Genomic DNA, 114,285 nt, shown 5'->3' with positions numbered 1-114,285 from the left:
TCAATAAATGATAACTCGCCACTCATCATGAGCGCTTTACCAAGTGTTTCGACACGGGATCCTGCCAGCTTGGATGGTACGGTCGGTGCGTCTATTATTTTGATACAAGTGCCAGTTAGCCAGAATCGGATTAAAAACTGTCGTTCGAGAAACTCTTTTATTGAGCCGAAGATGGCTTGTTCAGGATGCCAGCCAAATGCGCACCCACATGTGTCGCGTAACGGATATATAAAGTTCTCTGTTTCAGTTCTCGTCGTGCTGAGTGCAATGCAGGCGGTGGGAATGTGGCAAAGAGACAGATCTGATGCTCTTATAACTTTACTCAAATTGTATTGATGTAAGATCAGCGACCGTTGGGTGATTTGTGGTGTTTTGGTCTGGGTAAAGGCTTGGATGAATTTAGATGTTTCGAATTCTCCCAAGGAGTGGTCTAGGCTGCCGATAAAATCTGGGACCACATCCATATAAAAGTGCTGCCGCTCATAAAATTCTCCCATTGCGGTTCTGAGTGCATTGGAACCACTTCCTATACCTGCCCCACCATTTCCCCACGGATCTGTTACCTCCACAGATGATGGGAGATTCAGTAGGTTGGCCGGTTGGTATGTAAGCAGGGCCGAAGCTAACTGCATTTCTCGGTTATGAATGTTCATTGTGGGTGGCCTATATAATGCACGCACATCGGAACGAAAAGCGCCGGATTTAATTTAAGAGATCTACATAGCATCGTATCGGTATATGCTGACCACGGGCGGCAACATAGGCCCAAGGACTTGGCGCTGAGCTCTATAAGCATATAAATAGAGCCTACCTCCATTGCTGCTAGGCGATAACCGCGATACCGGTACTTGAATAAGGTTTTTGGCAAATAGGCAGCGTATATTAGCGCTATGCTTGGAGATCCAATATTGCTTCCTTCAGGCAGAATGGCAGTTCGTAGGTCTTCGATATTCTCGGTGCCCAGGACGATCTCAAATTTCTTCGACTTCGGTAAAAGGTGCAAAACTTTCTCAGAACAGGGCCAGTCCCCTGCGTCTTGCGCCAGCGAGCAGACAAATACCTCGATTGGATATAAGGCGCCAGCACTTGGGTAACCTCGTTTTTGTTGATTGGATTTCAATGCGGTAATCGGCATGACGAGCTTTTCAACGGTTTCAAAGGTGATATCGGGTCCAGAGAAAAATGTTTCTGATTCATTCCTTGTAAGGGCAGGGTCGATATCGTTTTTCGAGTTCATAGGAAGTTGGATGTGCATATCGGGATAGAGTATTAACTCATTTCCGGTGAGGGTTTTAAGCTGTTCCTCTTCCAAGGAGTGAAGATGGATTGAATTATGAAAGTCAGGATGAATCACGTAGTTCCCTTTGGAGTGGAAATCTAACACTTCATCATGGACAAGAGGATCCAGGAATCGAAGATAATAGTCGTGAGGGATGTTTTTCATTTTGTTATACTCAGGCAGTCGCATAAGTGCCAATGTGTTGCAGAGCTTTGACTAACTGTTCCATTGGCAAGATTTATTGTTGTTGCCTGAAGTATGTTGTCCTGATATTTGCGGGTCATAGTTGTCCCTGAAATCAGTCGGGCCGTCCTAGCAATTGCCCCCAAGAGCAGAGATTTCTGAAGTAAGGTTAATTGTGCGCTGGGTAAGTTGAGACTCTTGTTCTTGCAAAAGGTGAGTAGCTTTGACCATGCGTTGGTCGAACTTGAATGTTTTTCGTTGCTGATCAGCTTATCGATTGTGCAGAAGTGACAGGGGGTCCCCATTTTAGGGATGTATGGCTGGCTTATATGAAATAGGTCGGCAGTGCCATAACATACGCTGATAGCTGATGTTGGCCATCGGTTTGCTAGAGTGAAATACAGGCTTTTTATATTTGTGTAATTGTAGTGTGAGCATAATATTACAATGTAGCGTTCTTTATCATGATTTGGGCAAGTTGCGATGCTGTCTAGGTCGCACACGCTCAGGTTTTCAATTTCGCATGACAGGATATTTTCTAGATTTGATTTTTCTCCCCAGTCGTGTGCGATTAATGTGCTGTTGAGATGATGTCTATCCTGTTCCTCATCGATACGTAAGGTCGTTGTTAAGAAGTTATATGCATTTTGGGGGTCAAGATTGTGCTCTGAGAACATCAGGTTTAAGTTATCTTTGGTGACGCTTTCATGTGATTTCAGTTCGTTGAGTATTTTTAGCATCGCGGGGGAGTCTACTCGCGCAACTCCCTTTTCTGAGACTATCGCGTTCGTGCCGTTGAAGTTAAGTAGCTCGTAGTTATAGATGCTTAATTTCATGATGGGCCCTCGACCGGGACTCTTGGTGTCAGTGCCAAGAGCCCCGGCTTGGTAGCTATTTCAATGATTAATATTTATTAGCGTCAGTTGCAGAATTGCCGCCGCAGCCACCACTGCCGCCACTGCCACCCTTGCATCCGCCGCCGCCCCCGCAACCACCACTTCCCCCACAACCACCGGCACTGCCTGAACCACCTACATTTTGAAGAGGGGGATGAGTTCCAAAGTCATCCGTGAAAGAAAATAATAGTTCGCCCAGTTTCTCGGTTTTTTTGTTAGTTGGCTTCATATTGAAGAACCTCTTTCCTTGAGTAAGTTGGCCGTCAAATAAGATCGGCTGGTCAATATTTAAATGGTCTTGATAGTTTTTGCAATCGTGATTGTTCCTACAATGTGGGAAGTGTCTTTCACGCTCCGGAGAAAGTTCTTACGTAAACTTTTATTCGAAGTGAGTATGGCGAGTGAAACGGAGTGGAGGGCTGAGGGGCTAGAAAAGAAATATCTTATGGAAGGACAAGCGATTGCATTTGACGCGAGTCTTCAAACGCAACGTCTATAAGTTTTTTTCGTGTGGGAAATTTCTGATGTGTTCGGCGAGACTTGTTTGTCTTTTATTTTTGGCGATCCGACGAGCGGTCATCTTCGATCGAGGCGAGGTATGTCGTTTTACCTCGCCAGGTGAGTGACTAGTCTTATGACGCCACCCGCTCCGGCGGCGCCTCGCTTGGCGGATCGCCCTGGGGCGGCTGCGGGTCCAGCGGCGGGTCTTTTTCCGGAATCGGCTCGGGATCGGGACCCGGTGGCGGCAGGTTGGGGTCGTCGATGTTCGGATCGGGTGTTTCGGCCGGGATGGGAATGGTCATCGGGTGGTGCCTCCAGGACGCAAGTGGCTTGAGTCGTGCTTGTCTGGTTGACCACCGTTGGACGGGTTTGATTCCCCGCTGCCGGCCAGCAAATCCCGCTGAACTTTTGGCTGCTGGTCCGGTTCGGAGCTTAAGTGAGTTAATCAGGACCCGTTGGGCCTTTACCGCCACAAACGCGTCCATGGGGCGTAAAAGGAGCGATGCTCGATGACTGCCGAACAGCCGACCGACCTGGAATACAACCCGCATCTGCCGTTGTCCCAGGCCTTGTTGTTGCCGCGTATTGCGATTGAAGACACCATGCCAGTGATCGACGGCGGGCAATTTGCCGCCAAGGCCCTCGCCGGACAGGACGTGACGGTGACCAGCAAGGTGTTCGCCGATGGCCACGATAAATTGGCCGTGCGAATCCGTTGGCGTGCCTTGGAAGATGACATCTGGAACAGCGAGGTCATGGCCGAGCTGGGTAATAATGGCTGGCGCGGCCAGTTCACGGTACCGGCCGTCGGACGCTACGTGTTCTGTATCGAAGCCTGGTTCGACCAGTTCGCCAGCTTCCGCTATGAATTGGAAAAAAAATACGCCGCCGGTGTGCCCATCAGCCTGGAGCTGCAAGAGGGGCGCAACCACGTGCAACAAGCCGCCGAGCGTAGCGACGGCGAATTGAGCGAACAGCTGGCCGCGTTGCATCACGAGCTTTCGGGCCTGCTGCCGGAAGAGCAAGTGGCGTTGTTTCTCGCGCCACGCAGTGCCGACATGATGTCCCTGGCCGATCACCGGCCTTACCTGAGCATCAGTCCCGAATATCCACTGGACGTGGAGCGCCAACTGGCCGAATTCGCCAGTTGGTACGAACTCTTCCCCCGTTCGATCACCGATGATCCCAAGCGTCACGGCACGTTCAACGATGTGCATTCGCGCCTGGCGGTGATCCAGGACATGGGCTTCGACGTGCTGTACTTTCCGCCGATCCATCCGATCGGCCGCAGTTTCCGCAAAGGGCCGAACAATTCCCTGACCGCCGGTCCGGACGATCCAGGCAGCCCATATGCCATCGGCAGCGAGGAGGGCGGCCATGAGGCGATCCATCCTCAGCTGGGCACCCGCGAAGATTTCCGACGCCTGGTGGCCGCGGCCGCCGACCATGGCCTGGAGATCGCCCTCGATTTCGCCATCCAGTGTTCCCAGGACCACCCCTGGCTGCAGCAGCATCCGGGCTGGTTCAGCTGGCGGCCGGACGGCACGATCAAATACGCGGAGAACCCGCCGAAGAAATACCAGGACATCGTCAACGTCGATTTCTACGCCGCCGATGCAATCCCCAGCCTGTGGCTGGAACTGCGGGATATCGTCGTCGGCTGGGTCAACGAAGGCGTGAAGATATTCCGTGTCGACAATCCTCACACCAAGCCATTGCCGTTCTGGCAATGGCTGATCGCCGACGTTCGTGCGCAGCACCCAGAGGTGATTTTCCTCGCGGAAGCGTTCACCACCCCAGCGATGATGGCGCGACTGGGCAAGGTCGGTTATTCCCAGAGCTACACCTACTTCACCTGGCGTAACACCAAGGCCGAGCTGGCGGCGTATTTCACCGAGCTCAATGAGTCGCCTTGGCGCGAATGCTACCGGCCGAATTTCTTCGTCAACACACCGGACATCAACCCAGCGTTCCTCCATCACTCGGGACGCGCGGGTTTCCTGATTCGTGCGGCGCTGGCGACCATGGGGTCGGGCCTGTGGGGCATGTATTCGGGCTTTGAACTGTGCGAATCGGCGCCGGTGCCAGGCAAGGAGGAGTACCTCGATTCGGAGAAATACGAAATCCGCCCGAGGGATTTCACCGCGCCGGGCAACATCATCGCCGAAATCGCCCAGCTCAACCGCATCCGTCGCCAGAACCCGGCGTTGCACACGCACCTTGGCCTGAAAATCTACAACGCCTGGAATGACAACATCCTGTACTTCGGCAAGCGCACACCGGACGGCAGCAATTTCATCCTGGTGGCGGTGAGCCTCGATCCGCATAACGTCCAGGAAGCGAATTTCGAATTGCCGTTATGGGAGATGGGCCTGCCGGACGACGCCCAGACCCAGGGCGAGGACTTGATGAACGGCCACCGTTGGACTTGGTATGGCAAGTACCAGTTCATGCGCATCGACCCGGCTTACCAGCCGTTCGGGATCTGGCGGATCAGCGTGGCATAAAACAAAAGTGAGCGGATGAAGTGCTTTTGTGGCGAGGGAGCTTGCTCCCGCTGGGTCGCGCAGCGCCCTCTAAAAGCGATGAGCGCTTCGCACTCAAGCGCGAGCAAGCTCCCTCGCCACGTACGTCTCGCCAGCCAGCTCAACGGCTTTATAGAATCAGCAGGAGTTGCAAATGGCCAAGAAACCCCGGTCTGCCACCTTCATCAACGACCCGCTCTGGTACAAGGACGCGGTCATTTATCAGGTTCACGTCAAATCCTATTTCGACTCCAACAATGACGGAATCGGTGATTTTCCCGGTCTGATCGAGAAGCTCGATTACATCGCCGACCTGGGCGTCAACACCATCTGGCTGCTGCCGTTCTATCCTTCGCCCCGGCGTGACGACGGCTACGACATCGCCGAGTACCGGGGGGTCAGCCCCGACTATGGCACCATGGCCGACGCGCGGCGCTTCATTGCCGAAGCCCACAAGCGCAACTTGCGGGTGATCACCGAGCTGGTCATCAACCACACCTCCGATCAGCACCCCTGGTTCCAGCGCGCACGCAAGGCCAAGAAAGGCTCCAAGGCGCGGGATTTCTACGTCTGGTCCGATGACGATCACAAATATGACGGCACCCGGATCATCTTTCTCGACACCGAGAAGTCCAACTGGACCTGGGACCCGGTCGCCGGCCAGTACTTCTGGCACCGTTTCTACTCGCACCAGCCGGACCTCAACTTCGACAACCCGCAAGTCATCAAGGCCGTGCTCTCGGTGATGCGCTACTGGCTCGACATGGGCATCGATGGCCTGCGTCTGGACGCGATCCCCTACCTGATCGAGCGCGACGGCACCAACAACGAGAACCTGCCCGAGACCCACGACGTCCTCAAGCTGATTCGTGCCGAGATCGACGCCAACTACCCCGACCGCATGTTGCTCGCCGAGGCCAACCAATGGCCGGAAGACACCCAGCTCTATTTTGGCGACGTCGATGCCCAAGGCCTCAATGGCGACGAGTGCCACATGGCGTTCCACTTCCCTTTGATGCCGCGCATGTACATGGCGTTGGCCCAGGAAGATCGCTTTCCCATCACCGACATCCTGCGCCAGACGCCGGAGATTCCGGCCAACTGCCAGTGGGCGATTTTCCTGCGCAACCATGATGAGCTGACCCTGGAGATGGTCACCGACAAGGAGCGCGACTACCTATGGAACTACTACGCCGCCGACCGTCGCGCGCGGATCAACCTCGGCATTCGTCGACGTCTGGCTCCCCTGATGGAGCGCGACCGCCGCCGCGTGGAGTTGCTCAACAGCCTGTTGCTGTCGATGCCTGGCACGCCGACCTTGTATTACGGCGATGAGATCGGCATGGGCGACAACATCTACCTGGGCGACCGCGATGGCGTGCGCACGCCGATGCAGTGGTCCATCGACCGCAATGGCGGCTTTTCCCGTGCCGACCCGGCGAGCCTGGTGTTGCCGCCGATCATGGACCCGCAATACGGCTATCTGTCGGTGAACGTCGAGACCCAGTCCGGCGACCCTCATTCGCTGCTCAACTGGACCCGTCGCATGCTCGCAGTGCGCAAGCAATCCAAGGCCTTTGGCCGGGGCACGTTGAAAATGCTGTCGCCGAGCAACCGGCGGATCCTGGCATATACCCGTGAGTACACCGGCCCGGACGGCAAGCACGAAATCATCCTTTGCGTGGCCAACGTATCGCGCAGTGCCCAGGCTGCCGAGCTGGATCTGTCGGCCTATGCGGGCATGGTCCCGGTGGAAATGCTTGGTGGCAACGCATTCCCGCCCATTGGCCAGTTGAATTTCCTGCTGACCCTGGCGCCGTACGGTTTTTATTGGTTCGCCCTGGCGGCGGAAAACCAGATGCCGAGCTGGCATGTGGAGCCGGTCCAGAGCCTGCCGGATTTCACCACGCTGGTGCTGAAAAAACGCCTGGAAGAATTGCTCGAGGCGCCATCGCGCGCCACGTTGGAGCAGAGCATCCTGCCAAGCTGGCTGCAAAAGCGCCGCTGGTTCGCCGGCAAGGACAGCGCCATCGAGAACGTCGACATCGTTTATGGCGTGCGCTTCGGCGATCCGCAACACCCTGTGCTGTTGAGCGAAATCGACGTCACCAGCGCCGGCCAGACCTTGCGTTATCAACTTCCATTTGGCCTCCTCGCCGAAGAGCACGTCGGCCCGGCGCTGCCCCAGCAACTGGCCTTGTCGCGGGTTCGTCGGGGTCGCCAGGTCGGCTTGATCACCGATGCGTTCACCTTGGAAAACTTCATTCGCGCGGTGCTCCAGGGCATTCAGGCCGGTTCGGTGCTGCCGTGCGCTGACGGTGAATTGCGCTTCGAACCCACCGAAGGTCTGGCGGCGCTGAACCTGGGCGCCGAGCCGGAGGTGCGCTACCTGTCCGCCGAGCAGTCCAACAGTTCGGTGGTGGTGGGTGGCAGCCTGGTGCTCAAGCTGATCCGCAAAGTCGCCTCCGGCGTTCACCCGGAACTGGAGATGAGCGCTTACTTGACCGCGGCAGGCTTCAGCAATATTTCGCCGCTGCTGGGTTCGGTGATTCGCCGCGATGCCCAGGGTGAAGATGCCTTGCTGATGATCGCCCAGGGGTACCTGAGCAACCAGGGCGATGCATGGGAATGGACCCAGAACAATCTCGAACGCGCGTTGCGCGACGAATTGGCCGACGCCGTGTCGGAGCAGGAACAGCATTACAACGCCTTGGGCGAACTGAAGGATTTCGCCGGCATGCTCGGCCAGCGCCTCGGGGAGATGCACCAGGTGCTCGCCCAGCCCACCGACAATCCAGACTTCGCGCCCCAGCCTACCAGCGCCAAGGAGGCCCAGGCCATCGGCAAGGACGTGGCCGCCCAGGTGGAAAATGCCTTGCGTCTGCTCAAACAGAATCAGGACCAATTGAACCCAGCGGACCAGGCGATGGTCGCACGCTTGCTGGAACACAGGAAAACCGTGCTGGCCCACGTCCAGGAGCTGGCCGGCAAGGCCGCTGGCGGCTTGCGCATCCGCGTGCATGGCGACCTGCACTTGGGGCAGGTGCTGGTGATCAAGGGCGATGCCTACCTGATCGACTTCGAAGGGGAGCCGGCGCGGCCGTTGCATGAACGACGTGGCAAGCACAGCCCGTACAAGGACGTCAGCGGTGTGTTGCGCTCGTTCGATTACGCGGCGGCGATGGCGGTCCAGTTGCACACCGTCGACAGCACGGCCGATGCCGATGCGGCGCGCAAGCGAGTCGCCGACCGTTATCTGACCGAGGCTCGCCAGGCATTTGTCCAGGCATATCGGCTGGCGGCAGCTAGTCTTGCCCATGGGTGGAAGGATGCTGAAGGCGAGGACGCCGCATTGGCGTTGTTCGGCCTGGAGAAGGCGGCCTATGAAGTGGCTTATGAAGCCGAGAATCGCCCTGCCTGGCTGCCCGTGCCGCTGCACGGCCTGTACGGGTTATTGAGTGGGCTTGAACCCTTTTCCGATTTAGCCGGACCGATTTAGTGGAGAGAATCATGAGCGTCTCGAACAAGGAATCACAGGGGCAGGCCAAAGAGTCTTTGCTGCCGGCCCCCCACGACATCGACGCGCTGGTGCGCGCCGAACACCACGACCCGTTTTCGATCCTGGGCCCTCATGGCGATGGCGCCGGAGGGCAATTCATCCGGGCCTATCTGCCCGGCGCGTTGAGTGTGCATGTGCTCGCCCGTGACGGCGGCGAGGAGCTGGGCGAGTTGCAGATCACCGAAACCCCGGGCCTGTTCGTCGGCCATTTCGACCGCGCCCAACCGTACCTGCTGCGCACCCGTTGGGCCGGTGGAGAGCAGGTTGCCGAGGACCCGTACAGCTTCGGACCGCTGCTGGGGGAAATGGATCTCTACCTGTTTGCCGAGGGCAATCACCGCGACCTCAGTGCCTGCCTCGGTGCTCAACTGAAAACGGTGGATGGCGTCGATGGCGTGCGCTTCGCCGTCTGGGCGCCGAATGCGCGCCGGGTCTCGGTGGTGGGGGATTTCAACGTCTGGGACGGGCGCCGGCACCCGATGCGCATTCGTTACCCGTCTGGCGTGTGGGAAATCTTCATCCCGAGGCTGGGTCCCGGCGAAGGCTACAAATATGAAATCCTCGGTGCCCACGGCATCCTGCCGCTCAAGGCCGACCCGGTGGCCCTGGCCACGCAGATGCCGCCTGATACGGCGTCCAAGGTCGCCCCGCCCCTGAAGATCGAATGGCACGACGACGAGTGGATGCAGAGCCGTCGTGAACGCCAGCTACCGGGCGCGCCGCTTTCGATCTATGAGTTGCACGCCGGTTCCTGGCAGTGCGAGATCGACGAGGCGGGGGAGGTGTCCCGGCAGTACAACTGGCATGAGCTGGCTGAGCGGTTGATCCCTTACGTCAAGGACCTGGGCTTCACCCATATCGAGCTGATGCCCATCATGGAGCACCCGTTCGGTGGTTCGTGGGGCTATCAACCCCTTTCGCAGTTTGCCCCCACGGCGCGTTTTGGTTCGCCCGATGATTTCGCCGCGTTCGTCAACGCCTGCCACAAGGCTGACATTGGCGTAATCCTGGACTGGGTCCCGGCGCACTTTCCCACCGATACCCATGGCCTGGCCCAGTTCGACGGCACGGCGCTGTACGAGTACGGCAACCCGCTGGAAGGCTTCCATCAGGATTGGGACACGCTCATCTACAACCTGGGCCGCACCGAAGTCCACGGCTTCATGCTGGCGTCGGCGTTGCATTGGCTCAAGCATTTCCACGTCGACGGCCTGCGGGTGGACGCCGTGGCCTCGATGTTGTATCGCGACTATTCGCGCAAGGCCGGCGAATGGGTGCCTAACCGCCATGGCGGACGGGAGAACCTGGAAGCCATCGATTTTTTGCGGCATCTCAACGACGTGATCGCCCTGGAAACCCCTGGTGCGCTGGTCATCGCCGAAGAGTCCACCGCCTGGCCTGGCGTCAGCCAGAGCACGCAGCAGGGCGGTTTGGGTTTCGCCTACAAGTGGAACATGGGTTGGATGCACGATTCGCTGCATTACATCCAGCAGGATCCGGTGTACCGCGCCCATCATCACAACGAGTTGAGTTTTGGCCTGGTGTACGCCTGGTCCGAGCGTTTCGTTCTGCCGATTTCCCACGACGAAGTGGTCCATGGCAAGCGTTCGCTGATCGACAAGATGCCCGGTGACCGCTGGCAGAAATTCGCCAACCTGCGGGCTTATCTGAGTTTCATGTGGGGCCATCCCGGCAAGAAGCTGCTGTTCATGGGTTGCGAGTTCGGCCAATGGCGCGAATGGAATCATGACCAGCAACTGGATTGGTACCTGTTGCAGTACCCGGAGCACTGCGGCGTGCAAAGGCTGGTCAGCGATCTGAATCGACTCTATCGCGAAGAGCCGGCGCTGCACGATCAGGACGACGCACCCCAGGGCTTCCAGTGGCTGATCGGCGACGATGCGCTCAACAGCGTCTATGCGTGGTTGCGCTGGAGCAAGGACGGTCGGCCGGTGCTGGTGGTCGCCAACTTCACACCGGTGCCGCGCGAGGCGTATCGGGTGGGCGTGCCGTTTGGTGGTCGTTGGGTGGAGTTGCTCAATAGCGATGCCGACACCTACGCCGGTTCCAACTATGGCAACGGCGGCGGTGCCTCGACCGAGGCAATCCCCAGCCATGGCCAGGCGCTTTCGCTGGAACTGAACCTGCCGCCGCTGGCGGTGCTGATCCTGCGGCCGGAGGGTTAGCCCCGGATTCAGATCCAATGTGGGAGCAAGCAAGCTCGCTCCCACATTACGGTGCCGAGCTAAAAGTTCTTAGCGTCTCAGCGAACCAGGCACGGCTGCTTGTTGTTGAACGTCCAGCCCGGGATCAGGTACTGCATCGCCACCGAATCGTCCCGCGCCCCAAGCCCCATGCCTTTGTACAGCTCGTGAGCCTTGGCCAGCTGGTCCATGTCCAGTTCGATCCCCAGCCCAGGTTTTTTCGGCACCTGCACGCAACCCCCCTTGATCTGCAAAGGCGCCTTGGTCAGGCGTTGCCCGTCCTGCCAGATCCAGTGGGTGTCGATGGCAGTGATGTCGCCCGGTGCGGCGGCTGCCACGTGGGTGAACATCGCCAGGGAAATATCGAAGTGGTTATTGGAATGGGAGCCCCAGGTCAGGCCCCACTCATTGCACATCTGCGCGACCCGTACGGAACCCTGCATGGTCCAGAAATGCGGGTCGGCGAGGGGGATGTCCACCGATTGCAAGGTAATGGCGTGGCCCATCTCGCGCCAGTCGGTGGCAATCATATTGGTGGCGGTCTTGAGGCCGGTGGCCCGACGGAACTCGGCCATCACCTCGCGGCCCGAATAGCCATTCTCCGCTCCGCAAGGGTCCTCGGCGTACGCCAGCACCTTATGCTGATCACGGCACAAGCGGATCGCTTCCTTGAGTGACCAAGCGCCGTTCGGGTCCAAGGTGATGCGCGCCTGGGGAAAACGCTCGGCCAATGCGGTCACGGCTTCGATTTCCTCGTCGCCCTTGAGCACGCCGCCCTTGAGTTTGAAGTCCTGGAAACCATAGTGCGCATGGGCCGCTTCGGCCAGGCGCACCACCGCTTCGGCATCGAGGGCTTTCTCGTGACGCACGCGGAACCAGTCGTTATCGGCGTCCGGTTCGCTGCGGTAGGGCAGGTCGGTCTGTTGCCGATCACCGACATAGAACAGATAGCCAAGCATCTTCACTTCGTCGCGCTGCTGGCCTTCGCCGAGGAGGGCCGCGACCGGGACATCCAGATGCTGGCCGAGCAGATCCAGCAATGCGGCTTCCAGGCCGGTGACGGCGTGGATAGTGATGCGCAAGTCGAACGTTTGCAGGCCACGGCCACCGGCGTCGCGGTCGGCAAAGGCCTGGCGCACGCTGTTGAGAATTTTCTGGTAGGTGCCGATGGGGCTGCCGACTACCAGCGAGCGCGCATCTTCCAGCGTCTGGCGAATGCGTTCGCCGCCGGGCACCTCGCCCACGCCGGTGTGCCCGGCGTTGTCCTTGAGGATGACGATGTTGCGAGTGAAGAACGGGCCATGGGCGCCGCTGAGGTTCAGCAGCATGCCGTCGTGGCCGGCCACGGGCACGACCTGCATGCTGGTGATGATCGGGGCTTTGCTGGTGTCTGGCGTAGTCATCGTGTACGTATCCTTGAATTATTGTTGTGGTCAGGCGTGGCTGGTAACCGGGTCGGTAGGGGTCGTGGCGGATTTCTGCTTGGGTGTGTTGCGTGCGGCGAATACGATGATCGCGGCAATGATCGAGGTGGCGGCGAGGCCATACAGACCGCCCTGGATCGAGCCGGTGTGCTGTTCCAGCAGGCCGAAGGTGGTCGGCGCGACGAAGCCGCCGAGGTTGCCCACCGAGTTGATCAACGCGATCACGCCGGCGGCAATGCGTGCGTCCAGGTAGGCCTGGGGAATCGGCCAGAACAGCGAAGACGCCGATTTGAAACCCAGGGCCGCGAAGCAGATCGCGACGAAGGCGAAGATGGGCCCGCCGGTGGTGGACATGAACATCCCCGCCGCGGCGATCAGCAGGGCCGCAGCGACCCAGGCCTGTTGGAACTTCCATTTGGCCGACAGCGAGGCGAAGGCGTACATGCCGACAATCGACAGCAACCAGGGAATCGAATTGAACAGCCCGACCTGAACGTCGCTGAGCTCGCCCATCTTCTTGATGATGCTCGGCAGCCAGAAGGTGGCGGCATAGATCGTCAATTGAATGAAGAAATAAATCACGCAGAACAGAATGATCTGGCGATCCTTGAGCAGTTGCCCGATGGACAGCTTGATCGGCGTCGCGGCTTCACGGGCTGCCTGTTCATCATCGATGGCCTTGACCAGCGCGTCCTGTTCAGCACGGTCCAGCCACTTGGCGTCGTGGGGCTTGGAGTCGAGCCAGAACCAGACGAAGAAGCACAGGCCGACGGAAAACATCCCTTCGATAAAGTACATCCACTGCCAACCGTGCATGCCCAGGCCGTTGATCTGCAGGAGCAATCCTGACAATGGGCCGGAAATCAGCGAAGCGATCGCAGAGCCGCTGAGGAAGATGGCGATGGCTTTGCCGCGTTCGACCCCGGGCAACCAACGGGTGAAGTAATAAATCACGCCAGGGAAGAAGCCAGCCTCGGCCACGCCCAGCAGGAAACGCAGGATGTAGAAGTGGGTTTCGTTCTGAATGAAGGCCATGCCTGCCGCCACCAGGCCCCAGGTAAGCATGATGCGCGTCAGCCAGATTCGGGCGCCGATGCGTTGCAACAAGATGTTGGAAGGGACTTCGAACAGCGCGTAGCCGATGAAAAACAGGCCGGCGCCAAAACCGTAGGCGGCTGCACCGATGCCCAGGTCGTGCTCCATATGGGAGCGGACGAAGCCGATGTTCACCCGGTCGATGTAGTTGACGATGAACATGATGACGAACAGCGGCAAGATGTGGCGCTTGACCTTGGATATAGCCGATTGCAGCACCGGATCCGCGCCGGCATTCGCCCTGAGGCTGGAGGTATTCACTGATTTTTCTCCCACTCTTTATTTTTATGCGGGGCATCGTGCGGGTGCCGATGTTGATAGACATCATACAAGTGGATTTTTTTGTCTGACAAGCAGTTTTTGAGCACGATTGGATTGGGTGGGAAGGGTTTTTATGCTGTGTTTGTGGGGTTGTAAGCCACTAAAGGCGCTTATGCCCTATCTGAACGGTTTTTAAACGGGTGTCGAATACATCCCCCTTTATGCGGTTTTTAAAGGGCTATCCTGCCTGTTGTCATACAAGTAAAAGCCTCGCCGATGCACAAATCCAACCCTGCCAGTGATAGGATCGACACGCTTGTCTTCAAGGAACCCTGGCACATGCAGCAAGACATTGAAGCGCCCCTGCGCAAGCGCGCCCACAACCTGGCCCATGACTTGGTGGCGAAGTTGAGCCAGAGCATTTTGCTTGGGCAGTTGAAGCCGGGGCAGAAGTTGCCGTCCGAGGGCGCCATCGTGCAAGAGCATGGCGTCAGCCGCACGGTGGTGCGCGAGGCGATTTCCAAGTTGCAGGCCTCGGGGCTGGTGGAGACACGCCACGGCATAGGCACTTTCGTGCTGGAACAAACGGGAGAGCAAGGGCTGAGGCTCAACGTCGATACCGCGGCGGGCGTTCGGGGAATCCTGGAATTGCGCTTGGGGCTTGAGACCCAGGCCGCCGCTTTGGCTGCCCAGCGTCGCAGCGAACGGCAATTGCAGCAGATGCGCGAGGCCTTGGATGACTATCAGCGGTTGCTCAGCAGCAATGACAGCTGCGTCGAGGCTGACCGGCGTTTCCACCTGTTGATCGCCGAAGCCACGGACAACACCTGTTTTGTCGAAATCATGCAGCACTTGGGCAGTGCGATGATTCCCCGTACGCGGGTGAACATGGCCGAACGTGGCCAGGCGGACCTGGGCAGGCTTGCGCAATTTGCCAACCTGGAGCACGAAGCGATTTACAACGCCATCAAGCGCCAGGACCCCGACGCCGCCCGCGCGGCCATGTGGCTGCACCTGACCAACAGTCGTGACCGGTTGGGTGCGGGGGGCTGACGGATCATCGTCACGTGACCCACCGCCATCGCGAGCAAGCTCGCTCCCACAGGGGATTTGGGGTGAACAGTGCGTCTGCGGATACCAAAGCACCCTTGTGGGAACGAGCTTGCTCGCGATGGGGCCAGATTGGACAACCCAAACTCAAGGCATAAAAAAACCGGCGCAACCAAGGTCGCGCCGGTGGTGGTGCCGGTGACTGCGCGAATGTCGTGGGTCCGCGCGGCCACCGTTGTGCCTGTTGTCGGTTACGCCCGTTCCAGCGCGAGGGCAACGCCTTGGCCGCCGCCGATGCAGAGTGTCGCGAGGCCTTTCTTGGCGTCGCGCTTGATCATTTCATGCAGCAGCGTCACCAGCACTCGGCAGCCCGAAGCCCCGATTGGATGGCCCAATGCGATGGCGCCGCCGTTGACGTTGACCTTGTCCATGTCCCATTCCAGTTCCTTGGCGACGGCCAAGGACTGTGCGGCGAAGGCTTCGTTGGCCTCGATCAGGTCCAGTTGGTCAAGCGACCAACCGGCCTTGTCCAGGCAACGACGAGTGGCCGAGACCGGGCCGATGCCCATGATCGCCGGGTCGACGCCGGCGTTGGCGTAGGCACTGATCTTTGCCAGCACCGGCAAACCCAGCGCCTTGGCTTTTTCTGCGCTCATCAGGATCACGGCGGCGGCGCCATCGTTCAGCGAGGACGCATTGCCCGCCGTGACGCTGCCGTCTTTCTTGAACGCCGGCTTGAGCTTGCCCAGGGATTCGGCGGTGGTGCCGGCGCGCGGTTGTTCGTCGACGGCAAAGGCCACCGGATCGCCCTTGCGCTGGGGAATCAGAATCGGCGTGATCTCATCGGCGAAGCGGCCGCCTTCGATGGCGGCGACGGCTTTCTGCTGGGACGCGGCGGCGAAGGCATCTTGCGCCTCGCGGCTGATGCTGTACTTGTCCACCAGGTTCTCGGCGGTGATGCCCATGTGGTAATCGTTGAACGCGTCCCACAAACCGTCGGTGATCATGCTGTCGATCATTTTCGCGTGGCCCATGCGCAAGCCGGTGCGGGCGGCTGGCAACACATAGGGGGCCAGGCTCATGTTTTCCATGCCGCCGGCGATGATCACGTCGGCATCGCCACAGCGAATCGCCTGGGCGCCCAGGTGCAGCGCTTTGAGGCCTGAGCCGCAAACCTTGTTCAAGGTCAGCGCCGGCACGGCGTGGGGCAGGCCGGCGAGGATCGACGCCTGGCGCGCCGGGTTCTGCCCGGAGCCTGCGGTCAGCACTTGGCCGAGGATCACTTCATCGACCTGTTCGCCAGCCAGACCAGTCTGTTCCAGCAGCCGACGAATCACTGCGGCACCGAGCTCCGGCGCGGGAATGGAAGCGAGCGAACCCTGGAAACTGCCGATGGCGGTACGGGTAGCGGCGACAATCACGACTTCTTGCATCGAATCTCTCCTCACTGGGCAGCGAACTGCATTTCAGGGACGTGGTCCGGCACGATCAGCTTGCCGGCGGTCTTGGCGACGATTTCCTCGACGCTGACGCCCGGGGCGCGTTCCTTGAGAATAAAGGCGCCGTCCTGGATTTCCAGGTAGGCCAGGTCGGTGAGCACGCGCTTGATGCACCCGGCGCCGGTCAGCGGCAGGCTGCAGCGAGGCAGCAATTTCGACTCACCGTCCTTGGACGCGTGGGTCATGGTGACGATGATGTTCTCGGCACCGGCCACCAGGTCCATTGCGCCGCCCATGCCCTTGACCAGCTTGCCGGGGATCATCCATGAGGCGATATTGCCTTCGACGTCCACCTCGAACGCGCCGAGCACGGTCAGGTCGATGTGGCCGCCGCGAATCATCGCGAACGATTCGGCGGACGAAAAGATCGACGCGCCGATGCGCGCGGTGACGGTTTGTTTGCCGGCGTTGATCATGTCAGCGTCGACTTCTGCTTCGGTGGGAAACGCGCCCATGCCGAGCAGGCCATTTTCCGATTGCAACATGACTTCCATGCCTTCGGGGATGTAGTTGGCGACCAGGGTCGGGATGCCGATACCGAGGTTTACGTAATAGCCGTCTTGCATTTCGCGGGCGACGCGCTGAGCCATTTGTTCGCGGGAAAGTGCCATGGTGTCATTCCTTCATTCGGGCCGGGGGCAGGGGATCACTTACGCACGGTGCGCTGTTCGATGCGCTTTTCAAACGTGCCGCAGATGACCCGGTCGACGTAGATGCCTGGAGTATGGATTTGTGCCGGGTCCAGCTCGCCGGGCTCGACGATTTCTTCGACTTCCACCACGGTGATCTTGCCCGCCGTGGCGGCCAGGGGATTGAAGTTCTGAGCGGTGTGGCGATAGATCACATTGCCGAAATGGTCGGCTTTCCAACCTTTGACGATGGCGAAGTCGCCGGTGATGGATTCTTCCATCAGGTACTGGCGACCGTGGAACTCGCGTACTTCCTTACCTTCGGCCACGGGGGTGCCGACGCCGGTGGCGGTGAAGAACGCCGGGATGCCTGCGCCGCCCGCACGCATTTTTTCGGCGAGGGTGCCTTGGGGGGTGAGCACGACTTCGATTTCGCCACTCAGCAATTGCTGTTCGAACAGGGCGTTTTCGCCCACGTAGGAAGCCACCACCTTGCGAATCTGCCGGTCCACCAGCAGGACGCCGAGGCCGAAACCGTCAACGCCGCAGTTGTTGGAAACCACGGTAAGGTCGCGGGTGCCCTTGCGCTTGATCTCGGCGATCAGGTTCTCTGGAATGCCGCATAGACCGAAGCCGCCGGCGATGACGGTCATGCCGTCCTTCAAGCCGTCCAGCGCCTCTTCGTAAGAGCTCACGCGTTTGTCGAAACCTGCCATAGACACCTCTTTTATTCTTGAATGGGGTCGCGATGGAATGCAGTGTTGCGCCAAGTCATATATTTGTTAAGTTGATTTTTACGTTGCATTGATTGATAAAACTCAATAATAGCTGGCATAAGCTTGCAGCTCGAAACTGACCACTCGCCGCTGGGAGCGTTAGCGACTATGACCCTCAAGCAAATCCGCGCTTTCCTTGCCGTCGCCCAAAGCCTGAGCTTCGCCGTCGCTTGCGAGCGGTTGCACCTCTCTCAATCGGCCCTGAGCCTGACGATCAAGGCGCTGGAAGAGGGCCTCGGTGGCCGTCTGTTCAGCCGCAATACGCGTAACGTCGCGTTGACCCCCGAAGGCGAATCACTGCTGCCACTGGCCCGCCGGCTGGTGGCCGATTGGGATAACGCCGAAGACGAAATGCGCCAGCGTTTCACCTTGCAGCGTGGCCGTGTGACCTTGGCCGCGATGCCATCCTTCGCCGGCAACCTGCTGCCGCCGATCCTCAAGACCTTCCGCGCGCGGTTCCCAAATGTCAACGTCACGGTCAACGACGTGATCAATGAACAGGTGCTGGAAATGGTCCGCGATCGCCACGTGGAGCTGGGGGTGGCGTTCGAGCCGATGCAGGGTTCGTCGCTGGTGTTCACGCCGTTGTACCTGGACCGTTTCGTCGCGGTGGTGCCGCTGGATTCGCCATTGGCCCAGCGCGACGAACTCCAGTGGGAGACTCTATTGGAACAGCCGTTCATCACCTTGCAACGGCCCTCTACCGTGCGGGTGATGCTGGAGGAGCATCTGCAATCCCGAGGCATGAAACTGCCCGTGGAATTCGAGAGCCACCAACTGGCGACGGTCGGGCGGATGGTTGCCAGCGGCCTGGGCGTGAGCGCCGTGCCGGCCCTGTGCGTCGGCCAGATGCACGAGCTGGGCGCCCGCTGCATCACCCTTGGCGAGCCGGTCATAGAACGAGCCATCGGCGTCCTGACCAAGCCGGGCTACGAGCTGTCGGCGGCGGCGCAGGCGTTGTTCGATACGTTCAAGGATCAGGACCTGTGGGAGCGAGCTTCAGGTCAGCAGCGGCAATAGCTGCTCACACGGCATTTCAACCTTCAAATCCAGCAACTCATCGGCCCGGGTCTTGCCCCGGTTGATCGCCAGCAGCGGCTTGCCCTGGTCCTTGATTGCCCGGCACAGGCGAAACGCCGAATAGGCCATCAATGACGATCCCACCACCAACAATCCATCCGCTTGTTCAACGGCTTCCATGGCGCGAGCGGCGGTGGGTGCGGCGACGTTTTCACCGAAAAAAACCACATCCGGTTTCAGGCGTTCACCCGCGCAATGGGGGCAACGCGGAACCTGGAAGCGTGCCTCGAACGCCGGGTCCAGCAGCGTGTCGCCATCGGGCGCCTGCACTGCGTCGACACCGGTCAGGTAGGGGTTCTCGGTTTCCATCAAGGCCTGGATGTGCTGCCGCTCGCTGCGCTGGCCGCAATCGAGGCACAGCACTCGATGCAAGCTGCCGTGCAGCTCGATGACCTGGCGGCTTCCGGCCCGGTCGTGCAGGGCGTCGACATTCTGTGTGATCAGCGCGCTGATGCGCTCCGCCGCCTGCAACGCTGCAAGGGCCTCGTGGGCCAGGTTCGGGCGCGCTTGGCGCAGGCGTGGCCAGCCCAGCATGGCCCGCGCCCAGTAGCGTCTTCGCGCCTCGGGTTTGGCGAGAAACTCCTGGTACATCATCGGTTGCCGGCCCCGACGAACGCCGTCGCTGTCACGGTAGTCGGGGATGCCGGAAGGGGTGCTGATTCCCGCGCCCGTCAGCACCAGGAAACGGCGCCCGGACAGGTATTCCTGCAGTTGTTCGATGGGTTCACGGTGAAGATCGTCGGGCATTGCTGTGCTCCGCTGGCCTTGAATCGTAGAGGTTAGCATCGGGTCCGCGGTACGCCTTTCGTCGCCCTCCGATGCTGTTTCTTCAAACTTTCCCGGCGCGGCGGACATCCACCCTATGTGCGGTATTTCAGAGCTTTCGCACTGCAGTGCGCCAATGACACTGAATAAGGAGAACGCAATGGCAACCCCTAAAGAGAACCTGCTGGATTGGCTCAACGATGCTCACGCCATGGAACAGCAAGCGGAGAAAATGCTCAAGGCCCAGGCCGAGCGCCTGGAACATTATCCGGTGCTCAAGGCCCGAATCGAACAGCACATCGAAGAGACGCTCGGGCAGCAAAGGTTGGTCGAAGGGTGCATCCAGCGCCTGGGCGGCAGCCCCTCGATGCTCAAGGACATGGCCGGCAAGCTGATGGCGTTCGGTCAGGCCATGGGCGGCATGGCGATGAGTGACGAAGTGGTCAAGGGTGCCATGAGTGGCTACGTTTTCGAAAACCTCGAGATTGCTTCCTACACGGTGCTGATCGAAGCGGCGAAAGTGGCCGGCGACGTGGAAACCCAAAGGGCTTGCGAGCAGATCCTGCCCCAGGAAATCGCGATGGCCGATTGGCTGCGCGACCATTTGCCGGAAATCACCCAGGCATTCCTGGAGCGTTCGGCCAACCCGCATACCGAAGCCAAGCGCTGAGGTTGGAGCTTGCATGAAAGGCGCGGCCGGTTGCTCCGGCCACGTCCCAACCTGCCGTCAAAACGATAGAGGACAGGTATGAAGCAGACCACCGGAGAGGTGAGAGCCATCAATCGACAAAGCGCCAGGGTCGGCGTCTACGTGGCGCAAGAGGATGGCCACACGGTGCTCGAACTGGGCCCCGCCAACGACGTTGACATCGGCGACATCATTGAATGGGACAGCGGCACGGCCGTGGGCACCCAAACTTATCGCAACCTGACCAAAGGTTGGGTTGATGAAGTGTATGTCGCCAAGCATGGCGTTGCGGCAGCGAACCTTGAGGTGCAGTTGCTGGTGGGATCCTGATAGCGCGAATGCAGGAGGAGGAGCATGAGTGAATTGAAATGTGGCTGCCCCGGCTGTCACTGCGACGTCGATCCCGAGCGGGTGTTCAATCACGACGGCGAGGCTTATTGCAGCCAGGCCTGCGCGGAACAACACCCCAACGGCGAGCCGTGCCCGGCGCAGGATTGCCATTGCGAACGCAGTGGCAAAGTTGGCGAACGGGACATTACCAACGATCAACTGGATGAAGCGCTGGAAGAGACGTTCCCGGCCAGCGACCCGATCTCGCCCTGAATCACGCTTTATCCGGGTATCGGCGACAGGGTACCCGGACACCGCAAGCCGGTCAGTGCGGTGGTGCAAGACAACACCGGCAGCCCGCGAGTTTTGGCTTCCTGGAACGGCGCGAGGCCAGGGTGACGAGACCGGTGCAATGGGGTGCCGGCGCCACTCGGCCCTTGGCGGACAGCGTGGAAAGACACGCACTGTATTTAGATGTTCAGAGTAAAGCCATTGTGAGAGCGAACCTGTTCGCGAAGCAGTTCAGAGTTCGATATTCATATCGACTGAGACATCGCATTTGCGAGCAGGTGGCTCCCATAAAGTTGAGCATCTTGATGGCGTTAATTGATCGCCGCTTGGGTGATAGCGAATTTCAATTCATTCCAAGCGCAGCGGTATATAAATTAAGCATTGACCGTTCGTCGCCGTTTGAAGCACTTTCTTCAAACCTTGGATGCGGCATGTTTTCCGAATAAGTACGAGCCAACGGGGTTCGCAAATAGCAACTAACGAGGTGAATGAAATGGCAAATACAGGTAATAACAACCCTGGCAATTTCGCTAACGATCGTGAAAAGGCATCGGAAGCCGGCAAGAAAGGCGGCCAAGCATCGGGTGGCAACTTCGCCAACGATCCGGAACGCGCAGCCGAGGCCGGTCGTAAGGGTGGCCACATGTCGGGTGGCAATTTTGCCAACGATCCGGAACGTGCCGCAGAGGCGGGCCGCAAAGGTGGACAAGCCTCGGGTGGCAATTTTGCCAATGACCCTGAACGGGCATCGGAAGCCGGCAAGAAAGGTGGCCAGGCGTCTGGCGGCAACTTTGCAAATGATCGGGAAAAAGCCTCCGAAGCTGGCAAGAAAGGCGGTGAAAATAGCCACGGTGGCGGTCGTAAATCGTAATGCCCCGTGGTCTACGGGCCTCATGTCGCTGGCATGAGGCCTGTACCAGCCGCTTATTAAAGTGTGTTTACAGTCGGGCATGTCATGCCCGGCTTCGCTTAATTATTCATTATTCAAGGCGGGTTGGTTTTTGTATAACCACAGTGACCGTTCGTCTTATGTCGTGAATAAAAAATAAATTTTATCTGTTTAACTTCTTCTGACTTTCATGGGCCTGTCGTCGGCAGGGTTTCCCATGAACTGTGTCCTGACCGAGGAGTTCAATCATGTTCATTCATAACAAACGATTGCAATATACCGTGCGCGTCGCCGAGCCCAATCCAGGACTCGCTAACCTGTTGCTCGAACAGTTTGGTGGCGCCCAAGGCGAATTGGCCGCAGCGTCCCGTTATTTCACCCAGGCCCTGTCCGAAGATGATCCTGGCCGCAAGGACCTGCTGATGGACATCGCCACCGAGGAGCTCAGCCACCTGGAGGTGATCGGCTCGATCATCGTGATGTTGAACAAGGGCGCCAAGGGCAAGATGGCCGAAGGTGTCGAACAAGAGGGCCAGCTGTATCGCGAGATCAACGGCGCCGGCAACGATTCCCACATCACCAGCGTGCTGTATGGCGCAGGCTCGCCGCTGACCAACTCGGCCGGTGTGCCTTGGACCGCGGCCTACATCGACACCATCGGTGAGCCCACGGCGGACATGCGTTCGAACATCGCCGCCGAAGCCCGGGCGAAAATCGTTTATGAGCGGCTGATGAATGTCACTGATGACCCGGGTGTAAAAGAAGCCCTGGGCTTCCTGATGACCCGTGAAATCGCCCACCAGCTGTCCTTCGAAAAAGCCCTCCATTCCATCCAGCCCAACTTCCCACAAGGGAAATTGCCTGGCATGCCGGAGTTCACCAATGTGTACTTCAATATGTCCCAGGGCGAACCCTCGGTGCGCGGTCCTTGGAATCAGGGCGACGATTGGGAATTCGTCGAGAACCCAACGCCAGCGGTCGATGGCGGAGATGGCATGGCCACTGTGCAGTTGAGTGAGAAAGACGAAGCGCTGCTGATGGACATGAAGGCGCGGACGATGTCCAACCCTGAAAGCGATCCTACGACAGGCGCCGACTTGGGTTCGGGGATGCAAGGTGACAAACTGTAATAAACCGGCGAGGGGGCTTGGGCCCTCTCGCCTGAACATATCGCCCGCCCGTCCCGCCATCAGGGGGGACGGGCGGGCTTCGCGCGGCTAATCGACAAGGACATTAGATGGACCAGCCCACCTCCCGGATTCGATCGCCCTGGCGTACCTGGCTTGATCCTGTGCAAAACAATCTGCTGCTGGGGGTGACCTTCTGGCTTGGATTGGCGCTGGTCGCGGTGCTGTTGCTGTATAGCGGCTATAACGCGCTGGTGGGCGCCGACCGCCAGAACCTGGGCTATGCAGCGCTGGGCGGAACCTCCGGCTTCGCCGCCACCGCCCTGGGGGCGCTGATGGCGGTGGTGCTGCGCGATATTTCATCGCGCACCCAGGACATCATGTTGGGTTTCGCGGCCGGCATGATGCTCGCGGCGAGCTCCTTTTCGTTGATCCTGCCCGGCATTGAAGCGGCGCAAATCATATGTGGCAACCAATTGCTTGCCGCCCTTGTGGTCGTGATCGGCCTTGGGCTGGGGGTTTTGCTGATGGTCGGCCTTGACCGTTTCGTCCCCCATGAGCATGAGCTGAGTGGCCGGCGTGGCCCCGAGGCCAAGCGCATCAACCGGGTCTGGTTGTTTGTCCTGGCGATCACCTTGCACAACTTGCCTGAGGGCATGGCCATAGGCGTGAGCTTCGCCAACGGCGACCTCAAGGTCGGCTTGCCCTTGACCACCGCCATTGCGATCCAGGACATTCCCGAAGGCCTCGCCATCGCCATGGCGCTGCGGGTGACCGGGATCAGCACGTTGCGCGCCGCACTGATTGCGGTCGGCTCAGGGTTGATGGAGCCGCTGGGCGCGGTGATCGGCCTGGGCATGTCTTCTGGCGTGGCCGTGGCGTACCCCATAAGCCTGGGGCTGGCGGCGGGTGCGATGATCTTTGTGGTGTCCCATGAAGTGATTCCCGAAACCCACCGCAACGGCCACGAAACGCCAGCGACCCTCGGGCTGATGATGGGGTTCGCGGTCATGATGTTTCTGGATACCGCGCTGGGTTGAGGCTGGATAGGAGCGTCGGTTGGTCTGTTGGACCAGGGTTGGATCGGGCATTGGTGTACGCACCAATGCCCTTTTTTTTAACGAAACCCAACCCAACGGCGTCGGCGACCACACGGCGTGCAACCCTCAAACTCGTTGGAACTCGGCTCCCATGCGTCCCGTCACTTGTTCTGAGAGGCACTGATCCAGGCATCTGCCCAGGCAGTGCCTGATGTTGAGTTTTTCATCACGGAGGCGATGGACAGACATGACTATCCCGGACAACAACCCCGAGCGACAAAGCGGCACCGCAAGCCAGGGGCGAGCTGAAGAGCCCCTGAACCACATCAAGGATGACGTGAACGAAGCCATCGGCAGCGCCCGAGAGCAGGCCGATGCGCATTTTGGCCAGTACCGCGATACCGCGGCGGACCAGATCGATGCATTGGCGCGTAGCGCCAAGTCGGCCATGTCGGAACTCGAAGCCAACGACACGCTGGGCTTGTCGCATTACCTGGCGGACATGGCCGATAACATGAGCGGCCTGGCCAGCAAACTGCGCAACAAGAGCGCCGAGCAGCTGCTGCACGATGGCTCGCGGCTGGCGCGAGAGAACCCCGGCCTGTTCCTCGCTGGCAGTATTGCCGTGGGTTTCGGACTGTCGCGGTTCCTCAAGGCCGGCACCTCGCCGGTCGCCACCGAAGTCGACAACCCTGCCGCCGAACAGACGGAGCCATCGACCGAAGGGTCCGGCACTCAGCCTTTCGACCCGATACCTGATCCTATCGGTCCGGGTGCCGCGACAAGCAGCAGCGGCCTTGCCACCGGCGTTACCCCGACTTCACCCAGCGTGCAGGACCATCCCAGTGATTCAGCCACCGGCTCGCTGCCGGGCTCGGCCAATACCAGAGGAGAATTGTGATGAATCGACCAGACCCGGATATCCAGCGTCCCGCAGGGGCCCCGGCGCCCGAAAGCGATGCCTCGGTCATGGGCCTGCTCCGGCAGTTGACCCACGAGGTGCCCTCACTGTTCACCAAGGAACTGGCCCTGGCCAAGGCGGAATTCCAGGCCAGCCTCAACACCTTGAAAGCCGGTATCGCCGGTGTGGCGGGCGGCGCAATGGTGCTGATGGCCGGCTTCATCATCTTGCTGATGGCCGTGGTGTATGGCCTGAGCACGATGATGGCGCCCTGGTTGGCCGCGCTGATCGTTGGCGTCGTGGTGATGATCATCGGTTTCGTCATGGTGCAGTCCGGCAAGAAGCAATTCGAACCGTCCCATTTCAAGCCTGACCGAACGCTCGACGCCTTGAACAAAGACCAGGAAGCCCTGCGGAGGAAAGCCTCATGAAGGATGAATTCAAAACAGAATCGGAAAAGAGCCCGGAGGCCATCGAGCGCGAGATCGATGAGCAGCGTGCCCATATCAGCCATATCGTCGATGCCCTGGGCAGCAAATTCACCCCGGGCCAGATGCTCGACCAGGCCTTGGGCCTGGTGAAGGGCAACGGCGCGGAGTTCTTCGGCAACCTGGGCACCACAGTACGCAACAACCCCGTGCCGACGGTACTGACCACGGTCGGATTGTGCTGGCTGATGCTCGGCCAGAACCATCCGCCTCGGGTTGGCTATCGCGTCGGACCCGACCAGGACACCGGCGGCTGGACCGAGGGGCTCGCCAGTGGCGTGGGCAGTGCCCGGAACCATCTGCACGACACCACCGACTCCTTGCGTGAGGGTTTCCACCATCTCAAGGACAAGGCCTCGCATCTGGCCGAAGGTTTGGGCTCCGGTGCCCGACAAGCCCGGCGCAGCGCCCATGAAACGGGTGAGCGCATGACCCAGGGCTCCCACGACCTGGGCGATCAGTTCAGCCGCTTGCTCAAGGAGCAGCCGTTGATGATGGCGGCGGCGGGTATAGCCTTGGGCGCGATGTTGGGAGCGGCCTTGCCCAGTACCACCACCGAACAGCGAGTGATGGGCAAGACCAGTGCCGACCTGGCCGACAAAGCCAAGCAAAAGGCGCGCGAGGGGTATGAAACGGTGCGTGACACGGTAAGCAAGACCACCGAGCATCGTGATGAACCCGGCGTCGAGCCGGCCAACGGACGTGTGCATTCAGGCGCGGACCTGTCCGGTGGACTGGGGACTTCATAGCGAACACAGGGCGCGGCGCGGGTCGAGCCGCGCCGCACCTGTCAACATTGACAGTAGCTTCGGTCGTCGTTCGGTTATTTCATGGGAAATACACCGTCTTCAAGGAAGCAGCACATGAAACATCAGGTCCCGTTCACCGGCCATCTGGTCTTCATCGGCTTCGGCTCCATCGCCCGGGCCACCTTGCCCTTGCTGCTGGGGCAGGAGCACATCGAGGTCCGGCAGATCACTGTTATCGCACCGGTCATCGAGCAGAACATCTGGTTCAAGGAGCGGGGCATCCATTTCGTCCGCGAAGCATTGACCGAGCCGGATTTCGCGCAAATCCTGGATCGCTTCGTCGAGCCGGGTGACTTCATCGTCAACCTGTCAGTGGAAGTCAGCTCCCTGGCAGTCATTGCGTATGCCTTCGACAAAGGCGCTTTTTACCTGGACACCTGCGTCGAGCCATGGGCGGGGGGCTACACCGATCCGCAGTTGGACCACGCGTTGCGCACCAATTACGCGTTGCGCTATCAAGCCCTGAATTTGCGCAAAAAACTGGGCAGGGGCCCGACGGCGATCATTGCCCACGGGGCCAACCCAGGCTTGATTACCCACCTGCTCAAGGCCGGCCTGGTGGAATTGGCCATGCAGCTGAACCATCCGCTGCCCGAGGATCGCCAGGGCGTCGACTGGGCCCGGTTATGCATGGAAATGGGTATCAAGGTCATTCATTTCGCCGAACGCGATACGCAACGGTCCCAGCGTCTCAAGGAAGACGATGAGTTCGTCAACACCTGGTCGGTCCACGGCTTTATCAGTGAGGGCACCCAGCCGGCGGAGCTGGGTTGGGGCAGCCATGAGCGTGTCTGGCCGCCATCCGCGCGGCGGCACCGTTTCGGCAGTCGGAACGCGATCTATCTGGAGCGACCGAGCGCCAGCGTGCTGGTAAAGACCTGGACGCCCCTGGGCGGCCCATGCCTGGGGATGCTGATCACCCACCATGAGACCGCTTCGACAGCCGACCTGCTGACCTTGAAGGATCAGCGCAAGTTGCTTTATCGACCCACCCTTCATTACGCCTACCATCCTTGCAACGATGCCTTGCTGTCGGTGCACGAACTGATCGGCCGAGGCTGGCAGGCACAAACCCGGCAGCGCATCCTCAACGGTGAAATCGACAGCGGCGGCATAGACGCCTTGGGCGTTTTGTTCATGGGACATGAGCTTAACGCCTACTGGTTCGGCTCGCTGTTGAGTATCGATGAAGCCCGCGCGCTGGTGCCGTTCAACAACGCCACCAGCCTGCAAGTAGCGGCGGGTGTGCTGTCGGGGGTTGTCTGGGCGGTCGAGCATCCGGACCGAGGCATCGTCGAGCCCGAACAGATGGATCACGAGCGCGTGCTGGAAATCGCCAGGCCTTACCTAGGCACACTGGCCGGGCAGCGCACTGATTGGACACCGAGTGGCGCCAGCCCCAATCCATCAACGGACGACCCGGCGCAGGACTGGCAGTTCGCGCATTTCACTCGGTTCTAACTGCTGCGACCCTCTCCACAGAAACCGACCCGATTCCAACGCCTATACTCAAATCCCTGGAACCCTTGGTGCCCGGTGGCGCAATGGTGCTGCGTTCGCTGATGCTGGTCGTGATGCTCGTTCTGGCGGGGTGCGCCACGTCTCAGCGCGGCCAGCCGGTGGCCACGGTCGCGATTGCCCAGGACACGTGGCGACAGGTTGACCGACAAATCATCGTCGCGTCGAAAAGTGCCCTTGAACAGGCTCAGCTGTATGCGCATGGCTCAATGGAGCATTGGCGGGTGCTGGTCTACGAGCGCACGGAGGCCGAGTTCATCCCCTGGTTCAGCAGTTACTGGACCCAGGAATGGCTGGCCCTGAAAGTCAGCTGGTATTCGGCCAGCGCCGAGGGCGAGGCGGATTCGGCGGCCAAGCGGCTGTCGGTGTACTTGCAGGCACAATATCGCGAGCAGGTGTTGGAACCCGTGGCGGTGGAAATCGATCCCGAGGCAATCAGGGCCAATGCGACGGGTTATTACTTGCGCCTGCTCAATCAGCAGATCCAGGTGATCGCCCAGCGACATCGCATCCCACCCGAAGTGATGAACCGGCGTCTGCACAGCATCACGGCCATCAACCTGGGCCCGCCAGCGGCACGCAATGCGTCGTTGTACGAAATGGTCCACACCGAACCGCTCAATACACTGCCGGCCTACGCGGCGTTGATCGATCATGTCGACAAGGCGGCAGACACCGGTTCAGGTCCGTCGGACGCGGTGATCGCCACGGTGGCGCAACGCACCAGCGAAAGGATCGAAGCCCAATTCGTCACCCGAGGGGCGGCCGGTGCGGCGGCGGCCGTGGCTGGAAAGGCGGCCGGGGCGCTGATTTCAGTGGGCGTGGCGGGCATCCGGGCGATGATCCACGAGGGCGAACGGGAAGAAATGGAAGGGCACATCCGCAAGAGCCTGAGCGCCGCGTTCGACGAAGCCTGGTTCAAATCTCTCAAGCATCCCCTCAGCGGGGTGATGGCTGCGGTGTATTACCTGGCCGGGGAAATCGATGGCAACCTGGTGGAAGCGGACCTTGCCGATCGGCCGGTGCAACTGCGCGCCATTGCTCCATGACCGGTGTCTGTTCCCTAGTCAGACCCCAGCGTGACGCGACAGCCCTTGCGATGGCGGATCTGTTCGTCCGTGGGACGCTCCTTGATAAATTCGAAGCGCGGCTCGCCTTCGCTGTAGATCACCAGCCAGCCCCATTCCAGTTCGTTTTCATCCTGCCCAGGCTGGGGCGGCGCGGCCCACCAGGGTTCTTTTTGCATGATCTGGCGCATCGTTTACCTCCTGCCGGTTGATCCTTGACTATAGACCGTTGGATCTTGCGACTAGCGCCCCCGCAACTTTTAGAAAGTCATGGCCGGACGCTGTTTTTGTGGCGAGGAAGCTTGCCCCCGCTGAGCCGCGCAGCGGCCCCTCATTCCATCGCTCGGTCTGTCCGGTTGCGGCGACCAGCAATGGGGCTGTAGCACAGACCAGCGGGAGTAAGCTCCCTCGCCACGTTTTTTGGACCGAGCCAGTGTGCTCTGAACCTCCCCGTCGGCGTCTAGCGTCTGTATCCCCGCACTCGAATGGGGAATGATCGGACCCCTGCGCACATGCAAGCACTGTTGAACGAGATCCTCGATACGGTTCGTCCCCTGATCGGCCAGGGCAAGGTGGCCGACTACATCCCCGCCCTCGGCACCGTGGCGGCCAATCAGTTGGGCATTGCCGTGTACAGCAATGATGGCGAGATATATTGCGCGGGCGACGCCGAGACAGCGTTCTCGGTGCAGAGTATCTCCAAGGTATTCAGCCTGGTTCAGGCCATCGAGCATTCCGGGGAGGCCATCTGGGAACGCTTGGGCCATGAGCCCTCCGGCCAGCCCTTCAACTCCTTGGTGCAACTGGAGTTCGAACGCGGCCGTCCGCGCAACCCGTTCATCAACGCCGGCGCGTTGGTAATCTGTGACATCAACCAGTCACGCTTCGCAGCTCCGGCGCTGTCGATGCGTGATTTTGTACGGCGGCTGTCGGGTAACCCCCAGATACTGGTCGACGGCAAGGTCGCCGAGTCGGAGTACCAGCACCGTGCCCGCAACGCGGCGATGGCCTACCTGATGCAATCGTTCGGCAACTTCCATAACGACGTGGAAGCGGTGCTGCGCAGTTATTTCAGCCACTGCGCGCTGCGAATGAACTGCATCGACCTGGCCCGGGCGTTCTGCTTCCTGGCCAACGACGGTTTCTGCAAGCACAGCGGCGAGCAGATTCTCAGCGCTCGCCAGACCCAGCAAGTCAATTCCATCATGGCCACCAGCGGCCTGTACGACGAGGCGGGCAATTTCGCCTACCGTGTCGGCCTGCCGGGCAAGAGCGGCGTCGGCGGCGGGATCGTCGCGGTGGTGCCAGGACAGTTCACCGTGTGCGTCTGGTCGCCGGAGCTCAACGCGGCTGGCAACTCGCTGGCCGGCATGGCGGCGCTGGAATTGCTCAGCCAAAGGATTGGCTGGTCGGTGTTCTAAGGCTCTGTACGAAATGTATCCGTACTCACCCATACTGCGTTGAAACGGGGCTCGGAATGCTCATGTACTCCAGTACACTGCGCTTCCTCGCCCCGTTTCGCCTTGTCTGGCCTTCGCGCGAACACATTTCATACAGACCCTCGGGGCCAAAAAAAGAGCCCGCTCCTGAGTCAGGAGCGGGCCCTTTTGTATGTGTGATATCAGCAGAGGCGGTCGACGACCCGGACCTCGGCAGTGTCCCGCACCGATTGCCAGGTTTGGGTCAGCGTTTGCAGCACGCGGCCCATGAAGTCCTTGTCGGCTGCGGCCTTCTTGCCCACGTAGCCTTGGCCACGGCGGTACATCTTCAGCCGCGCACACAAGTCTGCCTGGCTCTTCTCGAATTCGTCTTCCTGGGTGAAAGGCGAGAGGCAGTCCATATGGACCTGGCCGGTCTTGCTGATCCACAGGATATGGCTGTCCAGGCTGTCCTTGTGTGCTGCGAACATGCGAGCCAGTTCATCAATAGATGGTTGATTATTCAGATTCATGTGTAAGCCCCTTGACCATTTGGTTGATCTGTCTGGTGGTTCGCAAAACTTCGCTGTTCGGTAAGTGCCTGCCTGATACCGAAATCAGGCCGTCAGCATTCGTCCGCCGGACTTCTGCGGGGTCGTGCATCGGTTGTGTAGTGTTAATCGAAGGGCTGCTACGCAAATGCGCTACAACGAAGAGAAACAGCGAAGAATCTTCAGGCCAGTGTCGACTTTCGAGGGTCGAGCCCATGCGTCATGAGGATTGATTCGCCAGCGTTTCTCGTCCTTGTCACCGGACGGTCATGCCAGGTCAGCACCTTCAATCTGCCTTGTGGGCAGTCCCTTATCCAAAAAAACAGCTCGGCGGTCAGACGAGCTTGCTCAAACATTTGCCTGTACTCCCGATCGGGGAGACGTCTGCATCATGCAAGGGCAAATCGGAGGCGTCAACGGTTTTGTAGTGATTATTTTTGGTCACTACATATTGTCGGACAAAATGGTTTGGGTATGAAAAAAGGCCGCGAGTCATTACCTGTGGCAAGGGAGCTCATCTGACAGTCAGGTGGCCTTGGCCTTGGTTTTGCGCGGCGCGCCCCCAGACTTGCGCTTGGCCGGCTTGCGCTTGTTCTTCCACGGCGTGGCGCCTCGCCCGGCGGGGCTGGCCGGGCCGCTGATGGTCAAGCTCATCCCCTGGCAGCGGGCGACGTGCTTGCTCATCCAGGCGGCCTGCCGGGTAACGAATTCCTCCAGGCTCATCTCGCCGCTTTGCACCATGTCCAGCGCTTGTTCCCAGATGGCGGTGGTGCCGGGGTCGGCGATCGCCCGAGGCACGGCGTCGATCAGGCTGAAGGCGGCTGGGGTAGCCGACAGGGCCTTGCCGTTTTTCACCAGGTAACCACGGTCGAGCAGGCCCTGGATGATCGATGCACGGGTCGCCTCGGTGCCGATGCCGGTGGTGTCCTTGAGCTTCTGTTTGAGCAGCGGATCCTCCACCAGCTTGGCGACGTTTTTCATCGCCTTGATCAGGTCGCCTTCGGTGAAGGGCTTGGGCGGCTGGGTCCACAGGTCCTTTGGCGTCACCGCGTCGACCTTGCAATCGCGGCCCTCGGCCAGTGGCGGCAAGGTTTGCGGCGTGGGGGCTTCGCGACCTCGTGCGGGCGCCAATGCTTCGGGCAGGGCGCGTTTCCAGCCAAGTTCGACGATCTGCTTGCCCACCGCGCGCAGGTCTTGCCCAGCGCAATCGAAGTCGGCCTGGGTCCGGTCGTATTCATGATTGGGCAGGAATTGCGCCAGGTAACGTGCGCGAATGAGCGTATAGACGGCCCGTTGCTTTGCGGCGAGCTTGTCGAGGTTCTTCGCCGCCGCCGTGGGAATGATTCCGTGGTGTGCGCTGACCTTGGCGTCGTTCCAGGCCCGGGACTTGCGCTGCGGCTGCAGGTGATCGCGCAGCGGGGCAAGGGCCGGGTCGGCCTGGGCGAGGGCGGCCAGGATCGCGGGTGCTTCGCTGTGCTGGCTCAAGGGCAGGAAACCGCAATCGCTGCGGGGATAGGTGATGAGCTTGTAGGTCTCGTAGAGCGATTGGGCGATGTCCAGGGTTTCCTGGGCGCCGAGTCCAAGTTTCTTCGAGCAGACTTCCTGCAAGGTGCCGAGATCGAACGGCAGCGGCGGGGCCTCGCGCAGGCGTTCGGTGCGAACCTTGGTCACCCGCGCGGTCGCGGCGTTGCCCATGGCCTGGGCAGCATTGCGCGCCAGGGCCTGGTTCAGGCAGCGCTCCTGATCGTCGCAGGCATCCGGGTCGGCGCGCCACTGGGCGGCAAACGCCGTACCGGCATGGCTCAGTTGCACGTCGATGGCCCAGTAGGCGACCGGTACGAAGTTGGCGATGCTGCGGTCGCGATCCACCACCAGTCGCAGGGTCGGTGTCTGCACGCGGCCCACCGGCAGGACGCCTTGATAACCGGACTGGCGCCCCAGCAGCGTGAACAGGCGGCTCATGTTCATGCCGATCAGCCAGTCGGCCCGGGAGCGACCCAGTGCCGAGTGATACAGGTTGAAGGTTTCCGCTCCCGGCCTGAGGGCGGCGAGGGCCTTGCGGATCGAGGCTTCGTCCAGGGCCGATAGCCAGAGGCGCTGGATAGGTCCGCGATAGCGGCAATGCTCCACCAGCTCCCGAGCGATCATTTCGCCCTCGCGGTCGGCATCGGTGGCGATGACCAGTTCCTTTGCTTCACCCAACAGGCGCTTGACCGCTTTGTACTGGCTGGCGGTTTTCGGCTTGACGGTCATCTTCCATTGCGCCGGCACGATGGGCAGGTCGGCCAGCACCCAGCGCTTGTAGCGGGCATCGTAGGCGTCGGGCGGCGCGGTCTCCAATAGATGGCCGATGCACCAGGTCACCGTGACGTTCGCGCCCAGCCAGCAGCCATCGCCGCGCCGGGTGGCGCCCAGTACCGCGGCGATGTCCTTGGCCTGGGACGGTTTTTCACACAGGTACAGCCGCATCGCGCCTCTTCCTAAGCAGGTTTCATGGGGCGCTAGCATGGTCAGGGATTGGCGCCGGGGCAAGCTTTATCTGTATGGATATACAGATAAAACATTGCGCTGCGTTGCAACGACCCCCTTGGCAAGACAGCCCGGCGACTGGATGGGAAAGCAGAATGAATTTATCGCAAGGGCATCGCTCATAACTTTCAGAGCGGCTCAAACCGCAAAGCATGTTAATGGAATCAAGGAGAGTCACTTCATGAATTCGATGCCGAAGGGCAACGGACAGGCGAGCACACGTTTGATTCTCGTCGTCGAGGATGATCCGACCATCCTGGAATTCCTCTGCGAGATCCTGGAGGACGAAGGATTTGTCGTCGAGCCCAGGGAAAGCGCCGATTCGGCGCTGACATTTCTGGAGGAAAGCGCCGATTACGTGGACCTGTTACTCACCGACATCACCATGCCCGGCGAAATGGACGGGGCCGACCTGGCCAACCTGACCGGGGATCGTTGGCCGCAGATCCCGCTGCTGATCATGTCGGGCTTCGAAACCCCGGAAAGCGCCGGGATCAAGCACCAGGCCTCGTTCATCGCCAAGCCATGGGCGCTGGGGCAGATGCTGGATCTGGTGGAGAGCACGGTCAAGAGCCACTCGGTACACTGAGCTGACGACAGCATCCGTGGCGAGGGGATGGATCCCCTCGGCACAAAGGGTCCAATGAGTGCTCAGTTGGTGTCCAGGTCCACGTTGCGCGTTTCCCGCAGGCAGATCATCCCCACCACCAGGCTCACCCCCGTAATCACGACCGGGTACCACAGCCCGTAGAAAATGTCCCCGGTATAGACCACCAGGGCGAACGACACCGTGGGCAGGAAACCGCCGAACCAGCCATTGCCGATGTGGTAGGGCAAGGACATGGACGTATAGCGGATCCGGGTTGGGAACAGTTCGACCATCAGGGCCGCCAACGGGCCGTAGCACATCGCCGAAATGATGATCAGCGCGACGATCAGGGCCACGATCATCGGCCGATTGATCTGCTGGGCGTCGGCTTGTTGCGGGTAACCGGCCAGGGTCACCGCGCCACGCAGGGCGGCTTCGTCGTAACCTTCGAGCTTCACGTCTCCGACGCTGACCTGCACGGTGCTGCCGGCCGGTGCCGCGACGCTGCTGTAGGGCAGGCCTTGCTTGACCAGGAAGGTTTTGACCTTGTCGCAAGGGCTGTCGAAACGGGCCTTGCCCACCGGGTCGAACTGGAAGGTACACGTGGCCGGGTCGGCGACTACCGTGATCGGCGCCTGACGGCTCGCCAGGTCGATGGCGGGGTTGGCGTAATGGGCGAGCGTCTTGAAGATCGGGAAGTACAGCACCGTCGCCAACAGCAGGCCGATCATCAGCACCGGTTTGCGCCCGACCTTGTCCGACAGCCAGCCAAAGAAGATGAAGAACGGCGCGCCGATCACCACGCTGACGATCAGCAGGCTGTTGGCGAGGGCCGGGTCCATCTTGAGGAACTGGGTAAGGAAAAACAGCACGTAGAACTGCGCTGCATAGAAGGTGACCGCTTGCCCGGCGTTGATACTGAACAGGGCGATCAGCACCACTTTCAGGTTTTCCCATTTGCCGAACGATTCGCGAATCGGCGCCTTGCAGCACTTGCCTTCTTCTTTCATTTTCAGGAAGGCCGGCGACTCGTGCAGGCTCAGGCGGATCCAGGTGGAAATGCCCAGCAGCAGGATCGACAGCAGGAACGGAATGCGCCAGCCCCAGACTTCGAACTGATCGCCGGTGAAATAGCGGCAACCCAGTACCACCAGCAGCGACAGCAACAGCCCCAATGTTGCGGTGGACTGAATCCAGCTGGTGTGGAACCCACGCTTGCCCATCGGCGCATGCTCGGCGACATAGGTCGCCGCGCCGCCGTATTCACCACCCAGGGCCAGGCCCTGGAGCATGCGCAGCACCACCAGGATGACCGGCGCGGCGATGCCGATGCTGGCGTAGTTGGGGAGCAGGCCGACGCAGAACGTGGCCAGGCCCATGAGGACGATGGTCGCGAGGAAGGTGTATTTGCGCCCGATCATGTCCCCCAGCCGCCCGAACACCAGCGCACCGAACGGCCGCACGATGAAGCCGGCGGCGAAGGCCATCAGCGCGAAAATGAACGCCGTGGTGTCATTCACTCCGGCGAAGAACTGTTTGCTGATCACCGCCGCAAGGGCGCCGTAGAGGAAAAAGTCGTACCACTCGAACACCGTCCCGAGGGACGAGGCAAAGATGACTTTCTGGGTTTCCTGGCTGGTGCCGGCGCTGCGCGTGGCTTCCAGGGGCTGAACATGTTCAGACATAGCGGTATCCCTCACAGTGATTGTTTTTGTTGTTCCACTGCGACGCCGGGTGGGGGCGTCTCCTGATGTGACACACTTTCTTGATCCAAATGTTTTCCTTGTGGGAGCGAGCCTGCTCGCGATAGCGGTGTGGTGGTCGACATGAACGTTAGCTGACACACCGTCATCGCGAGCAGGCTCGCTCCCACAGGGATCTCCAGTGTCTTTCAGACTGTGGCCGACTCCTTTTGGCTTGTGATGCTGACGGTGATGGGTTCGAGGATCATCCGGGCAGCCTTCTCGGCGATCATCAACGTTGGCGAGCAGGTGTTTCCCGAAATGATGCGCGGCATGATCGAGGCGTCGGCGATGCGCAGGCCCTTGATGCCGTGCACGCGCAGTTGCGCATCCACCACGGCGTCGCCGTCCTGGCCCATGCGACAGGTGCCCACCGGGTGGAAGATCGTCGTGCCGATGCGGGCGGCGGCCTGATGCAGTTCCTCTTCGGTCTGCAGGCTGGGCCCCGGCAGGTATTCCACTGGTTTGAAGGCGCCGAGGGCCGGGGAGGCGACGATTCTTCGGGTCAGGCGGATCGCGTCGGCCGCGACCCGCAGGTCTTCGGGGTGGCTCAGGTAGTTGGGTTGGATCAACGGCGCTTCACTCGTATCGGCTGAGCGGATGTCCACGCGGCCGCGGCTCATCGGGCGCAAGTCACACACCGATGCGGTGAATGCCGGGAAGCTGTGCAAGGGTTCGCCGAAGCGCTCCAGAGACAATGGCTGCACATGGTATTCGAGGTTGGCCGAAGTCTGTTCCGGCCCCGAGCGGGCGAAGGCGCCGAGTTGGCTGGGCGCCATGGACAGTGGGCCGCTGCGGTCATACAGGTAGCGCAGGCCCATGCCCATCTTGCCCCACAACGTACCGGCGATCTGGTTCAGGGTGCGGGCGTTTTCCAGTTGATAGATCAGCCGCAGTTGCAGATGGTCCTGCAAGTTGCCGCCCACGCCCGGCAACTCGTGCGCCACGCCAATGCCCAAGCGTTGCAGCAAGCTGCGCGGGCCGATCCCGGAGCGCTGCAGGATGCCCGGCGAACCGACGGCCCCGGCGCACAGGACGATTTCCTTGCGAGCTTTGAAGCTCATGGCCTTGCCTTGCCAGCGAGCGCTGACAGCGTGTGCGCGGTCATCGCGCAACAAAACGCGGTCGACTTCGACTTCGGTCAAGACCGTCAGGTTGGGGCGAGTGCGTATCGGCTTGAGGAAAGCCTTGGCCGCGTTCCAGCGTATCCCGGCTTTCTGGTTGACCTGGAAATAGCCACAGCCTTCGTTGTCGCCGCCATTGAAATCCTCGACGTTGGGGATGCCGCTCTGCTCGGCGGCGGTGCGAAAGGCGTCGAGGATCGGCCATGACAGGCGCTGGCGCTCGACGCGCCATTCGCCGGCCGCGCCGTGAAGTTCGGAGTCTCCGGCGAAGTGGTTTTCGCTTTGCCTGAACAACGGCAGGACGTCCTTCCAGGACCAGCCAGCGTTGCCTTCGGCGGCCCAGCCGTCGTAGTCCGCGGCCTGGCCACGCATGTAGATCATGCCGTTGATGGACGAGCAGCCGCCCAACACCTTGCCGCGCGGATAGCTCAGGGCGCGGCCTTGCAGGCCCGGTTGCGCTTCGGTCTTGAAGCACCAGTCGGTGCGCGGATTGCCGATGCAGAACAGGTAGCCGACCGGGATGTGAATCCACGGATAGTTGTCGCGCCCGCCGGCTTCGAGCAGCAGCACCCGGTGTTGCGGGTTGGCCGACAGCCGATTGGCCAGCAAGCACCCGGCAGGGCCGGCGCCCACGATCACGTAATCGTATTCATCGACGACAGGTTGCATTCGCGACCTCATTTATTGTTCTTGTTGGCTCATCGTAGTTGTTAGTTTTCGTCAAAAGAATGTTAGTTTTTGCGCACCTGCTGAGCGTTTATAAACAATCCCGGGTTCAGGCGTTTTCAAGGATGGCTCATGTTCGACTGGAATGACTTGCGCTACTTCCTGGAACTGCAACGCAGCGGCCGCTTGCTGACGGCCGCGCGACGGCTCAACACCACCCATGCCACCGTGGCCCGACACATCGAGGCCATCGAAAAAAGCCTGGGCACGGCTTTGTTTGTCCAGCACGCCCAGGGTTATGAACTGACCCCGGCGGGCGAGGCGCTGCTCAAGCATGCCGAGGCCATGGAAAACGTCGCGTTGCTGGCCCAAGAGGACATCACCCAATCCAGCGCACCCTTGGGCAAGATCCGGTTGGGCGTGACGGAAGGGCTGGGCATCATGTTCCTGGCCAGTCGCATGGAGGGGTTGTTCCAGCGCTATCCGGGACTTGAGGTGGAACTGGTGGCGGTGCCGCGCTTCGTCAGCATTCTCAACCGCGAGGCGGAAATCAGTATCCACCTCGAACGACCGGCGGCCGACCTGCTGGTGACACGCAAGCTCACCGACTACAGCCTGGCGCTGTATGCGAGCCAGGCCTACCTGGATCGCTCGCCGCCCTTGCGCAGCCGCGAAGATCTGAGCCGTCACGCCTGGATCGGCTACGTCGACGATCTGTTGTTCAGCCAGGAGCTCATGTTCCTCAACAGTTTTTGCCGCAAGCCCCGGGTGGTATTCCACAGCACCAGCGTCATCGCCCAGCAGCAAGCCGCGCGATCGGGCCTGGGCATCGCCGTGTTGCCGTGTTACATGGCCGGCAGCGACCCGACGCTGGTGCCCTTGCTCCCGGACGAAACCCTCTGCCGCAGCTACTGGATCAGCACCCGCCGCGAACTGCATAAATCCGTGCGGCTGCGGGTGCTGTGGGATTACGTGGTGCAGCTGTGCGAGCAGGAGCAGGGGCTGCTGTTGCCCTGAGCCAACTCTAAGGATATGTCCAAACGGTATTTCTCAAGAGTCGGGAGGTTTGCTTAAGATCACGTCATAACTCGTTATGACAAGTGACTGAAGCCATGCCTGACAACGTTCTTTCCCTCAGCAGCGTGCCGCTGCACCTGCAACTGCGCGACCTGTTGCGTACGCGCATTCTCGACGGTGAATACCCCCAAGGCAGCCAGATGCCTTCGGAAAGCGAGCTGGGTGCGTTGTTTCGCGTCAGCCGAATCACCGTGCGCCAGGCCTTGGGGGACCTGCAAAAGGAAGGTCTGATTTTCAAGATCCATGGCAAAGGCACCTTTGTCGCAAAACCCAAGACCTTCCAGAACGTCAGCACCCTCCAGGGCTTGGCCGAGTCCATGACCGGCCGCGGCTTCGAGGTGATCAATCGTCTTCGCAGTTTCAAATTCATTCCCGCCGACAAGCCGGTGGCCGAGCGGTTGAAGGTTGCGGAGGGGGATGTGGTGGCGCAGATCAAACGGGTGCGGCTGATCAACCGCGAACCGGTGTCGTTGGAGATTACCTACCTGCCCAAGGACCTCGGCGAGCGCCTGGAAAAAGCCGATCTGGTTACACGGGACATTTTCCTGATTCTGGAAAACGATTGCGGCCTGGCCCTCGGCCACGCGGACCTTGCCATCGATGCGGTGCTGGCCGACAGCGAGCTGTGCCAAGCTCTGGAGGTCGAGCCAGGGTCGCCCGTGATGCGCATCGAACGCCTGACCCATGGCGCCGATGGGCGACCGCTGGATTTCGAATACCTCTACTACCGCGGCGATGCTTTCCAGTACCGCTTGCGGATCGACCGGCAAAAAGGGACGCAGGCATGACCCAACGCTCAACGAATACCCTCGAACAGGAATACGACATCGTCGTCATCGGTGGTGGTACCGCCGGCCCCATGGCGGCGATCAAGGCCAAGGAACGCAACCGGGACCTGCGCGTCCTGCTGGTGGACAAGGCCAACGTCAAGCGCAGCGGCGCCATCAGCATGGGCATGGACGGCTTGAACAATGCAATTATCCCGGGCCATTCGACGCCCGAGCAGTACACCAAGGAAATCACCATCGCCAACGACGGCATCGTCAACCAGGCGGCGGTGTACGCCTACGCGACGCACAGTTTTGAAACGATCGAGCAACTGGATCGATGGGGCGTGAAGTTCGAGAAGGACGAAACCGGCGACTACGCGGTGAAAAAAGTCCACCACATGGGCGCCTATGTGCTGCCGATGCCGGAAGGGCACGACATCAAGAAAGTCCTGTACCGGCAGTTGAAGCGGGCGCGGGTGAGCATCACCAATCGTCTGGTCTGCACGCGCTTGCTGACTGACCAAGCGGGGGCGGTCAACGGTGTGATGGGCTTCGATTGCCGCACCGCCGACTTCCATGTGATCAAGGCCAAAGCGGTCATCCTCTGCTGCGGCGCCGCGGGACGCCTGGGGTTGCCGGCCTCGGGCTACCTGATGGGCACCTATGAAAACCCGACCAATGCCGGCGACGGCTACGCCATGGCCTATCACGCCGGTGCCGAGCTGGCGAACCTGGAATGCTTCCAGATCAACCCGTTGATCAAGGATTACAACGGCCCGGCGTGCGCCTACGTCACCGGTCCCCTGGGCGGCTACACCGCCAACAACAAGGGCGAGCGCTTTATCGAATGCGACTACTGGAGCGGGCAGATGATGTGGGAGTTCCACCAGGAACTCGAAGGCGGCAATGGCCCGGTGTTCCTCAAGCTCGATCACTTGGCCGAGGAGACCATCCAGAACATCGAAGAGATCCTGCACAGCAACGAACGCCCCAGTCGCGGCCAGTTCCACGCCAACCGTGGCACCGACTACCGCACGCAGATGGTAGAGATGCACATTTCCGAAATCGGCTTTTGCAGCGGTCACTCGGCCTCGGGCGTGTGGGTCAACGAGCGGGCGGAAACCTCGGTCAAGGGGTTGTACTCGGCGGGTGACATGGCGGCGGTGCCGCACAATTACATGCTCGGTGCGTTCACCTACGGCTGGTTTGCCGGCAACAACGCCGCGGATTTTGTGGCGGGGAAGGATTTCTCAGTGCTGGATGCCGGGCAGATCGAACGGGAGAGGGCGCGCGTTTACGCGCCACTGGAGCGCGAGCACGGCCTGCCGCCGGCCCAGGTGGAATACAAGCTGCGACGTTTCGTCAACGATTACCTGCAGCCGCCGAAGGTCACGAAAAAAATGCAGATCGGCTTGCAACGCTTCAGCGATATCCAGCGCGACCTGGATCAGATCAAGGCTCACAACGCCCATGAGCTGATGCGTGCCATGGAGGTCAGCGTCATCCGCGACTGCGCCGAAATGGCCGCCCGCGCCTCGCTGTTTCGCGCGGAAAGCCGTTGGGGGCTGTACCACTATCGGGTCGACCACCCGCAGCGCAACGACAGCGACTGGTTCTGCCATTGCCACCTGAAGAAAGGCGAGGACGGCCAGATGACTTCCTTCAAGAAGGCGGTCGAGCCCTACATCATCGCCCTCGATGCCGACGAGCTGCAGGCCTATGACCGGCTGCGGGTCGGTGCCGACGCGGCTTGAACCCTTCACTCAAAGAGAACGCCCATGGCCTACCAACCCCAGGAAATCTTCTTCCGCTCCAACGCCCCCGTCACCGTGGACGAGGACAAATGCATCGCCCACAAAGGCTGCACGGTCTGCGTCGATGTCTGCCCCATGGACTTACTGGCGATCAACCCGGCAACGCAGAAGGCCTACATGGCGTTCGATGAGTGCTGGTATTGCATGCCCTGTGAAAAAGACTGCCCAACGGGGGCGGTGAAAGTCGAGATTCCGTATCTGTTGCGCTGATTGCGACGACGCCATCGCGAGCCTGCTCCGGGCGGCGTTCCGACGAAGAGGCCACCACAGACACCACAAAAGCCATCCGGCCACCCCGGACGCTAAACCCACAACACCCCTCGTTTCCCACCGCGCCCTGATCGCGGCGGAGACGAAATACCCATAAACGATTCGAGGGGACACACCCATGTTATTGCGTGCAGCATTGGCCGGTCTGGTACTGGCTTCATTGACCCTGCCTGCCCAGGCAGAAACCATCCGCATCGCCATCGGCACCCAGGACACCACCATCAACTGCGCCGCCGGTGGGTTGTTGATTCGGGAGTTGGGCCTGTTGGACAAATACCTGCCCCACGACGGCGCGTACAAGGATGCCCAATACGACATCCAGTGGAAAAACTTCACCAGCGGCGCGCCACTGACCAACGAGATGGTGGCGGGCAAGCTCGACTTCGGCGCCATGGCCGATTTCCCCGGCGCCTTCAATGGCGTGGCGTTCGAAACCGCTGGCAAGCACAGCCTGTTCATCAGCGTGTTGTCGGGCAGCACCCAGGGCAGCGGCAATGGCATCGTCGTGCCGAGCGTCTCGGGCGTTCAGTCCCTGGCCGAGCTCAAGGGCAAGACCATTTCCGTGCCCTTTGCCTCCACCGCCCACGGCATGCTGCTGCGCGCCGTCGCGGCCCAAGGCTGGGATCCACTCAAGGATGTGAACATCATCGCCCAGCCACCGGAGGTCGCCGGCTCGGCGTTGCAGGCCGGTAAGATCGACGCCCACGCTGATTTCGTGCCGTTCGCCGAACTGTTCCCCAGCCGTGGTTTTGCCCGCAAGATCTACGATGGCGCCCAGGCCAAGACGCCAACATTCCATGGCGCCCTGGTGGACCAGGCCTATGCCAGGAAGTACCCGGAAATCGTCGTCGCCTACCTGCGTGCATCCATCGAAGCCAATCAGTTGTTGGCCGCCGAGCCTGAGAAGTACAGCGAGCTGATCGCCAAGGTCACCGGCGTGGATGCCGAGGTCAATTATCTGTTCCACGGGCCGCTGGGCGTGCAGACCCGCGACCTGACCTGGAAACCGGAATACCGCCAGGCCGTGGGCACCGCCATCGACACCCTCAAGCTGCTGAAGAAAGCCGATCGCGGGCTGGACCTCAACACCTTCATCGATGACCAGTACATCCGCGCCGCCTTCAAGGCTTCGAACCTGGATTACACCGCGCAACTGGCCAACTACGCCCAGACCCCGCTGGGCAGCGCCGATACTGCGACCGGCCAGGCCATCACCGATGCCCGCCACGTGGCCGAAATCTGGGTACGCGGCGAGCCGAAAGTGCGCCATTACGCCTCGGCGCAGTCAGCCTTCACCGCGCTGGCGAGCCTCAAGCAGGAAGGCAAGGGTATCCGCGCCGTCTACGCCCAGGCCAGCGACAGCGGGATCAAGCTGCTGGCCGAGCAGGCGTGGTTCGCCAGCGATGCCAAGGGCCAGCTCAGCGCGTTCCTGTTGAAAGGGCAGGCCGAGCAGTTTGCCGCGCAGCAGGGCGGCAAGGTCCTGGATTTCACCGAGGCGACGACCCAGGCGGTCGCCGCCCGTTGACCTGACACCGTCCCCTGTGGGAGCGAGCTTGCTCGCGATAGCGGTGTGTCAGCCAATTCGATTTCAACTGACCTGACGCCATCGCGAGCAAGCTCGCTCCCACAAGGATTCCACTCCGGAGGAAGATTTGTGTACCCATCACCCAAACGCTGGCTCCTGCGAGCCGCTTCACTGCTGCTCTGCCTGCTGTTCTGGCAGCTCGCCGCCGACGGTCATTGGGACCTCGGCCTGGTGACCTTCGCCAACGTCCCGGCCCCTTTGGCGGTACTCCAGGCCGCGCTTGGCCTGGGGGAATCGGGCAATCTTGCGCGGCACCTGGGCAGCAGCCTGGGGCGGGTCTTTGCCGGGTACGGTGCGGCGCTGTTGATTGGCGTGGCGCTGGGCGTGGCCATCGGTCGTTCGAAATGGGCCGAAGACTTGCTGTTGCCGCCACTGGAAGTCCTGCGGCCGATCCCGGCGGTGGCCTGGATTCCGTTGGCGATTCTGATGTTCCCGTCGTCGGAATTGTCGATGGTGTTCATCACCTTCACCGGCGCGCTGTTCCCGATCCTGCTCAACACCGTGCACGGCGTCGAAGGGGTGGACCGGCGGCTGGTCGCGTCAGCGAAAAGCCTCGGGGCGGGACGCCGGGCCATCCTGCTGGAAGTGATTCTGCCGGGCGCCGCGCCGAGCATCATCACTGGCCTCGCCATCGGCATGGGCACGTCCTGGTTCTGCCTGGTGACGGCGGAAATGATCGCCGGCCAGTACGGCATCGGCTACTACACCTGGGCGTCCTACACCGTGCAGAACTACCCCGACATCGTGGTCGGCATGTTGCTGATCGGCGTGCTGGGGATGGGCAGTAGTTTGTTGATCAAGCGCCTGGGCGGGTTGTTCACGCCTTGGCACCGGCCCCGAGGAAAAGCCTGATGAGTGCAATGCAAACGCCTGAAGGGCGGATCGACATCCGCCAGTTGTCCATTGTCCTGGGCCAGGGTGCCCAGGCCTTCGAAGCGGTGCAGGGGCTTGATTGCCAGATCGAGGCGGGCCAGTTCGTCTGCATCCTGGGGCCGTCCGGTTGCGGCAAATCGACCTTGCTCGGTGCCCTTGCCGGGCATCTGCAACCGAGCACCGGCACGCTGAACGTCGACGCGGTGCCGGTGGCCGGTCCCTCGCCTCAGCGCGGCATGGTGTTCCAGCAGCACACTTTGTTTCCATGGCGCAGCGTGCGCGACAACGTTGCTTTTGGCCTGAAGATGCGTGGCCTGGGCAAAGTCGAACGACAACGAGCCGCCGATGAGATGCTCGCCTCGGTGGGCCTGGAGGGTTTTGCCGGGCACTGGCCGGACCAGCTCTCCGGTGGCATGCAGCAGCGAGTGGAGATCGCACGGGTGCTGGTGAACCGCCCGCGCTTGTTGCTGATGGATGAACCCTTCGGCGCGCTGGATGCACTGACGCGCTTGAACATGCAGGAGTTGTTGCTGGACATCTGGACGCGCATCCGCACCACCGTTGTGTTCGTCACCCACGACATCGACGAGGCGCTATTCCTGGCCGATCGCTTGCTGGTGATGAGCCCACGGCCGGGTCGCATCATCGAGGATCTGCGCCTGGATTTTCCTCGGCCACGCACGACTGAGCTGGTGACGAGCCCTGAATTCTCCCGATTGAAGCGCCACTGCCTTGAGCTGCTGCGTCATGAAGATGGGCAGCAATTGCCGCGCCTCAATCCTCTCGGGTTGCCCCCTGAAACCTCCTTGCCGCGATTTGCCCTATGACCTCTCTATTTGAAAATACCGACAACCAAGACATTCTCGCCCTGCAACCGCGTCTTACCGACGAGGACGCCGGTGTGCGCCGCATCGCCCTTATCGAACTGGCCGACCTTGAAGAGCCCGAGGGCCTGTTGTGGCTTGTGGATCGCCTGGCCAGTGACCCCAGCGCCGAGGTGCGCGCCGAAGCCGCGCGATTGCTCGAAGCCTGGGAGGACGAGCCGGTGGTCGCAGGCTTGTGCGAAGCCCTGACCGATCGATCACCGACGGTGCAGGCCGCTGCTGCCCAAAGCTTGAGCCTGCTCAAGAGCGAGGCGGCAGGAAGAGTGATCCTGCCTTGGACGACACATGCCGACGCCGGTGTCCGCGTCGCGGCCTTCCGGGCCTTGCGCGAGTTGCGCCTGGGCGATGCCGCGCCAGCATCCATCGCCGCCCTGGCCGATGACGATGCTGGCGTGCGCCGCGAAGCGGTTGGCGTGCTGGGCTGGCTCAAGCACCTCGGCGCCTTGCCAGCCTTGGCCCGGCTCGCCAGTGATGACCCGGACAGCGAAGTACGCCGCGCGGCCACCGGTGCCCTTGGCCTGGCTTCGGATGAGCAAGTGTTGCCAGCCCTGCGCCAGGCCTTGCGGGACCCGGCGTGGGCGGTTCGCGAAGAAGCCGCTACAACGCTGGGCAAGGTCGGTCACGCCGATGCCGGCCCGGCCCTGATCGATGCTCTGGCGGACGACTACTGGCAAGTGCGCTTGCGGGCGACCCGCAGCCTGGGTCGTTTGCGCTACGCCCCGGCCCTGGCGGCATTGATCGAAACCCTGGGCCACCGCATCAGCAATCTGCGCAAGGAGGCAGCACTGGCCTTGGGCGAGTTGAACGATCCTGCTGCCATTGCGGCGTTGCAGGCCGCCCAGGAGGATGGCGATCCGGAGGTACGCAAGGCTGTGCGCATTGCCTTGGGCCAACTGCAATGAGCCCGCTGGCGATTGGCAATTCACGGGAGAAGGGGCTGTTGCGCCTGAGTTGGCCTGATGGGCGGGAACAACAGTTGGACCATGCCGAGCTGCGCCGGCAATGCCCATGCTCGCGGTGTCGAGCGTTTCGCCTGCAGGGCGTGGCGGTGCAGGTTGATTCGCGGGTCCGGGTGGTTGGGGTCAATAGCCAGGGTTATGGGGTGCAGTTGGTCTTTAGCGATGGCCACGAGCGGGGGATTTTTCCCTGGGCTTATCTGGCGGGTCTGTAGCTTTATGCCTATCCCTTGTGGGAGCGAGCTTGCTCGCGATGAGGTCATTACATTCACCCTTTTGGCAAGCTGACCCACGCCATCGCGAGCAAGGATACGCTGGTCACCGAAACCATAAGTCGCTGTGAACTGACTGGCGGCGCTTGTCAGAAAAAACCGACAGGAGTACAAATGTACTCCATGACGACTCTCACTCCCCGCCGTACCGCCATCCTGACCTTTATCCGCGAACGCATCGCCGAACAGGGCCAGCCTCCCAGCCTCGCTGAAATCAGCGAGGCGTTTGGTTTCGCCTCTCGCAGCGTGGCGCGCAAGCATGTGCTGGCGCTAACCGAAGCCGGTTTCATCGAAGTCAATCCGCACCAGGCCCGGGGCATCCGGCTGTTGAATCAGCCGCCGCGTCCCGAACTGTTGGATGTGCCGGTGTTGGGACGGGTGGCCGCCGGCCTGCCGATCGGTGCCGATGCCGAGGTCCACAGCCGTCTGTTGCTGGACCCGGCGATCTTCACCAAAGCGCCGGACTACCTGCTGCGGGTCCAGGGCGATTCGATGATCGAGGACGGTATCCTCGACGGCGATCTGGTGGGTGTGCAACGCACGCCCCAGGCTTCCAACGGGCAGATTGTCGTGGCGCGCCTGGACGGTGAAGTGACCATCAAGCGTTTTGAGCGAGTCGGCGAGCGCGTACGCCTGTTGCCACGCAACCCAGCCTATCAGCCGATCATCGTCGAAGCCGACCAGGACCTGGCGATAGAAGGCGTGTTCTGTGGCCTGGTGAGACAAGGCTGATGGGCGCCGTCGTTGCGCTGGACACGCTGTTCAATGGCGGCCAGGTCTGGAAGGGCCGGCCTGCGCCGCCGGCCGCCAGTCCACAGCCCACCGGCCACGCCGTACTGGATGCGGCACTGCCCAGTGGTGGCTGGCCGGAAGCGGCGTTGACGGAAATTCTCATCGGCGCGCCGGGCGTGGGCGAATTGCAACTGGTGTGGCCGACCCTGGCGCGGCTATCGGCGGCGGGGGAGCGGATCGTGTTGGTGGCGCCGCCGTTCGTGCCCTATCCCCAGGCCTGGCGAAACGCCGGGGTGGACTTGCGCCAGTTGTCGATCATCCAGGCCGATCCACGGGAGGCCTTATGGGCCACCGAGCAATGCCTGCGCTCGGGCAGTTGCGGCGCGGTGTTGTGCTGGCCGCGCCAGGCGGATGACCGGGCCTTGCGCCGTTTGCAGGTCGCGGCGGAAACCGGCCAGACGCTGGCGTTCGCCTGGCGCTCGATCCAGGAAGCCATCAACCCGTCCCCGGCGGCCCTGCGCATCGCCATCGATGCCCGGCCCGCACAATTGCGGGTGCTCAAATCCCGGGGCGGGCTGGCGCGTTCGGCGCCGATTGCGTTCCCCGCACAGACAGGGCATTGAGGTTGCGATGCGCTGGGTCTGTATTCTCTTCCCGCAATTGGCGCTGGATGCCGCGCTGCGCCAGCGCCCCGACCCCAGCGAGCCCCTGGCGCTGCTGACCGGCCCGGCCCAGCGCCGGGTGCTGCAAGCGGTCAATGAACCGGCGCGCGCCCTGGGCCTGCGCCCCGGCCAGACCATGACCGCGGCCCAGGCCTTGAGCAAAGGGTTCGCCACCGCCGAGTACGACGCGGCGCAGATCGAAAACTGGCAACGATTTCTGGCGGCCTGGGCCTATCGTTTCAGCTCCCAGGTGAGCGTGCATTATCCACGCACGGTGCTGTTCGAGATCGAGTCGAGCCTGGGGCTGTTCGGGCCGTGGCCGGTGTTCGAGGCGCGGTTGCGGGCCGAATTGACTGAGCTGGGTTTTCGGCATCGCATCGTCGCCGCCCCCAATCCCGTGGCGGCGCGGATGCTGGCCAATGCTTACGACGCCCTGGTCGTGCCCGATAACGAGACCTTGCAAGCGTACCTGGGACAGATGCCCGTGGACCGAGTCGGCCTGGCGCCCGAAGCTGCCACGGCCTTGTCGCGCATGGGCCTGCGCCGGCTCAGCCAAGTCCAGGCCTTGCCCCGGCACACCCTGGCGCGGCGCTTCGAAGCCGACATGCTCAAGCACCTCGATGCGCTGGTGGGCAGCCGCACCCTGGCGCTGTCGTTCTACCTGCCCCCGGACCGTTTCGATGTGCGCATCGAACTCAACTATGACGTGCAGTCCCACCAGGCATTGCTGTTTCCTCTGCGACGTTTGACCGGTGACCTGTCGGCCTACCTGTGCGGCCGCGACAGCGGCGTGCAGCGTTTTGATTTGCACCTGGAACATGCCGGTTTGCCGGACACGGTGATCAAGGTCGGCCTGCTCAGCGCCGAGCGGGATGCTTCGATGCTGTTCGAGCTGGCCCGTGGCCGCCTCGAGCAGGTGCAGGTCGAGGCACCCGTGCGCGGTTTTCGCTTGTGTGCCGAAGACCTGCCGAGCTTCGTGCCCCAGCGCCTGGAATTGTTCGACGAGCGTCCCCAGCAGTCCTTGCCGTGGGAACAACTGCGCGAACGGCTGCGGGCGCGCCTCGGTGATGAAGCCGTGCAAGGGTTGGGATTTGGCGACGACCACCGCCCCGAGTGCGCCTGGCAGATGAAACCCCAGCCGCAACAACAGATGTGTCCGCTGCGCGATGATGTCCAGCGTCCCGGCTGGCTGCTTGGCGAGCCCCAGGTCTTGCCTGAAGGCCAGGCGCGAATCCTCATGGGCCCGGAGCGCATCGAGTCCGGCTGGTGGGACGGCGCCGATGTGCGCCGTGATTACTACCTGATCGAAACCCGCGCCGGCCAACGCGGCTGGGCCTATCGACCGGTGGGCGAGGGCGGACCGTTGTGGCTGCAAGGTTGGTTCGCATGAGCGTCGAATATGCCGAGCTGCATTGCCTGTCGAACTTCAGCTTCCAGCGCGGCGCCTCCAGCGCCCTGGAATTGTGCCGTCGCGCCAAACAGCAGGGCTATCGGGCCCTGGCGGTGACGGATGAATGTACCTTGGCCGGCATCGTCCGGGCCTGGCAGGCAGCCAAGGAACTGGACTTGCAATTGATCGTCGGCAGCGAAATCCAGGTCGAGAACGGTCCGAAGCTGGTGCTGTTGGTGGAAAACCTCGAGGGCTACCAAACCTTGTGCCGGCTGATCACCCGCGCACGGCGGCGCAGCGAAAAGGGCCGTTATCGCATCGTCCGAGAAGACTTCGACGAGCCGCTGCCAGGGCTGCTCGCCCTGTGGGTCCCCGATGGCAAGACGCCCGAGGCGCAAGGGCGCTGGCTCCGACAGGTGTTCAACGAAAGACTCTGGCTGTCCGTGCAGTTGCATTGCGGTCAAGACGACCAGCGCCGGCTCGCGGACTTGCTCGCATTGGCCGAACGCCTGGGTCTTCCTGCCGTCGCCACGGGCGACGTGCATATGCATGTGCGGGGTCGCCGCGCCTTGCAAGACACCATGACCGCCATTCGCCACCACGTCACCGTTGCCGAGGCCGGTCAGCGTCTGCACCCCAACGGCGAACGCCACTTGCGCAGCCTCCAGGCCCTGGCCGATCTCTACCCCCGCGCCTTGCTCGATGAAACCCTGGACATCGCCCGGCGCTGCACGTTCGACCTCTGTCAGTTGCGCTATGAATACCCCCGCGAGCTCGTGCCCGAGGGCCATGATCCGGCGTCCTGGCTGCGGGAACTGACCGCGCGCGGCATGCGCGAGCGCTGGAAGAACGGCGTCACAGAAAAGGTGCGCGTGCAGATCGACAAGGAATTGGAGTTGATTGCCGAGCTGGGCTACGACAGCTACTTCCTCACCGTGCAGGACATCGTCAGTTTCGCCCGTAGCCGTCACATTCTCTGCCAGGGCCGGGGCTCGGCGGCCAACTCGGCGGTGTGCTACGCCCTGGGCATCACCGAAATCGACCCGGCACAGACGGACATGTTGTTCGAACGCTTCCTGTCCCGCGAGCGCAATGAGCCACCGGACATCGACGTCGATTTCGAACACGAACGTCGCGAGGAAGTCCTGCAGTACGTGTTCCAGCGCTACGGCCGGCATCGCGCGGCGTTGACGGCCGTGGTCAGCAGCTATCACGGCGCCGGGGCGGTACGCGACGTGGCCAAGGCCCTGGGCCTGCCGCCGGACCAGGTCAATGCACTGGCCGATTGCTGCGGGCGCTGGAGCGATGAGGCACCGCCGCTGGAACGTTTGCGCGAGGGTGGTTTCGACCCGGAGAGCCCGGTGCTGCGTCGGGTGTTGAGCCTGACCCAGCAACTGATCGGCTTCCCCCGGCACCTGTCCCAACACCCCGGCGGCTTCGTGATTTCCCAGCAACCCTTGGACACCCTGGTGCCGGTCGAGAACGCCGCGATGGCCGAACGCACCATCATTCAGTGGGACAAGGACGACCTCGATGCGGTCGGGCTGCTCAAGGTGGACATCCTGGCCCTGGGCATGCTCAGCGCGATTCGTCGCTGTTTCGACTTGATCGCGCATTACCGGGGCGTGCGTCATACCCTGGCGTCGTTGCCCAAGGATGATCGGGCCACGTTCGAGATGATCAGCCGCGCCGACACCATAGGCGTGTTCCAGATCGAATCCCGGGCGCAGATGGCGATGTTGCCCAGGCTCAAGCCCAAGGAATACTACGATCTGGTGATCGAGGTGGCGATCGTGCGACCGGGACCCATCCAAGGCGGGATGGTGCATCCCTACCTGCGGCGGCGCAATGGAGAAGAGAAGATCACTTATCCATCGTCGGAATTGAAAGAAGTGCTGGGCCGCACCTTGGGCATTCCGCTGTTCCAGGAACAGGTCATGCAGATCGCCATTGTCGCCGCTGGCTACAGCCCGGGCGAAGCGGACCAGTTACGTCGTTCCATGGCCGCCTGGAAGCGCCACGGCGGGCTCGAACCGCACAAGAAAAGATTGGCCGACGGGATGGCGGCCAAAGGGTACAAACCTGAATACGCCGCGCAGCTCTTTGAACAGATCAAGGGCTTCGGCAATTACGGCTTTCCTGAATCCCATGCCGCCAGTTTCGCCTTGCTGACCTACGCCAGCAGTTGGCTCAAATGCCACGAGCCGGCGGCGTTCGCCTGTGCCTTGATCAACAGCTGGCCCATGGGTTTCTACAGCCCGGACCAGATCCTCCAGGATGCTCGCCGGCATCAGTTGCAGATCCGTCCGGTGGACGTGCGGGCCAGCGACTGGGAATGCAGCCTGGAACCGATGGAAGGCCGCCAGCCGGCGATTCGCATGGGCTTGCGTCTGATCAAGGGGTTTAGAGAGGACGATGCCCGGCGTATCGAGGCGGCACGCGGGCAGCGGGCTTTCAGCGATGTGGCCGACCTGGGCGAACGGGCTCGACTCGACGCCCGGGCCCTGGAGCAACTGGCGGACGCCAACGCTTTGCGCGGCCTGGCCGGCGACCGCCATCGCGCCCGTTGGGAAATTGCCGGAGTGGAAAAACAACTGGGCTTGTTCGCGGGTCTGCCCAGCCCGGAAGAGCCCACCGTGGCCTTACCGACACCCACGGTGGGAGAAAACCTGTTCGCCGACTACGCCACCCTGGGCACGACGCTGGGGCCTCATCCGCTGGCCTTGCTGCGCTCCGAATTGCGCGCCCGACGCTGCCGCAGCTCCCGGGAATTGCAGGCTGTCGAGCATGGCCGCCACGTCAGCGTCGCGGGGCTGGTCACTGGTCGCCAACGTCCAGGCACGGCCAGCGGGGTGACCTTTGTCACTCTGGAAGATGAGTTCGGCAATCTCAACGTAGTGGTCTGGCGCGACTTGGCCGAACGCCAGCGCAAGGTCCTGGTAGGGTCGCAATTGCTCAGGGTGGACGGGCGCTGGGAAAGTGTCGGCGAGGTCCGTCATCTGATTGCCGGGCGCCTGAGCGATTTGAGCGGTTTGCTGGCGGGCATCAATGTGCGCAGTCGGGATTTTCGCTGAATGTTTGGTTGAAATCTGTGGCGAGGGGATAAATCCCCTCGCCACAAAGGGTTGGCGTCGTCAGTCTGCATGAAACCAATTGCCAACCTCGCGCTCGAAGCACTAGCACAAGGGACTTGTGGTATGCCGCTTCCCTGCTGGTAGCTTGAGGTGAGAGACGTTCCATGAAGTTCTTATCCCAAAGTAACGGGTGTCCCGGTTGGGACGGAGAAATGGCCCGGCGCATCCGGGCCTACGATTGGCGTCGCACGGAGCTGGGTGCGATCGAGCACTGGTCCGCCAGCCTGCGCAGCGCGGTCCAACTGATGCTCGCTTCACCATTGCCGATGGTTATGCTGTGGGGCCGCCAGGGCTACATGATCTATAACGACGCCTATGCCGAATTCGCCGGCGGCCGCCATCCCTACCTGCTGGGGAGCGCGGTGGAGCTGGGATGGCCGGAGGTGGCCGAATTCAACCGCCACGTATTGGACGTGTGCCTGGGCGGCGGCACCTTGTCCTACCGCAACAAGGAGCTGGTGCTGCTGCGCGACGGCAAGCCCGAAGACGTCTGGTTGGATCTCTACTACAGCCCGGTCCCCGACGATGACCATTCGCCTGCCGGCGTGTTGGCGATTGTCGTGGAAACCACCGAGCTGGTGCTGAGCGAGCGGGCCCGGCAAGAGGCCGAGCGCAGCTACCGCGCGGTCAATGAGCGTATCCAATTGGCGCTTTCGGCCGGGCCGTTGCTGGGGTCGTTCGTCTGGGATATCGCCACCGACACGCTGTCTGGCGATGAACGTTTCGCCCGTACTTTCGGTTATCCGCCCGAGTGCCCGCTGGATGCACTGCCCATCCAGATCGCTCGCCAGCGCATCCATCCCGACGACATCGACGACGTCGAACAACGGGTCGACCTGACCGTGCGCACGGGCGCTCCCTACACCGCCGAATATCGCTTGCGCCGTGGCGAGGGCGATTACCTTTGGGTGCTGGCCAGCGGGCGATGCGAGTTCGATGCGTTGGGCAAGCCCCTGCGGTTTCCCGGCGTACTGATCGATATCAACGAGCGCAAGACCGCCGAAGCGTCGCTGCTCAAGTTCACCCGCGAGCTGGAACAACGCGTCGCCAGTGAAGTGCAGGCGCGGTTGGCGGCCGAGGAGCAGTTGCGTCAATCGCAGAAACTCGAGGCCATCGGCGGGCTCACCGGAGGCGTGGCCCATGACTTCAACAACCTGCTCCAGGTGATCGCCGGCAACCTGCACTTGCTGGCTCGCCACGAGCCTGACAATCCCAACGTCCAGCGGCGGGTCGGTGCATCCATCGAAGCCGTGGAGCGGGGCGCCAAGCTGTCGTCGCAGTTGCTGGCTTTCGCCCGTCGCCAGCCGTTGTCACCGGCGGTCTACAACCCTCGGCGCATCTATGAGGGCCTGGGTGAATTGTTGCAGCGAGCCCTGGGCGAAACCATCCGCATCGAGGTGGCGTTGCCTCCTGAGCCTTGGTGTATCCACGTCGATTGCAATCAGCTGGAAAACGCCCTGTTGAACCTGGCGATCAATGCCCGCGACGCCATGGGGGGCGAAGGTGTCATCAGAATGCTCGGGGAAAATATCGCCCTGGACGAATCGTCCTGTGCCGGCAAAGGAGTTGCGGCAGGGGATTACGTGCGACTCTCGGTGATCGATCATGGCGCGGGCATGGCGCCCGAAGTCCTGAACCAGGTCTTCGAGCCGTTTTTCACCACCAAGACCGACGGCCAAGGCACGGGGCTTGGATTGAGCATGGTGTTCGGGTTCGTCAAGCAGAGCGGCGGGCACATCGAAATTGCCAGCCACCCGGGCGAAGGCACTCAGGTGCATATGTATTTTCCCCGCAGCTACAAGCCCGAGTCCCCGGAACAGGCACCTCCCCGCGAGCTTCGATCCGGCCTGGAGGAAACCATCCTGGTGGTCGAGGACAACGACGACGTACGCGGCGCCTCGGTGGAGTTGTTGGAGCAGCTCGGCTATCGGACCCTGACCGCCGCCAACGGCGACGAGGCCATGAAATTGTTGCTCGATGGCGTCTCGGTGGATCTGATCTTCACCGATGTGGTCATGCCCGGCCTGATCAAGAGCTCCGACCTGGCGGCCTGGGCGAAGGTACAGACCCCGCCGGTGCCGGTCCTGTTCACGTCGGGACACACCCGGGACATCATCTCGCGCAATCACCAACTGAGCCCCGATACCCACCTGCTGAGCAAACCCTACACCCCGGATGCATTGGCGCGGATGGTCAGTTCGGCACTGGACGAGTGAGCCCGACGCGGTAAAAGAATGGAACCCAAGCCGCCGTCCTGCCTTCGAATAACCAGGGCCGATCACTATTCGGCCTGGTCATGAACGAGGTGTCTAATGAGCGACTCTGCAAATACTCAGCAACAAGGCCAGACGCAAACCCCGGCCTCGCGTAACGATCCGGCAATCGATCCTCAAGTGACGGATAACCAGCCTGCCAATCCGGCCGAAACACACGAGGCTCACAGTGCCGCCCGTGAGGTCGATCAGAAGAAAAATCATCAGGACAACGACAACACCTACAGCCCCGGTTTCAAGCCGGAACCGGATCGGCCTGGACCCGGTGACAAGACTGACGCTGATATCGACACAGCCGACAGCTGATCAATAAAAAAGCCCGACTCGAGAGTCGGGCTTTTTTATTCACGATGGCGTTATTTACTAGGGTGGGCCGCTTGAAGCTTCTTCGCCATTTCCAGGTGATGCTGCAGGTCCGGCAGCATTTTCTGGGCAAATGCCTTCAGTTCGGTACTGCCAGGCTTCTTATCGTCAGTGACGGTCTCAGCCTCTTTCTTGAACAGGGCGACGGTCTCTTCGTGAGCCATCACTTGGTTATTTGCATAGGCCGGATCGAAGGACTCATCGCGCACGTCAAGAATCTTGGCCTTGGCCTTTTTCATCAACGTGGTGTCGTCTGGTACTTCGATGTCATGTTTTTTCGCCAGCGCCTTCAGCTCTTCGTTGGCTTTGGTGTGGTCGGCAATCATTTTGTTGGCGAACTCCTTGATGTCCGCCGATTGGCTTTTTTGCAGCGCCAGTTTGCCGGTTTCGATCTCCGCAATGCCGCCGGCCGCCGCGTTGTCGACAAAGTCGCTGGAAGTCGCGGCCCATGCCATGCCCATGCTGCTACTCAGGGCAACAGCCAGGCCGAGTTGACGCAGGGTAAATCTGTCCATAGGTCAGTCTCCACACAGGTTGTACAGGTGATTCTCTGGGTACTGATCAATGGAGGGAAAAGCTCGGGGGAAGGTTTTATCGGAACGCGTCGTGGCACGACGAACGGTCACCGCTGGTCGGATTGGCGGTCGACAGAACCCGATCGGCAAGGCCATGCTGCTGACAGGCAGTGCCCAGAAAAGCACTTGTCACCGAACTCACGAAGGAGGTGCTCCATGCCGGTGTCCCATGATCTCTGCCAGGATCTGAAGTGCACAGAAGACGACATTCAGAAAAAACGCGAAAAGGACAAGGATCTCGACGCGCTGATCACTCGATATTCGAAAATCGATACAAAAGTCGTGAAGGCTGAAAAACCCACCGCCGTAGTGACCGACGACGACCTGGATAAGCTCAAGAAAGAACGGTTGCGGATCAAGGACGACATCGCCGCGCTGATGCAAAAGTAGCGATGACGGTTATCCCCTGAGCGCTTTTTGTGGCGAGGGAGCTTGCTCCCGCTGGGCCGCGAAGCGGCCCACCCAATCCATTATCCCAGCGGATCCCAGCGCTGAGACCAGTCGCTGCCAGTCTTGACGATGTCCCGCAGCACGTCGAACGCCTGCTGCAACGCGGCCGAATCCCGGTCCCTTGAATACACCAGGTAGGTCGGGTAATTGAATTCCGGCGCCTTGGGCACTCGCTCCAGAATGCCGCTGTCCAGGTAGCTCTGCACGACCCGAGTGCGGAAATAACCGCTGCCGCCGTTTTCCAGGATGTACTGCAACGCCAGGGGCCCAAGATTGAAGGTCACCGCGGCCTTGGCCTTGTCCGGCAGCGCCGTGTCGTGCTGGCGACGGAAATCGGCACTCCAGTCGATGTACACGTAAGGTTCGGGACGAGCGGCCAGGCGCACCAGGATCAGTTTTTCTTCCAGCAACTGCTCAACCTGGAGCCGCGGCCAGTACTCGGGCTGATACACCACCGCCGCGTCCAGCAGGCCCAGCTCCAGTTGCTGCAGCAGGTTTTCGCCGTCGCGGATGTCCATGCGCAGGGCATGGCCGGGAATTTTCTGGCGCAGCTCGCCGGCCCAGGCAAGCATCAAGGGGTTGCACAGGCTGACTTCGCCGCCCAGGTGCAAGACGTTGCGATAGCCCTCTGGCAGCGGCAGGTCACGGCGGGCGGCCTCCCACGTTTGCACAAGCTGGTTGGCATAGACCACGAAGGCTTCGCCATCACTGGTCAGTCGCGCGCCGGCCCGATTGCGCACGAACAACCCGCAGCCAAGTTGGCTTTCAAGCTTCTGGACCCGGGCGGTGATTGCCGTCTGGGTGACGTGCAGTTTCTCTGCCGCGGCGGCGAGGCTGCCGTGGCGGACGATTTCCAGGAAAGTGCGAGCGAGGTCGATGTCCATGTTCAGGCCGAGGCGGGGTGAACGAGCATTGTAAGGTTTGCGGCGAGAAACAAAAAATCCCGCCACAAGGGCGGGATTTGGATACAGCCAGGGCGACCTGATCTCAGGACGGGAACAGCTCGGACAGTTTCATCGACAGCATCATGTCGCCTTCAACGCGCAGCTTGCCGCCCATGAATGCTTGCATGCCGTCGGTTTCGCCGCTGACGATGTCCTTGAGGGTCTGACTGTCCAGGACCAGCGTGCAGTTGGCGTCTGGATTCTCGCCTTCCTGGATGTCGCAGGTGCCGTCCTTCACGATCAGGGCGTACTGCTTGTCTTCGTCGGTGATGTTGAAACCGAATACCAGGTCCAGGCCGGCAGCGGCGGCTGGGTTGAACTTGGCTTGCATGGCTTTTACGGCGTCGGCTACGGAGGTCATGGTTTCGATCCTTATTCGGGGTAATACAGCAGGGGTCTACAGCAAACCGGACTCAGCGGAAGGTGATGAGGTCCGGGATCTTCAGCAGTTGCAGGTGCGCATGACTGTTGAAGGAAGCCAGGGCCACCTCGCGGCCCCTGAATTTCAGCTGGTTGAGCGAGGTGTTGACGATCTGCCAGTTCAACTCGAAGGCCTGCCTGGCGGGCATCTGGGTAATCAGGTGGAGCAGGGCGGTGATGGTCCCGCCGGAGGTGAACACGGCGATCTTGTGCGTCTTGTCGGCGTTGTCGAGGATGCGGTGCAGGCCAGCCTGGACCCGTTCGACGAAACCCAGCCAGCTCTCCAGCCCCGGAGGGTCGTAGCGGCCGCTGAGCCAGCGCTCGACGATCAAGGCGAAGATGCGCTGGAACTCGGCGCGGTTCTGCGCGGCGTTGCGCAAAATGTCGAGGGCCTCGGGCTCCTGGGGGAGCATGTCCGGGAGCAGGGCGCGGATGACCGCGTCGGCATCGAATTCGTTGAAGGCGGCGTCGATTTCCAGTTCCGGAACCGGCAGGCCGGCGGCGCTCATCTGGCCCAGCGCGCCAGTGGCGGTGTCCTGTTGGCGACGCAGGTCGCCCGAGAGGCAGCGGTCGAACACGACACCGAGCTGCGCCAGGTGGCTGCCCAGCACTTGCGCCTGGCGTATGCCGTTGGGCGAGAGGACATCGTAGTCGTCCGCACCAAAGGAGGCCTGGCCATGTCGAATCAGATAAATGCTGCCCACGTCCGCGTCATCCCGGTACGTTGAAGGTTTGGCGAGGTTATGAGGATGGCGATGGCGTGTCAATGAAAAAACATACGCTTGTTTGAAATGGCCGTTACCGCGTTATCCAGGCTCGTCCGAGCTAACGTAACCACAGATTTCATGGCTGGTAGCAGGGCAAGCGCATGGGTATGCTGGCAGCGTTACGCGCCTGCGTTCAAATGGCGCATTGCATTTAAGGAGTCGCTGTGGAGTTTTTCGTCGAATACGCCGGTTTCCTGGCCAAGACGGTCACGCTGGTCATCGCCATCCTGGTGGTCATGGCCAGTTTCGCTGCGCTGCGCAGCAAGGGGCGGCGCAAGTCGGTGGGGCAGCTGCAGGTCAGCAAGCTCAACGATTTCTACAAAGGGTTGCGCGAGCGCCTGGAGCAGACGCTGCTGGACAAGGAGCAGCTCAAGGCCCTGCGCAAGAGCGAAGGCAAGGCTGAAAAGGCCGAAAAAAAGCAGAAGGACAAACCGGCTGCCAAGCCTCGGGTCTTCGTGCTGGATTTCGACGGTGACATCAAGGCCTCCGCCACCGAAAGCCTGCGTCATGAAATCACCGCGCTCCTGACCCTGGCGACGCCCAAGGACGAGGTCGTGCTGCGCCTGGAAAGCGGCGGCGGCATGGTCCACAGCTACGGCCTGGCCTCGTCGCAGCTGGCGCGGATCCGCCAGGCGGGCGTACCGTTGACGGTGTGCATCGACAAGGTGGCGGCCAGCGGCGGTTACATGATGGCGTGCATCGGCGAGAAGATCATCAGCGCCCCGTTTGCGATTCTCGGTTCCATCGGCGTCGTGGCGCAGTTGCCCAACGTCAATCGCCTGCTGAAGAAACACGACATCGATTTCGAGGTGCTGACCGCCGGCGAATACAAGCGAACGTTGACGGTGTTTGGCGAGAACACGGAAAAGGGCCGGGAAAAATTCCAGGAAGACCTGGACATTACCCATGCGCTGTTCAAGAACTTTGTCGCCACGTACCGCCCGCAGCTGGCGATCGATGACGTTGCCACAGGTGAAGTGTGGTTGGGTGTCGCGGCGCTGGAAAAGCGCTTGGTGGACGAGCTGAAAACCAGCGACGAGTACCTGGCCGAAAGGGCCAAGGGTGCCGAGCTGTACCACCTGCACTATGCCGAACGCAAAAGCCTGCAGGAACGCATCGGCATGGCGGCAAGCGGTTCGGTGGATCGTGTGCTGCTCAGTTGGTGGAGCCGCCTGACCCAGCAGCGGTTTTGGTAATTCGAGGCGGGTGGCCACCACTAAACCCCGTGGGAGCGAGCTTGCTCGCGATGGCGGCGGTACATTCAACATCACCTGCCCAGGCAAACCGCTATCGCGAGCAAGCTCGCTCCAACATGGGGCCAAGGCGGGCTGAAGATTAGGTTCTGCTCTCAATATCCTTCAACAAACAAAGCCCTGAACCGGTCACCCGGTCCAGGGCTTTTTTGTGTATCAGGTATCAGCGACGACGAAACAGCGGCAGCGGTTCGTCACTGGCCGCCTGATAAGTCACCGAGAAGTCCTTGAGGCTTTCGAGGGCTTCGTACGGGTCTTTATCGGCGCGAAGGGCAAAGGCGTCGAAACCGCAGCGGCGCATGTAGAACAACTGGTCGCGCAGCACGTCGCCAATGGCCCGCAGTTCACCCTTGAAGCCGTAGCGTTCACGCAACAGACGGGCATTGGAGTAGCTGCGCCCGTCGGTGAAGGCCGGGAAGTTCAGGGCGATGACCTGGAGCTGATTGGCGTCATCTCCGATTTCCTCGGCTTCCTCGTCGGCGTCTAGCCACACACCCAGGCCGCCATCGCGGGCCTTGAGGGCGTGGGCGTGATCGCGCCACAGGGCCAGGGGCACGATCAGGTCGTCGCAATTGGAGATGCCATCGAGGGTCGCGTCCTTGGGCAGCAGGTGCCAGGTCTCGTCGATGACTTCGTTGTTCTTAATGATTCGCTGCATAGACGCGTTCCTTGAAGAGGTCGATGCCGATACGTTGATAAGTGTCGATGAAACGCTCGTCTTCGGTACGTTGTTCAATGTACACGTCGATCAGTTTCTCGATCACATCCGGCATGTCGTCCTGGGCAAACGATGGCCCGAGGATCTTGCCCAGGCTGGCGTCGCGGCTGCCGCTGCCACCGAGGGAGACCTGGTAGAACTCTTCGCCTTTCTTGTCCACGCCCAGGATGCCGATGTGGCCAACGTGGTGGTGACCACAGGCGTTCATGCAACCGGAAATGTTCAGGTCCAGCTCACCGATATCGAACAGGTAGTCCAGGTCGTCGAAGCGGCGCTGGATCGATTCGGCGATCGGGATCGATTTGGCGTTTGCCAGGGAGCAGAAATCACCGCCCGGGCAGCAGATCATGTCGGTCAGCAGGCCGATGTTCGGGGTGGCGAAACCTTGTTCGCGCAGCTCGCCCCACAGGGTGAACAACTGGCTCTGTTCAACATCGGCCAGGATGATGTTCTGCTCGTGGGAGGTGCGCAGTTGGCCGAAACTGTAGCGATCGGCCAGGTCGGCGACGGCGTCCAGTTGCTTGTCGGTGATATCGCCTGGCGCCACGCCGGTCGGTTTCAGCGACAGGGTCACCGCGACATAGCCGGGCTTCTTGTGAGCCAGCGTGTTACGGGTACGCCAGCGGGCGAAACCTGGATGCTCCTTGTCGAGGGCGGCGAGTTCCGCATCCTGGTTGCCCAGGGCCTTGTAGTCCGGGTCGACGAAGTGCTTGGCCACACGGTGGACTTCGGCTTCGGTCAGGGTGGTCTGGCCGCCGCGCAGGTGGACCATTTCGGCCTCGACCTTTTCGGCGAACACTTCAGGCGTCAGGGCCTTGACCAGGATCTTGATCCGCGCCTTGTACTTGTTGTCGCGACGGCCGTAGCGGTTGTATACCCGCAGGATGGCGTCGAGGTAGCTCAGCAGGTCCTGCCATGGCAGGAACTCGTTGATGAACGCACCGACCACCGGCGTACGGCCCAGGCCTCCACCCACCAGTACACGGAAGCCCAGCTCGCCGGCGGCGTTGTAGACCGTTTCCAGGCCGATGTCATGGACTTCGATGGCCGCGCGGTCCGAGCTCGAGCCGTTGATGGCGATCTTGAACTTGCGCGGCAGGTAGGCGAATTCCGGGTGGAACGTGGTCCATTGACGGACGATTTCGCACCATGGACGTGGGTCGATCAGCTCATCGGCCGCGACGCCGGCAAACTGGTCGGTGGTGACGTTGCGCAGGCAGTTGCCGCTGGTCTGGATCGCGTGCATCTGCACGGTGGCCAGTTCGGCGAGGATCTCAGGCACGTCTTCCAGCGCCGGCCAGTTGTACTGGACGTTCTGCCGGGTACTGATGTGGGCGTAGCCCTTGTCGTAGTCGCGGGCAATCTGCGCCAGCTTGCGCACCTGGCGCGAGGTCAGTTGGCCATAGGGCACCGCCACGCGCAGCATCGGCGCGAAGCGTTGGATATACAGGCCATTCTGCAAGCGCAGAGGGCGGAATTCTTCTTCGCTCAGCTCGCCTGCCAGATAGCGTCGGGTCTGATCACGGAACTGCTTGACGCGGTCCTCGATGATCCGCTGATCGTACTCGTCATATACGTACATATAAGTCTCGGTCTCAGGCTTGGGCCGATCAGAAACAGCTGCGTCTTGGCTCGCTGGAATCGGGTTCTGCCTCGGCAATTCTGCGCGCACGGCCGCGCACTCCTAGAGGAGCCGATGCAAGATACCTGTTTTGAGTTATGCGCAAAAGTGATGTTTGAGTATATGTAAAGAACGAAATCGACTAATGAGATAAGTTATCGGCTAATCCACATTTGTCGTGCGGGCAATCATCGTCTTAACTGTGGTCGAGTCCCTATGCAATCACCTACAAAACCGACAAGAGGCGATGCAATGAGCAATTCGACCAAAGCAAGGAAAAGCGACAGTACCGTTGATGCCTGGGCCATTTTGTTCCTGATTATCCTGGTGGTGGGCACGGCGGTGTTCTGGGTCAGTCATCAATAATTTTCAACTCAACGCGCAACGCAATGTGGGAGCGAGCCTGCTCGCGATAGCGGTGTGTCAGTCGCTTCATGTTTGACTGAACAATCGCTATCGCGAGCAGGCTCGCTCCCACAGGGTCATGTATGGTGTTGAAGGGAGCTACAACCCCGCCAGATGCACCACCAGCTTGACGATGCCAAACAGCGTCAAGGCGAAGATCACCGTGAAAGCGATCCCCAGTATCACGAAGTGACTCGGCTTGCCGTGGGTGAAATCGCGGGCGCGGTTCTTGCCGCTCTGCACACCAAAAGCCGCGGCGAGCACGCTGTGCATCATCTGCAACAGGGTGGGCGGCTTGTTGTCGACTGGATCGTCCATAAATCCCTCGCTGAAAATCGGTTCCCACCCAGCATAGTCAATCTGCGCCTTCGTGGAGGGTTCGGCCATGCTTGGGGATTCGTTACGATGTTTTCCGACGGCCTATAACTATCTACCGCCGATGCGGCTCGCCGAACGGGTCTGCTGTCGCTTCATTCAAAGGAGCGATGTATGCCACCGAATTCCACACGCAACCCGAAGAAAAAACCACAGCCAGGGTCACGGGCCACGGAGAGTGTGCACGCAGACTTTCTGGAGACTGCCATGCCTGCATGGCTTATCGAAGCATCGACACAACGCCGGCAGGCGCTGAAACAAGCCGGAACGCAAAAGCCCGCCTGGTATACGAATGCTTCGCCAGACCAGCGTAAGGTCGTGGACGCCTGCTTCAAGGAAAGTGCTGCCGCACGGATTCATCTGGATAAGACGATGTCGTCGTTCCGGGACATCGACACGTTCGCCAAGCCGTTGTTGGTCCAGGCATTAAAAGATCAGTTCGGAGTCGAGGCGGATGTCGACAAGACCTGGCTATGCCTCAGAAGAGCAATGGAAATGGGGTTGTTCAAGACGGAACTGAGCACGTTCGAAGTGTTGGCGTTGCCCATGCTACAGGCCGCGCTGCACAACTTCGAAAGCTGGGAGTGTGACCCCCATGCCTACCATCACAGTTCTGGATTCGTCATGAAAGCAGGCACACACGGCACAGGCTCTTCCGTGGTACTGAACGTGTCGGTCGGTCAGTTCCTCAAGCTGTGCCGCAGCCTGGATATCGGTACGAAGTACCAGACCTATCTCAAGTCTTTTTTCTATCCGGCTGACGCCGCGACCGAAACGACGCTTCGCGAGCATTTCATTGCCAACCAGAAAGCCGCGATGAGGGCCGCCGCCGAGCAAGCGTTGTTGGCGAAGGATATCGAGCCCAAGGATCACGCGATGATCCTCTCGGTCATCAATGGCGAGAACAATCCTCGGATAGGCAATACGCCGGTCTGGTTCGAGGACATGACGTTGATGAAGCAGAGGATGGTGGGCTGCGTCGCGTTTACTCCTTGCGAAATAGATCGCTACAGCGACGAAGTCATTCTCTACGTTCCCCATGACCCCAAGCATCCGCTAAAGCGATACAACGGCGATCAACTGAAAACCCGTTTCAAGCAATTGCTCACCACCCCGGATACGGCGCGACCAGACACCGGTCCCACGCCTTACCAGCGTTTTTTCAGTCAGTTCGTTCCCTACGACAAGCGACCTTATTTCTTCAGCCAGTTTGTCCGGCAGGCTGCCGACTCCCCAGGGGATAAATTGCGCTGGATCGCTGAGCCCATGAATGACTGGGCGGCTATCCTGGGGCCTGTCCGGCATTTGGTGAGCGTTAATCAGTTCCCCCCTAAGCATCCCAAAATGGAGCGCGAACCCAACCCCTACATCGCGCCCTCGTCGGTGGGCCAGAAAGGCCGCGTATTGTGGGCCGATAACCTCGATCCGTGGCAGTACCTCTATGACCGGCACCGTGAACAGGTACTGGCCGATGCGCGCAGCCATGCGGTCCCCACGAATGATGTCGACGCCAAGGCGAGGGCAGCGAAACTGGCCAGCCTCCTGCAGCTAGGGCTGTTTGCTGTGAACATCGCGTCCATGTTCGTTCCGGTGCTGGGCGAGGTGATGATGGTTTTCATGGCCGAACAGCTGCTGTACGAAACCCTTGAAGGTGCGGTGGAGTGGGGCGAGGGTGACAAACGGGCAGCCAGGGCCCACTTGGTCGATATCGCCGAAAACCTGGCAATGATGGCCGTGATGGCCGGTGCGGGCGCAGGAATCGGCAAGCTGGCCGCGATCAAGGCGGAGCCGGTGATCGAGCGTCTTGAGCCCGTGACATTGCCCAATGGCGAAACACGCCTGTGGAAACCCGACCTGAGTCGCTATGAGCGTGCGGTCACACTCGACAGCACGAATGTTCCGAACGCGTTGGGCCAATACCAAATCGATGGGAAGACCTATATCCGTCAGGGTGACAAGGTCTACGAGCAGTTTTTTGATGCATCGGTGCACAAATGGCGCATCAGACATCCGACCGACGATGCGGCCTATCAACCCATCCTCTTGCATAACGGCGCTGGCGCCTGGCGCCATTCCCTGGAGCGCCCGATGACCTGGGATCGCCTGACGCTGCTCAGGCGCATCGGTCATGAGACTGCGGTATTTTCCGATGACGTGCTGCTCAGGCTCGCGGACATCAGCGGTGTCAGCGACAACACACTACGCAAAATGCACATGGACCTAGCGCCGCCGCCTCCCGAACTGAAGGATGCGATGCGCCTGTTCAAGACGGATGCCGAGGCAGGCCGCGTGATCGGCCAGCCGCAAGACGCAACGGAATCTGTCACCCGTTCGCAGGTATTCGACAGGCTGTACAAAGGCACGGAAGCTGCGGACGCTCGAATTCGCACGTTGCAGCTTGAGTGCCCGGGCCTTAGCGAGGCCGCCGCCCAAGAGGTGATCGCCCATGGCCGGGCTGCGGATCTCGCCCGTCTGGACGCGACGCGGCGCGCGCCGCTGAACCTATTGGAAGAGGCGCGTTGGTATGCGCGACAAGGACGCCAGGTGCGGGCGTACGCAGGGTTGCGCAGCGAAAATATCCCTTCGGCCGACAGTCGGCGACTGGCATTGCGAGCCCTGGAAAAACTGCCGGGATGGCCGGATACGCTGCGTCTGGAAGTGCGTGAGGGAGGCGTCGAAGGGGCTTTGCTTGACAGCATCGGCGCTGAAGATGCACCGCAGAAAAAATACTTGATCAAAAACGGACCTCGTTATCAGGCGCTCAACGAATTGGGGCAGCTCCCTGACACGGGCGGCAACTTCTACCGTTCGATTCTCCGGGCGCTGCCTGAGGAGGCGTCTTCTGCACTGGGGCTGTCGGATGTCGAGCAAGGCGCCGTACTGCAACGCAAGGTCATCGAATACGCAGACGTGCACCACAAGGCAATGACATCGTTCCTTGAACCTCATGCCAAACGTTTCAAGCCGCCGATCCGCGTAAGCGCGACGCTCAAGGGTTACTACGCGAGTGGACGAGGGCAGGGGCTGGATCCGTCCCTCAGGGCACGGGTGGAAGAGCTTTATCCAGGCGCGGAGCAAACCGATGCCTTTTTCAGGCAACAGCAGGGCAAGACAGATCGACAGATCTATTCGCTATTGCAAATTCGCCAGCGTGAGTGGCAGTCGCTCAATGACACGCTCGACCTTTGGCGGGGGCCTTCTACAGGCAGTCCTGCCGATTTCCACAGGCGTCAATTTGCGCAGGCGCTCACGGAGAGCTGGCGCAATGGACCGCTGGCGCAAGACTCGGCCGAAGCGGCGCGACTATCGCTTTCCACCGAGGTGCCGCCGCCTGAAATGCCCTTCGATTTTCCGCACGTGCGTGAATTGTCGTTGGTCGGCAACGGCCTGACAGACGCCAACGTGGATGCGTTCCTGGTGCGCTTCCCTGGCGTCACGAGATTGTCGATTGGCGGTCGGGAACGCCAATACATCGGTTCTCTTTTCGCCCAAGCGCAGCACTTGACCATCTTGCCGCAGGCGGTGAGCCAGATGCCGGGGCTCACCAGCCTGCGATTCTCTACGGCTGCTTCCTCATTGGCAGAGGATTTCCCGGCGACGCTCACCAGGCTGACCTCACTGGAGACGTTACATCTCGATTATTCAGGTTTCGATGCAGCGGTCATTGGTGATCTCGACCTGACACCGTTGAATCATTTGCGGAGTTTGACCATCGAGGCGCCCCAGGCCCTGACGCAATGGCCCGAATATGTGCAGCGTCTTCCTTTGCTCGAACGCCTGGACCTGGTGCGCACATCGATCCATACGTTGCCTGATTGGCTATACGAAGGTCGTGAAGCGCTGTGGCCAGGCATGTCGCTCAATTGGTCGGCGCTGACCCCGGAGTCGTTCGCGCGTGCCTACCGGTACGTCCGCGATTATGCCGGTGAGTTCGGCCATCTGGCCGATGTGGACCAGATGGTCGACGGGTACTGTCGCGGGCAATTGCGATTGCTCATTGGTGAGGCGGAATTCTATGGGCGCCTGCCGGAGCGATTCGACAGCACTCTGCATACTCACCAGTCACGCTTTGACGCGGTAGAGGCCATCAGGGCGGAACACGATGAAATTTTTGCGCAGTATGAGGTGACGGGGCCGGAAACATCGACGCCTTCGATGCCTTCGACACTGTGGTGGCGGGGCGGTGGACCCCTGTTCCGAGCCTTGCGAGACAGCTGGCGTCGTGCGGTTCGCCAACGTCTCGATTTACCGACGACTGAAATCGCAACGCTCGAATTGCCGCCATTCGAATCGAGTCTTCCCGCTAAAAAGCTGACAACGCTTCCGGTGCTGCCGGCCGGCAGCTTTTCCCATGTGGAAACGTTGCGCCTGGGATCGTTGGATGTTCCTGCCGCGCAGGCACGTAGCTTTTTTAGAGCATTCACCGGTACGCGGACATTGGATATCAGCGGCAACGGCTTCAGCGAATTGCCTTTTGCCGCCGAAGACTTGCCGGCCTTGAAACAACTCGACTTGCGCGATAACAACCTGCTCGCCACGCCTGCGGTCCAGGCGCAGTTCAATGGCTTGCAGACAGTTGAACAACTGAACCTGGAGAACAATCCCCTCAACGGTTTCGATGTCAGTGCCTTGACCCAACTCAGGGCTTTGAACCTCAGGTCAACCCGGCTGCAAGCTTGGCCAACCGGTGCCGAGAGCTTGCCGAACCTGTCCTGGCTCGACTTGCGGGACAACCAGATCCAATCGCTCTCACCCGCCGCGCTGGCCAGCGACGACATCCTGCTGAAGGTCGATGTGACCGGCAACCCCTTCAATCCCGAAGGCGAGGCGGCGCTGGGCGAGGCACAACGACGGGTCGAGGATGCGAGAGGGCTTCCCCATGGCGCTTTGGCTCGATTCTCCGGGGAGACTGTACCGTCCGAGTTCCCGCCGACAGAAACGAGTTGGTCCACGGCTCGACATCTATTGGCGCTCCCCGAGGCGTCGGCAGTGGTCGAGGGCGATGCCGGGCGGCAGCTTCGCCTGAAGCGGCTGGATCCGCTCCTGACACAGCGACAGTCGGTCCTGGTGCTGGAGCGATGGCGTGAACAGGGCATGACCGACGGGCAAATCGACAGTCAGATCAACCAGTGGCACCAGGCGTATATTTCGCTGACGCGTCGATTGAATGGCTGGCTTTTTATCCGGGAAATACGCGTAGCCAGGGGCTCCGTGTCCGCGCAAAGCCGCGCCCTTGCGGCGGGGAGCATTCGCGAGGCGTGGCAAAGAGAATTGATGCGTTACGGTGGCCCAGGGCAGACACTCAGCCTGCATGGCCTGCAGCTAGGCGACTTGCCTGAGCTGGTCGATTCGATTCCTGGGGTGACGATGCTGGATCTTTCAGGCGTCCTGATAACCGAACAAGGTTCAAACGGTTTCCTCGGGGCTTTTCCTCAGCTGAGACACCTGGACCTGGGCAGCAATGAACTGAGCGCCGTACCGGATGCCGTCCTGCAAATGCCGCAATTGGAGCACTTGGGGTTTGGGTACAACAATTTGCCGTCGGGGGCGGCTTACCCGTTATTGACCCATGGTCGCCTGCGTTCGCTGAACCTCAGCACCAACGGATTGAGAGCATTCGATCCACCGGACTTTGGTCGGATCGAATCGCTGGATCTCAGTTATAACGAGTTATCAGACTGGCCCAGCCATCTGCTGGATGCGCAAGACCTGAGGGAGCTGAACGTGAGCGGCAACGAGTTCACGGACCTTGCGCCGGACTTGCTCGATGGCAGTCATGAAACACTCGTGGCCGGAATGGACCTGAGTGATAACGAAGACCTGTCGCTTCCCACCCTTCAAGCACTGAGGGATTACCTGGAAGAAAATAACCACGAAGAAGTCATGGGCCTTTCCCGAGAAGAACTCGATGAATGGATCGCCGGATTGGAAGCGCCGCAAGGCAATGGTTCTGATTTTGATGACGACTCGGATGGCGGTGGAGACGGCAACTTCCATCAGGATCCTCATGCCGTCTTCCCTGAGGCCGAGCCTGTTCTCAATCCGGCAGGCGATACGTCGGCGCAGGCGCTGAAGCAATGGCTGGTCGGCTCCAGCGGTGATCAGATGACGGCTCGGAAGAAAATCTGGACGCAACTGGCCGAGGAAAACGATCACGAACGACTTTTCCAGTTGCTCGCCCACTTGTGTAACACCATCGATTTCAGGCGTAGCCGCGCGGCATTGACGCAACGGGTATGGAACGTCCTGGAAGCGGCCAGCGAAAACGGCGAACTGCGCCAGTTGCTGTTTCAGAGCGCCGAAACCCACGGCACCTGCATCGACGGACGCATCTTGACGTTCAGCGAGCTGGAGGTTCGTGTGTTTGTCTATCAAGCGTTGCGCGACATTCCTCTCGGCAGCCTGGAGCGCAGGGGGCGGGCGCTGCTGCGCTTGTCCCGTCAGCTGTTTCGGCTGGACCGGGTCGATACGTTGGCCGAAGCGAACGGGCAAGGCATGGACCGGGCAGAGGTCCGCCTGCGCTATCGCATTGGCCTGACGAGTGGATGGGGCGACGGAATCGATTTGCCAGGACAGCCTGAACACATGGCCTATGGTGTGCCGGTCACCGAAGCGCAACTGGAGCAGGTGCGCGACTCGGTACTTGAGGCGGAGCAGGGCGATGAACTGCTCAAGGACATGTTGTCGCGTGAATACTGGACGAGCTACCTCCGGGAGCGTTACCCAGAACAAATGCGCGAAATAGATGATGCGACCTACCAGCGGCGCGAGGATCTTCTGAACGAGCTGGAGGACCGTCGCGACGAAGGTGATATCGATGCGCACGAGTATGGCCGGCAATTGAATGCCAAGAGCAAGGAAATCGACGATCTTGAAAGGCAGGCGTTGGTCGAGCTGACCCGAAAAGAGATGGGCGTATTGGAGGGCGTCGCCGAAGAGTCGGAGCCACCGCGCAGCGGCTCGCCTCAGCCCGGACCCTCACGCCGTAACTGATACGCAGCCGTGGCGATGAAAGCCGGCCGGTCGACATCAGCGCGTCGACCGGCCGGTATTTTCCGCTTAGTTGTCGTAGCCCAGGTTAGGCGCCAGCCAGCGTTCAGTCACGCTCAAGTCCTGGCCCTTGCGCGCGGTGTAGCTCTGGACCTGATCCTTGTCGATCTTGCCTACGGCGAAGTATTGCGCCTGAGGGTGGGCGAAGTACCAGCCGCTGACCGCCGCCGCCGGGAACATGGCGTAGTGTTCGGTGAGGAACACGCCGCTGCGTCCGGCTTTCAGTTCGCTGGCTTCTGGGTCGAGCAGGCGGAACAGCGTAGCCTTCTCGGTGTGATCCGGGCAGGCCGGGTAGCCGGGGGCAGGGCGGATGCCGGTGTATTGCTCCTTGATCAGCGCCTCGTTGTCCAGGCTTTCGTCCTTGGCGTAACCCCAGTGTTCCTTGCGCACCTGTTGGTGCAGCCACTCGGCGCAGGCTTCGGCCAAACGGTCGGCCAGGGCCTTGACCATGATCGAGTTGTAGTCGTCGCCGGCTTCCTGATACGCCTTGGCGACTTCTTCGGCGCCGATGCCGGCGGTGGTGATGAAACCGCCGACGTAATCGGTGACGCCGCTGTCCTTCGGCGCGACGAAGTCGGCCAGGGAAAAGTTCGGCTTGCCGTCGGTCTTGATGATCTGCTGGCGCAGGTGATGCAGGCGCGCCAGTGGCTTGCCGTCGTCGCCATAGACTTCCAGGTCATCGTCATGCACCTGGTTGGCCGGCCAGAAGCCGAACACGGCGCGGGCGCTGATGAGTTTTTCGTCGATCAGCTTGCGCAGCATCGCCCGGGCATCGGCGTACAATGCCGTGGCCGCTTCGCCGACCACTTCGTCGGTGAGGATGCGTGGGTATTTGCCGGCCAGGTCCCAGGAAATGAAGAACGGCGTCCAGTCGATATATTCGGCCAGGACGTTCAAGTCGATGTCGTCCAGCACCCGTGCGCCAGTGAAGGTGGGCTTGACCGGCTGGTAACTGCTCCAGTCGAACTGCGGCTTCTTCGCCACGGCCGCCGGGTAGCTCAGGCGCTCAGTACGGGCGCTGCGATTGGAGGTACGCTCGCGGACGTCGATGTAGTCCTGGCGGGTTTTCTCGACGAACGCCGGCTTCAGCTCCTTGGACAGTAACTGGGTCGCCACGCCCACGGCGCGGGAGGCGTCGGTGACGTAGATCACCGCGTCGTTGCTGTACTTGGGCTCGATCTTCACCGCCGTGTGGGCCTTGGAGGTGGTGGCGCCGCCGATCATCAGCGGCAGGTGGAAATCCTGGCGCTGCATCTCGCGAGCCACGTGCACCATTTCGTCCAGGGACGGGGTGATCAGGCCGGACAGGCCGATGATGTCGCACTTCTCGTCCTTGGCGACCTGGAGGATTTTCTCCGCCGGCACCATCACGCCGAGGTCGACGATGTCATAGCCGTTGCACCCGAGCACGACGCCGACGATGTTCTTGCCGATGTCATGCACGTCGCCCTTGACCGTCGCCATGAGGATCTTGCCCTTGGCCTCCGGCTTGTCGCCTTTTTCCGCCTCGATGAACGGGATCAGGTGCGCCACCGCCTGCTTCATCACGCGGGCGGATTTGACCACCTGGGGCAGGAACATCTTGCCGGCGCCAAACAGGTCGCCAACGATGTTCATGCCCGCCATCAGCGGGCCTTCGATCACTTCGATCGGCCGGGCGAACGACAGCCGCGACTCCTCGGTGTCTTCAACGATATGGGTGGTGATGCCTTTGACCAGCGCATGCTCCAGGCGCTTGTTCACTTCCCAGCCGCGCCATTCCTCGGTTTCCGCTTCCTTGACGCTGCCGTCGCCCTTGTACTTGTCGGCGATGGCGAGCAGGGCATCGGTGCCCTCGGGGGTGCGGTTGAGTATCACGTCTTCCACGGCGTCGCGCAGTTCCACCGGGATCTGGTCGTAGATCTCCAATTGGCCGGCGTTGACGATGCCCATGGTCAGGCCCGCACGGATCGCATGCAACAGGAATACCGAGTGGATCGCCTCGCGCACCGGGTTGTTGCCGCGGAACGAGAACGACACGTTGGACACGCCGCCGGAGGTCAGCGCGTAAGGCAGTTCGTCGCGGATGTAGGCACAGGCGTTGATGAAGTCCACGGCATAGTTGTTGTGCTCTTCGATGCCGGTGGCGACGGCGAAGATGTTCGGGTCGAAGATGATGTCTTCTGGGGGAAAGCCGACTTCATTGACCAGGATGTCGTAGGAGCGCTTGCAGATTTCCTTCTTGCGCGCCTCGGTGTCGGCCTGGCCGGCTTCGTCGAAGGCCATCACCACCACCGCGGCGCCGTAGCGCTTGCACAGCTTGGCGTGGTGGATGAACTGCTCGACGCCTTCCTTCATGCTGATGGAGTTGACGATGCCCTTGCCCTGGATGCACTTGAGGCCCGCTTCGATCACTTCCCACTTGGAGGAGTCGATCATGATCGGCACCCGGGAGATGTCCGGTTCGCCAGCGATCAGATTGAGGAAGGTCACCATGGCCTTCTTCGAATCGAGCATGCCCTCGTCCATGTTGATGTCGATCACCTGGGCGCCGGCCTCGACTTGTTGCAAGGCCACTTCCAACGCTTCGGTGTAGTTGTCCTCGCGGATCAGCCGGGCGAACTTGGCGGAACCGGTGATGTTGGTCCGCTCGCCGACGTTGACGAACAAGGAGCTGCGATCGATGGTGAACGGTTCCAGCCCCGACAGGCGGCACGCCCGGGGAATCTCCGGAATCTGCCGCGGCGCATAACCGGCCACGGCCTTGGCGATCGCTTCGATGTGCGCCGGAGTAGTGCCGCAGCAGCCGCCGACGATGTTCAGGAAACCGCTCTGGGCAAACTCTTCGATGACTTTGGCGGTGTCCACCGGCAGTTCATCGTATTCGCCGAATTCGTTGGGCAGGCCGGCGTTCGGGTGAGCCGATACGTGGGTGCTGGCCTTGTTCGACAGCTCTTCCAGGTATGGACGCAATTCGCTGGCGCCGAGGGCGCAGTTCAGACCGACCGAGATCGGCTTGGCGTGGGCCACGGAGTTCCAGAAGGCTTCGGTGGTCTGGCCGGAGAGGGTGCGGCCGGAGGCGTCGGTGATGGTGCCGGAGATCATGATCGGCAGTTCGACGCCCAGTTCTTCGTAGACACCTTGCACGGCAAAAATCGCGGCCTTGGCGTTCAGCGTGTCAAAAATGGTTTCGATCAGGATCAGGTCGGCGCCGCCTTCGATCAGGCCCTTGGTGGCTTCGGTGTAGTTCTCCACCAGTTCGTCGAAGGTCACGTTGCGGTAGCCGGGGTTGTTCACGTCCGGCGACAGCGAGCAGGTGCGGCTGGTCGGGCCGAGCACGCCGGCGACGAAGCGCGGCTTGTCCGGGGTTTCGAGGGTCTTGGCGTCGGCGACCTGGCGGGCCAGGCGCGCGCCTTCCAGGTTCAATTCATAGGCCAGGCCCTGCATGCCATAGTCCGCCTGGGACACCTGGGTGGCGTTGAAGGTGTTGGTTTCGAGGATGTCGGCGCCGGCATCCAGGTAGGCTTTTTCAATCGAGCCGATCACGTCGGGGCGGGTCAGTACGAGCAAGTCGTTGTTGCCCTTGACGTCGCTTGGCCAGTCGGCGAAACGCTTGCCCCGGTAGTCCTGTTCTTCCAGTTTGTAGCTCTGGATCATCGTGCCCATGCCGCCATCGAGGATCAGGATGCGTTCCTTGAGGGCTTGCTGGAGAAGATGGAGGCGAGCGCTGCGATCGGACATAGGACTACCTGGAAAAAAAGACCATTACGAAAGCCGAAATCATAGCAAACCTGTGCGGTATTTGATCATGCTGGGCTTTTGCATGAATATCGCTCATGTTTGCAGGTGCCGGCATTTGTCGACGCCATGGAACGCGCGCCGGATGCGGCGGCGCTCGAGCGGGTTGTCGAGCGCTGGGGGATTCGTCGCAGCCATCCGCGGTTCTGGCAGTACTTCCACGACCTGAGCCGATACATTCAGGAAACCGACCCCATGGAAGCAGGGGTGCTGGACATGAATCGCTACCAGAATCTCTGCGAGGCGCCTGGCGATGCGCCTTCACATCGTCGGGTTCTTTCCTGACAAAAATACTAGGACTTTGTCCGGCGCGATGATTGGCGTAAACTGCCGGCAAGCCTGCGAGGAGTTTCCATGACCGCCATTACCATTACCGATGCCGCCCACGATTACCTGGCCGACCTGCTGTCCAAGCAGAACACCCCGGGTATCGGGATCCGCATCTTCATCACCCAGCCCGGCACCCAGTACGCAGAGACGTGCATTGCCTACTGCAAGCCGGGAGAAGAAAAACCTGAAGACACCGCGCTGGGGCTCAAAAGCTTCACCGCGTACATCGATTCGTTCAGCGAAGCTTTCCTGGACGATGCGGTGGTCGACTACGCCACTGACCGAATGGGCGGCCAGCTGACCATCAAGGCACCGAACGCGAAAGTGCCGATGGTCAACGCCGACAGCCCGGTCAACGAGCGCATCAATTACTACCTGCAAACCGAAATCAACCCGGGGCTGGCCAGCCACGGCGGCCAGGTATCGTTGATCGACGTGGTGGAAGACGGCATCGCCGTACTCCAGTTCGGCGGCGGCTGCCAGGGCTGCGGCCAGGCCGACGTCACCTTGAAGGAAGGCATCGAGCGCACCTTGCTCGAGCGCATCCCGGAACTCAAGGGCGTACGCGACGTGACCGACCACACGCAGAAAGAAAACGCCTACTACTGATTGTGGCGAGGGGATTTATCCCCGTTGGGGCGCGTAGCGCCCCCTTATCAAGCCGCGAAATCTAGGGAGATAGGGCTGCTGCGCAGCCCAGCGGGGATAAATCCCCTCGCCACAAAAGCGCCTGCGACCAGCATGCCATCCTAGGACCGTCGCCGGTGCCAGTGGGAGCGAGCTTGCTCGCGATGAGGCCAGCAAATCCAACATCACAGTGGCTTACCCACCGCTTTCGCGAGCAGGCTCGCTCCCACAAGGGATCCGGGTGCGCCGACAAGTCAGGGCCGGTAGAGATGCGCATGTCCAGCGCGGTACAGCGATGATTCGCTGAATACATCATTGCCCAACACCCGTCCCACCAGAATCAACGCCGTACGCCGAAAGCCCTTGGCCTGTACCTTTGCGGCAATATCCTCCATCGTCCCCACCACCCAATCCTGATCGGGCCACGTCGCCCGGTGAATTACCGCAATCGGACAATCCGCGCCGTAGTGGGGCAGCAGCTCATCGACGATTTTTTCCAGATGGTTGACGCCCAAGTGAATCGCCATGGTGGCGCCGTGTTGCGCCAGGCTGACCAACTCTTCTCCAGTGGGCATGGCGGTTTTGTCGGCATAGCGGGTCAGGATCACGCTTTGGGATATGTCCGGCAGTGTCAACTCGGCACCGAGCAGAGCGGCGCAGGCTGAAGTGGCGGTCACGCCCGGGATGATTTCGAAAGGAATGTCCAGCTCCCGCAGGCAGCGGATCTGCTCGCCGATCGCGCCGTAAAGGCTCGGGTCGCCGGAGTGCACTCGCGCTACATCCTGACCGTTGAGGTGTGTCGTCTTTATCAGATCGATGATCTGTTCCAGGTGCAGCTCGGCGCTGTTGACCACCTGTTCGGCGCGGTGGCCTTCCAGCACGGCCGTTGGCACCAGGGAGCCGGCGTAGATGATCACGGCGCAGTTGCGAATCAGCCGCTGGCCCTTGACGGTGATCAGCTCCGGATCGCCAGGGCCGGCGCCGATGAAGTAAACGGTCATGACCGGTTCCTATGCAAAGATGAGGGCGTGCATGAGCAATGCTCATGATTCGGCAGTCGATTATCGAATGTTACAAAGCCATCGCCAATGCCAATGTCGCCTGCGGGCCTTTCTGGCGGGTGACTCGCAATCTCGCGGGCGAAACACCCAGTTGATCGGCCAGGGCGAGGGCGGCGCTTTCGGCGACGCCATGGCAACCCGTACGCTCGAAAGCGATGGCTGAGCGATGGCTGAGCTGTGCTTGATAACCCGCCAGTTGTTCAGCGCTGAAACACGTCAGCGGCAGCGATAATTGCGCTGCCAACTCCAGCAGCCCCGGCTCGTCACGCTTGCGGTCAATGCTCGCCAATGCCCTTATTTCGTCGAGCGCGATACCGTGGGCCAGCAGCGTCTGCTCAAGCAATGCCCGCAACGTGCTGGCCGAGCAACCGCGCTGGCAGCCGAGGCCGACCACCAGGATCGGCCCGCCACTCATGCTTGGTCGTGAGCCTGTGCACCACGGCGGAACAGCCAGGCGCTGATCAGGCCCAAGGCCAGCCAAAACGCAACATTGGTCAATTGCGAAGCGAGCTTGAACTCACTTTCCAGCGCCTCGGGCGCGAGCATCGAATGCACGTCCGGCTGCGGGGCGCCAATGACGTGAGGAATCAGCAGGGTCGCAAGGCCCAACACTTTCAACAGCCAATGCCGACCGAACGCAATCAGGGCGATGCCCACCGCCGTACACGCAGCGGTGCCGATCCACCACATCTGCCGTTGGGCCAGATCCGCCGCAGCGGTGCCCGGCAGTTCCGGCGGCAAGCCCAGCGTCGGCGCCAGGACGAAGGTGGCATAGCCGGCCAGGCCCCAGAGCAAACCCTGGGATGTGCGCGTCGGTTCACGCAAGGTGTACAGGCCCGCCAGCATCAGCGCAAAACCCACCGCGACCACCAGGTTGCCGCCGGTGGTGGAGAGCACGCGTTGCCAGCCGTCCTCCGGCTCCCAGGCTTGCGCGTCATGGCTGTGTGCAACCCCAGCGGCGTGTTCATGGACCTCGGCGGCCGGGGCCTTTTCGTAGGTCTCGGCTTGCAGGATCAGCGGCGATACCCAAAAACTTTGTAGAAGAGTCAGCAGCAGGGCGGCCAACAATCCACTGAAACCGGCGGTTTGCGCGATACGCTTGATCATGGCGTCGGCGCTCAATGGCACGGGAACGCGGCGCTGTGCCGTGTGTCGTGGGCTGCGTTGTGCACCGCTTCGATGTGGGAGAAACCGGCGAAATACACCAGGCCCGCGCCGAGAATCGAGGCAAGGACCGCGGCGCTCAAGCGCTGGCTCAGGGTGACGGTGCTACTGGTCGTGCGGGCGGTGCTGCTGATGGTCGACATGGCGCTTCCCTCTGGTGTCAGCGGGCGGACCGAGCGCAATGAAAACCCAGGCGAAGACTCGCCGGGATTCGAACAGCGCCCGCCCACCGCGGGTTTGTTGAAAAGAAGTCATGGGCCGGTCTCCGGGCTCACGAGGGGCAGGGCCTGAGCCTTGCCTGAAAGCGTCACCTTCCCATGCGCATGCACAGTGGTTTCGACGCTTCACTCGCTTACCGTTGCGGGGGCAGCACCGGACTGACGTGGCCTTGAAGTAAAGCACACGATTCACCGGTTTCCCGTTTCACCCTGTGAAGGGCACCCAAACAGGCGCACAGGAGACCATGGGTGAGGGCGGGGCGTCAATGCGCAAGGCCATCCAAACGGTGGCGCGCTTCGGGATTTGAGATAGGGTTGAGCTCAATACCGCAACTCACAAGGAAATGACATGCGCTTTTCAGCCCTGACCCAACGCATCACCGGTGACGGCGCTGCCGCCTGGGAAATCCATGACCGGGCGCTGGCCATGCGCGGGGAGGGCAGGGAAGTGCTGTTGCTCTCGGTGGGCGATCCGGATTTCGACACCCCGCCCGCCATCGTCGAGGCCGCCGTCGCCAGCTTGCGGGCCGGCGATACCCACTACTCGGATACGCGCGGCCTGCACTCGTTGCGCGCCAGCATCGCCCGGCGCCATCAACAGCGCTGCGGCCAACCGGTGGGCGCCGGCCACGTCACGGTACTGCCCGGGGCGCAATGTGCCGTCTATGCGGTCGCGCAATGCCTGCTCGACCCTGGCGATGAAGTGATCGTCGCCGAGCCGATGTACGTCACCTACGAAGCGGTCTTTGGCGCCTGCGGGGCGAAAGTGGTGCCGGTGCCGGTGAGTCCCGAAAACGGCTTCCGGGTCCAGCCGAACGACGTCGCCCGGCTGATTACCCCACGCACCCGCGCCATGCTGATCAACAGCCCCAACAACCCCTCCGGCGCCAGCCTGCCGCTGCCGACCTGGCAAGCACTCGCCCAGCTGTGCACCGAGCACGATCTCTGGTTGATCAGCGACGAGGTCTACAGCGACTTGCTGTACGAAGGCGCACACATCAGCCCGGCCGGCCTGCCGGGCATGGCCGAGCGCACCGTGACCATCAACAGCCTGTCCAAATCCCACGCCATGACCGGCTGGCGCATCGGCTGGGCGATCGGCCCCGAGCCCCTGGCCCAGCACTTGGCGAACCTGTCGCTGTGCATGCTGTTCGGTCTGCCGGACTTTGTCCAGCGCGCAGCCCAGGTTGCCCTTAAGCGGGAGCTGCCGGAAGTGGCGCAGATGCGCGAAAAGTATCGCCAGCGTCGGGACCTGGTGTGCGCGGCGCTTGAAGGTTGTCCTGGTCTCAAGCCCGTGCGGCCCGACGGCGGCATGTTCGTGATGGTCGATGTACGCGAGACCGGCCTGGCAGCGCAGGCATTTGCCGAGCGGCTGCTGGACGGCTACGGCGTGTCGGTGCTGGCGGGGGAGGCGTTCGGGCCGAGTGCGGCGGGGCTTATTCGGATTGGGTTGGTGATAGGTCGGATGGAACTGGCGAAGGCGTGCCAGCATATTGCCCGCTGTGCTGTGGAACTACTTGGAGAAGCCCAAGGCGTACCCGCCGAGACGCCGGCCGATGAACGGTAGGTTGAACTGTCAGATATGACAGTAGGCAAACATATATACCCGGCGCCTAATTGAATCGAGGACTTCGTTAGGCAATGTGCGCCCGCAGCGCACTTATCCGGAGCGCGATACAAATGGCACAGCCGAACGGTCAAATCACAGCTGTAGCTTTGCGCATAGATGGCGTGAGTGAACTGGACCCGGAGGGTCATATTCCTTTAGAGCAGCTGACTAACGGAACGACCGGAAGAATAACGCGTTGGGCCGATTTTCCGGGGCAGCCCGGAATATATACGGAGCTTACGGTTTATTGGAGGCAGCCAATAAATTCTCCAACAGAAACGAATATCTTTATAAACAGATACTATCAGGTAGATGATCGACGGGAGTTCACATTTCCAATAACACCTCAAATGATGAACGTCGACGGTACAGCCGAAATTCGCTATCTGTTAGAGCATAGCGCTAACGGAAATTTCGACCCTTCACCGATTCGCAAACTGACGATCGATCATGCGCCCGCACCAACGATGGCGGAGCCAAAATTCCCTGATGCGACGTTATGGGGATATCTGAACTGCACCACGCCGGTTCCGGTTTGGCAGAAGGTAAGGGTGCAAGTATTAGCGGATCCGATTTTTCAGGATCGAGACGAGTGTGTGCTTGAGTGGCAAGGCTTCGGGTCGCTGAATGGCAGCGGTCCCGCGCTGACCCCTGTCCATCAGTTCCGGAAGGTAATGACTTTAGTCGAAGCGGCCAATGGGTTTGTTATTGATGTTCCATTCGATCCTTATGTCAGGCCCATGGTGAATAATCATTCTGCAATTGCTCAATATGTGATTTATCGAGGCGGGGCACCTATTGGAAAGTCCAAAAAAGGACTGGTCAAGATAGATCGGATTATTCCAGGCGAGACGGAGCCTTGTGGGGGATTTGCCTAAAAATAATAAGGTGGCGTGATGGAGGTGTAAGTTCGAGAGCAGTGCATTTTTTTATGGCCTCGGCAGACGTTAAGAACTTTTGCTGCATTCGATTCGGTGGCAAGGTGATGAATGAGTCTATATATGAATTTTAGATATCTCATTCAGTTCAGTTCAGTTCAGTTCAGTTCAGTTCAGTTTATGGAGAAATAAAAATGACCAGTACAAGTACAAGTACAAGTTCCAACGGTGAAGTGTTGACGCTGAAGCAGATTGCTGAGCGCTCGCGGACAGCCTTACGCACGGCAAATTCTGACCCCGGCGTTCTGCTGAATCCCCCCGAAATTGTCGGACAGATCATAGACGACCTGATACCCAAATCGGTGCTGGACACCGGGACGATGACGGTTCGATTCCATACCGGTGATATTGCAAGCCCGCATGACGATGACGAATGGGATTTGTACGAGCGGAAGGCGCCAGATATGGGGGTTGGTACCCTGGTTGCTGACGGCCAGTTTGGCCCTGTAACAGGTCGCCCGACGGAACTCGATATTCCGGTATCCACTATTGCGCTTGCGGATGATGACGCATCGAAAGCGTCAACGACTTACGAATATCAATTTGTCCATTACAAAGGCGCGGACGGCAACGCGGACCCGTCGCCATGGTTCCCAGCAGAAATTGACCGGTATGCACCTGAGCATGACAAACAGTCGAATATGAGGCTGAAGCCGGAGGCCGCCATATTTGTAAATTTGGCTCCGGGTCAAGAAATTGATGATGATTGGCTCGCCAATAACAGCACGCTGGAGCTGGCCATCAATGTTAGCTATGACTTTCACCGTGATGACGATGTCATACACGTCTATGCGGGGGACAGTTACGGTGTCGGGACGCCTGTACATACCCAAAATCTTACGTCATCTGGGGAGGTGTTGGTACCAACGGCAGCTATTCCGCAATTGGACGGGCAATATTACGTCTGGTATGTATTGGAAGATGTGGTTGGAAATATCAGCGAGGACGCGTTGGCGAGTGGCTACTATGTCCGTCGCCGGCCACGGCCTCAACTGCATGACTCTTATATCCCGAAAGGGATCTTGCCGGACGTTGTCGACTTGGAGGACCTGACCAGCCCAGTGTATGTAGAAGTACCCTATACCACTAATGGCCAAGACACGGACCGGATCATTCCGAAGATTATTAATGGTAACGGTAGTACAGAGTTTGCTTTGGGCAGTCAGCAGTTAGGCCAGGAGGCACCTAATAAAGTACTCCAATTTACGGTGGCCACGAACAGGCTGATTGCGCTTTGGGGAAGCTCTACCGCGGAAACGGCTGTATTTACTGAATATCAATTTTCCCGGACAACAGAAAACCCGGTTCCATCCGTTCCAGCAGAGTCCGCTCTTGATTTTAGCTATCGTGGCCCCGTGAATCCGATTTTTCCCTCGTTGGAAAATCCGAATATGGTGAAGGTCACGGTGGTGGCCGTTGGTGGCTCTGGCACTCCAAACCATATAACGCCAGAGGATCGTGGAAAGGAGGCGACTATCAGCACGCCCCTCGTCGATGCAGCAAGCGCGTGGGTGCCGATTGGCGATGAGGTCGCCCGGTTGTGGTTCAACGGTGTGGAAGTGTATAGCGAAAATCTGACGGCCGGGACCTTGACGCCATTGACCTTTAACCTGTCAGCCGCTGACATCGATGGCGCCGGGGTTGGAAAGAAAATTGCCTATTGGACGATTGAGGAAGATGGCGGTCGGAATGTAATGCGATCGTACCCCACCGAGGTTCAAATTGATGCGGTTCGGGTTGTATTGCCACATCCAACGGTTCGGTTGTTTAACGGTCTTGTTTCGTGCCGATATTTGGTAAGGGGCACATACGAGTTGCCGGTTACCGTAGACATAGATCCGGTGCATATGCCTACCGGTACGGTTGTGACGATAAAATCCGTTGGGACCACCGATGCGTTGGGACTTAATGAAATCCCTGGCACGGACTATCTCGGAACTTACCAAATTACCGGAGCGGAGACGGGTGGGCAGTTTGTCAAGAATATCGAGCCCTACTTGACAAAGCTCAAGCCTATCCAGCCGACACACGCTTCCGGCTTGCCTAATGGCTATATAAAAATTTGGTATGTGGTGGATATCGGTGGGGTGCTTACACCGTCGATTGAGTTTCTAAACGAGGTTTCACTGCTGAATAACAGCTTTAACTATTGTGAAGGAACACCGACTCAGTAGGTGGGGGCGGGAATCGGGGGATGATACGTCGTCCCCCGACATCGTTGTTATAACCGGGTGCAAAGAAAATTCCTAATGTTTGTTGGGATTTATCCTACATAAAATTGCGAAACTGATGTGTAAATTACCGGCCGTCTGTGAGAGGGGATGCTCATAAAAATTAGCCTTGTCATTTTTTCGAAATGACGGAACGCGGGTAGCGATTATGCAATTGGTTAAAATCGGTCGACGAACAGCTGGAATGGCAGGCCAGCTGGGTAGTTCGTCACTACTATGTTTGTTGTTCCTGACTGAGCCGTCGCTTGCCGGGGACTTGGTCGGCCAGGACCAGACCATCACAAACGGTTATCCGGTGGAAACCTGGACGCTTGCGCAGACGTCCACGTTGAACGTCAATGGCGCAAACACGCTTGATATTTCGGCCTCCGAATCTACGTTGAATGCCAGCGGAGCTACCACTGGAAGGATTACAGGAGGTAATGGTTCTACCATAAATTTATCTGACACTACCGTCGTTGGTGGGAATGCGCCTTCTGCGTTGCGACTTGACAACAGTACCGCGACGATCAATGGCAGTACCATCACCGGGGATAGATTGGGATTATCAGCCGCGCGTACCGTCACTTCGACAACCGGTTCAACGGTATCGGCAACCGACAGTACCATTACCGGCACCACAGGTGGCGCTCGTGCATCGGCCTATAGCACCCTGACTTTTTCGAAATCGACCATTGAGGGCACAGGAGCAACGAGTTTTGGTCTTTCGCTGCTGGGCGCCTCGGCGTTTGCCAGCAACGGAACACGCATTATCGGCGGTCAGAATGGCGTCACGTTGGGGCTCGAAAGCGGTGTATCGGTTGGCAATCGCCTAGAGCTTGATCGTTCGAGCATCGAGGGGAAGAACGGTTCTGCCATTGTTGTGGATTACGCGGGTAGCTCGGCACCGGTCACACGGATTGACGTGCTCAACGGTTCGACGCTGACCGGGAGCAACGGAACGATCCTGGAAGTAAAGGGCGCCGCTGACGCAGCCATGACTGTAGGCCTGAGCGACCTGACGGGTAATGTTCAAGTTGCCGACAACAGTGTCGCGGCGCTGACTTTTATTCAAGGCTCGTTGATCGGTGATATAACAGCCGACACGGGCAGCACGGCGACAGTAGCGTTGCGGCAAGGCTCGCAATTGACCGGCGCCATGACCAACGTTGCGACGGTCGGCATCGATGCTCAATCAAGTTGGACCATGACGGGCAACAGTCAGGTCGGCGATTTGTCTTTGAGCGGCGGTACGGTGAGATTCGGTGCTGATAATGCTTTCTATCAACTGAATGTAGAAAACCTGTCCGGTAACGGTTTGTTCATGATTGGCACCGATTTTGCGACAAACCAGACCGATGTACTCAATGTCACCGGGTCGGCCACCGGCAACCATCAGCTTATGGTCGCCAGTAGCGGCATCGACCCCGCCAGTGGCCAACCGGTCCAGGTCGTACATGCTGCCAGTGGGGACGCGACCTTTACCCTGGCGAATGCCGGCGGTGAAGTCGATCTGGGCGCATTTACTTATGGATTGAAACAAAGTGCCTCCGGTAACGATTGGTTCCTGGATCCTACGGCTCGTGGGGTCAGCCCTTCCACTCGGACAGTCATGGCACTGTTCAATACCGCACCGACGGTGTGGTATGGCGAGCTGACCTCGTTGCGCAGTCGCATGGGGGAATTGCGCTTCAATCCACAGAAGTCCGGTGCCTGGATGCGGGCGTATGGCAATAAATACAACGTGTCGGATAGCTATGGGGCTGGATACCGGCAGGCCCAGCAAGGTTTCTCGCTCGGCGCCGATGCGCCTTTGCCCATGGGAGATGGGCAGTGGATGGTGGGGGTAATGGCGGGTCACAGTACTTCAGACCTTGATTTGCATCGTGGAACTTCCGGTACGATCAAAAGCTACTACTTAGGTACTTACCTGACGTGGATGGATGAGGCCAGTGGTTATTACGTGGACAGCGTTCTCAAGGTCAACCGCTTCCACAACGATGCCAAGGTTGGTATGAGCGATGGCAAGCGGGCCAAGGGTGATTACGACAACACCGGCTTGGGCGGTTCGGTAGAGATTGGACGGAATATCAAGCTTGACGATGGCTATTTTATCGAGCCCTTTACCCACTGGTCTGCGGTGGCGATTGGTGGCAAGGATTATCGACTGAACAACGGCCTGCGTGCTGAGGGCGACACTACTTACTCATTGCTCGGCAAGGCAGGTATGACAGCTGGGCGCGATATCCAGCTACGCAACGGAGCGATGGTGCAACCCTACGTTCGTGCGGCGTTGGTACACGAATTTGCCAAGAATAACGAAGTCAAGGTCAACAACAACGTATTCAATAATGATCTTTCTGGATCCCGTGCCGAGTTAGGGGCCGGCGTGGCCATCAATTTGTCGCAACGCTGGCAAGTTCACGCGGAGGTGGAGTACATGAATGGTAAAGGTATTGAAATGCCAGTGGGGGGAACGGTAGGCCTGCAATTTAAATGGTAAGCCTGTGTTGGTCAGGACCTAGGTTTTTGTAGTTTGTAGAATGTGTAGCCCCGGCTTGACGCCGGGGCTATTTTTATTAACTAAGCTCTGTGTTATATGTCCCCGAGCATTGAAAACGGCCCGTGCCGTCCGCTTTGTCCATGGTCACTTGAAAAGTCCCTGAGAAATTTAAACTTGTGCGATTTAAATGGTAAGTGATCGTTCCTGACCTGGCTTTTTGTAGCGTCGGGTTTTGCGGATCCTCATAATTATTGAAATGCACAGTTGCATGTTGGTCGTGGTCCGTCACCGGTTCATTGGTTACGTCTTTCCTATCTTTGGAGAACGTGATGGTGAACGTTCTGGGACGACCGTTGGCCCATTCGGTGGCAACCACCATCCATATATCGCCGCGGCCTGGCGTAACGGAGCTTTTAAGTTCGGTTACGGAGGCACGAAATGGGGAGCCGTCCTCAAGAGTGGCGGTGAAGTCAACGTCCGTTGCACGTAAGGCAGATTTACTGGCTGCGCTGTTCATAGGTGAACTCCATAGGTTAATGAGAATACTCCAGTCGGCACGCTGTGCCATGCGTCTGGTTTCCTTATATAGAGCCCGTACTGCACTTTTGTATACTGTCAAGTATTACAGGTGTCCAGGCTGGGGTTTTGTGGTGGGGAACATGGTTGTGAAATTATGTAAGGGTTTTGCTCAGCGGCGGATGAGGGCGTATATCCTTCGCAGCTTGAGATTCTGAGCGCCTCGTACCTTTGGATACACCCATGCCCAACATCCTCCTCGTCGAAGACGACGCCGCCCTCTGCGAACTCATCGCCAGCTACCTCGAACGCAACGGCTATCAAGTCAGCGTGCTCAACCGTGGCGACCATGTGCGTGAGCGAGCGCGGGCCAATCCGCCGGACCTGGTGATCCTCGACCTGATGCTGCCAGGACTGGATGGCTTGCAGGTCTGCCGCTTGTTGCGAGCCGATTCGGCGACGTTGCCAATCCTGATGCTCACGGCGCGGGACGACAGCCACGACCAGGTGTTGGGCCTGGAAATGGGCGCCGACGACTACGTCACCAAACCCTGCGAGCCGCGGGTGCTGTTGGCGCGGGTGCGGACGTTGTTGCGGCGCAGCAGCCTGACCGAGCCGCAGACGGTCAACGACCGCATCGTCATGGGTAATCTGTGCATCGATCTGTCCGAGCGCACGGTGACCTGGCGCGGGCAGCCGGTGGAGTTGTCCAGCGGCGAATACAACCTGCTGGTGGTGCTGGCCCGTCATTCCGGCGAGGTGTTGAGCCGCGACCAGATCCTGCAGCGCCTGCGGGGCATCGAGTTCAACGGCACCGATCGTTCAGTAGACGTGGCCATTTCCAAGCTGCGGCGCAAGTTCGACGATAATGCCGGCGAAGCGCGCAAGATCAAGACCGTGTGGGGCAAGGGTTACCTGTTCAGTCGTTCCGAGTGGGAATGCTGATCGATGTGGAAGCTGCTGATTCGCCTGTATCTGGTCACCATCGTTTCCTACAGCGCGGCGATCTATTTGATGCCGGAACTGGTGATCCGCCTGTTCCACGAGCGTTTCCAAACCTACAACCTCGACTACTCCCGTGGCCTGCAAACCCTGATGGTCAAGCAGTTCCGCGCCGCGCCCAGCGAGCAATGGCCGGCGCTGGCGGCGCAGATGGACAAGGAGTTCGAGCCATTGCGCATCGAGCTGGCGACCACCGGGGACGCCGGTTTCACCGCAACCGAACAGGCGCGTCTCAAGCGTGGTGAGAACGTGGTGCGCATCGGTGACTGGGGCTGGCGAACCCTGGCGGCCGCGCCGCTGGACGAGCACACGGCGGTGAAGATGATCGTGCCGCCCGACCCGGCGGATGTCAGTTGGTTGTATTGGAGCATCAACGTGTTGATCGGCGCGACGATGCTGGGCTGCCTGCTGCTCTGGTTGCGGCCGCATTGGCGCGATCTGGAGCGTCTGAAGCGCACCGCCGAGCGTTTCGGCAAGGGGCATTTGAGCGAGCGCACGCACATTGCGCCGCGCTCGAACATTGGCAGCCTGGCCCACGTATTCGACACCATGGCAGGGGACATCGAGAATCTGCTCAACCAGCAGAGGGACCTGCTAAACGCCGTGTCCCATGAACTGCGCACGCCCTTGACCCGACTCGATTTTGGCCTTGCGCTGGCGTTGTCCGAGGAGATGCCGACGGCCAGTCGCGAGCGTCTGCAAGGGTTGGTGGCGCACATTCGCGAACTGGACGAGTTGGTGCTGGAACTGCTGTCCTACAGCCGCTTGCAAAATCCGGAGCGGGTGCCGGAGCGGGTCGAAGTGCCGCTGGACGAGTTCATCGACAGTATCCTGGGCAGCCTCGACGAAGACCTGGCCGCGCCGGAGGTGGTGATCGACGTGCTGCTGCACGGCGCACTGGAGCGTTTCGTGCTGGACCCGCGCCTGACCGCCCGGGCGTTGCAGAACCTGTTGCGCAATGCCATGCGTTATTGCGAAAAGCGCATCCAGGTCGGTGTGCTGGTGGGTGATCAAGGCTGTGAGATCTGGGTCGACGACGATGGCATTGGCATTCCCGACAGCGAGCGCGAGCGCGTCTTCGAGCCGTTCTACCGCCTGGACCGCAGCCGCGACCGCGCCACGGGCGGCTTCGGCCTCGGCCTGGCGATCAGCCGCCGTGCCCTGCAAGCCCAAGGCGGCACCCTGACGGTCGGGGCTTCGCCGCTGGACGGGGCACGCTTCAGGCTGTGGCTGCCAACGCCGCCTTGAAGCCTGATGCAGTCCCTGTGGCTAGGGGATTTATGCCATTGGCGCCAACCCAATTCTTCGTTCCACCGCTCATCTGGGTGATGTTGCTGTTAGAGATTCCGACGAACCGTTTGTCGGTACTGTAATTGTTGACAGGTGTACGGGCATGCAGATCGCTTTAGTTTGCTGACGTGTGTTTACTTATTAGCTATCTCGCGGAGTCAGACATGAACAAAAGAAGCCCAGAAAAAAAACCGAAGCACAAGGTTTTATGACCGCTATGGCTGCGACGTTTAATTTTAAAGCGGAATCAGTTTCGTTTACCAACCCACCTGGATTGTCGGGATTCAATAATCCCCAGAGTATGTGGATTAATCCCTCCCCGGGGGAGGTGAACGGTGCAGGCACGTATGACGTTGGCACATCATCGGAACAGGTTTATATGGATTTCAGTATGGATGAATACACACGTCCCGCGGTGAGCGGAACGATTCGGTTTGATGAATATGACGAGGGGAAGCTGGCCAAGGGAAACTTCGACGTTGAGCTTAAGGAAGGGGTGAGTGTAAAAGGCGAATTCTCCCTAAGGCAATGGGTGGATTAGAAGTTCAGATCTGATCTGACAATTACCGGATTTATGGACGTGATTGTCAGGTCAATTCAGTTGATGCACTTATGGGACCTATCCCCGCTGGGCTGCGGAGCTGCTCAAATCATCCAAACAACCCCGCCGCAATATTGATCGAAAACCCCAATATCGCCGTATTGAACACAAAACCGATCAACGACTGCGCCAACACGATCTTGCGCAACTGCCGCGTGGCAACCCCCACGTCCGAGGTCTGCACCGCCACGCCGATGGTGAACGAGAAGTACAGGAAATCCCAGTAATTGGGTGTGCTCAGGCCTTCGGCAAAACGCAGCGCCGGCTCCTTGCCGTTCCAGGTGTAATACAACCGGGCGTAATGAACGCTGAAGATCACTCCGATCAGCAACCATGAGCCAATCACGGTCAACGCGGTCACGCCGTAATGCAGCCATTTGCCGGCCGTTTGCAGGTCGCGGCTGCCGGCCAGTTCAAAGGTGATGGTCGCCAGGCTGGCCAAGGCTGCGATGCAAACCATCAACAACACGAGCCCGGCGTTTTCGTCTTCCATTTCGGCGATGCGCTTCACGTCCGGTGCCTTGGCCCGCACCGTGAGCCAGAACATCAACAGCAGATAAGTCCAGACCCCGACGTTCCAGCCGATCAGGATCTTGCCGATGACCGAGTCCGCGGGCATCGACAAACCCGCGGCCAGGCCAATGATCGTGGCCCAGGAAAGGCGCGGGTGAGTGCGGGTGAGGCGGGGCATGGGAACTCACTGTGACAAGGGAATACGGGTAGTAACAGTCATCCGGCAAACGCCGGGCTGGCGATGTCGCTGGATTGAATCAGCCGCACGCCGGCCTCCTGCATGCGCCGCATGGCCGCGTCCATCGAACCGTCGATATCGATGCCCCGACAAGCGTCCAGAACGACGATCGCGTTGAAGCCAGCCATTCGTGCGTCCAGCGCCGAGTACATCACGCAGAAGTCCAGGGCCAATCCGACCATGTACACCGTGTCGATGCCGCGCTCCTTGAAGTAGCCGGTCAGGCCGGTCGGGGTCTGACGGTCGGCTTCCATGAAGGCCGAGTAGCTGTCGATGGCCGGGTTGCACCCCTTGCGAATGACCAATTGGGCATGAGGCAAGTCAAGGTCAGCGTGCAGCGCGGCGCCCGGGGTATCCTGGACACAGTGGTCGGGCCAGAGCTTTTGTTCGCCGTAGGGAAGCTGGATAAGGTCGAAGGGTTGCTTGTCTTCATGGCTGGAGGCGAACGAGGCGTGCCCGGCGGGGTGCCAGTCCTGGGCGCAGACGACGTTCAGGAACGAACGGCCGAGTCGGTTGACCAGCGGCACGATTTCGTCGCCACCCGGCACGGCCAGTTGGCCGCCAGGGATGAAGTCGTTCTGGATGTCAATCACGAGTAAAGCCGTGGTTGTGGCTTTGGTATCCGTTAGGGTCATGCCGGCTGCTCCTGGGGGGAACTGAAGAGCTTAGCCGAATCGGTTCCGGCTCAGGTGGTTGTTTGTGCCGGGCACCGCATCGCGAGCAAGCTTGATTCCACATGGGCCGTTGGACGACGCCCTGCGGATAAGGGCCGCTACCGGGGAGCCCAGTGTCTTTCGTCGCAAATATTTTTTTGTATGATGGCTTTTTGATGCACTTCTGTAGCGACTGTGTAGAATCGCCAACTTTCAACCGGGCATGGAAGCAGTACGGCCTTAAGGTCACGAGAAAAAACCCATGCTCATCGGCAGCTATTCACCCGCTCTCGTTTCGTTTTCCCTGTTTGTTGCAATCCTGGCGTCCTACACCGCGCTGGATCTGGCCGGGCGTATCGCCACCGCTCAGGGGCGCGCCGTTCACTTCTGGATGGCCGGTGGTGCGTTGGCGATGGGGGTGGGCATCTGGTCCATGCATTTCATCGGCATGCTCGCTTTCACCTTGCCGGTAGAGCTTGGCTACGATTTGGCGATCACTGCGCTGTCTTTGCTGATTGCCGTCCTTTCCAGCGGCTTTGCGCTGTGGTTGGTCAGCCAGCCACAACTGCGCGCCTGGCATTTGGCGTTCGGCGCGTTGGTGATGGGTACCGGCATCAGTGCCATGCATTACACCGGCATGGCCGCGTTGCGGATGCAACCGGGCATCGATTACGACCCGACGCTGTTCGGGGCTTCGTTGTTGATTGCCGTCGTAGCGTGCGCGGCGGCGTTATGGATCGCCTTTCATCTTCGCCAGAATACGCCTCACGTACGCCTGGCTCGTGCCGGCGCAGCCGTGGTGATGGGCGTCGCCATCGTCGGCATGCACTACACCGGCATGGCCGCGGCGCAGTTCCGCGAAGGCAGTTTCTGCGGGGCCCTGGATGGCTTGAGCGGCAAGGGGCTGGACAATGTGGTGTTGATTACCACCCTGGCAATCCTGGCGATTACCTTGCTGACTTCCATCCTCGACGCACGCCTTGAAGCGCGTACGGCGGAGTTGGCCAGGTCGCTGACCCAGGCCAACCGGGAGCTGACTCAACTGGCCCTGCACGACCCCCTGACCGGATTGCCCAACCGTGTTTTGCTGGCCGATCGCATTGGCCAAGCCATGCACCGCGTGCAGGAACAGGGCGGGTGTTTCGCCTTGATGTTCATTGACCTGGATGGCTTCAAACCGGTGAACGACGCGTTTGGCCATCACATGGGCGACCTGTTGCTGCGGGACGTGGCCCTGCGCCTGCGCGAGGATCTGCGCAACCAGGACACCCTCGCACGGATCGGTGGCGACGAGTTCGTCCTGCTGGTGCAACTGGCCGAGCCGGACGACGCCCTGCGCCTGGCCGCTCGGCAGGTTGCATTGATCGGCGGCACGTTCCGGGTCGCCGACCATGACCTGCAGATCTCCGCCAGTGTCGGCATCTCGCTTTATCCGGGCAACGGCCAGAGCGCCGATGAACTGTTGATGAACGCGGACGCGGCGATGTATCACGCCAAGGGCGCCGGCAAGAACGGCTACAGCTTCTTCGACGCCTCGATGAACAGCAACGCCCGCAAGCAATTGCAATTGCTGCAAGACTTGCGCATCGCCGTCGAGCAGCGGCAGTTCACCCTGCATTACCAGCCCAAGTTCGACGCCGCGAAGGGCCGTCCGGTAGGTGCCGAAGCGCTGCTGCGCTGGACCCATCCAACCCAGGGCCTGCTGATGCCCGACACCTTCATCGACCTGGCGGAGAAGACCGGGTTGATCATTCCGATCGGCGAATGGGTGCTCAACGAAGCCTGCCGGCAGATGCGCGAATGGTACGTGCTGGGCTACACCGACTGGCGCATCGCGGTGAATCTCTCGGCCTTGCAGTTCTGCCATGCGGGCCTGGTGCAGAGCGTGGCCAAGGCGCTGGAAACTCATCATTTGCCGGCCAACAGCCTGACGCTGGAAATCACCGAGACCACTGCCATGAGCGACGCGGACGCGAGCATGACGGTGCTGCAACAGCTGTCGGACATGGGCGTGGACCTGTCCATCGACGACTTCGGCACCGGCTATTCGAGCCTGATGTACCTCAAGCGCCTGCCGGCCAACGAGTTGAAGATCGATCGCGGTTTCGTGCGCGACCTGGAGCACGACAGCGATGACGCGGCCATCGTCTCGGCCATCGTCGCCCTCGGCCAGGCCCTGGGGCTGCGGATCGTCGCCGAAGGGGTGGAGACCGATGTACAACAGGACTTCCTGACGCAGTTGGGCTGCGATTCACTGCAAGGATATCTGTTGGGGCATCCGCAACCGGCCGAGCATTTCCTCAAGAACATCCGCCAGTTCCCGCGCGTGGCGATCGCCTGAGGCGAATGCTCAGGGGACGATGTCGAACGCGGTGCTGCCCAGCCGCTCGCCATTGATCAGCACATGCACCGCATGCCGGCCCTCATAGTGTCGGCGCGTGGTCAGCTCGCGGATGTGCTGGGAGCGGCTGAGGTTGGCGCACGCCAGGGCGGGCAGGTCGAAGGTCCTGAGTTTGAACACCTTGGCCGACGTACCGCCCGAGGCTTTTACGTAATCGATCGCATAATCGATCACCAAGCGTTGGTTCTCGGGACAAGTCGATTGCACCTTGAACGACAACGTGACCTGCTCGCCCAGGCGAATCACCGCCGGCAGCACTTGCAGATCCGAGACCTCGACCTGCGCCTTACCTCCCGCTCCGATGACCGCCAGCGCCCGGGGGTTACCTTGCTTGATCAGGCTGCGCAGGGCATGCCGGGCGATCCAGGCGGTGTGGCGCTCCTGGAGCGGCCAGCCTTCGATGCGGTCAAGGACCCAGTCGGGATGCTGCTTGGTCACATCGTTCAGGTGGTTGGCGACGGATTTGCGCACGTACAGGCTGTCGTCGGCCTTGAGCGCATCGAGGATGGCGGCGGCGAGTTCCGGGTTGGCCTGGATCGGCTCCAGATGGAATGACCAGGGCAGGCGCGGGCGGCTGCCTTCGCTGGCGAGGCGGCGCACGTGCTCGTTGGCGTCCAGTGCCCATTCATGCATCACTTCTAAAGTACCCGCCAGGTCATCGCGCAGGAAATGCCGCACGGCGAATTCCGCGGAGCCGAACCGGGTGAAATACTTGAGCGCGTCCATGGACGCTTCGAAGGCATGCCGACCGTACGACGCCACGTAGTGCGGCAGGAACATGCTCACGAACATGCTGTTCAACCGCGGCGCCAGGGCACGCAGTACTTCCAGCGATGATTCGTAATCCAGCGGCAAGACCGTATGCAGACACTCGCTGACCCGCGCCATGCGCTGCATCACCGACAACTGCGCCAGCCCATCGTTGGCCATGTCCAGGAACACCTTGGCATCGAACGCCGGGTACACCGCGCGCATTTCGGTGGCGATGTGTTCCAGGCGGGCATTGTTGAAGATTTCCTTGAGGGCTGGAGAAGAGGTGGTGGTGCTCATGTTGGGTCCGTCCGGCGGGTGTTGGGCCAAGGCTCGCCACTATGCCATAGCCGGCACATGGGAATGGGGCCTTCAGAAGCAACAGTAAAAGGAATGATTCGCCGTCGCCGAAGTCCCAGATTCAGTACCTTGAATTAATTGGAGTTCTTCTATGCGCAAACCCACCCTCATCGCCAGCCTCGTCTTGATCGCCGGCTTCGGAGCCTTTGGGCCTGTCGCGCAAGCCGTCGAGAAAACCGGAGACGCCCTGGAGCATTCGCCAAGCAATGGCCGCCGGCTGGTGGAAAACGACCGGGTCCCGGCGGACTACCAGCGCTCGGACAGGGCCATGAAAGACTGGAAGCAGAAAAAGCTCGAGCAGCCGACAGAAGAGCAGCAATGGGTGCATATCGACGACAAGTACCTGCTGATCGAAACCGTGTCCGGCGCAATCGTCAAGATCGTCCCCGCGACACGCTAAAGCACTTCGCCTTTATCCCACAGATGAACCAACTCGCCAGGTGCCCGGTCCTCGGGCACTTGCAGCACCATTTCGTCGTCCTGGTCGTTGGCCCGGTAACGCACCTCGATCTGGAAATAACGCTGGTCGCCCCGGCCAGGGGTGGAAGAGGTGAGCGGCAGGCACCCCTCCAGCACCGAGCAGATGCGCGTGCGTTGGTCGATGTCGCATTGGGCGAACTCGATTTCCCGGGGCCGGGTCAGGGCATGGATGGCTGCCACGCCGCCCTGGCGCGACAGCTTTACGACCGCTTTGTCATCAAGGTCTGGCAGGGTTTTCATCCGTTCTCCTCGTTCAGGTCGACACCCACCTGTGCCCAGCCGTCCTGGACGGCTTTGACTTCCCGTTCGCCGAAACGCTGGCGGGCGTGCTCAATGGTCAGGCGAGCAAACGCGCTAAAGGACGCGTCATTGGCCAGTTGCCTGTCGCACAAGGTGTCATACCAGATTTTCCCGGCCTTTTCCCAGGCGAATCCGCCCAGCGCGGTCGCCACCAGATAAAAGGCCCGGTTGGGAATGCCGGAGTTGATGTGCACGCCGCCGTTGTCCTCGCGGGTGATGACGAACTCGCGCATGTGCGCCGGCTGGGGATCCTTGCCCAGCAGCGGGTCATCGTAAGCGGTGCCGGGGTTGGACATGCTGCGCAAACCATCACCGTTGATCTTGTCAGTGAGCAGGTCCGCGCCGATCAACCAGTCGGCCTGCTCGGCGGTCTGGCCCAATACGAATTGCTTGACCAGCACCCCGAACACATCGGAAATCGATTCGTTCAATGCGCCGGACTGGTTGGCATAGATCAAGCCCGCTTCGCTTTCGGTGACGCCGTGGGCCAACTCGTGGGCCACGACGTCGAGGGAGCGGGTGAAGCGCTGGAAGATCTCGCCATCGCCGTCGCCGAACACCATCTGCGCGCCGTTCCAAAAGGCGTTTTCGTAGTCCTGGCCGTAATGCACGCTGCCGACCAGGGCAAACCCCTTGTTATCGATGGAGTCACGCTCCAGCACCCTCCAGAAAAAGTCATAGGTCGCGCCGAGGGCGTCGTACGCTTCGTCCACCGCCGGGTCGCCACTGGGCGATTGACCTTCCAGGCGCACCGGTTGGCCTGGCAGTTCCATGCCGTTCTGGGCGTCGTGGATGCTGCGCTGTGGTTGGCCGGCCTTGCCGGGCTTGGGCAGCTTGGCGGACGCGGGTGGGTTGCTGGGAGGGCCTGGGTTGTGGCGCAGGTTCTTGACATGAGTCAGGGTGCCGAGGGCGCTGGAACGCTGCTGCTCGGAGCCATGGGCGATAATGCGGTTGAGGATGTAAGGCGGAATGAAGCCGTGGAGCGGGCGTGAGTCGATCATCAGAAAATCCTTATCTGAAATGCAGGGTCGATACCCATGTGAACCGAAGTGGCCGTTGCGGTTCCCTCTGCCGCAAAAGGTTGCCTGTCACGCAGATATCTGCGAAAACCCCGCGCCTGGATCACACGGGAAAGAAGCCATGATTGAAGAGCTGCAAATCATCGACCTGGAAGAGGGCAATGGCAAAAGCGTAGTCAAAGGCGCGCTGATTACCACCCAATATCGCGGCACCCTCGAAGACGGTACAGAGTTCGATTCATCCCACAGTCGCGGCAAACCCTTCCAATGCGTGATCGGCACCGGCCGGGTCATCAAGGGCTGGGATATCGGATTGATGGGCATGAAGGTCGGCGGCAAGCGCAAACTCTGGGTACCGGCGCACCTGGCCTACGGTGAACGGTCCGTGGGCGCCCACATCAAGCCCAACGCCAATCTCAGCTTTGAAATCGAGTTGCTGGAAGTCCTGACGCGGGACGATTGAGACGCCTTCGTTCATGACCGGTCGCTAAACAGCGGGATTCGTCCGTTGGTCGAGGGGCGGTAGTGCCAGGCCAGTTGATCCAGGCACGGCGTGCGTTCCAGGATTGCCTCCAGGGATGCGCGGGCGATGTCCATCGCCAGGGCCTGGCCTGGACATTCGTGGCGGCCGCTGCCGAAGCTGAAACTGCGCCGATTCGGGCGATCCAACAGCAGGGTGTCGGGCGCTGGGTTGAGCTGCGGGTCGCGGTTGGCCGCGGCTAGCAGCACCAGGACTGCGTCTCCCTGGGACAGCGCAGCGCCAAGGATTTCGCAGGGCGCGGCGATGAAGCGTCGGGTGTTCTGCACGGCTGGGTCGAAACGTTGGACTTCGGCCAACAATGAGTTGATCAGCGTAGAGTCATCCCGGAGCACTTGATGTAGCGCGGGATCACGGATCAACGCCAACAATGCGTTACCGATCAGGCCTGCGGTGGCCTCATGGGTTTGCGAAAGCAAGCCGATCAGGTTGGCGGTCCGGCTGTCTGGGTCGGCGTCTTCGAAGCCCTGGCAGATGCCGTTCAATAACTGACTGTCTCGCGCGACGATCCGCTCCTGGAGAAGCCTTGCCAGTTGCTCGCTGGCCCGGTGGGCGGCCTCCCGTTGTGGAGCTTGGCTCAGGGGCGACAGGCAGGCGACGAAATCACCCGTCAGCTCGCTGATCAGATGACTGTCCGTCGGATTGAAACCCAGCAGTTGCGCCACCACGCTGACCGGGCCGCTGAACTGCGCCTGGCGCACGCCTTCGGCGCCATGCCTGAGCAAGCGCGCCTTCACCAGCGCCTCGACCTGGCGGGGATCGATGTCCTGCAACCTCGGCGCGATGGCCGCCTTCGGGCAGCGTTGTCGTTCACCTTCGTTCATCCGCATCAGTCGCCCGAACACTCGGCCGGCAGGCCCCTCGGCAATCGCCTTCGGCACCGGCTCGTGGGCGGGGCGCACGTGGCAGTCGGGATGATGCAAGACCGCGCACACCGCTTCGGCGCTGCTAGCGACCCAGATATTCAAGTGTGGGTTGAAGTCCAGTCCGCCGTTGGCGCGAAGGGTCGAATAGTACGGGTAGGGATCGGCGTGTGTCGCGGCGGTGATCGGGTCCATGATGGTTGCCTCGTTCGTGCGGGGAGGGTGCTGCTACTATCTCCAGTCGACGCATGGCTTGATTCGTCCGGGAGCGAAATATGAACGCAGAGCAACACGATGTGGGCGTGTCCCAGGTAGCCGCGGCCATTGCCGAACCGGCCCGCACTCGAATGCTCTGCGCGCTGATGGACGGCCACGCCCGCACCAGCACGGAGCTGGCAAGCATCGCCGATGTCAGTGCCTCCACCGCCAGCGCCCACCTGGCGAAGCTCAAGGAGTCGGCGCTGGTGCGCTTGCATGTGCAGGGCCGTCATCGTTATTACAGCCTCGCCGACAAACGCGTGGCCGCTGCCCTCGAGGCGTTGATGGTGATTGGCCAGGACGCCGCGCCGACCTTCACCCCACGTACGCCGGATCGCCTGCAGTTTGCTCGCACCTGTTACGACCATATGGCGGGCACCCTAGCGGTGCGGCTGCACGACCGCTTGCTCGAAGCCGGGTGGCTGGTCGAGGTGGACGGTCAAGGGTATCGGCTGAGTGAAACGGGTGAGGCGCTGTTCGAAGGCTTGGGTATCGATGTGCAGGCTTTGACGGCCCAACGACGCCGTTTCGCCTGCCCATGCCTGGACTGGAGCATGCGCCGGCCGCACCTGGGCGGTGCCTTGGGGGCGACGTTGCTGCAACTGGCGATCAAGCGCAAATGGCTGGTCCAGGACCTGGACAGCCGGGCGCTGGGGTTGACGGCCAGCGGCCGCAAGGAAATGGCAGGGCGGTTTGGGATCGATGCGGAATTCGATGCCATATCGACCGGCGCCATCGCGAGCAAGCTCGCTTCCACAGTGGACTTGCGCTGAACTCAACACTCAAGACCACCCGAGATTTTCTGTGGGAGCGAGCCTGCTCGCGATGGCGGCGTCTCATTCAATCCTTTTGCAAGCTGACCCACCGCCATCGCGAGCAAGCTCGCTCCCACAATGGACTTGCGCTGAACACAACACTCAAGACCACCCGAGATCAACTGTGGGAGCGGGCTCGCCCGCGATGACGGCGGCGCATTCAATCCTTGTGCAAGCTCCCCCACCGCCTTCGCGAGCAGGCTCGCCCCCACAATGGACTTGCGCTGAGCACAACACTCAAGACCATCCGAGATTTCCTGTGGGAGCGAGCCTGCTCGCGATGGCGGCCGCTCATTCATGCAGTCATATGGCGGCGCCGATATTCATCCGGCGTGGTGCCCATCATTTTGCGGAACATGCTGATGAACGCCGAGGCGCTGCTGTAGCCCAGGTCCAGGCCAATGGTTTCCACGCTCTGACCACGTTCGAGCAGGGCCAGGGCCTCGATGACTTTCAGGCGCTGGCGCCATTCCACCAAGGACATGCCCAGGTCCCGCTGGGCCCGGCGCATCAGTGTGCGCTCGGTGGTGTTGGCGGCGCGAGCCAGTTGCGGCAAGGAGCGCGGGTCGCTGGGATTGGCCTCCAAGGCCCGCAACACTGGGCCCAGCAGCGGATCATCCGAAGAGGGCAGGTAACTGCCGACGTGGGGCGCCTGCGTCAGCTTGTCCACCAGCACTTGCAACAAGCGCTGCTGTTCGGGCGTCTGTGGCTGGCTCGGCGGGTCGCTGCGCAGTTCTTCCAGCAACGCGCGGATCAGCGGGCTCAGGGTCAGCGCGCAGGGGACGGCTGGCAGCGCACCGCACAGCTCGGCCGCGAGGTACAACGAGCAATGGCAGGCTTCATGCCGATTGAATCCCACGTGTTCCATGTCCGGCGGCAGCCAGATGCCGTATTGCGGGGGCGCCAGGTAATGGTGCTGGGCGATTTCGATTTCCATCACGCCACTGTAGGAATAGACGAACTCTCCCCAGGCATGCCGGTGACGGGGATACGTGGCGTGGGCCGGCATGCAGGCGCTGCGGAAGAAAATCGCCGAGGGTAGCGCCGCGTCGAACGGAGGAATCTTCAAGTGTTGGGCTGGAGGCTGCATATCGACCGCAATGGCGGATTACCGGGATGGCTTGTCGGGTAATCACTATATCCAGCAAAGCTGTCAGGCCGACAATCCTTTCATCTCTTTTCTGCCCGAGGACCTTTTCCATGAACACCCGCCGTGCCCTGGATGGCCAGGTCATCGCCCTGATGACCGGCCTCTGTGCCATCTGGGGTTTCCAGCAAGTCGCGATCAAGGCCGGCGCCGCCGACATGGCGCCGATGTTGCAACTGGGGGTGCGCTCGGCCATCGCCGCGGTACTGGTCTGGCTGTTGGTGCTGGCGCGCGGTGAACGCCTGTCCCTGACCGACGGCAGTTGGCGCCCGGGCCTGTTGGTGGGGTTGTTGTTCGCCCTGGAGTTCGTGATGGTGGGTGAGGGCCTGCGCCACACGACGGCTTCGCACATGGTGATTTTCCTCTACACCGCACCGATGTTCGCCGCCCTCGGTTTGCACTGGAAGTTGCCAAGCGAGCGTCTCAAACCGGCGCAATGGCTAGGCATCACCGTTGCCTTCGGCGGCATTGTGGTCGCCTTCAGCGGCGGTTCGGGCGCGGCGAACGGCAGTTCGTTGCTCGGCGATGGCATGGGCTTGCTGGCCGGCGCGCTGTGGGGCGCGACCACCGTGACGGTACGCTGTTCGCGGCTTACGGACCTGCCGGCCAGCCAGACACTGCTTTACCAGTTGGTGGGCGCCGGGGTGCTGCTGATCGGCATGTCGGCAGCGCTGGGGCAAACGACAATCAACCCCACGCCATCTCTTATTGCGAGCATGGCGTTCCAGGTGTTGCTGGTGTCCTTCGCCAGCTTCCTGATCTGGTTTTCGCTGCTACGCCGGTATCTGGCGTCGCAATTGGGGGTGCTGTCGTTCATGACGCCCCTGTTCGGCATCGGGTTTGGCGTCTGGTTGCTGGATGAGCCGCTGGAGCCGAATTTTATCGTTGGCGCTGCGCTGGTTTTGAGTGGGATCTTGCTGGTAAGCGGTTACGGTTGGTTTCGCCAGCGTTGGGGGCGATCGCCGGTATTGCGGCAAGAGTAACTGAACGCAGATGCATAAAAGCCCACCCTTGCTATGACAGGGGTGGGCTTTTTTACTGAAAAAATTCAGCTGCCCAGAGGGGCTTGGATCAAACCTTGACGATCCAACCCGCGGGCGCTTCCACGTCGCCGGTCTGGACGCCGGTCAGCTCTTTGTAGAGCTTCTGAGTGATCGGGCCGACTTCGGTTTCGCTGTGGAACACGTGCAGCTTGTCCTTGTAGCTGATGCCGCCAATCGGCGTGATCACCGCAGCGGTACCGCAGGCGCCGGCTTCCTTGAAATCCGACAGCTTGTCGATGAACACGTCGCCTTCGATCACTTCCAGGCCCAGGCGCGATTTCGCCAGTTCGATCAGCGACAGGCGGGTGATGCCCGGCAGGACCGAAGGGGAGTTGGGGGTGATGAATTTGTTGTCGTGGGTAATGCCAAAAAAGTTGGCCGAGCCGACTTCTTCGATTTTCGAATGGGTCAGCGGATCCAGATAGATGCAGTCGGCGAAGCTGGCCTTCTTGGCCTGGGAACCGGGCATCAGGCTCGCGGCGTAGTTGCCGCCGACCTTGGCCGCGCCGGTGCCCTGTGGGGCTGCACGGTCGAAGCTGGAGATCAGGAAGTTGTGCGGGGTCAGGCCGCCCTTGAAGTAGGCGCCGACCGGGATGCAGAAGATCGAGAAGATGAACTCGGGCGCGGTGCGCACGCCGATGTTGTCACCCACGCCGATCACGAACGGGCGCAGGTACAGCGCGCCGCCAGTGCCGTACGGCGGGATGAAGCGCTCGTTGGCGCGGACCACTTGCTTGCAGGCTTCTACGAACTGCTCGGTGTCGACATGCGGCATCAGCAGGCGGGCGCAGCTGCGCTGCATGCGGGCGGCGTTCTGGTCCGGACGGAACAGGTTGATCGAACCGTCCTTGCAGCGATAGGCCTTCAAGCCTTCGAAGCATTGCTGACCGTAGTGCAGGGCGGTGGAGCCCTCGCTGATGTGCAGCACGTTGTCGTCGGTCAGGGTGCCCGCGTCCCAGGCGCCATCGCGCCAATGCGACAGGTAGCGCTTGTCGGTCTTGATGTAGTCAAAGCCCAGTTTGTCCCAATTGATGCTCTCGTTACCCATGACACCCTCTATTTCCTGACAACCGTCGAAACGGTTCAAGCTTCTGACGTTTTTGAATGGGGACAACAATACTTCATTCCGGGGGTGTTTCGCAGCTTGTGGCGAGGGGATTTATCCCCGCTGGGCTGCGAAGCGGCCCCAAATACCTGGGCGAGCCGCAGAATCATGCGAGTGCTTCGCACTCGAGCGGGGCGGTGCGACGTTTCGCTAAATCCCCTCGCCACAGGGGGAGTCACCCACAGCTGTTACAGATGCAACGCATGCCCCAACGCCCGCAACGCCGCTTCCTGCACCGCCTCGCCCAGCGTCGGATGGGCGTGGATAGTGCCGGCGATATCTTCCAGGCGCGCGCCCATTTCCAGGGACTGGCCGAACGCGGTGGACAGCTCCGACACCCCCACGCCAACCGCTTGCCAGCCGACGATCAAGTGATTGTCCCGGCGCGCCACGACGCGCACGAAACCGCTTTTCGATTCCAAGGTCATCGCCCGGCCGTTGGCGGCGAACGGGAAGCTCGACACGATGCAATCGAGCCCGGCAGCCTTGGCCTCGTCCGGCGTCTTGCCTACAACGACGACTTCCGGATCGGTGAAGCACACCGCCGCGATGGCCGTCGGGTTGAATTCGCGATGCTGGCCGGCGATCAGCTCGGCGACCATCTCGCCCTGGGCCATGGCCCGGTGGGCGAGCATCGGTTCGCCGCTCAGGTCGCCGATGGCCCAGACGTTGCGCATGCTGGTCTGGCAATGGTTGTCGATCTTCACCGCCGAGCCGTTCATCGCCAGGTCCAGGGCTTCAAGGTCCCAGCCTTGGGTGTTGGGTTTGCGTCCAACCGCCACCAGCACCCGGTCGGTGTCCAGGTTTAACGTGTCGCCGTTGGGATCACGCACCTGCAAAGTGCTGCCCTGGGCATCGAAACCTTCGACGCTGTGCTTGAGGTACAGCTTCACGCCCAACTGCTTGAGCGCCTCGTGTACCGGTTGGGTCAGTTCGCCGTCGTAGGCCGGCAGGATCCGCTCCTGGGCCTCGACCACGCTGACTTGCGCGCCGAGCTTGCGATAGGCGATGCTCAGCTCCAGGCCGATATAACCACCGCCGACCACGACCAGGTGCTTGGGCACCGAGGTGGGGGCGAGGGCTTCAGTGGACGAGGTGATCGGCCCTCCAATCGGCAGCATGGGCAGTTCTATGCTTTTCGAGCCGGTAGCCAGCAGCAGGTGCTCGCACTGGATGCGCGTGTCGCCGACCTCAACGGTCTTGCCGTCGATGACCCTGGCCCAGCCGTGGATGACCTGGACCTTGTTCTTCTTCAGCAACGCGGCGACACCAGTGGTCAGGCGGTCGACAATGCCGTCCTTCCATTCCACGCTCTTGCCGATGTCAAGGGTTGGCGCCGACACGGTGATACCCAAGGCCGAGCCCTGGCTGTGGTGGTGAGTCTGGTGAAACTGCTCGGCCACATGGATCAATGCCTTGGACGGGATACAGCCGATGTTCAGGCAGGTACCGCCCAACGCCTGGCCTTCCACCAGGATCGTTTCAATGCCCAGCTGGCCGGCGCGAATCGCCGCCACGTAGCCGCCGGGACCGCCGCCGATGATCAGCAACTTGGTGTTCAAAGTCTGCATCGCCTACTCCACAAACAGGGTGGCAGGTTGTTCGAGCAAGCCGCGCAGGGCCTGGATGAATTGCGCCGCGTCCATGCCGTCGACCACCCGGTGATCGAAGGAACTGGAGAGGTTCATCATCTTGCGGACCACGATCTGGCCCTTGATCACCACGGGCCGCTCGACGATCTTGTTCACGCCGACGATCGCCACTTCCGGCAGGTTCAGCACCGGTGTGCTGACGATGCCGCCGAGCGCGCCGAGGCTGGTCAGGGTGATGGTCGAGCCGGACAGCTCATCGCGATTGGCCTTGCCATTGCGGGCGGCCGTGGCCAGGCGCGAGATCTCCGCCGCGCTGTCCCACAGACTGCGGGCTTCGGCGTGACGCACCACGGGCACCATCAGGCCGACATCGCTCTGGGTCGCAACGCCGACGTGCACTGCGCCGCAGCGATGGATGACCTGGGCTTCGTCGTCATAACGGGCGTTCATCTGCGGGAAGTCGCGCAGGGCCACGACCAACGCGCGGACGAGGAAGGGGAGCAAGGTCAGCTTGCCGCGATTGGCGCCGTGTTTTTCGTTCAGGTGAACCCGCAGCTCTTCCAGCGCGGTGACGTCGATTTCCTCGACGTAGCTGAAATGGGCGGCGCGTTGAGTTGCTTCCTGCATGCGCTGGGCAATCTTGCGGCGCATGCCGATCACCGGGATCTGCTGCTCGTCATGGCGTTCGGCGTAACCCGAACCGCTCTTGGCCTGGGTCGACGGCCCCTGGGCCAGATAGGCTTCCAGGTCTTCATGCAAAATACGCCCGGCAGGGCCGCTGCCCTGGACCAGGCGCAGCTGGATACCGAGGTCCAATGCGTGCTTGCGCACGGCCGGCGAGGCCAGTGGGCGCTCGTCGGGGTCACGTGCCACTGGGGCTTGCGGGGTGCAGCGGGGTGCGGCGGTTTTTGCCATCACCGGTTCAGGCGTTGCCACTGGCGCTGGCTTCGATGCTTGCGCAGCAGCCGCAACCGGAGCCGGAGCCGGAGCCGGTTGCGCGGACTCCTTCAGGTTGCCCGCACCTTCCACTTCAATGCGGATCAGCTCGCTGCCCACCGCCATGACTTCACCCGGCTCGCCACCCAGGGCGATGACCCGGCCATGCACTGGCGAGGGGATATCCACCATCGCTTTGTCGGTCATGACGTCGGCCAGTACCTGGTCCTCGACGACCATGTCGCCCACCTTGACGTGCCACACCGACAACTCAACTTCCGCGATGCCTTCGCCGATGTCCGGCATCTTGATAACGTGCGTGCCCATTCAGACCTCCATGACCCGTTTCAACGCCGCGCCCACACGGGACGGCCCAGGGAAATACGCCCACTCCTGCGCATGCGGGTAGGGGGTGTCCCAACCGGTGACACGCTCAATGGGCGCTTCCAGGTGGTGGAAGCAGTGTTCCTGCACCAGCGAGACCAGCTCTGCGCCGAAACCGCAGGTGCGGGTGGCTTCGTGGACAACCACGCAACGGCCGGTTTTCTTCACTGATTTGACAATGGTGTCCAGGTCCAGCGGCCAGAGGCTGCGCAGGTCGATGACTTCCGCGTCGATGCCGGTCTCTTCGGCCGCCACTTGGGAGACATAGACCGTGGTGCCGTAGGTGAGCACCGTCACGTCCTTGCCCGGACGGGTGATGGCGGCGACGTCCAGTGGCACGGTGTAGTAACCGTCCGGCACTTGCGCCTGCGGATGCTTGGACCATGGCGTTACAGGGCGGTCATGGTGGCCGTCGAACGGGCCGTTATACAGGCGCTTGGGTTCGAGGAAGATCACCGGGTCATCGTTCTCGATGGAGGCGATCAGCAGACCCTTGGCGTCGTAGGGGTTGGACGGCATGACGGTGCGCAGGCCACAGACCTGGGTGAACATCGCCTCGATGCTCTGGCTGTGGGTCTGGCCGCCATAGATCCCGCCGCCGCAGGGCATGCGCAGGGTCATCGGCGCGGTGAACTCGCCGGCCGAGCGATAGCGCAGGCGCGCCGCTTCGGAAATGATCTGGTCCGACGCCGGGTAGACGTAGTCGGCGAACTGGATCTCGGCCACCGGCCGCAGCCCGTAGGCGCCCATGCCCACCGCCACGCCGACGATGCCGCTTTCGGAAATCGGTGCGTCGAACACCCGTGAAGTGCCGTACTTGTTCTGTAGGCCTTCGGTGCAGCGGAACACGCCACCGAAATAGCCCACGTCCTGGCCGAACACCACGACGTTATCGTCGCGCTCAAGCATCACGTCCATGGCCGAGCGCAGAGCCTGGATCATGGTCATGGTGGTAGTGGTCATGGCGGTGTCCAACGCAATATTGTTGTTGTGATCGTTCATGTCAGATCCCCAACTGCTGACGCTGGCGCTTCAAGTGCTCCGGCATCTCTTTGTAGACGTCTTCGAACATGGTCGCGGCGCTTGGAATCTGCCCGCCGGCGAGGGTGCCGTACTGCTCGGCTTCTTTCTGCGCGGCGATCACCTCGGCTTCGAGTTCGGCGGTGACCGCCGCGTGCTCTTCTTCGGACCACTGGCCGATCTTCACCATGTGCTGCTTGAGGCGGGCGATTGGATCGCCCAGGGGGAAATGGCTCCAGTCATCGGCGGGGCGGTATTTGGAAGGATCGTCGGAAGTGGAGTGCGGGCCGGCGCGGTAGGTGACCCATTCGATCAGCGCCGGGCCGAGGTTGCGGCGGGCGCGTTCGGCGGCCCAGCGCGAAGCGGCGTAGACCGCCATGAAATCGTTGCCATCGACGCGAAGGGAGGCGATGCCGCAGCCGACGCCGCGCCCGGCGAAGGTGGTGGCTTCACCGCCGGCAATGGCCTGGAAGGTGGAAATCGCCCACTGGTTGTTGACCACGTTGAGAATCACCGGGGCGCGGTAGACGTGGGCGAAGGTCAGGGCGGTGTGGAAGTCCGATTCGGCGGTGGCGCCGTCACCGATCCAGGCCGAGGCGATCTTGGTATCGCCCTTGATCGCCGAAGCCATGCCCCAGCCCACGCCCTGGATGAATTGCGTGGCGAGGTTACCGGAAATGGTGAAGAAGCCGGCGTCCTTGACCGAATACATGATCGGCAATTGCCGGCCTTTGAGCGGGTCGCGCTCGTTGGACAGCAGTTGGCAGATCAGGTCCACCAGCGGCACTTCCCGGGCCATCAGGATGCTTTGCTGGCGGTAGGTGGGGAAGCACATGTCGTCAATGTTCAATGCCAAGGCCTGGGCGCTGCCGATGGCTTCTTCGCCAAGGCTTTGCATGTAGAACGACATTTTTTTCTGGCGCTGGGCGACGACCATGCGGTTGTCGTAGATGCGCGTCTTGAGCATGGCCCGCATGCCCTTGCGCAGGATCTCGACGGGGATCTCCGCAGCCCACTCGCCCAAGGCATTGCCCTGGTCATCGAGCACGCGGATCAGGCTGCGGGCCAGGTCAGCGGTGTCGGCGGGTTCGACGTCGATGGGAGGTTTGCGCACCGTGCCGGCATCGGACAGATGCAGATAGGAAAAGTCGGTCTTGCAGCCGGGACGGCCCGAGGGTTCTGGGACGTGCAGGCGTAGCGGTTCGTACGCTGGGTTCATGGCTTTCTACGCTCGATCTTGTGAATTTCTTGTAGTGGGCGCGCTAGCTGACGAATTTCCCTGGGTAGGTGGGAAATTGTCCTACAACAATCATAGGCTCGACGAAGAAGAATATTTTTCTCTGTTGCCTTGCTGTTCAGATCATTTGCAGATAAAAAATCTGCACAACGATAAAAAACAGGAAATTTTGCCTCATGCGCAAATTGGATCGCACCGATATCGGCATTCTGAACAGCCTTCAGGACAACGCCCGGATCACCAACGCCGATCTCGCTCGCTCGGTCAATCTGTCACCGACGCCATGCTTCAACCGCGTCCGAGCCATGGAAGAGCTGGGGGTGATCCGCGAGCAGGTCACGCTGCTGGACGCCGACTTGCTGGGGTTGCATGTCAACGTGTTCATCCATGTGAGCCTGGAAAAGCAAGTGGAAGAGGCGCTGCAGCACTTCGAGGAGGCCATCTCCGACCGGCCGGAGGTCATGGAGTGCTACCTGATGGCCGGCGATCCTGATTACCTGATCCGCGTACTGGTGCCGACGATCCAGTCGCTGGAGCGGTTCATGATGGACTTTTTGACCAAAGTCCCGGGCGTGGCGAACATCCGCTCGAGCTTTGCGCTCAAGCAGGTGCGCTACAAGACGGCGTTGCCGTTGCCGGCCAATGGGTTGACGTTGGGGACCTGAAAATCAAAGGATCGCAGTCTTCGGCAGCTCCTACAGGGGAGTTGTGGTTTTCTGACGGCTCATTGTTGCCTGACCCACCGCCATCGCGAGCAAGCTCGCTCCCACATTGGATAGGTGGCGACCTTAGAGCTGGTTGATCGGAATCTTCAGGTAGGTCACGCCATTGCCCTCGGCCGGCGGCAGGTGGCCGGCTCGCACATTCACCTGGATCGCCGGCAACAGCAACGTCGGCATGCCTAATGTCTTGTCGCGCTGGGTACGCATGGCCACGAACGACGCCTCATCGATGCCATCGCGTACGTGGATGTTGTACTGGCGCTGCTCACCCACGGTGCTCATGCATTGGGGCTCGCGTCCTTCCGGCGGATAGTCGTGGCACACGTACAGCCGCACACTGGCGGGAAAGGCCAGCAACTTGCGAATCGAGGCGTAAAGATGATGGGCATTGCCGCCGGGAAAGTCGCAACGGGCGGTGCCCACGTCCGGCATGAACAGCGTGTCGCCCACCAGGATCACGTCGCTGTCGATCAGGTAGGCCATGTCCGCCGGGGTGTGGCCGGGCACGTGCAGGGCGGTGGCCTTGAGGTTGCCGATCAGGAAGGACTCGTCGGCCGCGAACAGGTGGTCGAACTGCGAACCGTCGATGGCAAATTGCGGCTCGAGGTTGAACAGCGTCTTGAACACGTTCTGCACCTGGCCGATGGATTCGCCGATGGCAATCTTGCCGCCCAGTTCCCGGCGCAGATAAGGCGCGGCGGACAGGTGATCAGCATGAGCATGGGTTTCCAACAGCCATTGCACCGTCAATTGATGTTCGCGCACATAAGCGATCACTCGATCAGCCTGTGCGGTACCGCTGCGGCCCGATGCCGGGTCGTAGTCGAGCACTGGGTCGACCACCGCGCATTGCCCGCCGTCGTGTTCGTAAACCACGTAGGTGTAGGTCTTTGAAGCGGGATCGAGGAAGCTTTGGATCTGCGCGGGCATGGCAGCGGACCTGTGCAAGAAGAAGCGGTTGCAATGCGCAAGATTTACGACATATGGTCCGCAGCTTAAGTGAGGGCCACCGCGTCCTGCAAATGCGATCACGCCTGACAACAGACGTGCGCGGCTTGAGAGACCCCTATGTTACTGGCAAGTTTTTTCGGTGTGGTGATGGGCCTGGTTCTTGGCCTGACGGGGGCGGGCGGAGGTATCCTGGCCGTCCCGGCCCTGGTGTTGGGCCTGGGCTGGAGCATGACCCAGGCCGCGCCGGTGGCACTGTTCGCGGTGGGCAGCTCGGCGGCGGTGGGCGCCATCGATGGCTTGCGCCATGGCCTGGTGCGTTACCGCGCGGCGCTGTTAATCGCCTTGCTGGGCGCTGTGTTCTCGCCAGTGGGCATTTACTTCGCCCACCAGCTTTCGGAAAAAATCCTGATGGTCCTGTTCAGCCTGCTGATGGTCCTGGTGGCGGCGCGCATGCTGCGCCGGGAAACCTCGCAGCCGGGCCCCAGCGATCACGGCGCGGCCAGCTGGGGGCAAAAGAATTGCATGCTCGATCGCCAGACCGGGCGGCTGGCCTGGACACCGCGCTGCACCGCCACGCTGTCGGCATTGGGCGCGGTCACGGGAATGGTCTCAGGTTTGCTGGGCGTGGGCGGCGGTTTCTTGATCGTGCCGGCATTCAAGCAACTTACCGACGTGCAGATGCGCGGCATCGTCGCCACATCCTTGATGGTCATCAGCCTGGTTTCGTTGATTGGCGTTGTCGGCGCGTTTCATGCCGGTGTGAGCATCGACCGGGTTGGGGCGGCGTTCATTGCGGCGAGCATCGTCGGGATGATCCTGGGGCGACGGTTCTGCGCGAAGGTGCCGGCGCGGGCGTTGCAGGTGGGGTTTGCCGGGGTTTGCCTGGGGGTGGCGGTGTTCATGCTGGTGCGGGCGTAGCGATCTGGTCAGGGGGCTTTTGTGGCGAGGGAGCTGGCTCCCGCTGGACCGGTCCGACGTCTCGGGCGCAGCAGGCCCATACGGTCTTGAGCCAGGGCGTCTGCTTCGCAGCCGAGCGGGAGCAAGCTCCCTCGCCACGGGGATCGGCGCGCCTTACAACTCTCGGCACTGCATCGAAAACCCCAACGCCACCGATTGCCCTTGCTCCAGCAAACGCAGCCCCGGCCGTCCTGGCAGGTGATGGGCATTGACCGGGTGACTTACCGGTTCGATGCAGAAAAAATTCAGCCCCACGGGGCAGTACAGCAGGAAGTAATCGCTGCCGCTGGCGCGGCATTCCAGTTCATAACCCAGGTCTGGTTGCTGGATCAGGCACTGGCCATCCCAACCACCGAAGCCGTTGTCGACGAGGGTATCCGGCAGTAACCGTGCGTGTTGGAAATCCCACTCCGAGGGAACATCCTTCAGTTCCGTTGGCAGTTTCGTGGCGTCGCACATCCAGACTTCGCTGGCGCGGGTTTGCAGGCGTGTATCGGCTGTGCGCGGGAAATACGGATGCAAACCCAACCCGTGCCAGGCGGCCTGTTCGGCCATGTGGGTGACGTGCAGCGCCATCTGCAGTTGGCCGCCACTGAGGCGGATCCGCAAGCTGGCGCAATAGGCAAACGGGGTTTGGCAGTCGAGTTGCAACAAAACTTCCCCGGCACTCTGTTCGGCGACTTGCCAAGGTTGCTGCCAGGCACTGCCATGGATCGGAAATGGATCGTTGGGGCTGTTGGTTTCCAGGGCGAGCCAGCCGCCGGGGCAATCGAAACCGCCATGGGCGATTCGGTTCGACCACGGGATCAACGGGAAGCAGCCGAGCTTGCCTGGCAGGCCATTTTCCAGCGCTTGTGGCGCGGGTGGGCGTAGGAGGGGAGCGCCGGTGCTGCGCAAGGTCCATTCAACGAGGCTGGCGCCCAGGTGTGGGGCCAGGGTGAGGCGGGTCAGTTCGTCTTCGAGGTGGAGGAGTGGTGGTGTCATGGCGGCGTCTGATGGGTTGGCAAAGCTGGAGGGGAATACGCCCAAGTGTGGCGAGGGGATTTATCCCCGCTGGGCTGCGAAGCAGCCCTAAAGGCTTCAATCTCGGTGTATCAGACAAATCGAGATGGCTGGTTTTGGGGCCGCTGCGCAGCCCAGCGGGGATAAATCCCCTCGCCACAAGGGGACCTATTGTTTTCTGTTACAACACCAAATGTGGCAACCACAGCGAAATGGCGGGCACGTACGTCACCAGCAGCAGAACCAGGAACAGCATGCCGTAGAACGGCAGCAGGGCCTTGACGGTGCTTTCGATGCTGACCTTGCCGATGGCGGAGCCGACGAACAGCACCGCGCCCACCGGCGGCGTGATCAGGCCGATACCCAGGTTCACCAGCATGATCATGCCGAACTGCACCGGGTCCACGCCGATGCCGACGATGACTGGCATCAGGATTGGCGTGAGGATCAGGATCAGCGGTGCCATGTCCATCACGGTGCCCAACAGCAGCAACATCACGTTGATGCACATCAGGATCACGTAGCGGTTATCCGACAGCGTCAGGAACGCGGTGGTGATCTTCGCCGGGATTTCCATCAGCGTCATGATGTAGCCGAAGCTGGCGGCGAAGCCGATCAGGATCATCACAATGGAAATGGTGCGCACCGTACGGTGCATCAGTTTCGGCAACTCGCTCCACTTGTAGTCGCGATAGATGCACATGGTCACGAAGAACGCCCACACCACGGCGATGGCGGCCGATTCAGTGGCAGTGAACACACCCGAGAGAATGCCGCCCAGGATGATGAACAACGTCATCATGCCCCACATGGCTTCCTTGCAAATCTTCAGCGCTTCTTTGAGCGGAATAACCTCGCCCTTGGGGTAATTGCGCTTTTTCGCGAAGACCAGGCACAGCGCCATCAGGCAGAGGTTCATCATGATGCCGGGGACGATGCCGGCCATGAACAGCGAACCAATGGAGACGGTGCCGCCAGCGGCGAGAGAGTACAGCACTGCGTTGTGGCTTGGCGGTGTCAGCAGCGCTTGTACCGAACCACTGACGGTGACGGCGGTGGCGTAATCACGCGGATAGCCCCTGCGTGTCATTTCCGGGATCAGTACCGAACCGACCGAGGCGGTGTCAGCCACCGAGGAACCGGAGATCGCGCCAAAGAAACTCGAGGCCACGAGGTTGACCAGGGACAGGCCACCACGGACGAAACCTACGAGCACGCTGGCGAAGGCCACCAGCCGGCGAGACATGCCGCCCTCGGCCATGATCGCGCCGGCCAGGACGAAGAACGGAATGGCCAGCAGCGAGAATTTGTTCACGCCGCCCGTTATCTGAATCATCATGGCCTGGAACGGAATGTCAATCCACCATGCCCCGATCAGGGCGGCGGCGCCCAGCGCGTAGGCGACCGGCATGCCGATCAGGATCAATACCAAAAAACTGCCCAGCAGAATCAGAGCGTCCATTAAGCGGCACCTTCGTTTTCTTCTACCAGGTCGAACTGCACGACCCGACGCTGGCTTTGATCACCCAGCAAGAGTTTTTCCAAGACAAAAATCAGGGTCAGGAACCCACCGATCGGGATCGGCATGTAAGTGATGCCGACTCGCAGGGTAGGGATGGCGCTCATGAACTGGTTCCAAGTGGTCATGCACAGCTTGGCACCCCAGATGGTCATGAAAATGCACACCGCTGCCATCATCAACTGGGTGAACACCGATGCCACGTTTTGCCAGTGCTGGGGCAGGCGGCTGGTGACCATGTCCACAGCCATGTGCGACCCGGAGCGGTAGCTGGCGGCGGCGCCGATGAAGGTGAAGACGATCATCAGCAAGATCGCGGTGGGCTCCGGCCAGCTTGAGCCGGTGCCAAGGACGTAGCGGGCGAACACGCCCCAAGGGATCATCAGCGCAACGGCAAGGACAGAGAGGCCGGCCACCCAGATGCAAGTCATGTAAATCTTGTCGTTGATACGCAGCAGCAAATTCTTCATCGGGTTCCACCGTTACCGGGCGCGCCTTCTAACCGCAGGCGCGCCCAGCCGTTTCATGAGTACAGATTAAGAGGTCTTACTGGACAGCTTCGATGCGCTTGATCAGGTCGGCGTACGGTGCACCGTATTTGGCTCGGACCGGCGCGGTGGCGTCGTAGAAGGGTTTCTTGTCGACGGTGATGAACTCGACGCCGGCTTTCTTGAGTTTTTCTTCACTGGCGGCCGATTTCTCGTCCCACAACTTGCGCTCTTCAGCCTGGGCAGCCTTGGCCGCTTTTTTCACCATGTCCTGCTGCTCTGGGGTGAGCTTGTTCCAGGTGATTTTCGACATCACGATCGGCTCAGGCAGGATCAGGTGCCCGGTCAAGCTGTAGAACTTGGCGTTCTGGTAGTGGTTGTGCTCGAGCATGGTCGGCGGGTTGTTTTCCGCGCCGTCGATCACGCCAGTCTGCAACGCGCTGAAGATCTCGCCAGTGTCCATCGCGATACCGTTGCCGCCCATGGCGTTCATCATTTCAATGAACATAGGGTTGCCTTGGACGCGGATTTTCATGCCCTTGAGGTCTTCCGGCGTGCGCACGGGCTTCTTGGTGTAGAGGTTGCGCGTGCCGCCGTCCATCCAGGCCAGGGCCACCAGGCCGAATTCGGAGTTGGTGATCCGGTCCAGGATCGCATCGCCGACCTCACCGTCGATCACGGCGCGCATGTGCGCCTGGTCGCGGAAGATGAATGGCATGTTGAAGACGTTCACGTCCGGCACCACGGGGCCGACGATGCCCAGGCTGACGCGGGACATCTGGATTGCGCCGGCTTGCATCTGCTCGATCACTTCTTTTTCAGAGCCCAGTACGCCCCCCGGGAAGTACTTGAACTTCAGTTCGCCTTTGCTCTCCTTTTCCAGGGTTTTACCCATGGATTCCTCGGCGACCACGGTTGGGTAGCCCTTGGGGTGGATGTCGGCGATCTTGATGTCCAGAGCCTGCGCCGCCTGTGCCAGGAAGGCCAGGGGCAAGGCCGCGATCAGAAGTGTACGTTTGAAATTCATGGTCAATCTCCAGTGTTGTTGTTTTTATGTCTATCGATGTGAAGCGGCAAAGCAGATCAGTTCGCGGAGTGTTTCCATCCTCCGAAAGCAGGTTCAGCGAGACCCTTGACGCCGGGGTTCAGCGCGAACACGCCACCGGCCAGGGATTGCGGATCGTTGTCGTCTCCAGGACGGATCGAGGTCACGAAAAGGGTGTCCAGCTGGCTGCCGCCAAAGGCGCACATGGTCGGTTTTTTCACCGGCACTTCCAGGGAGCGGTCGAGACGTCCATCCGGCGTAAAGCGATGGATCAAGCCGGCGTCGTTGGCGCAGATCCAATAGCAACCATCGGCGTCGACTGCCGCGCCGTCCGGGCGACCGGCCAGGGGCATCATGTCTACGAACAGGCGGCGGTTGGATGGGGTGCCGCTGTCGATGTCGTAGTCGAAGGCCCAGATCTGCTGGATCAGCGGGTGTGAATCGGACAGGTACATCGTCCGGCCGTCGGGGCTAAAGCCCAGACCATTGGGCACGATGAAACCACTCAGTTGCGCCTCGACCGGGCTGCGTTGTCCGGCTTCATAACGGTACATCTTGCCTTCATCCGCATTGGCGCCCATGTTCAGCACCATGCTGCCGGCCCAGAAACGGCCCTGGCGGTCGCAACGGCCATCGTTGAGGCGCATGTCGGTGCGGCTGTGCTCGACGTTCGCACAAAGCTCGCTGTCCAGGCTGCCGTCGTCATGTGGATGCAGGCGGAAGAAACCGCTTTCCATCCCCGCGATCCAGCCACCGTCCTGGTGACGGGCAATGCAGGCGAGCATTTCGGGGGCTTCCCAGCTCTGGATCTTTGCGCTGCTGGCGCTCCAGCGCTGCAGGCCGCCGCTGGGGATGTTCACCCAATACAAGGCGTTTTCCTCGGGCACCCACACAGGGCTTTCCCCGACGGCGTTGCGTGCGTCGACAATCAATTCGGCTTGCATGGTGATTCCTTGGTTCGTTTGTATCCCACGGACAACAGGCGGATCAGTCGAACGGGCCGGCGGCCACAAAGGCGCCACCCTGGTAGACCATGGCCGGATCATCGGCGGCCGGCATCGGTTGCGCTTCGACCTTGGCGCGGAAGATTTCCGAGGTGTCCTTGGGCTTGTAGCCCAGGTGCGCGGCGTGGCTGTTGTCCCACCAGACGTCACGGTTGGCGGAGACGCCATAGACGATGGTGTGGTCGACTTTGGGTGTGTAGAGCGAGCATTCGATCAGTTGGGTGAGGTCGTCGAAGCTCAGCCAGGTGCTCATCATCCGGCGGTTCTGCGGTTCCGGGAACGACGAGCCGATGCGGATGCTGACGGTTTCGATGCCGTAGCGATCGAAGTAGAAATTGGCGACGTCTTCGCCGTAGGACTTGGACAGGCCGTAGTAGCCATCCGGACGGCGAGCGCAGTGGGCGTCGAGGGTTTCGTCTTGTTTGTAAAAACCGATGACGTGGTTGGAACTGGCGAAAATCACGCGTTTGACACCGTGCTTACGCGCGGCTTCGTAGATGTGGAACACGCCGCTGATGTTGGCGCCGAGGATCTCCTCGAATGGACGCTCAACCGATACACCACCGAAATGCAGGATGGCATCGACACCTTCAACCAGTTGATGCACGGCCTGCTTATCCGACAGGTCGCACGGCACCACTTCCTCGCTTTCATCGATGGCCGGGGCCATGTTGGCAATGTCAGACAGACGAATGTGGCGGGCATAAGGCTTGAGGCGTTCGCGCAAGACTTTACCAAGGCCGCCGGCGGCGCCGGTCAACAGCAGGCGATTGAAGGGATGGCGAATCTGTGTGGTGGTCATGGCATTACCTGAGCAAACAGTGAGAGGTACAGTTGTTATAAGTTGTCGTACGACCGAGAGGGAATATCCTTATCCTTCCGCTACCTTGTCAACGTTTGATCGACGAACCGCTCTGGGTCGGCATCCTTGCCGGGGCTCGCCATGGCGCTGGCAGGCGTTCATGGCAAGTGTTCCATGGGTCTTACAGGAGCGAAATCGGATAGCTGATGAAGATACGGTTCTCGTCGAATTCGTTGGTGCTGAAGTCGCGACGAATCGATGCGTTACGCCATTTCACGTTGAGACTCTTGAGTGCGCCGCTCTGCACGGTGTAGGCCAGTTCGGTTTCACGGCCCCATTCCTTGCCGTCGTCGACCGTGGCGGTGTGAACGTTGTCACCGCTGATGTAGCGGTTCATCAGGGTCAGGCCCGGCACGCCGACGGCGGCGAAGTTGAAGTCGTGGCGCAGTTGCCAGGATTTTTCCTTGGCGTTGTCGTAGCTGGAGTTGTAGCTGTCGTTCGCCAGGGTGCCGCCGCTGGTGCCGTTGACGCGCATCCAGGCATCGTCGCCGCCGACTTTCTGCAGGCCGACGTAGAAGGTGTTGCCGCCGTATTTGGCGGAAAGCATGGCGAAGGCGGTTTTGTTGTCAAGGTCGCCGGCCAGTGCGCTGCCGTCTTCCTTGCCGGTGAAGTAACCGAGGTTGGCGCCCAGAGTCCAGTCGCCGATCGGCTGGCTGTGGGTCAGGTTGAAATATTGCTGTTGGTAGATGTCGGACAGTTCCGCGTACCAGACGCCGACCTGGGTGCGTTTTTCGTTGAAGGCGTATTCGCCGCCACCGAAGTTGAAACGGTCGGAGGTGAATGCACCGCGGCCGTTCATCGACATGTCTTCCATGCTCGCGTCGTTACGCGGGCTGTTGGCGCGGAACTGGCCGCCGTAGAGACTCAGGCCGTTGATTTCGGTGGAAGTCACCTGGCCGCCACGGAAGGTTTGCGGCAGGGAACGGCCATCGTCGGAACGCAGGATCGGCAACACTGGCATCCACTCGCCGACTTTCAATTCGGTCTTCGAGACCTTGGCCTTCAGGGCCACGCCCAGGCGACCGAAGTCATCGGCCGGGCGGCCGTCGTCGTGCACCGGCAGCAGCTGGGTGCCGGCCGTGCCACGGCCGCCGTCGAGCTTGACCGAGTA

Annotated in this window: 100 protein-coding genes, 2 pseudogenes and 1 riboswitch (1 of these 103 only partly in view); of the genes and pseudogenes, 53 read left to right on the top strand and 49 right to left on the bottom strand. The window is 60.8% G+C overall.

What is annotated here, in order from left to right; all coding sequences use genetic code 11:
* The 5 genes from ACLK1G_RS05765 to ACLK1G_RS05745 all read right to left on the bottom strand — a co-directional run.
* A protein-coding gene (locus ACLK1G_RS05765) for a YcaO-like family protein (RefSeq protein WP_420764550.1) crosses the window boundary here: on the bottom strand, positions 1-653 show its 5' portion. It extends 547 nt beyond the left edge of the window; only the first 653 of its 1,200 coding nucleotides appear in the window; the start codon lies at positions 651-653; its stop codon lies beyond the left edge, outside the window.
* The gene (locus tag ACLK1G_RS05760) at positions 650-1,444 is read right to left on the bottom strand and encodes a SagB/ThcOx family dehydrogenase (RefSeq protein ID WP_420764549.1); all 795 of its coding nucleotides are present in this window, start codon (positions 1,442-1,444) and stop codon (positions 650-652) included. The genes ACLK1G_RS05765 and ACLK1G_RS05760 overlap by 4 nt, the downstream gene beginning before the upstream one ends.
* Positions 1,441-2,298: an McbB family protein gene (locus ACLK1G_RS05755; RefSeq protein ID WP_420764548.1), complete on the bottom strand. Its 858-nt coding sequence runs from the start codon at positions 2,296-2,298 to the stop codon at positions 1,441-1,443. Before ACLK1G_RS05755 ends, ACLK1G_RS05760 begins: the two co-directional genes overlap by 4 nt.
* Positions 2,299-2,365: 67 nt before the next feature.
* Complete coding sequence (locus tag ACLK1G_RS05750; RefSeq protein ID WP_420764547.1) at positions 2,366-2,587, bottom strand: hypothetical protein; 222 nt, start codon at positions 2,585-2,587, stop codon at positions 2,366-2,368.
* Positions 2,588-2,990: 403 nt separating this feature from the next.
* Complete coding sequence (locus tag ACLK1G_RS05745; protein WP_420764546.1) at positions 2,991-3,161, bottom strand: hypothetical protein; 171 nt, start codon at positions 3,159-3,161, stop codon at positions 2,991-2,993.
* A 207-nt stretch (positions 3,162-3,368) separates the two neighbouring features.
* On the opposite strand from ACLK1G_RS05745, the gene ACLK1G_RS05740 reads away from it, so the two are divergent.
* From ACLK1G_RS05740 to glgB, 3 genes are all read left to right on the top strand, one after another.
* A complete protein-coding gene (locus ACLK1G_RS05740; RefSeq protein ID WP_420764545.1) occupies positions 3,369-5,366 on the top strand; it encodes an alpha-1,4-glucan--maltose-1-phosphate maltosyltransferase in 1,998 nt (665 codons plus the stop codon).
* 172 nt (positions 5,367-5,538) lie between these two features.
* Complete coding sequence (gene treS, locus ACLK1G_RS05735) at positions 5,539-8,883, top strand: maltose alpha-D-glucosyltransferase (protein WP_420764544.1); 3,345 nt, start codon at positions 5,539-5,541, stop codon at positions 8,881-8,883.
* An 11-nt stretch (positions 8,884-8,894) separates the two neighbouring features.
* Positions 8,895-11,129 (top strand): 1,4-alpha-glucan branching protein GlgB, encoded by a 2,235-nt coding sequence (gene glgB, locus ACLK1G_RS05730; RefSeq protein ID WP_420764543.1) that lies wholly within the window; start codon positions 8,895-8,897, stop codon positions 11,127-11,129.
* Between the two features lie 77 nt (positions 11,130-11,206).
* On the opposite strand, the gene gudD is transcribed toward glgB, so the two are convergent.
* The gene (gene gudD / locus ACLK1G_RS05725; protein WP_420764542.1) at positions 11,207-12,550 is read right to left on the bottom strand and encodes a glucarate dehydratase; all 1,344 of its coding nucleotides are present in this window, start codon (positions 12,548-12,550) and stop codon (positions 11,207-11,209) included.
* 30 nt (positions 12,551-12,580) lie between these two features.
* Positions 12,581-13,927: an MFS transporter gene (locus tag ACLK1G_RS05720; RefSeq protein WP_420764541.1), complete on the bottom strand. Its 1,347-nt coding sequence runs from the start codon at positions 13,925-13,927 to the stop codon at positions 12,581-12,583.
* Positions 13,928-14,266: 339 nt separating this feature from the next.
* Here ACLK1G_RS05720 and ACLK1G_RS05715 point away from each other — a divergent pair, with 339 nt between their 5' ends.
* Positions 14,267-14,980, top strand: a complete 714-nt coding sequence (locus tag ACLK1G_RS05715; protein ID WP_420764540.1) for a FadR/GntR family transcriptional regulator — start codon at positions 14,267-14,269, stop codon at positions 14,978-14,980.
* Between the two features lie 248 nt (positions 14,981-15,228).
* Here the strand turns inward: ACLK1G_RS05715 and ACLK1G_RS05710 are convergent, their stop codons facing one another.
* The 3 genes from ACLK1G_RS05710 to ACLK1G_RS05700 are packed head-to-tail and all read right to left on the bottom strand — an operon-like array spanning position 15,229 to position 17,821.
* Complete coding sequence (locus ACLK1G_RS05710) at positions 15,229-16,410, bottom strand: acetyl-CoA C-acetyltransferase (RefSeq protein ID WP_420764539.1); 1,182 nt, start codon at positions 16,408-16,410, stop codon at positions 15,229-15,231.
* Positions 16,411-16,421: 11 nt separating this feature from the next.
* On the bottom strand, positions 16,422-17,087 hold the full coding sequence (locus ACLK1G_RS05705; RefSeq protein WP_003180355.1) for a CoA transferase subunit B: 666 nt from the start codon (positions 17,085-17,087) through the stop codon (positions 16,422-16,424).
* A gap of 35 nt (positions 17,088-17,122) precedes the next feature.
* Positions 17,123-17,821 (bottom strand): CoA transferase subunit A, encoded by a 699-nt coding sequence (locus ACLK1G_RS05700; RefSeq protein ID WP_420764538.1) that lies wholly within the window; start codon positions 17,819-17,821, stop codon positions 17,123-17,125.
* Between the two features lie 168 nt (positions 17,822-17,989).
* On the opposite strand from ACLK1G_RS05700, the gene ACLK1G_RS05695 reads away from it, so the two are divergent.
* The gene (locus ACLK1G_RS05695) at positions 17,990-18,901 is read left to right on the top strand and encodes a LysR family transcriptional regulator (RefSeq protein WP_420764537.1); all 912 of its coding nucleotides are present in this window, start codon (positions 17,990-17,992) and stop codon (positions 18,899-18,901) included.
* On the opposite strand, the gene ACLK1G_RS05690 is transcribed toward ACLK1G_RS05695, so the two are convergent.
* Positions 18,881-19,708 carry an NAD-dependent protein deacetylase gene (locus ACLK1G_RS05690; protein WP_420764536.1) on the bottom strand — a complete coding sequence of 276 codons (828 nt, stop codon included), beginning with the start codon at positions 19,706-19,708 and terminating at the stop codon, positions 18,881-18,883. The genes ACLK1G_RS05695 and ACLK1G_RS05690 overlap by 21 nt on opposite strands.
* A gap of 178 nt (positions 19,709-19,886) precedes the next feature.
* Between ACLK1G_RS05690 and ACLK1G_RS05685 the strand changes: the two genes are divergently transcribed.
* The 12 genes and pseudogenes from ACLK1G_RS05685 to ACLK1G_RS05630 all read left to right on the top strand — a co-directional run bounded on the left by ACLK1G_RS05685 (position 19,887) and on the right by ACLK1G_RS05630 (position 28,856).
* Positions 19,887-20,396, top strand: a complete 510-nt coding sequence (locus ACLK1G_RS05685; RefSeq protein WP_420764535.1) for a ferritin-like domain-containing protein — start codon at positions 19,887-19,889, stop codon at positions 20,394-20,396.
* A gap of 78 nt (positions 20,397-20,474) precedes the next feature.
* Complete coding sequence (locus tag ACLK1G_RS05680) at positions 20,475-20,744, top strand: hypothetical protein (RefSeq protein ID WP_420764534.1); 270 nt, start codon at positions 20,475-20,477, stop codon at positions 20,742-20,744.
* Between the two features lie 24 nt (positions 20,745-20,768).
* On the top strand, positions 20,769-21,017 hold the full coding sequence (locus ACLK1G_RS05675) for a metallothionein (RefSeq protein ID WP_420764533.1): 249 nt from the start codon (positions 20,769-20,771) through the stop codon (positions 21,015-21,017).
* 442 nt (positions 21,018-21,459) lie between these two features.
* Positions 21,460-21,684 (top strand): annotated as a pseudogene (locus ACLK1G_RS05670) (con-10 family general stress protein); the annotation flags it as partial.
* Positions 21,679-21,906: a con-10 family general stress protein gene (locus ACLK1G_RS05665; protein ID WP_346656878.1), complete on the top strand. Its 228-nt coding sequence runs from the start codon at positions 21,679-21,681 to the stop codon at positions 21,904-21,906. The pseudogene ACLK1G_RS05670 and the gene ACLK1G_RS05665, both read left to right, overlap by 6 nt.
* Positions 21,907-22,172: 266 nt before the next feature.
* Positions 22,173-23,054, top strand: a complete 882-nt coding sequence (locus ACLK1G_RS05660; RefSeq protein ID WP_420764532.1) for a manganese catalase family protein — start codon at positions 22,173-22,175, stop codon at positions 23,052-23,054.
* Between the two features lie 107 nt (positions 23,055-23,161).
* Positions 23,162-24,091: a ZIP family metal transporter gene (locus tag ACLK1G_RS05655; RefSeq protein ID WP_420764531.1), complete on the top strand. Its 930-nt coding sequence runs from the start codon at positions 23,162-23,164 to the stop codon at positions 24,089-24,091.
* A 247-nt stretch (positions 24,092-24,338) separates the two neighbouring features.
* Positions 24,339-24,992 carry a hypothetical protein gene (locus ACLK1G_RS05650; protein ID WP_420764530.1) on the top strand — a complete coding sequence of 218 codons (654 nt, stop codon included), beginning with the start codon at positions 24,339-24,341 and terminating at the stop codon, positions 24,990-24,992.
* Entirely contained in the window at positions 24,992-25,423 is a 432-nt protein-coding gene (locus ACLK1G_RS05645) for a phage holin family protein (RefSeq protein ID WP_420764529.1), read from the top strand. Before ACLK1G_RS05650 ends, ACLK1G_RS05645 begins: the two co-directional genes overlap by 1 nt.
* Complete coding sequence (locus ACLK1G_RS05640; RefSeq protein WP_420764528.1) at positions 25,420-26,229, top strand: DUF3618 domain-containing protein; 810 nt, start codon at positions 25,420-25,422, stop codon at positions 26,227-26,229. The genes ACLK1G_RS05645 and ACLK1G_RS05640 overlap by 4 nt, the downstream gene beginning before the upstream one ends.
* Positions 26,230-26,343: 114 nt before the next feature.
* Complete coding sequence (locus tag ACLK1G_RS05635) at positions 26,344-27,750, top strand: saccharopine dehydrogenase C-terminal domain-containing protein (RefSeq protein WP_420764527.1); 1,407 nt, start codon at positions 26,344-26,346, stop codon at positions 27,748-27,750.
* A gap of 86 nt (positions 27,751-27,836) precedes the next feature.
* On the top strand, positions 27,837-28,856 hold the full coding sequence (locus tag ACLK1G_RS05630; RefSeq protein WP_420764832.1) for a hypothetical protein: 1,020 nt from the start codon (positions 27,837-27,839) through the stop codon (positions 28,854-28,856).
* A 14-nt stretch (positions 28,857-28,870) separates the two neighbouring features.
* Here ACLK1G_RS05630 and ACLK1G_RS05625 read toward each other — a convergent pair whose 3' ends face one another.
* Positions 28,871-29,065, bottom strand: coding sequence for a hypothetical protein (locus ACLK1G_RS05625; protein WP_420764526.1), 195 nt, complete (start codon positions 29,063-29,065; stop codon positions 28,871-28,873).
* A gap of 321 nt (positions 29,066-29,386) precedes the next feature.
* On the opposite strand from ACLK1G_RS05625, the gene glsB reads away from it, so the two are divergent.
* Positions 29,387-30,295, top strand: coding sequence for a glutaminase B (glsB, locus tag ACLK1G_RS05620; protein ID WP_420764525.1), 909 nt, complete (start codon positions 29,387-29,389; stop codon positions 30,293-30,295).
* 200 nt (positions 30,296-30,495) lie between these two features.
* Here the strand turns inward: glsB and ACLK1G_RS05615 are convergent, their stop codons facing one another.
* Complete coding sequence (locus tag ACLK1G_RS05615) at positions 30,496-30,825, bottom strand: hypothetical protein (RefSeq protein WP_420764524.1); 330 nt, start codon at positions 30,823-30,825, stop codon at positions 30,496-30,498.
* A 543-nt stretch (positions 30,826-31,368) separates the two neighbouring features.
* The gene (locus ACLK1G_RS05610) at positions 31,369-33,312 is read right to left on the bottom strand and encodes a DNA topoisomerase III (protein WP_420764523.1); all 1,944 of its coding nucleotides are present in this window, start codon (positions 33,310-33,312) and stop codon (positions 31,369-31,371) included.
* Positions 33,313-33,553: 241 nt separating this feature from the next.
* Between ACLK1G_RS05610 and ACLK1G_RS05605 the strand changes: the two genes are divergently transcribed.
* The gene (locus tag ACLK1G_RS05605; RefSeq protein WP_420764522.1) at positions 33,554-33,961 is read left to right on the top strand and encodes a response regulator; all 408 of its coding nucleotides are present in this window, start codon (positions 33,554-33,556) and stop codon (positions 33,959-33,961) included.
* Positions 33,962-34,023: 62 nt separating this feature from the next.
* Here the strand turns inward: ACLK1G_RS05605 and ACLK1G_RS05600 are convergent, their stop codons facing one another.
* Complete coding sequence (locus tag ACLK1G_RS05600; RefSeq protein WP_420764521.1) at positions 34,024-35,646, bottom strand: MFS transporter; 1,623 nt, start codon at positions 35,644-35,646, stop codon at positions 34,024-34,026.
* 206 nt (positions 35,647-35,852) lie between these two features.
* A complete protein-coding gene (locus ACLK1G_RS05595; protein ID WP_420764520.1) occupies positions 35,853-37,496 on the bottom strand; it encodes a GMC family oxidoreductase in 1,644 nt (547 codons plus the stop codon).
* Positions 37,497-37,625: 129 nt separating this feature from the next.
* Between ACLK1G_RS05595 and ACLK1G_RS05590 the strand changes: the two genes are divergently transcribed.
* From ACLK1G_RS05590 to ACLK1G_RS05520, 15 genes are all read left to right on the top strand, one after another.
* On the top strand, positions 37,626-38,510 hold the full coding sequence (locus tag ACLK1G_RS05590; RefSeq protein WP_420764519.1) for a LysR family transcriptional regulator: 885 nt from the start codon (positions 37,626-37,628) through the stop codon (positions 38,508-38,510).
* Positions 38,511-38,605: 95 nt separating this feature from the next.
* On the top strand, positions 38,606-39,358 hold the full coding sequence (locus ACLK1G_RS05585) for a GntR family transcriptional regulator (RefSeq protein ID WP_420764518.1): 753 nt from the start codon (positions 38,606-38,608) through the stop codon (positions 39,356-39,358).
* Positions 39,355-41,094 (top strand): fumarate reductase/succinate dehydrogenase flavoprotein subunit, encoded by a 1,740-nt coding sequence (locus ACLK1G_RS05580; RefSeq protein ID WP_420764517.1) that lies wholly within the window; start codon positions 39,355-39,357, stop codon positions 41,092-41,094. The genes ACLK1G_RS05585 and ACLK1G_RS05580 overlap by 4 nt, the downstream gene beginning before the upstream one ends.
* Before the next feature lie 24 nt (positions 41,095-41,118).
* Positions 41,119-41,364, top strand: coding sequence for a 4Fe-4S dicluster domain-containing protein (locus tag ACLK1G_RS05575; RefSeq protein ID WP_003180418.1), 246 nt, complete (start codon positions 41,119-41,121; stop codon positions 41,362-41,364).
* Between the two features lie 178 nt (positions 41,365-41,542).
* Positions 41,543-42,949 carry an ABC transporter substrate-binding protein gene (locus tag ACLK1G_RS05570; RefSeq protein WP_420764516.1) on the top strand — a complete coding sequence of 469 codons (1,407 nt, stop codon included), beginning with the start codon at positions 41,543-41,545 and terminating at the stop codon, positions 42,947-42,949.
* Between the two features lie 129 nt (positions 42,950-43,078).
* Entirely contained in the window at positions 43,079-43,861 is a 783-nt protein-coding gene (locus ACLK1G_RS05565; RefSeq protein WP_420764515.1) for an ABC transporter permease, read from the top strand.
* Complete coding sequence (locus tag ACLK1G_RS05560; protein ID WP_420764514.1) at positions 43,861-44,709, top strand: ABC transporter ATP-binding protein; 849 nt, start codon at positions 43,861-43,863, stop codon at positions 44,707-44,709. The genes ACLK1G_RS05565 and ACLK1G_RS05560 overlap by 1 nt, the downstream gene beginning before the upstream one ends.
* Positions 44,706-45,668 carry a HEAT repeat domain-containing protein gene (locus ACLK1G_RS05555; protein ID WP_420764513.1) on the top strand — a complete coding sequence of 321 codons (963 nt, stop codon included), beginning with the start codon at positions 44,706-44,708 and terminating at the stop codon, positions 45,666-45,668. The genes ACLK1G_RS05560 and ACLK1G_RS05555 overlap by 4 nt, the downstream gene beginning before the upstream one ends.
* Positions 45,665-45,937, top strand: coding sequence for a DUF971 domain-containing protein (locus tag ACLK1G_RS05550; RefSeq protein WP_420764512.1), 273 nt, complete (start codon positions 45,665-45,667; stop codon positions 45,935-45,937). The genes ACLK1G_RS05555 and ACLK1G_RS05550 overlap by 4 nt, the downstream gene beginning before the upstream one ends.
* Positions 45,938-46,108: 171 nt before the next feature.
* A complete protein-coding gene (gene lexA, locus ACLK1G_RS05545) occupies positions 46,109-46,726 on the top strand; it encodes a transcriptional repressor LexA (protein ID WP_420764511.1) in 618 nt (205 codons plus the stop codon).
* Positions 46,726-47,349 (top strand): translesion DNA synthesis-associated protein ImuA, encoded by a 624-nt coding sequence (imuA, locus tag ACLK1G_RS05540; protein ID WP_420764510.1) that lies wholly within the window; start codon positions 46,726-46,728, stop codon positions 47,347-47,349. Before lexA ends, imuA begins: the two co-directional genes overlap by 1 nt.
* Before the next feature lie 7 nt (positions 47,350-47,356).
* On the top strand, positions 47,357-48,778 hold the full coding sequence (locus tag ACLK1G_RS05535) for a Y-family DNA polymerase (protein WP_420764509.1): 1,422 nt from the start codon (positions 47,357-47,359) through the stop codon (positions 48,776-48,778).
* Positions 48,754-51,852 (top strand): error-prone DNA polymerase, encoded by a 3,099-nt coding sequence (locus ACLK1G_RS05530; protein WP_420764508.1) that lies wholly within the window; start codon positions 48,754-48,756, stop codon positions 51,850-51,852. Before ACLK1G_RS05535 ends, ACLK1G_RS05530 begins: the two co-directional genes overlap by 25 nt.
* A 164-nt stretch (positions 51,853-52,016) precedes the next feature.
* On the top strand, positions 52,017-54,128 hold the full coding sequence (locus ACLK1G_RS05525) for an ATP-binding protein (protein ID WP_420764507.1): 2,112 nt from the start codon (positions 52,017-52,019) through the stop codon (positions 54,126-54,128).
* Positions 54,129-54,224: 96 nt separating this feature from the next.
* Positions 54,225-54,491: a hypothetical protein gene (locus ACLK1G_RS05520; RefSeq protein WP_420764506.1), complete on the top strand. Its 267-nt coding sequence runs from the start codon at positions 54,225-54,227 to the stop codon at positions 54,489-54,491.
* 50 nt (positions 54,492-54,541) lie between these two features.
* On the opposite strand, the gene ACLK1G_RS05515 is transcribed toward ACLK1G_RS05520, so the two are convergent.
* Entirely contained in the window at positions 54,542-55,063 is a 522-nt protein-coding gene (locus tag ACLK1G_RS05515; RefSeq protein WP_420764505.1) for a DUF4142 domain-containing protein, read from the bottom strand.
* Positions 55,064-55,279: 216 nt separating this feature from the next.
* Here ACLK1G_RS05515 and ACLK1G_RS05510 point away from each other — a divergent pair, with 216 nt between their 5' ends.
* On the top strand, positions 55,280-55,513 hold the full coding sequence (locus ACLK1G_RS05510; RefSeq protein WP_420764504.1) for an HP1242/YdcH family protein: 234 nt from the start codon (positions 55,280-55,282) through the stop codon (positions 55,511-55,513).
* Positions 55,514-55,593: 80 nt separating this feature from the next.
* Here ACLK1G_RS05510 and ACLK1G_RS05505 read toward each other — a convergent pair whose 3' ends face one another.
* From ACLK1G_RS05505 to ACLK1G_RS05495, 3 genes are all read right to left on the bottom strand, one after another.
* Positions 55,594-56,457 (bottom strand): LysR family transcriptional regulator, encoded by an 864-nt coding sequence (locus ACLK1G_RS05505; RefSeq protein ID WP_420764503.1) that lies wholly within the window; start codon positions 56,455-56,457, stop codon positions 55,594-55,596.
* Between the two features lie 103 nt (positions 56,458-56,560).
* Positions 56,561-56,878 carry an SCP2 sterol-binding domain-containing protein gene (locus tag ACLK1G_RS05500; protein WP_016774477.1) on the bottom strand — a complete coding sequence of 106 codons (318 nt, stop codon included), beginning with the start codon at positions 56,876-56,878 and terminating at the stop codon, positions 56,561-56,563.
* Positions 56,879-56,930: 52 nt separating this feature from the next.
* A complete protein-coding gene (locus tag ACLK1G_RS05495) occupies positions 56,931-57,641 on the bottom strand; it encodes a histidine phosphatase family protein (RefSeq protein WP_420764502.1) in 711 nt (236 codons plus the stop codon).
* A gap of 227 nt (positions 57,642-57,868) precedes the next feature.
* Between ACLK1G_RS05495 and sohB the strand changes: the two genes are divergently transcribed.
* On the top strand, positions 57,869-58,900 hold the full coding sequence (gene sohB, locus ACLK1G_RS05490; RefSeq protein WP_420764501.1) for a protease SohB: 1,032 nt from the start codon (positions 57,869-57,871) through the stop codon (positions 58,898-58,900).
* Between the two features lie 220 nt (positions 58,901-59,120).
* Here the strand turns inward: sohB and ACLK1G_RS05485 are convergent, their stop codons facing one another.
* From ACLK1G_RS05485 to ACLK1G_RS05475, 3 genes are all read right to left on the bottom strand, one after another.
* Complete coding sequence (locus ACLK1G_RS05485) at positions 59,121-59,615, bottom strand: DUF934 domain-containing protein (RefSeq protein ID WP_420764500.1); 495 nt, start codon at positions 59,613-59,615, stop codon at positions 59,121-59,123.
* On the bottom strand, positions 59,599-61,257 hold the full coding sequence (locus ACLK1G_RS05480) for a nitrite/sulfite reductase (protein WP_420764499.1): 1,659 nt from the start codon (positions 61,255-61,257) through the stop codon (positions 59,599-59,601). The genes ACLK1G_RS05485 and ACLK1G_RS05480 overlap by 17 nt, the downstream gene beginning before the upstream one ends.
* Before the next feature lie 543 nt (positions 61,258-61,800).
* Positions 61,801-62,019 (bottom strand): DUF2970 domain-containing protein, encoded by a 219-nt coding sequence (locus ACLK1G_RS05475; protein ID WP_024781254.1) that lies wholly within the window; start codon positions 62,017-62,019, stop codon positions 61,801-61,803.
* 264 nt (positions 62,020-62,283) lie between these two features.
* On the opposite strand from ACLK1G_RS05475, the gene ACLK1G_RS05470 reads away from it, so the two are divergent.
* On the top strand, positions 62,284-69,069 hold the full coding sequence (locus ACLK1G_RS05470; protein ID WP_420764498.1) for an NEL-type E3 ubiquitin ligase domain-containing protein: 6,786 nt from the start codon (positions 62,284-62,286) through the stop codon (positions 69,067-69,069).
* Positions 69,070-69,135: 66 nt separating this feature from the next.
* Here ACLK1G_RS05470 and metH read toward each other — a convergent pair whose 3' ends face one another.
* Positions 69,136-72,846: a methionine synthase gene (gene metH, locus ACLK1G_RS05465; RefSeq protein WP_420764497.1), complete on the bottom strand. Its 3,711-nt coding sequence runs from the start codon at positions 72,844-72,846 to the stop codon at positions 69,136-69,138.
* Positions 72,847-72,948: 102 nt separating this feature from the next.
* Between metH and ACLK1G_RS05460 the strand changes: the two are divergent.
* Together ACLK1G_RS05460 and nfuA are read left to right on the top strand one after the other, a co-directional pair.
* Positions 72,949-73,188 (top strand): annotated as a pseudogene (locus tag ACLK1G_RS05460) (fatty acid cis/trans isomerase); the annotation flags it as partial.
* Positions 73,189-73,257: 69 nt separating this feature from the next.
* A complete protein-coding gene (gene nfuA, locus ACLK1G_RS05455) occupies positions 73,258-73,842 on the top strand; it encodes a Fe-S biogenesis protein NfuA (protein WP_003182850.1) in 585 nt (194 codons plus the stop codon).
* Positions 73,843-74,114: 272 nt separating this feature from the next.
* Here nfuA and cobM read toward each other — a convergent pair whose 3' ends face one another.
* The 4 genes from cobM to ACLK1G_RS05435 form a co-directional block, all read right to left on the bottom strand.
* Positions 74,115-74,861: a precorrin-4 C(11)-methyltransferase gene (gene cobM, locus ACLK1G_RS05450; RefSeq protein ID WP_420764496.1), complete on the bottom strand. Its 747-nt coding sequence runs from the start codon at positions 74,859-74,861 to the stop codon at positions 74,115-74,117.
* Between the two features lie 70 nt (positions 74,862-74,931).
* Positions 74,932-75,336, bottom strand: a complete 405-nt coding sequence (locus ACLK1G_RS05445) for a cobalamin biosynthesis protein (protein WP_420764495.1) — start codon at positions 75,334-75,336, stop codon at positions 74,932-74,934.
* Positions 75,333-76,028 carry a CbtA family protein gene (locus ACLK1G_RS05440; RefSeq protein WP_420764494.1) on the bottom strand — a complete coding sequence of 232 codons (696 nt, stop codon included), beginning with the start codon at positions 76,026-76,028 and terminating at the stop codon, positions 75,333-75,335. Before ACLK1G_RS05440 ends, ACLK1G_RS05445 begins: the two co-directional genes overlap by 4 nt.
* Before the next feature lie 11 nt (positions 76,029-76,039).
* Complete coding sequence (locus ACLK1G_RS05435; RefSeq protein WP_420764493.1) at positions 76,040-76,228, bottom strand: CbtB domain-containing protein; 189 nt, start codon at positions 76,226-76,228, stop codon at positions 76,040-76,042.
* A gap of 96 nt (positions 76,229-76,324) precedes the next feature.
* Positions 76,325-76,545, bottom strand: a riboswitch (cobalamin riboswitch).
* A gap of 107 nt (positions 76,546-76,652) precedes the next feature.
* Here ACLK1G_RS05435 and ACLK1G_RS05430 point away from each other — a divergent pair.
* The 4 genes from ACLK1G_RS05430 (at position 76,653) to ACLK1G_RS05415 (ending at position 83,563) form a co-directional block, all read left to right on the top strand.
* Positions 76,653-77,870: a pyridoxal phosphate-dependent aminotransferase gene (locus tag ACLK1G_RS05430; protein WP_420764492.1), complete on the top strand. Its 1,218-nt coding sequence runs from the start codon at positions 76,653-76,655 to the stop codon at positions 77,868-77,870.
* A gap of 113 nt (positions 77,871-77,983) precedes the next feature.
* Positions 77,984-78,790, top strand: a complete 807-nt coding sequence (locus tag ACLK1G_RS05425; RefSeq protein WP_420764491.1) for a hypothetical protein — start codon at positions 77,984-77,986, stop codon at positions 78,788-78,790.
* Between the two features lie 194 nt (positions 78,791-78,984).
* On the top strand, positions 78,985-81,024 hold the full coding sequence (locus ACLK1G_RS05420; RefSeq protein WP_420764490.1) for a hypothetical protein: 2,040 nt from the start codon (positions 78,985-78,987) through the stop codon (positions 81,022-81,024).
* 205 nt (positions 81,025-81,229) lie between these two features.
* A complete protein-coding gene (locus tag ACLK1G_RS05415; RefSeq protein ID WP_420764489.1) occupies positions 81,230-83,563 on the top strand; it encodes an autotransporter outer membrane beta-barrel domain-containing protein in 2,334 nt (777 codons plus the stop codon).
* Positions 83,564-83,639: 76 nt separating this feature from the next.
* Here ACLK1G_RS05415 and ACLK1G_RS05410 read toward each other — a convergent pair whose 3' ends face one another.
* On the bottom strand, positions 83,640-84,080 hold the full coding sequence (locus tag ACLK1G_RS05410; protein ID WP_420764488.1) for a hypothetical protein: 441 nt from the start codon (positions 84,078-84,080) through the stop codon (positions 83,640-83,642).
* A 242-nt stretch (positions 84,081-84,322) separates the two neighbouring features.
* On the opposite strand from ACLK1G_RS05410, the gene ACLK1G_RS05405 reads away from it, so the two are divergent.
* The 3 genes from ACLK1G_RS05405 (at position 84,323) to ACLK1G_RS05395 (ending at position 86,912) form a co-directional block, all read left to right on the top strand.
* Positions 84,323-85,024: a response regulator gene (locus tag ACLK1G_RS05405; RefSeq protein ID WP_420764487.1), complete on the top strand. Its 702-nt coding sequence runs from the start codon at positions 84,323-84,325 to the stop codon at positions 85,022-85,024.
* Between the two features lie 3 nt (positions 85,025-85,027).
* Entirely contained in the window at positions 85,028-86,329 is a 1,302-nt protein-coding gene (locus ACLK1G_RS05400; protein WP_420764486.1) for an ATP-binding protein, read from the top strand.
* Positions 86,330-86,579: 250 nt separating this feature from the next.
* A complete protein-coding gene (locus ACLK1G_RS05395) occupies positions 86,580-86,912 on the top strand; it encodes a hypothetical protein (protein ID WP_420764485.1) in 333 nt (110 codons plus the stop codon).
* A 109-nt stretch (positions 86,913-87,021) separates the two neighbouring features.
* Here ACLK1G_RS05395 and ACLK1G_RS05390 read toward each other — a convergent pair whose 3' ends face one another.
* The gene (locus ACLK1G_RS05390) at positions 87,022-87,663 is read right to left on the bottom strand and encodes a DUF1345 domain-containing protein (protein WP_420764484.1); all 642 of its coding nucleotides are present in this window, start codon (positions 87,661-87,663) and stop codon (positions 87,022-87,024) included.
* Positions 87,664-87,701: 38 nt separating this feature from the next.
* Positions 87,702-88,358, bottom strand: coding sequence for a bifunctional nicotinamidase/pyrazinamidase (gene pncA / locus ACLK1G_RS05385; protein ID WP_420764483.1), 657 nt, complete (start codon positions 88,356-88,358; stop codon positions 87,702-87,704).
* Positions 88,359-88,638: 280 nt separating this feature from the next.
* Between pncA and ACLK1G_RS05380 the strand changes: the two genes are divergently transcribed.
* On the top strand, positions 88,639-90,717 hold the full coding sequence (locus ACLK1G_RS05380; protein ID WP_420764482.1) for a putative bifunctional diguanylate cyclase/phosphodiesterase: 2,079 nt from the start codon (positions 88,639-88,641) through the stop codon (positions 90,715-90,717).
* A gap of 9 nt (positions 90,718-90,726) precedes the next feature.
* Here ACLK1G_RS05380 and ACLK1G_RS05375 read toward each other — a convergent pair whose 3' ends face one another.
* Complete coding sequence (locus ACLK1G_RS05375) at positions 90,727-91,827, bottom strand: DNA alkylation repair protein (protein ID WP_420764481.1); 1,101 nt, start codon at positions 91,825-91,827, stop codon at positions 90,727-90,729.
* A gap of 151 nt (positions 91,828-91,978) precedes the next feature.
* Between ACLK1G_RS05375 and ACLK1G_RS05370 the strand changes: the two genes are divergently transcribed.
* Positions 91,979-92,287 carry an RcnB family protein gene (locus tag ACLK1G_RS05370; protein WP_420764480.1) on the top strand — a complete coding sequence of 103 codons (309 nt, stop codon included), beginning with the start codon at positions 91,979-91,981 and terminating at the stop codon, positions 92,285-92,287.
* Here the strand turns inward: ACLK1G_RS05370 and ACLK1G_RS05365 are convergent.
* Together ACLK1G_RS05365 and ACLK1G_RS05360 are read right to left on the bottom strand one after the other, a co-directional pair.
* A complete protein-coding gene (locus tag ACLK1G_RS05365) occupies positions 92,284-92,607 on the bottom strand; it encodes a protealysin inhibitor emfourin (protein ID WP_420764479.1) in 324 nt (107 codons plus the stop codon). The two genes, ACLK1G_RS05370 and ACLK1G_RS05365, sit on opposite strands and share 4 nt — an antisense overlap.
* Positions 92,604-93,668, bottom strand: a complete 1,065-nt coding sequence (locus ACLK1G_RS05360) for a M4 family metallopeptidase (RefSeq protein ID WP_420764478.1) — start codon at positions 93,666-93,668, stop codon at positions 92,604-92,606. The genes ACLK1G_RS05365 and ACLK1G_RS05360 overlap by 4 nt, the downstream gene beginning before the upstream one ends.
* A gap of 139 nt (positions 93,669-93,807) precedes the next feature.
* On the opposite strand from ACLK1G_RS05360, the gene ACLK1G_RS05355 reads away from it, so the two are divergent.
* Entirely contained in the window at positions 93,808-94,149 is a 342-nt protein-coding gene (locus ACLK1G_RS05355; RefSeq protein ID WP_420764477.1) for an FKBP-type peptidyl-prolyl cis-trans isomerase, read from the top strand.
* Between the two features lie 11 nt (positions 94,150-94,160).
* Here ACLK1G_RS05355 and ACLK1G_RS05350 read toward each other — a convergent pair whose 3' ends face one another.
* Positions 94,161-95,282 (bottom strand): cytochrome P450, encoded by a 1,122-nt coding sequence (locus tag ACLK1G_RS05350; RefSeq protein WP_420764476.1) that lies wholly within the window; start codon positions 95,280-95,282, stop codon positions 94,161-94,163.
* 80 nt (positions 95,283-95,362) lie between these two features.
* On the opposite strand from ACLK1G_RS05350, the gene ACLK1G_RS05345 reads away from it, so the two are divergent.
* The gene (locus ACLK1G_RS05345) at positions 95,363-96,118 is read left to right on the top strand and encodes an ArsR/SmtB family transcription factor (RefSeq protein WP_420764475.1); all 756 of its coding nucleotides are present in this window, start codon (positions 95,363-95,365) and stop codon (positions 96,116-96,118) included.
* A gap of 337 nt (positions 96,119-96,455) precedes the next feature.
* Here ACLK1G_RS05345 and ACLK1G_RS05340 read toward each other — a convergent pair whose 3' ends face one another.
* Positions 96,456-97,250: an AraC family transcriptional regulator gene (locus ACLK1G_RS05340; RefSeq protein ID WP_420764474.1), complete on the bottom strand. Its 795-nt coding sequence runs from the start codon at positions 97,248-97,250 to the stop codon at positions 96,456-96,458.
* Between the two features lie 110 nt (positions 97,251-97,360).
* Here ACLK1G_RS05340 and ACLK1G_RS05335 point away from each other — a divergent pair, with 110 nt between their 5' ends.
* Positions 97,361-98,290, top strand: a complete 930-nt coding sequence (locus ACLK1G_RS05335; RefSeq protein ID WP_420764473.1) for a DMT family transporter — start codon at positions 97,361-97,363, stop codon at positions 98,288-98,290.
* An 88-nt stretch (positions 98,291-98,378) separates the two neighbouring features.
* On the opposite strand, the gene ACLK1G_RS05330 is transcribed toward ACLK1G_RS05335, so the two are convergent.
* The 5 genes from ACLK1G_RS05330 to ACLK1G_RS05310 all read right to left on the bottom strand — a co-directional run bounded on the left by ACLK1G_RS05330 (position 98,379) and on the right by ACLK1G_RS05310 (position 104,606).
* The gene (locus ACLK1G_RS05330; protein ID WP_420764472.1) at positions 98,379-99,398 is read right to left on the bottom strand and encodes a branched-chain amino acid aminotransferase; all 1,020 of its coding nucleotides are present in this window, start codon (positions 99,396-99,398) and stop codon (positions 98,379-98,381) included.
* Positions 99,399-99,643: 245 nt separating this feature from the next.
* A complete protein-coding gene (lpdA, locus tag ACLK1G_RS05325) occupies positions 99,644-101,026 on the bottom strand; it encodes a dihydrolipoyl dehydrogenase (RefSeq protein ID WP_420764471.1) in 1,383 nt (460 codons plus the stop codon).
* 3 nt (positions 101,027-101,029) lie between these two features.
* Entirely contained in the window at positions 101,030-102,310 is a 1,281-nt protein-coding gene (locus ACLK1G_RS05320; RefSeq protein WP_420764470.1) for a dihydrolipoamide acetyltransferase family protein, read from the bottom strand.
* Positions 102,311-103,369, bottom strand: coding sequence for an alpha-ketoacid dehydrogenase subunit beta (locus ACLK1G_RS05315; protein WP_305500321.1), 1,059 nt, complete (start codon positions 103,367-103,369; stop codon positions 102,311-102,313). It abuts the gene before it with no gap.
* 1 nt (position 103,370) lies between these two features.
* Entirely contained in the window at positions 103,371-104,606 is a 1,236-nt protein-coding gene (locus tag ACLK1G_RS05310; RefSeq protein ID WP_420764469.1) for a 3-methyl-2-oxobutanoate dehydrogenase (2-methylpropanoyl-transferring) subunit alpha, read from the bottom strand.
* Between the two features lie 194 nt (positions 104,607-104,800).
* Between ACLK1G_RS05310 and bkdR the strand changes: the two genes are divergently transcribed.
* Complete coding sequence (gene bkdR, locus ACLK1G_RS05305; protein ID WP_420764468.1) at positions 104,801-105,289, top strand: Bkd operon transcriptional regulator BkdR; 489 nt, start codon at positions 104,801-104,803, stop codon at positions 105,287-105,289.
* 123 nt (positions 105,290-105,412) lie between these two features.
* Here bkdR and ACLK1G_RS05300 read toward each other — a convergent pair whose 3' ends face one another.
* The gene (locus ACLK1G_RS05300; protein WP_420764467.1) at positions 105,413-106,276 is read right to left on the bottom strand and encodes an MBL fold metallo-hydrolase; all 864 of its coding nucleotides are present in this window, start codon (positions 106,274-106,276) and stop codon (positions 105,413-105,415) included.
* Positions 106,277-106,414: 138 nt separating this feature from the next.
* Between ACLK1G_RS05300 and ACLK1G_RS05295 the strand changes: the two genes are divergently transcribed.
* On the top strand, positions 106,415-107,215 hold the full coding sequence (locus ACLK1G_RS05295; RefSeq protein WP_420764466.1) for a sulfite exporter TauE/SafE family protein: 801 nt from the start codon (positions 106,415-106,417) through the stop codon (positions 107,213-107,215).
* 153 nt (positions 107,216-107,368) lie between these two features.
* On the opposite strand, the gene ACLK1G_RS05290 is transcribed toward ACLK1G_RS05295, so the two are convergent.
* The 7 genes from ACLK1G_RS05290 to ACLK1G_RS05260 form a co-directional block, all read right to left on the bottom strand.
* Positions 107,369-108,238 (bottom strand): aldose 1-epimerase, encoded by an 870-nt coding sequence (locus tag ACLK1G_RS05290; protein WP_420764465.1) that lies wholly within the window; start codon positions 108,236-108,238, stop codon positions 107,369-107,371.
* Positions 108,239-108,437: 199 nt separating this feature from the next.
* Complete coding sequence (locus ACLK1G_RS05285) at positions 108,438-109,718, bottom strand: TRAP transporter large permease (protein ID WP_420764464.1); 1,281 nt, start codon at positions 109,716-109,718, stop codon at positions 108,438-108,440.
* Positions 109,718-110,245: a TRAP transporter small permease gene (locus tag ACLK1G_RS05280; RefSeq protein ID WP_420764463.1), complete on the bottom strand. Its 528-nt coding sequence runs from the start codon at positions 110,243-110,245 to the stop codon at positions 109,718-109,720. The genes ACLK1G_RS05285 and ACLK1G_RS05280 overlap by 1 nt, the downstream gene beginning before the upstream one ends.
* 76 nt (positions 110,246-110,321) lie before the next feature.
* The gene (locus ACLK1G_RS05275; RefSeq protein WP_420764462.1) at positions 110,322-111,290 is read right to left on the bottom strand and encodes a TRAP transporter substrate-binding protein; all 969 of its coding nucleotides are present in this window, start codon (positions 111,288-111,290) and stop codon (positions 110,322-110,324) included.
* 56 nt (positions 111,291-111,346) lie between these two features.
* Positions 111,347-112,252, bottom strand: coding sequence for an SMP-30/gluconolactonase/LRE family protein (locus ACLK1G_RS05270; protein WP_420764461.1), 906 nt, complete (start codon positions 112,250-112,252; stop codon positions 111,347-111,349).
* Positions 112,253-112,295: 43 nt separating this feature from the next.
* A complete protein-coding gene (locus tag ACLK1G_RS05265) occupies positions 112,296-113,114 on the bottom strand; it encodes an NAD-dependent epimerase/dehydratase family protein (RefSeq protein WP_420764460.1) in 819 nt (272 codons plus the stop codon).
* A gap of 181 nt (positions 113,115-113,295) precedes the next feature.
* A partial coding sequence (locus ACLK1G_RS05260; protein WP_420764459.1) for an OprD family porin occupies positions 113,296-114,285 on the bottom strand: 990 nt, incomplete at its 5' end.

It is taken from the genome of Pseudomonas algeriensis (assembly GCF_048847255.1).
GTDB lineage: Bacteria > Pseudomonadota > Gammaproteobacteria > Pseudomonadales > Pseudomonadaceae > Aquipseudomonas.
This window is presented reverse-complemented; position numbering and strand designations above follow the sequence as displayed.

What these genes read in the sequence shown, in the direction of transcription:
- ACLK1G_RS05760 (WP_420764549.1), bottom strand. Translation starts at nt 1,444, where the DNA reads ATGAAAAACATCCCTCACGACTATTATCTTCGATTCCTGGATCCTCTT.
- ACLK1G_RS05755 (WP_420764548.1), bottom strand. Translation starts at nt 2,298, where the DNA reads ATGAAATTAAGCATCTATAACTACGAGCTACTTAACTTCAACGGCACG.
- ACLK1G_RS05750 (WP_420764547.1), bottom strand. Translation starts at nt 2,587, where the DNA reads ATGAAGCCAACTAACAAAAAAACCGAGAAACTGGGCGAACTATTATTT.
- ACLK1G_RS05745 (WP_420764546.1), bottom strand. Translation starts at nt 3,161, where the DNA reads ATGACCATTCCCATCCCGGCCGAAACACCCGATCCGAACATCGACGAC.
- ACLK1G_RS05740 (WP_420764545.1), top strand. Translation starts at nt 3,369, where the DNA reads ATGACTGCCGAACAGCCGACCGACCTGGAATACAACCCGCATCTGCCG.
- treS (WP_420764544.1), top strand. Translation starts at nt 5,539, where the DNA reads ATGGCCAAGAAACCCCGGTCTGCCACCTTCATCAACGACCCGCTCTGG.
- glgB (WP_420764543.1), top strand. Translation starts at nt 8,895, where the DNA reads ATGAGCGTCTCGAACAAGGAATCACAGGGGCAGGCCAAAGAGTCTTTG.
- gudD (WP_420764542.1), bottom strand. Translation starts at nt 12,550, where the DNA reads ATGACTACGCCAGACACCAGCAAAGCCCCGATCATCACCAGCATGCAG.
- ACLK1G_RS05715 (WP_420764540.1), top strand. Translation starts at nt 14,267, where the DNA reads ATGCAGCAAGACATTGAAGCGCCCCTGCGCAAGCGCGCCCACAACCTG.
- ACLK1G_RS05710 (WP_420764539.1), bottom strand. Translation starts at nt 16,410, where the DNA reads ATGCAAGAAGTCGTGATTGTCGCCGCTACCCGTACCGCCATCGGCAGT.
- ACLK1G_RS05705 (WP_003180355.1), bottom strand. Translation starts at nt 17,087, where the DNA reads ATGGCACTTTCCCGCGAACAAATGGCTCAGCGCGTCGCCCGCGAAATG.
- ACLK1G_RS05700 (WP_420764538.1), bottom strand. Translation starts at nt 17,821, where the DNA reads ATGGCAGGTTTCGACAAACGCGTGAGCTCTTACGAAGAGGCGCTGGAC.
- ACLK1G_RS05695 (WP_420764537.1), top strand. Translation starts at nt 17,990, where the DNA reads ATGACCCTCAAGCAAATCCGCGCTTTCCTTGCCGTCGCCCAAAGCCTG.
- ACLK1G_RS05690 (WP_420764536.1), bottom strand. Translation starts at nt 19,708, where the DNA reads ATGCCCGACGATCTTCACCGTGAACCCATCGAACAACTGCAGGAATAC.
- ACLK1G_RS05685 (WP_420764535.1), top strand. Translation starts at nt 19,887, where the DNA reads ATGGCAACCCCTAAAGAGAACCTGCTGGATTGGCTCAACGATGCTCAC.
- ACLK1G_RS05680 (WP_420764534.1), top strand. Translation starts at nt 20,475, where the DNA reads ATGAAGCAGACCACCGGAGAGGTGAGAGCCATCAATCGACAAAGCGCC.
- ACLK1G_RS05675 (WP_420764533.1), top strand. Translation starts at nt 20,769, where the DNA reads ATGAGTGAATTGAAATGTGGCTGCCCCGGCTGTCACTGCGACGTCGAT.
- ACLK1G_RS05665 (WP_346656878.1), top strand. Translation starts at nt 21,679, where the DNA reads ATGTCGGGTGGCAATTTTGCCAACGATCCGGAACGTGCCGCAGAGGCG.
- ACLK1G_RS05660 (WP_420764532.1), top strand. Translation starts at nt 22,173, where the DNA reads ATGTTCATTCATAACAAACGATTGCAATATACCGTGCGCGTCGCCGAG.
- ACLK1G_RS05655 (WP_420764531.1), top strand. Translation starts at nt 23,162, where the DNA reads ATGGACCAGCCCACCTCCCGGATTCGATCGCCCTGGCGTACCTGGCTT.
- ACLK1G_RS05650 (WP_420764530.1), top strand. Translation starts at nt 24,339, where the DNA reads ATGACTATCCCGGACAACAACCCCGAGCGACAAAGCGGCACCGCAAGC.
- ACLK1G_RS05645 (WP_420764529.1), top strand. Translation starts at nt 24,992, where the DNA reads ATGAATCGACCAGACCCGGATATCCAGCGTCCCGCAGGGGCCCCGGCG.
- ACLK1G_RS05640 (WP_420764528.1), top strand. Translation starts at nt 25,420, where the DNA reads ATGAAGGATGAATTCAAAACAGAATCGGAAAAGAGCCCGGAGGCCATC.
- ACLK1G_RS05635 (WP_420764527.1), top strand. Translation starts at nt 26,344, where the DNA reads ATGAAACATCAGGTCCCGTTCACCGGCCATCTGGTCTTCATCGGCTTC.
- ACLK1G_RS05625 (WP_420764526.1), bottom strand. Translation starts at nt 29,065, where the DNA reads ATGCGCCAGATCATGCAAAAAGAACCCTGGTGGGCCGCGCCGCCCCAG.
- glsB (WP_420764525.1), top strand. Translation starts at nt 29,387, where the DNA reads ATGCAAGCACTGTTGAACGAGATCCTCGATACGGTTCGTCCCCTGATC.
- ACLK1G_RS05615 (WP_420764524.1), bottom strand. Translation starts at nt 30,825, where the DNA reads ATGAATCTGAATAATCAACCATCTATTGATGAACTGGCTCGCATGTTC.
- ACLK1G_RS05610 (WP_420764523.1), bottom strand. Translation starts at nt 33,312, where the DNA reads ATGCGGCTGTACCTGTGTGAAAAACCGTCCCAGGCCAAGGACATCGCC.
- ACLK1G_RS05605 (WP_420764522.1), top strand. Translation starts at nt 33,554, where the DNA reads ATGAATTCGATGCCGAAGGGCAACGGACAGGCGAGCACACGTTTGATT.
- ACLK1G_RS05600 (WP_420764521.1), bottom strand. Translation starts at nt 35,646, where the DNA reads ATGTCTGAACATGTTCAGCCCCTGGAAGCCACGCGCAGCGCCGGCACC.
- ACLK1G_RS05595 (WP_420764520.1), bottom strand. Translation starts at nt 37,496, where the DNA reads ATGCAACCTGTCGTCGATGAATACGATTACGTGATCGTGGGCGCCGGC.
- ACLK1G_RS05590 (WP_420764519.1), top strand. Translation starts at nt 37,626, where the DNA reads ATGTTCGACTGGAATGACTTGCGCTACTTCCTGGAACTGCAACGCAGC.
- ACLK1G_RS05585 (WP_420764518.1), top strand. Translation starts at nt 38,606, where the DNA reads ATGCCTGACAACGTTCTTTCCCTCAGCAGCGTGCCGCTGCACCTGCAA.
- ACLK1G_RS05580 (WP_420764517.1), top strand. Translation starts at nt 39,355, where the DNA reads ATGACCCAACGCTCAACGAATACCCTCGAACAGGAATACGACATCGTC.
- ACLK1G_RS05575 (WP_003180418.1), top strand. Translation starts at nt 41,119, where the DNA reads ATGGCCTACCAACCCCAGGAAATCTTCTTCCGCTCCAACGCCCCCGTC.
- ACLK1G_RS05570 (WP_420764516.1), top strand. Translation starts at nt 41,543, where the DNA reads ATGTTATTGCGTGCAGCATTGGCCGGTCTGGTACTGGCTTCATTGACC.
- ACLK1G_RS05560 (WP_420764514.1), top strand. Translation starts at nt 43,861, where the DNA reads ATGAGTGCAATGCAAACGCCTGAAGGGCGGATCGACATCCGCCAGTTG.
- ACLK1G_RS05555 (WP_420764513.1), top strand. Translation starts at nt 44,706, where the DNA reads ATGACCTCTCTATTTGAAAATACCGACAACCAAGACATTCTCGCCCTG.
- ACLK1G_RS05550 (WP_420764512.1), top strand. Translation starts at nt 45,665, where the DNA reads ATGAGCCCGCTGGCGATTGGCAATTCACGGGAGAAGGGGCTGTTGCGC.
- lexA (WP_420764511.1), top strand. Translation starts at nt 46,109, where the DNA reads ATGTACTCCATGACGACTCTCACTCCCCGCCGTACCGCCATCCTGACC.
- imuA (WP_420764510.1), top strand. Translation starts at nt 46,726, where the DNA reads ATGGGCGCCGTCGTTGCGCTGGACACGCTGTTCAATGGCGGCCAGGTC.
- ACLK1G_RS05535 (WP_420764509.1), top strand. Translation starts at nt 47,357, where the DNA reads ATGCGCTGGGTCTGTATTCTCTTCCCGCAATTGGCGCTGGATGCCGCG.
- ACLK1G_RS05525 (WP_420764507.1), top strand. Translation starts at nt 52,017, where the DNA reads ATGAAGTTCTTATCCCAAAGTAACGGGTGTCCCGGTTGGGACGGAGAA.
- ACLK1G_RS05520 (WP_420764506.1), top strand. Translation starts at nt 54,225, where the DNA reads ATGAGCGACTCTGCAAATACTCAGCAACAAGGCCAGACGCAAACCCCG.
- ACLK1G_RS05515 (WP_420764505.1), bottom strand. Translation starts at nt 55,063, where the DNA reads ATGGACAGATTTACCCTGCGTCAACTCGGCCTGGCTGTTGCCCTGAGT.
- ACLK1G_RS05510 (WP_420764504.1), top strand. Translation starts at nt 55,280, where the DNA reads ATGCCGGTGTCCCATGATCTCTGCCAGGATCTGAAGTGCACAGAAGAC.
- ACLK1G_RS05505 (WP_420764503.1), bottom strand. Translation starts at nt 56,457, where the DNA reads ATGGACATCGACCTCGCTCGCACTTTCCTGGAAATCGTCCGCCACGGC.
- ACLK1G_RS05500 (WP_016774477.1), bottom strand. Translation starts at nt 56,878, where the DNA reads ATGACCTCCGTAGCCGACGCCGTAAAAGCCATGCAAGCCAAGTTCAAC.
- ACLK1G_RS05485 (WP_420764500.1), bottom strand. Translation starts at nt 59,615, where the DNA reads ATGCAGCGAATCATTAAGAACAACGAAGTCATCGACGAGACCTGGCAC.
- ACLK1G_RS05480 (WP_420764499.1), bottom strand. Translation starts at nt 61,257, where the DNA reads ATGTACGTATATGACGAGTACGATCAGCGGATCATCGAGGACCGCGTC.
- ACLK1G_RS05475 (WP_024781254.1), bottom strand. Translation starts at nt 62,019, where the DNA reads ATGGACGATCCAGTCGACAACAAGCCGCCCACCCTGTTGCAGATGATG.
- ACLK1G_RS05470 (WP_420764498.1), top strand. Translation starts at nt 62,284, where the DNA reads ATGCCTGCATGGCTTATCGAAGCATCGACACAACGCCGGCAGGCGCTG.
- metH (WP_420764497.1), bottom strand. Translation starts at nt 72,846, where the DNA reads ATGTCCGATCGCAGCGCTCGCCTCCATCTTCTCCAGCAAGCCCTCAAG.
- nfuA (WP_003182850.1), top strand. Translation starts at nt 73,258, where the DNA reads ATGACCGCCATTACCATTACCGATGCCGCCCACGATTACCTGGCCGAC.
- cobM (WP_420764496.1), bottom strand. Translation starts at nt 74,861, where the DNA reads ATGACCGTTTACTTCATCGGCGCCGGCCCTGGCGATCCGGAGCTGATC.
- ACLK1G_RS05445 (WP_420764495.1), bottom strand. Translation starts at nt 75,336, where the DNA reads ATGAGTGGCGGGCCGATCCTGGTGGTCGGCCTCGGCTGCCAGCGCGGT.
- ACLK1G_RS05440 (WP_420764494.1), bottom strand. Translation starts at nt 76,028, where the DNA reads ATGATCAAGCGTATCGCGCAAACCGCCGGTTTCAGTGGATTGTTGGCC.
- ACLK1G_RS05435 (WP_420764493.1), bottom strand. Translation starts at nt 76,228, where the DNA reads ATGTCGACCATCAGCAGCACCGCCCGCACGACCAGTAGCACCGTCACC.
- ACLK1G_RS05430 (WP_420764492.1), top strand. Translation starts at nt 76,653, where the DNA reads ATGCGCTTTTCAGCCCTGACCCAACGCATCACCGGTGACGGCGCTGCC.
- ACLK1G_RS05425 (WP_420764491.1), top strand. Translation starts at nt 77,984, where the DNA reads ATGGCACAGCCGAACGGTCAAATCACAGCTGTAGCTTTGCGCATAGAT.
- ACLK1G_RS05420 (WP_420764490.1), top strand. Translation starts at nt 78,985, where the DNA reads ATGACCAGTACAAGTACAAGTACAAGTTCCAACGGTGAAGTGTTGACG.
- ACLK1G_RS05415 (WP_420764489.1), top strand. Translation starts at nt 81,230, where the DNA reads ATGCAATTGGTTAAAATCGGTCGACGAACAGCTGGAATGGCAGGCCAG.
- ACLK1G_RS05410 (WP_420764488.1), bottom strand. Translation starts at nt 84,080, where the DNA reads ATGAACAGCGCAGCCAGTAAATCTGCCTTACGTGCAACGGACGTTGAC.
- ACLK1G_RS05405 (WP_420764487.1), top strand. Translation starts at nt 84,323, where the DNA reads ATGCCCAACATCCTCCTCGTCGAAGACGACGCCGCCCTCTGCGAACTC.
- ACLK1G_RS05400 (WP_420764486.1), top strand. Translation starts at nt 85,028, where the DNA reads ATGTGGAAGCTGCTGATTCGCCTGTATCTGGTCACCATCGTTTCCTAC.
- ACLK1G_RS05395 (WP_420764485.1), top strand. Translation starts at nt 86,580, where the DNA reads ATGACCGCTATGGCTGCGACGTTTAATTTTAAAGCGGAATCAGTTTCG.
- ACLK1G_RS05390 (WP_420764484.1), bottom strand. Translation starts at nt 87,663, where the DNA reads ATGCCCCGCCTCACCCGCACTCACCCGCGCCTTTCCTGGGCCACGATC.
- pncA (WP_420764483.1), bottom strand. Translation starts at nt 88,358, where the DNA reads ATGACCCTAACGGATACCAAAGCCACAACCACGGCTTTACTCGTGATT.
- ACLK1G_RS05380 (WP_420764482.1), top strand. Translation starts at nt 88,639, where the DNA reads ATGCTCATCGGCAGCTATTCACCCGCTCTCGTTTCGTTTTCCCTGTTT.
- ACLK1G_RS05375 (WP_420764481.1), bottom strand. Translation starts at nt 91,827, where the DNA reads ATGAGCACCACCACCTCTTCTCCAGCCCTCAAGGAAATCTTCAACAAT.
- ACLK1G_RS05370 (WP_420764480.1), top strand. Translation starts at nt 91,979, where the DNA reads ATGCGCAAACCCACCCTCATCGCCAGCCTCGTCTTGATCGCCGGCTTC.
- ACLK1G_RS05365 (WP_420764479.1), bottom strand. Translation starts at nt 92,607, where the DNA reads ATGAAAACCCTGCCAGACCTTGATGACAAAGCGGTCGTAAAGCTGTCG.
- ACLK1G_RS05360 (WP_420764478.1), bottom strand. Translation starts at nt 93,668, where the DNA reads ATGATCGACTCACGCCCGCTCCACGGCTTCATTCCGCCTTACATCCTC.
- ACLK1G_RS05355 (WP_420764477.1), top strand. Translation starts at nt 93,808, where the DNA reads ATGATTGAAGAGCTGCAAATCATCGACCTGGAAGAGGGCAATGGCAAA.
- ACLK1G_RS05350 (WP_420764476.1), bottom strand. Translation starts at nt 95,282, where the DNA reads ATGGACCCGATCACCGCCGCGACACACGCCGATCCCTACCCGTACTAT.
- ACLK1G_RS05345 (WP_420764475.1), top strand. Translation starts at nt 95,363, where the DNA reads ATGAACGCAGAGCAACACGATGTGGGCGTGTCCCAGGTAGCCGCGGCC.
- ACLK1G_RS05340 (WP_420764474.1), bottom strand. Translation starts at nt 97,250, where the DNA reads ATGCAGCCTCCAGCCCAACACTTGAAGATTCCTCCGTTCGACGCGGCG.
- ACLK1G_RS05335 (WP_420764473.1), top strand. Translation starts at nt 97,361, where the DNA reads ATGAACACCCGCCGTGCCCTGGATGGCCAGGTCATCGCCCTGATGACC.
- ACLK1G_RS05330 (WP_420764472.1), bottom strand. Translation starts at nt 99,398, where the DNA reads ATGGGTAACGAGAGCATCAATTGGGACAAACTGGGCTTTGACTACATC.
- lpdA (WP_420764471.1), bottom strand. Translation starts at nt 101,026, where the DNA reads ATGCAGACTTTGAACACCAAGTTGCTGATCATCGGCGGCGGTCCCGGC.
- ACLK1G_RS05320 (WP_420764470.1), bottom strand. Translation starts at nt 102,310, where the DNA reads ATGGGCACGCACGTTATCAAGATGCCGGACATCGGCGAAGGCATCGCG.
- ACLK1G_RS05315 (WP_305500321.1), bottom strand. Translation starts at nt 103,369, where the DNA reads ATGAACGATCACAACAACAATATTGCGTTGGACACCGCCATGACCACT.
- ACLK1G_RS05310 (WP_420764469.1), bottom strand. Translation starts at nt 104,606, where the DNA reads ATGAACCCAGCGTACGAACCGCTACGCCTGCACGTCCCAGAACCCTCG.
- bkdR (WP_420764468.1), top strand. Translation starts at nt 104,801, where the DNA reads ATGCGCAAATTGGATCGCACCGATATCGGCATTCTGAACAGCCTTCAG.
- ACLK1G_RS05300 (WP_420764467.1), bottom strand. Translation starts at nt 106,276, where the DNA reads ATGCCCGCGCAGATCCAAAGCTTCCTCGATCCCGCTTCAAAGACCTAC.
- ACLK1G_RS05295 (WP_420764466.1), top strand. Translation starts at nt 106,415, where the DNA reads ATGTTACTGGCAAGTTTTTTCGGTGTGGTGATGGGCCTGGTTCTTGGC.
- ACLK1G_RS05290 (WP_420764465.1), bottom strand. Translation starts at nt 108,238, where the DNA reads ATGACACCACCACTCCTCCACCTCGAAGACGAACTGACCCGCCTCACC.
- ACLK1G_RS05285 (WP_420764464.1), bottom strand. Translation starts at nt 109,718, where the DNA reads ATGGACGCTCTGATTCTGCTGGGCAGTTTTTTGGTATTGATCCTGATC.
- ACLK1G_RS05280 (WP_420764463.1), bottom strand. Translation starts at nt 110,245, where the DNA reads ATGAAGAATTTGCTGCTGCGTATCAACGACAAGATTTACATGACTTGC.
- ACLK1G_RS05275 (WP_420764462.1), bottom strand. Translation starts at nt 111,290, where the DNA reads ATGAATTTCAAACGTACACTTCTGATCGCGGCCTTGCCCCTGGCCTTC.
- ACLK1G_RS05270 (WP_420764461.1), bottom strand. Translation starts at nt 112,252, where the DNA reads ATGCAAGCCGAATTGATTGTCGACGCACGCAACGCCGTCGGGGAAAGC.
- ACLK1G_RS05265 (WP_420764460.1), bottom strand. Translation starts at nt 113,114, where the DNA reads ATGACCACCACACAGATTCGCCATCCCTTCAATCGCCTGCTGTTGACC.